Origin of the sequence: Nocardioides sp. GY 10127 (assembly GCF_004919085.1) — a bacterium.
In the GTDB taxonomy this organism is placed as follows: Bacteria; Actinomycetota; Actinomycetes; order Propionibacteriales; family Nocardioidaceae; genus Nocardioides.
Window position 1 is genome coordinate 115,129 of sequence record NZ_STGL01000001.1, and the last position, 115,343, is coordinate 230,471.

The following is a 115,343-nucleotide window of genomic DNA, read 5'->3' on the forward strand; positions in this document are numbered from 1 at the left end:
CTGCTCCTGGCCGAGGCCGGCGGCCTGGTGGGCGACCTGGCGCGCGTCTTCGGGTGGGCGTTCGCGTTCTGGGGCCTGGGGCTGTACTGGTGGGCGGGCGTCCTCTACGCCTGGCAGGTCCGCACCCTGCTCCGCGGCACCGAGCGGCTGCCGCGCGAGGAGCGGCGGGCGGCCTCGACCCGGCAGGGCTCGCGGGCGGAGCGCGCCGGTGGGCGGACGCGGGCGGGCCGGGGTGCCTGACCCGCTGCCCCCGCGGGTCACCACCCCGCTCCTGACGCTCATCACCCAGCAGTCGCTGGACGAGGACTACGCGCACGTCGCGCGGCGGCGGCACACCGACCCTCTCCGCGAGCCGCGGCGGCTCGGTCCTCGCGGCCGGGCGCTGCGGACGGCCGCGGTGGTGGCGGTCTTCGGCGTCCTGGTCACCACGGCGGCCGTGCAGACCGCGGAGCAGTCCGACAGCGACCAGTCGAGCCAGGCCTCCCTCGTCGCCGACGTCCAGCAGCGGCGGGCGACGCTCAACCGGCTCCAGCGCCGCATCGACCGGCTCACCTCGGCCAACGAGGACGCGCAGGACACCCTCGACACCACGCGGGCGGCCGCGGTGGCGGCGGAGGGGCGCCGTCGCACCCTGGCCCTGGCCACCGGCTACCTCGCGGTGACCGGGCCCGGGGTGCGGGTCGTCGTGGACGACGGGGCGGACGAGAAGGTGCTGGACTCCGACCTCCAGCAGCTCGTGAACGGCCTGTGGCAGGCGGGCGCGGAGGCGATCAGCATCAACGGCCAGCGCCTGACGGTGCTGACCTCGATCATGAACTCGGGCACGGTCGTCAACGTCAACCGCATCCCGTTGACGCCGCCCTACACCGTGGAGGCGATCGGGGACAGGCGGACGCTCCAGTCCGACCTGGTCGACTCGCACAGCGGGGAGCGGTTCCTGCTGCTGGTGGAGCAGTACGGCTTCGGGTTCACGATGAGCAACGTCGAGACCCTCGAGCTGCCCGCGGCCCCGACCCGTACCCTGTCCTACGCGTCGGAGACCACCGACGCCGGAGGACCCGAGGACTCGGAGGTGGGACCGTGATCGCAGCCCTGGGGCTGCTGGTCGGCATCGTGCTGGGCCTCGTCCTCCAGCCCGACGTGCCCACGGCGCTGGTGGCCTACCTCCCGATCGCGGTCGTCGCGGCGTTGGACGCCGTCTTCGGTGCCCTGCGCGCCTACCTGGACGGGATCTTCGACGACAAGGTCTTCGTCGTCTCGTTCCTCTCCAACGTCGTGATCGCGAGCGGCATCGTGTGGCTGGGCGACCAGCTGGGCGTCGGTGGCCAGCTCTCGACCGGCGTGATCGTCGTCCTGGGCATCCGGATCTTCTCCAACGTCGCCGCGATCAGGCGGCACCTCTTCCACGCATGAGCCAGGGGGGGCAGCCGATGAGCGCGGGGGAGGAGCAGGCCCCGGACCCGCGCCAGGATTCCAGGCAGGAGCCGGAGACGGGGACGGCGCGGCTGAGACGCGCCTTCTGGCACCCGGGTCGCCGGCAGGTCGTGGTCGGCGTGCTGCTCGCGCTGGTCGCCTTCGGCGCGATCGTGCAAGTGCGGACGTCGGGGCAGTCCGACGAGTACGCCGGCTACCGCGAGGAGGACCTGGTCAACGTCCTCTCGGGCCTGGCCGGCGCCAGCCGACGCGCCCGCAACGAGATCTCCCGCCTGGAGCGGACCAAGTCCCAGCTCGAGTCCGACACCGACGCCGAGCAGGCGGCCCTCGACCAGGCCCAGTCGGAGGCCGACACCCTGGCGATCCTGGCCGGCACGGTCCCGGTGACCGGTCCCGGCATCCGCGTCACCATCACCGAGAAGTCCGGCCAGGTGAGCGCCCAGACCGTGCTCAACATGGTGCAGGCCCTCCGGGTGGCCGGGGCCGAGGCGATGCAGTTCAACGGCACCGTGCGCGTCGTCGCCCAGACCTCCTTCAGCGACACCGCGACCGGGCTGTCCATCGACGGTACGCGGCTCACCTCGCCCTACGTCGTCGACGTCATCGGCGGCCCGAGCGCCCTGTCGGGCGCCATGTCGATCCTCGAGGGTCCGCGGGTCGACCTCGAGGACGACGGCGCGAAGGTCGAGATCTCCGAGCTGTCCTCCCTCGACATCGAGGCGGTCACGGACGCCGCGACACCGGAGTACGCGGATCCGCTCGACGACCAGTAGCGTGGTCGCACCGGCCGAGGAGGTCGGCACCCGGCAACGAGGAGAACACGTGTACCCCGACGACCTTCAGTACACCGTCGAGCACGAGTGGGTCCGGACCCCCGGCGAGCACGAGGGTGCGGTCCGCGTCGGCATCACGCACTACGCGCAGGACGCGCTGGGCGACATCGTCTACGTGTCCCTGCCGGCCGTCGGCGACGTCCTCGAGGCCGGCAGCACCTGCGGCGAGCTGGAGTCGACCAAGTCGGTCAGCGACGTGTACGCGCCCGTCGCCGGCGAGGTCGTGGCGGTCAACGACGCCCTCGACGCCACTCCTCAGCTCGTCAACGACGACCCGTACGGCGGCGGCTGGCTCTTCGAGGTGGTCGTGTCCGGGACGCCCGAGGGCCTGCTGGACTCCGCGGCCTACCAGGAGTCGCTCGAGGGCTGAGTGTCCCGCGACACCCGGCGCCTGCGACCCGGCCACGTTCCCGCCCCTCACCTGGGCGGGGCTGGTAGGTTCGAGGCTCCACCGGCCGCTCCACCTGGGGTGGGCCGGGCAGCCCAGTCCCTTCGCGCTCCAGGAGACCCACGATGCCGTTCTGCACCGCGTGTGGCAGGCAGAACCCGGACGACGCCCGCTTCTGCTCCCAGTGCGGCACGCGCCTGGTGAGCGCCGAGCCCGTCGGCGACTCCACGGCCACGATCACGCTGGGTGGCGACCCCCGGGTCGAGACCTCCGACCGGGCGCTCAACCCGGTGGACGCGAAGGCCGTCGACGGCCTGCCCGTGGGCCACGCGCTCCTGGTGGTGCAGCGGGGCCCCGGCTCCGGCAGCCGGTTCCTCCTGGACGCCGACACGGTGACCGCGGGCCGGCACCCCAGCTCCGAGATCTTCCTGGACGACGTCACCGTCTCGCGCAAGCACGCGGTCTTCGAGCGGACGGGTCCGACGTTCACGGTCAGCGACGTGGGCAGCCTCAACGGCACCTACGTGAACCGCGACCGGATCGACAAGGTGCAGCTCAACGACGGCGACGAGGTCCAGATCGGCAAGTTCCGGCTGATGTTCTTCGCCGGGCACGAAGGCGCCTGAGCGTGCCCGCGGAGGCAGCCGGCGCGCCGGCGGGCTCGACCGCGGCGCTCCTCAGCATCGGGCAGGTCCTCGACGCGCTGCGTGAGGACTTCCCCGGGGTGTCGATCCCCAAGATCCGTTTCCTGGAGGACAAGGGGCTGATCAAGCCCGAGCGGACGCCCGCCGGCTACCGCAAGTTCTCGGACGCCGACGTCGCGCGGCTCCGCTACGTGCTGCGCATGCAGCGCGACCACTACCTGCCGCTCAAGGTGATCGGCGAGCACCTCGAGGCCCTCGACAGCGGCTCCGAGCCGCCGCCGATCGAGCCCGTGGTGCCGACCGTGCCCTCGGTCTCGCTCTCTCCCGAGGGGACGCCGAGCCCGGAGTCGTTCCGCCGCACCGACGGGCTCCGGCTGTCGCGGCAGGAGCTGGCGAAGGTGGCTGAGGTCGACCTCGACCTCGTCGACGAGCTCGAGCGTCTCGGCCTGCTGACCCGCCGCCCCGGCACGCAGCACTTCGACACCGACGCGCTCGTGATCGCGCGGACGGCACGCGAGCTCGGCGCGTTCGGCATCGAGCCGCGCCACCTCCGTGGCTTCCGGGCCGCGGCCGACCGGGAGATCGGTCTGGTGAACCAGGTGACGGAGCCGCTGCGGCGGGCCCGGGACACCGCCGCCAGCGCCCGGGCCGAGGAGACGGCGAGCGAGATCGCCGCCCTCACCGTCCGGCTGCACGCGCTGCTGGTGAAGGCCGGCCTGCCCCGCTGACGTCCCTCCCTCCCGGAGGCGTCGGTCCGTCGAGCCCGCCGCGGCGCTGGTGCGGCGCCGTGCCCGGCGGGTGGCCACCCCCGTCACTGCCCGGGCGTTAGGGTGGTCGTGTGCGTGAGGTCGATGTGATGGGCGTCCGGGTCGAGATGCCGAGCAACCAGCCGATCGTGCTGCTGCGCGAGGTGACCGGTGAGCGGTACCTGCCCATCTGGATCGGGGCGGTGGAGGCGACCGCGATCGCGTTCGCGCAGCAGGGCGTCACGCCGCCGCGTCCGCTCACCCACGACCTGCTCAAGGACGTCCTCGAGGCCACCGACAACGGCCTGGAGGAGGTGAGGATCACCGAGGTCAAGGACGGGATCTTCTTCGCCACCCTGGTGCTCGCCTCGGGCGCCGAGGTCTCGGCGCGGCCGTCGGACTCGATCGCCCTGGCGCTGCGCACCGGATCGCGGATCGTGTGCGCCGAGGAGGTGCTCGACGAGGCCGGCCTCGCGGTGCCCGCCGAGCAGGAGGACGAGGTCGAGCGGTTCCGCGAGTTCCTCGACCACGTGAGCCCCGAGGACTTCGAGTCTCCCTCGGAGTGAGGTCTCCCCTCCGCACGCGCCGGGTTCCCGGCCGAGGGTAAAGACTCACCATCAACCTCAGGTTGAGACTCGACACGCCGGAAGGGTCTTTGACCCGGGTTCCGGCCGAGCCGTACCTTGCTTGCTGTCTTCGTTGTAACTCCATCGCTGTGGCTCGTCCGGGTCACGGCTCCTTCCCCGGGGGTTACGCTCAACGGAGTAGACCCACGGAGGATTCGTGTGAACGAGCACGAGCAGGAGTCGCGCGAGAGCGCTGAGGCCGTCGAGGCCGCCCAGTCGGCGGACGAGCAGGGCCTTCTCTTCACCGACGACGTCTCGCCGGTGCCCAGCGATCTCGGCTACCGCGGCCCGACCGCGTGCAACGCCGCCGGCATCACCTATCGCCAGCTCGACTACTGGGCCCGCACCGGCCTCGTCGAGCCCGGCGTGCGGGGGGCCAAGGGCTCGGGCTCGCAGCGGCTGTACTCCTTCCGCGACATCCTCATCCTCAAGGTCATCAAGCGCCTCCTGGACGCGGGCATCTCGCTCCAGCAGATCCGGACCGCCGTCCAGCACCTGCGCGAGCGCGGCACCGACGACCTGACGCGCGTGACGCTCATGAGTGACGGCGCCTCGGTCTACGAGTGCACCAGCAACGACGAGGTCATCGACCTGCTCCAGGGTGGCCAGGGCGTCTTCGGCATCGCGATCGGCGGCGTGTGGCGCGAGATCGAGGGCACGCTCGCCGAGCTCCCGTCCGAGCGCACCGGGGACGCCGCGGAGGCGAGCCCGGCCGACGAGCTGGCCGCGCGCCGCGCCCGTCGCACCGCCGGCTGAGTCCGCGACACCGCTCACCAGCTCCTCCGACGCGCCCGCGTCGTCCCGCCGAGGCGGGGCGGCGCGGGCGTCGTGCGTGCGGAGGATGACCGGCCCGGCTGGTAGATTCGGCCGCGCTGCTCATCCCGCGCGGGAGAGCTCTCGCCCCGGCACCGTCGGGGGCGGGGCGCCGAAGGGGCAATCCCTCCCCGGAACCTCTCAGGCACCCAGGACCGCGCAGGCCAGGCAACTCTGGAGCGACACCGTCGCCGCGACAGAGGGGGAGGCGCCCGACGACTTCTCGCGTCCCCAGGAGCCTCATGACCGAGCACACCGCGCCGTCCGCCCAGACGTCGACCCAGACGTCCACTGCCGCTTCCGCCCCCGCGGCGTCCTTCGCCGACCGCCACGTCGGCCCGACGTCGGCCGACGTCGCGGCCATGCTGAAGACGGTGGGTGCCGACTCCCTCGAGGCGCTGATGGACGCGGCCGTGCCGGGCGCGATCCGCGCGACCCGGGCGCTGGACCTCCCGGAGCCGCTGGGCGAGCTGGAGACGGCCCGCGCGCTGCGGGAACTGGCGGACGCGAACCGCCCGCTCGAGCCCATGATCGGCCTCGGCTACCACGGCACCGTGACGCCGCCCGTGATCCGGCGCAACGTCCTCGAGGACCCGTCCTGGTACACGGCGTACACGCCGTACCAGCCCGAGATCTCGCAGGGACGCCTCGAGGCGCTCCTCAACTTCCAGACGGTGGTCGGCGACCTCACCGGCCTGCCGACGGCGAACGCCTCCCTGCTCGACGAGGGCACCGCGGCCGCCGAGGCGATGACGCTGGTGCGGCGCGCCGACCGCAAGGCGTCCGGCCCGTTCGTCGTCGACGCGGATGCCCTGCCCCAGACCATCGACGTCGTCCGCACCCGCGCCGAGGCGATGGGCATCGAGGTGCTCGTCGCCGACCTGGCCGACGGGCTCGCCGCCGTGCCCGAGGGGCCGGTCTCCGGCGTCCTGGTGCAGTACCCGGGCGCGTCCGGCGAGGTCCGCGACCCGCGGCCCGTCATCGAGGCCGCGCACGAGCGTGGCGGCCTGGCCGTGGTGGCGGCCGACCTCCTCGCGCTCACGCTCCTGGAGTCGCCCGGCGCCCTCGGCGCGGACGTGGCCATCGGCTCCTCGCAGCGCTTCGGCGTCCCGCTGTTCTACGGCGGGCCGCACGCCGGGTACATGAGCGTGCGCGCCGGCCTCGAGCGGCACCTGCCCGGTCGGCTCGTCGGCGTCTCCGTGGACGCGGAGGGTCGGCCCGCCTACCGGCTGGCGCTCCAGACCCGGGAGCAGCACATCCGGCGGGACAAGGCGACCTCCAACATCTGCACCGCCCAGGTGCTGCTCGCGGTGGTGGCGTCGATGTACGCCGTCCACCACGGCCCCGAGGGCCTGCGGGCGATCGCGGCCCGCACCCACGAGCTCGCCGGCCGGGCCGCGGCCTCGCTGCGGGCGGCGGGGCTCGAGGTGCCCACGACGTCCTTCTTCGACACCCTCACCGTGCGCGTGCCCGGTGGTGCCGCCGAGGTGGTGGCCGCGGCGCGCGCCGAGGGCCTGCACCTGCGGCTCGTGGACGCCGACACGGTGGGGCTGTCGTTCTCCGAGGTCAGCGGTGCGGGGACGCTCCGTGCGCTGCACACGGCCTTCGGCGTGACCCCGCAGGCGGTGGAGCCCGTCCGGGGGCTGCCCGAGACCCTGCACCGGACCACCGCGTACCTCGAGCACGAGGTGTTCCGCAGCCACCGCTCCGAGACCCAGATGCTGCGCTACCTGCGGCGGCTCTCCGCCCGGGACTACGCGCTGGACCGCGGGATGATCCCGCTCGGCTCGTGCACCATGAAGCTCAACGCCACCACCGAGATGGAGCCGGTCTCGCTCCCCGGGTTCGCCGACCTGCACCCCTTCGCGCCGGCGCAGGACGCCGAGGGCTACCGCCGTCTCGTCGACGACCTCGAGGGCTGGCTGGCCGAGGTCACCGGCTACGACCGCGTGTCCGTCCAGCCGAACGCCGGCTCGCAGGGCGAGCTCGCGGGCCTGCTGGCGATCCGCGGCTACCACCGCTCCCGCGGCGACGAGCAGCGCGACGTCTGCCTCATCCCGTCCTCGGCCCACGGCACCAACGCCGCGTCGGCCGTGATGGCCGGGATGCGGGTGGTGGTGGTGAAGGCCGCCGAGGACGGCGCCGTGGACCTCGACGACCTCCGCGCCCAGTGCGAGAAGCACGCCGACACGCTGGCGGCGATCATGGTGACCTACCCCTCGACGCACGGCGCGTACGAGGAGACCATCACCGACCTCTGCGCCACCGTGCACTCCTTCGGCGGCCAGGTCTACGTCGACGGTGCCAACCTCAACGCCCTGCTCGGCTTCGCCAAGCCCGGCGAGTTCGGCGGAGATGTCTCGCACCTGAACCTGCACAAGACCTTCTGCATCCCGCACGGCGGCGGTGGCCCCGGCGTGGGCCCGGTCGCGGTGCGGTCGCACCTGGCGCCGTTCCTGCCCAGCCACGAGGCGCACCCCGAGGAGGCCAAGCGCGCCGGCGTGGGCGCCATCTCGGCGGCGCCGTACGGTTCCGCGGGCATCCTGCCCATCTCCTGGGCCTACGTGCGGATGATGGGCGCCGAGGGCCTCACCCGCGCCACGGCCACCGCGGTGCTCGCGGCCAACTACGTCGCGGCCCGCCTGGAGGAGCACTTCCCGGTGCTCTACCGCGGTGCCGGCGGCTTCGTCGCCCACGAGTGCATCCTCGACGTCCGTCCGCTGACCAAGGCCACCGGCGTCACGGTGGACGACGTCGCGAAGCGTCTCGTCGACTACGGCTTCCACGCCCCGACGATGTCGTTCCCCGTCGCGGGCACGCTCATGGTCGAGCCCACCGAGTCCGAGGACCTCGGCGAGATCGACCGGTTCTGCGACGCCATGATCGCCATCAAGGCCGAGGCCGACCGGGTGGCCGCGGGGGAGTGGGACGTCGAGACCTCCCCGTTGCGCCGCGCCCCGCACACCGCCCGGGCACTGGTCGAGGACTGGGACCGCCCCTACAGCCGCGAGCTCGGCTGCTTCCCCGGCGGGCTCACCGGCCCCAACGGCGTCCAGGACAAGTACTGGCCCGCCGTCGCCCGCATCGACCAGGCGTACGGCGACCGGAACCTCGTCTGCGCCTGCCCGCCGCCCGAGGCCTTCGCCTGACGGTCCGGTGCTGCGGTGGCGGGGCTGGTGTCCGGCTCACGTTTGGTCCCCAACCGTGTCCTCCGGGGCCGAATTCATCGGGTTGGTGACCAAACGTGAGCCGCCGGACGGTCATGGGCCGCCACCCCGGCCGCCGACGTCCCGGTCCGGAACCTCACTGCGCGGGCGTCCTGGTGACGTCGAGGTCGTAGGTGAACGCGGTCGAGCAGTCGAGGGGGTGGCGGCGGTCCCGGAAGCGGAGCACCAGGTCGGCGTCCAGCCGGCGGTGGGTGCCGTCCACGACGATGTCGTAGCCGGCGTCCGCGTACTCCTCGTGGACGTGGACCGGCTTCCCCCGCTCCGGAGCCGTGCCCCGCACCCGCGCCCGGTGGCCGCCCACGAGGACGCCGGTGGCGACGGCCCCGTCGGAGGCGACGAGGTCGTCGTCCGGTGATCGTTGGCCGACCCGCATCCGGTCGACCCCGGTGGTCCTGAGCTGGACGAGCAGCGTGTTGCCGTACTGGTCGTTGTCGTACAGCGTCACGAACGCGGTGCGCTGCGCCCAGGTCGCCACACACTCGACGACGTGGCCGGTCTCGTGGGTGGTCGTCGCCGCGTCGGTCTCCTCGGCCGACGCCGGGCCGGGGACGGCCGAGGCCAGGACGGCGGCCGTCGCCAGGCCGAGGGTGGCGGTGCGGATGGTCTGTCGCATGGTGGTTCCTCCTCGTCGCGCACGCCGTGTGCGTGCGGTCGGGAGGAGTACGCGCCCGCCCCTCGGTCGGTTGCATCGGGGGCGGAGAAACCTCCCGAGCCCTCAGGTTTGGTCACCAACCCGGTGTCGGAGCGCTCCGGAGAGCGGGTTGGGGACCAAACGTGAGCAGGACGGCGGGGAGATCAGGACGCCGCGGTCACCGCGCCTGCGACACGCTGGACATGTTGAAGTCGGGGACGCGGAGGGCCGGGGTGGCGGTGCGGCTGAAGTAGTCGTCACCCCACTCGCGGCTGAAGCTGGGCACCGTCTCGGAGGCGTGCGTGAACCGCCGGAGCAGGTCGACCGGCGACTCGTTGAACCGGAAGTTGTTCACCAGCCCGGTGATCTCCCCGCCCTCGACCAGGTAGACGCCGTCGCGGGTGAGCCCGGTGAGCAGGAGGGCCTGCGGGTCGACCTCGCGGATGTACCACAGGCAGGTGAGGAGCAGCCCGCGCTCGGTGCCGGCGACGAGGTCCTCCACCGTCCCGGTCCCGCCCTCGACCTCGAGGACCAGGTTGTCGATGTCCGGCGTGGTGGGCTGGCCGGTGAGCCCCGCCGAGTAGCGGGTCTGCAGCAGCGAGGTGAGGGTACCGCCGGAGATCCAGTCGGTCCTGCCCAGCGGGAGGCCGTTGTCGAAGACCGAGGCGGTGTCGGACGACGAGGTGGCGACCACGAACGGCGCGCACTCCAGCGCCGGGTACCGGGGGTCGGAGGCCAGCGTCACCCGCGGGTCGACGAGGGCGTCGCCGATCCGCGTGCCGCCGCCGCGCCGGGAGTAGACCGACTGCCCGTCGTGGGCACTGCGGGCGCCGGCCGACCAGTAGGCGTCGATCATCAGGTCCGCGACCGAGCCCGGCGGCAGGATCGTGTCGTACCGCCCCGCCGGCAGGTCCACCCGCCGCTCGCCCCAGCCCAGACGGCGCTCGAGCTCGGCGTCCAGGGCGAGGGCGTCGACCTCGGTGAAGTCCCGGGTGGCACCGCCGACCCACGCGGACTGGGTGAGGGCGGCGTCCTTGCCGGTGCAGCCGTAGTGGCCGGTGGGCTGCACGTGGCGCAGCCGCAGGCCGGTGCTGGAGGCGAGGTACGTCGTGGTCATCTCGTGATTGACGAAGCCGTAGAGCACGCGGTCCGCGGCCCGGGCGCGACCGAACGCCTCCCCGAGCGCCGGGGCGAACACGTCGTAGACGTGGATGTCGGTGGGCACCGGTGCCTCGGCCCAGTCGGCGGACACCGCGTCGCGCACCAGGTCCGCGGCGTCCTCGGCAGGGTCGGCGGCCCGGGCCGCGGCGTCCGCGGCCTCGACGAGGGCGCGGACCTGCTCGACCGACGCGGCCGTCCCGCCCACGGTGCCGACGCCGACGCCGTCGGCGCCCCGCACGAACGAGACGACGGAGACGGTGACGCCGTGCATGACGCCGTTGGTGGTGAGGGTGTTGTTGGCCCAGCGGAGGTTGGCGCTGGTCTTGTCGCTCACCACGACGACGCAGTCGTCGGCGGTGCTGGTGGCCAGGGCGTGCTCGGCCAGGTCCTGGGGCGTCACGGCGCTCACTGGCCGGCCTCCTGCGTGGTGTTGAGGATGCGCACGCCGCGGAACAGCGCGCTGGGGCAGCCGTGGCTGACGGCGGCGACCTGGCCGGGCTGGGCCTTGCCGCAGTTGAAGGCGCCGCCGAGGACGTAGGTCTGCGGCCCTCCGACGGCTTCCATCGAGCCCCAGAAGTCGGTCGTGGTGGCCTGGTAGGCGACGTCGCGCACCATGCCGCCGAGCTCGCCGTCGGTGATCGTGTAGAAGCGCTGCCCCGTGAACTGGAAGTTGAACCTTTGCATGTCGATCGACCAGGAGCGGTCGCCCACGACGTAGAGACCGCGCTCGACGCGCGAGATCAGCTCGTCGGTGCCGGGGCCGTCGGGGGCGGGCTGCAGGGAGACGTTCGCCATCCGCTGGATGGGGATGTGCCCGGGGGAGTCCGCGTACGCGCAGCCGTTGGAGCGGCCGTCCCCGTCGGCGGTGGGGTTGAGCTCGGGCATCATCGCGCCCATGGGCCGGTCGAGCTGGTAGCCGACGAGGGTGCCGTCCCGGACGATGTCCCAGGACTGCGTCTCGACGCCCTCGTCGTCGTAGCCCACGGTGGCGAGGCCGTGCGGCACCGTGCGGTCGCCGGTCACGTTCATCACGCCGCTGCCGTAGCGCAGCGTGCCGAGCAGGTCGGGGGTGGCGAAGGACGTCCCGGCGTAGTTCGCCTCGTAGCCGAGCGCGCGGTCGAGCTCCGTGGCGTGGCCGATCGACTCGTGGATGGTGAGCCACAGGTTGGACGGGTGGATGACCAGGTCGTAGGTGCCCGCCTCGACGCTCGGCGCCTTCAGCTTCTGGGCGAGGAGCTCGGGGACCTCCTCGATCTCGGCGTCCCAGTCCCAGGTCGCCGCCGGGTCGCCGGACGGCGAGCCCGCCACGTACTCCCAGCCGCGCCCGACCGGCGGGGCGATGGAGGCCATGGAGTCGAAGGTGTCGGCGCCCGCGCCGTGGGCCTCGAACTCGGGGTGCAGCCGCACCCGCTGCTGCACGGTGCGCGTGCCGAGGAGGTCGGCGTAGAACTTGTTCTCGCGCACCTGGAGGAGGGAGGCGGACGCGTGGTCGACGGCCGCGCCCTCGCGCAGCCGGTTGGTCCAGCCGACGAGCACGGCGCCCTTCTCGGCGACGCTCACGTCGAACGGGTCGATCTCGTAGGCGGAGACCCAGGTCGCGACGTGCACCGGTTCCGGGGCCAGCCGCACCGGCTCGGTCGTCATGGCCGAGGCGACCTCGGCGACCGCGCAGGCCTCCTCCGCCACCCGGCGGGCCTCGTCCTCGGTGAGGACGACGCCGGAGGCGAACCCCCAGGTCCCGCGGTGGACGACCCGCACGGCGAAGCCGAGGTCCTCGGCGTCGCCGGCCGCCTGGAGGACGCCGTCCCGCGCCCGCAGGTGCTGGTACCGGACCCGCTCGAAGCGGAAGTCGGCATGGGTCGCGCCGAGGGCGTCCGCGCGCTGCAGCGCGGCCTCGGCGAGGCGTTCGTAGGGGAGTGCGGTGAAGCTGGGGTCGACCTGCGGTCCGCTCATGACGGCGAACCTACCCGTCCGCGGGCGGACGCGGGCGGAGCGACGACGCCGGCCGGTGAGCTCAGACGCCCTGCAGCGCCACGGCCGAGCCGGTACGCGTCTTGGTGACGACCAGGCGGGCCGGGATGCGGTCCCGCATCTCCGCGACGTGGCTGACGACCCCGATCACCCGGCCTCCCTCGCGCAGGCCGTCCAGGATGCCGAGGACGTCGTCGAGGGTGTCGGCGTCCAAGGAGCCGAAGCCCTCGTCGACGAACAGCGTGTCCAGCACCGTGCCGCCGGCCTCGGCCGAGATGACGTCGGCCAGGCCCAGGGCGAGGGCCAGGCTGACCACGAAGGTCTCGCCGCCGGACAGGGTGGCGGGGTCGCGGGCTTCGCCCGACCAGTCGTCGCGGACCAGGAGCGACAGCCCTCCGCGCGTCTCGCCCGTGCCGCGCTCCCCGGTGTGCTCCAGGGCGTACCGGCCGTCGCTCATCGAACCGAGCCGCGTGTTCGCGGCGGCGACGACCTGGGAGAGGCGGTAGGCCAGCACGAACGCCGACAGCCGCATGCGCAGGGCGTTGTCCGCGGACTTGCCCTCCGCGAACGCGGAGACCCGCGCGAGCAGCGCGTGCTGGTCCAGGAGCGGCCCCCAGGCTGTGAGCCGTTCCTCGAGGGCCGCCGTGAGCTCCGTGAGGCGCCCGGTGGCCGCGGTGGAACGCAGCGCAGCCGCGCGCGACGTGCTCAGGGCGGTCCTGGCCGCCTCGTGGGCCGCGGCGCAGGCACCGAGGTCGCCGTCGTCGGCGGACGGGAGGGCCTCCTCCCGCCCCACCTCCGCCAGGACGACGGCCACGGCGTCGAGCCGGCGGCGGTGCTCGGCCAGGGCCCGCTCGAGGCGGTCGACCTCCGCCGGGGGGACGGCGGCCTCGGCGGCCTCGTCGACCTCCGCGAAGCCCGCCTCGGTCAGCGCCTCGTTCAGCGCCGTGGCGGCCGCCTCCGCGGACCGTCGGGCCGCGAGCGCCGCCTGGCGGGTCTCGTGGGCGGTGCGCAGGACGCGCTGCCGCTCCGTGAGCTCCGCGGTGAGTCGGCGCAGGCGGGCCGCCTCGTGGGGGCCGTCGCCGGCGTCGGGCTCGTCGAACGGCAGGGCCAGGTCGAGCACGCCGTCCTCCGGCTCGGGGGCGTGCCCGTCGAGGACGCGCTCGGCGGTGGCCAGCCCGACGGCGAGCCGGCCCTCCAGATCCGCGACCTCGCGGACGAGGTCGCGGCGCTCCGTCTCGCAGGAGGCGAGCCTCGCCCGGGCGGCGGCCTGCTCGGACAGGGCCTGCTCGACCCGCCGTCCCAGGTCCTCGCAGCGGCGGGTGGCGGCCGGCACCCGGTCGCCGGCCTGGCGGGCCGTGGCCAGCGCGGCCTCGGCCTCGGTGTGGAGCCGGGCCAGCGTCGCGTGGTCGGCATCGCCCGCACGAGCCTGTGCCAGGTCCCGCTGGGTCGCGAGGTCACGCACGTGCTGACCGAGCACGTTCTCGCTGCTGTTGGCCTCGTCGAGGGCCCGCTGGGCGTCGCGCTCCGCCGCGGCGTCGGCGGCCCCGTGGGCCCGCACCGCGCGGTGCGGGTGGTCGCACGACCCGCACACCGGGCAGGCGCCCCCGACGGCCAGGCCGCCGGCGAGCTCGGCGGCCATCGAGGCGATGCGCTCCTCGCGGACCTCCAGGAGCCGCTCCCTCGCGGCGACGACGGCCTCGCGGGCCGACTGCCACCGGGCGTGGGCGTCGACGTGGCGGGCGGCGAGGGCCTCGACGTCCGCCAGGTGACGGCGTCGCGCGGCGAGCTCCTCGACCGCCTGCTCGGCGGCACGCAGACCGGCTGCGGCCCGCTCCGCCACCGCCAGGTCCTCCCGTGCCGCGTCCCGACGAGCGGGCAGCACCTCGAGCTCGGCGGCCAGGTCCTCCAGGGCGACGGCGAGCTCCCGCCGGGCGCGCCCGGTCTGCGCCAGTCGCGTGGACGCCGTCGCGAGGCGGTCCGCGGACCCGGCCAGCCCCGCCAGGACGGTGAGCGCGTGGGTGACGGAGGCGGAGGCCGCGTCGAGCTCGGCGTCCACGGCGGGGGAGTCGAGCTCGGCAGCGAGGTCGGCGTCGAGGTCGGCGCCGCCCACCTCGTCCTCACAGCCCCTGGCCGTGGCGAGCGCGCGGGCGGCGGCGGCCGCCGTCCTGCGCAGCGACCGCTCGGCGTCCTGCGCCACCCGGGCGACGGGCAGCACGGGCAGGGCGCGTCGGGCGGCGGCCACGACGGCCTCGTCGCGGTGGCGCTCGTCGGCGAGGGAGGCCAGCCGGGCCTCCTCGGCAAGGGCGGCGCTGCGGCGCGCGGCCCGTCCGTCGCGGGCCCGTGCCGCGTCGAGCCGCTCTGCTGCCGCGGCCTCCTGGGAGGCCGCGCGGGCGACGTCCGCGGTGGCCTGCGAGAGCGCCTCCGCGGCGCGCGTCCGCAGCCCGACCGCCCAGGGCAGGAGGTCGGCCGAGACCGGCCCGAGGTCGTGCAGGTCCCACGTCTCGGGGAGGGACTCGTCGGCGGCCTCGCTGACGCGGCTGATCACGTCGGCGACCTCGTCGTGCGCGGCCTCGGCCCTGCGGCGCAGCCCGGTGCGCTCCTCGCGCAGCCAGCGCTCGACCCGCTCGAAGCGGTCCGTCCGGAACAGCTTCTGCAGCAGCTGGTGCCGCTCGTCCGAGGTGGCGCGCAGGAAGGCCTGGAACCGGCCCTGGGGCAGCATCGCGACCTGGGTGAACTGGGTGAGGTTCATCCCCAGCACGCCCGAGACGAGGTGGCCCGTCTCGTCCAGCCGCGTCGAGAGGGTGGTCCAGGTGCCGTCGACGAGCTCGGAGCACACCACGGAGGCCTGCTCGGTCGTCCAGCCCTCCCCGCGACGCTTGGGGCGGTTCCACTGCGGCGAGCGGACCAGGCGCAGCCGCCGCGTGCCGACCGTCAGCTCGAGCGTCACCTCGGGGCGCACGCCCGGGGCGGCCTGGTCGCTGCGGAGGCGGCGCGCCGCGCCGCGGTCACCGGGGACGTTGCCGTAGAGGGCGAAGCACACCGCGTCGAGGACGCTGGTCTTGCCCGCCCCGGTGGGGCCGGTCAGCAGGAAGAGGCCCGCCTCCGAGAGCCGGTCCAGGTCGACCTCGACGGTCCCGGGGAACGGGCCGAACGCGGTCGCCGTCAGGTGGTGCAGCCTCACGGTGCGCCCACCCCCGCGCCGGCGGGAGCCGGGTCGGCGTCCGGGTCCTCGCAGCAGGCGTCGACGGCCTGCGACAGGAGGGCCCGCTCCTCGGCGGTGGGGGCGGAGCCGCGCATGGCCGAGACGAACTCCTCGACCACGTCGAGGTCGCTGCGCCCGGCCGCGGGCCGCGCGGGGAGGCCGCCGACGGCGGGGGCCGTGTGCTCGAAGGAGAGCACCAGGGCGTGCGGGAACCGTCGGCGCAAGCGCTCCATCGCGCCGACCGGGCGGTCGACGTCCGTGAGCACCGCCTGCACCCACGCGTCCTCGGCGTCCGCGTGCCGGGGGTCGGTGAGCAGCTCCTCCAGGCTCCCGCGCAGGCGCGCCAGGCGGCGGGGCACGGGGGAGGCGACGAGCTCGGCCGACAGCGGCGCGCCGCCCTCGCGGGGCGCGCCCAGGTCCACGAGCCAGCTGCCCTTGGTGTGGCCCGCCTCCGAGAAGGAGTACGCCAGCGGCGAGCCCGAGTAGCGCACGCGCTCGTCGAGCACGTGCCGACCGTGGAGGTGCCCGAGGGCCACGTAGTCGAGCCCCGCGAAGTGGGACGTGGGGACGATCGAGACCCCGCCGACGGAGATGTCGCGCTCGGAGTCGCTGGGGCGCACGTCGTCACCGCTGCCGGCGACGAAGGCGTGGGCCAGGACGACGGAGCGCGCACCCGGCCGGGAGGCGAGGTCCGCGCGCACGCGCCGCAGCGCCTCGCCGAGGGCCGCCTCGTGCGAGCGGGTCGCCAGGGACCACTCGACGCGGGTCGCCTCCGGGTCCAGGTACGGCAGGCCGTGCACGGCCACCGTGCCGTGCTCGTCCTCCAGCAGGATCGGCGTGCCGACCTCCGAGGCCCGCGTGCGCAGGTGGACGCCGGCCGCGTCGGCGAGCCGGGAGCCGAACCCGAGCCGCTGGGCGGAGTCGTGGTTGCCGCTGGTGAGCACGACCCGCGCGCGGGAGGCGGCGAGCCGCGCCAGCGTCTCGTCGGCCAGGCGGACCGCGTCGACCTGCGGGAGCGCGCGGTCGTAGACGTCCCCGGAGACCAGGACGACGTCCACCCGCTCGGCCTCGACCACCTCCAGCAGGTGGTCGACCCAGGCGGCCTGGTGCGTGAGCATCCCCTCGCGGTGGAAGGACCGGCCCAGGTGCCAGTCGGAGGTGTGGAGGAGGCGCACGCGTGCACCGTAGGACGCGGCGCCGACAGAGGGGTGGACCCACGCCGCCGACCCCGCTGCGAGGGTGGTCACCGTGACACCTCCGAGCCCCTCGTCCACGTCCCCCAGCACCGCGAGCGAGAGCCGGGTGGAGGGCGGTGGCGCGACCGCCGGTCCGCCCTCGGTGCTCGTGGTCGGAGCCGGGGTGGCGGGCCTCGCCGCCGCCCGGGCCGTGCACCGCCACGGGCTCGACGTGCGGGTCGTCGACCGCGGGCACCGCCCGGGTGGCCGCCTGGCCACGCGGACCTGGGACGGTCGGCCGGTCGACCACGGCGCCTCGTACCTCACGGTGGGCGAGGAGGGTCGACGCGACGGCTTCGCGCAGGTGGTGGCGGGGTGGGAGGTCGCGGGGCTCGCGCGCCGCTGGACCGACACGTTCGGCGTCGCCTCGGCAGACGGCAGGTCCACGACGACCGGCCCGGTGCGCTGGGCGGCGCCCGCGGGCCTGCGCAGCCTCGCCGAGGACCTCGCCCGGGGGCTGGAGGTCGACCTCGCCACCACGGTCGAGCAGGTCACGACGACGCCGGGCGGACGGCCGGCCGTCGACGGCGTCGAGTGGGACGCCGTGGTGCTGGCCATGCCCGACGAGCAGGCCCGGCGCCTGCTCGGTCCGGGGCTCGCGCAGGAGATCAGGGACGAGGTGCTGTCGAGGCTCGACGTCGCCGGCGAGCCGGTGCTGGCCGTCGCCGCCCGGTGGCCCGCGCGGGTGTGGGACGACCTCCCCGACGGCCTCTTCGTCAACGACCACCCCGTCCTCGGCTGGGTCGCCGACGACGGTCGGCGGCGGGGCGACGGCGCCCCGGTCCTCGTCGCCCACACGACGTCCGACTTCGCCATCGCCCACCTGGAGGACCCGACGGCGGCGCTCCCGCGCGTGCTCGAGGAGCTCGGCGCGCTCCTGGGGGTGGAGCCCCCGTCCGACGCGTTCGTCCACCGCTGGGGGCTCGCCCGACCGGTGGGGCACCACGACGAGCCCTTCCTCCTGCGCAGCACCGGTGCCGGGGCGCTCGCGGTGTGCGGGGACGCGTGGTCCGACCGCCCGCGGGTCGAGGCGGCCTGGCTCTCCGGGGAGCGGTGCGGGTCGGCGGTGGTCCAGACCCTGGCCGACCAGCCTGCGGGGCGCAGCGCCTGAGAGCGGGCCGGGCGCACCGCGACCGAGGCCGTCCGTCCCGGTCGGGAAGGACCAAGGTCCCGTCCTGCGTGAAGGCGGGCTGAAAACGGGTGACGGGAGCGTTCCGAGGCCCTTCACTTGTCGCATCGGGTCCACGGCCGAGCAGGTCGTGCTGCCCGATCACTGACGAGGTCGTGTGGCGGGCTGGGGGGTTGCGCCACAGGCCTGGTGGTGGCGAGGGCCGGATCCGCGTGCTGGGGAGCGTCGCGGGCCCGGCCCTCGTCCGTTTCCCCGCCCAGGTGCCCGACTCGGGTTGCCGGCTCAGGTTCCGGCACGGGTTGCCGGCTCAGGCGTAGCGCACGGCGCGACCGGGGCCGGTGAAGCCCCACAGGTCCAGGCCCCGGGCCTCCGCCAGTCGCGCCGAGAGGGACGTGGGCGCACCGACGGCCACCAGCGAGCCCACGCCCGCGGCGACGGCCTTCTGCACCAGCTCGAAGCCGATGCGGCCGCTCACGACGAGGCAGGCCTCGGCGGCGGGCAGCCCCGCGAGCACCCGGGACCCGGTGACCTTGTCCAGCGCGTTGTGCCGGCCGACGTCCTCGCGGACGACGAGGAGCTCGCCGTCCGCGGTGGCGAGCCCGGCCGCGTGCGAGGCGCCGGTCCGCTCGAAGACCCGCTGGCCCGCGCGCAGGCGGTCCGGCAGGGCGCGGACCACGGCGGCGTCCGGCCGGTCGCCCTGCCACGGCGGGCCCGCGACGCCGGAGAGCGCGTCGTCCACCGAGTCCGCGCCGCACACGCCGCAGGCCGACGAGCCCGCCGAGAGCGCCTCGTGCCGGGCGCCGGGGGCGCGGCGCGGGGCACGGGCCAGCCGCAGCGTCACGACGTTGAAGGCCTGCTCGGGGGTGAGGGTGGCGTCCGTGCAGTACGCGACCGCGGCCAGCGCTCCGGCCGCCACGTCCGCGTCGTCGAGGAGCCCCTCGTGCCGCGCCCAGCCGGCGGCGAGCTCGAAGTCGTGCCCGGGGGTGCGCATGGTGACCCAGAGCCGGCGTCCGGGCTCCCCGGGCCAGGTGGCGCGCAGCTCCAGCGGCTCCTCGGTGACCAGCCGGTCCTCGTGCCGGCGGACGCGGTCGGGGGCGCCGTCCTCCTCCGCCGGCCGGTGCTCCGCGACCCGCCGCCGGGTGGTGGGGCCGGGAGGCTTGGGCAGGTGGTCCACGGCCGCCCTCACACGCCTCGGAAGGTGCGGCGCACGCCCAGGCGGTGGACGAGCTCGTCGGTGGCGTCCACCAGGCGACGCCGGACGGAGGCGTCGACGTCCTCACGCGCGGCGAGCGTGGTCATCGTGTCCACGGTGGAGGCCGTGACCGAGGAGCGGGGGAAGAAGGCCTCGACGGCCGACGCCAGGACCCACCCCGCGTGCACCCCGGGGAGGTCGGGCACGACCTCGGCGAAGCGCGCCACGTAGGCGTCGGTGACGGACTCCTGCCCGGCACGCCACATGCCCTCGCCGGCGGCGGTGAGCTCGTAGTTGGGGACCTCGACGGCACCGGTCAGTCGGTCCCACGCGAACACCTTGGCCTCCGGTGTCGGGAGGGAGGCGACGGCGCGCGTGTGCTCGACCCGGGACACGGCCGTCGGCTCCGCCTCGAGCGCGGCGTCGAGGGCGGCGCGGTCCGTGGCACCGAGGGTGGCGAGCCGCACCAGGAGGCGCCATCGCAGCTCGAGGTCGACGTCCACCCCGTCGGGCAGGTCGGTGCCGGCGACCCAGGCGGCCAGGACGTCCGGGTCGCGGGTGGCCCCGACGGCCGCCTGGAAGGCGGCGAGCTGGAGCGGCGAGCCCGGCTCGGCCGCGCGCGTGGCCGTCAGTGCGGCCGCGGCGAGACGGTCCGCGCCGGCGGCCGGGTCGCTGGTGTGCGGCAGGTAGGAGAGCACCCAGGGGAAGGTGTAGACGAGGCCCGCGTCCACGGTCTCGACGGGCAGCCAGGCCTCGGCGAGGTCGACGGCCGCGTCGGGGTCGACCAGGGCGTGGTGGACGCCCGAGCGGACCTGGTTCCAGACCGCGGCGCGCAGCCGGGCGTCGTCGGTGCCCGCCACCAGGGCGGGCAGCAGGGCCACCGACGCGGGGTCGGGCAGCGTGGCGGCCCAGGTCTCCTCGGCGGCGTCCAGCACGACCACCTGCTGCTCCTCGACGGCCGGGAGGGGGACCGCGACCTCGGCCGCGTCGACCGTCACCGTGGTGAGCGTGTGCGGTCCCGACGCGGGCCCGGTGAGCAGGCGCACGGTGTGCGCCCGGTCGGCCGGTCGGCCCACCGGCGGGGTGCGGCGCAGCAGCCCGGCCCCGCGGTCGACCTCCAGCAGGTCGGGCCCGGCGGTGGTGAGCCAGGCGTCCGAGAACGACCCCAGGTCGGCGGCACCCGCGCGCTCCCACGAGCCGAGCAGGTCGTGCATGGTGGCGTTGCCGAAGCGGTGCCGGGTGAAGTGGTCGACCGCGCCGGCCATGAAGACGTCGTCGCCCAGGCGTGCGTTGAGCTGACGCAGGATGGCGGACCCCTTGGCGTAGGAGATCCCGTCGAAGCTCTGGAGGGCCTCGAGCGCGTCGTCGGCGCCGTTGCCCGCCACGGAGTGGGTGGTGGGGCGCTGGTCGGCGAGCAGGCCCCACTGGCGGCGCTGGAACGAGTTCAGCACCCAGGCCTCGTCGAACTGCGTCACCGAGGCCGTGACCCGGTTGCCCATGTACTCGGCGAACGACTCGTTGAGCCACAGGTCGTCCCACCAGCGGGGCGTGACCAGGTTGCCGAACCACTGGTGGGCCATCTCGTGGGCGACGGTGATCGCCCGCTGGGTCCGCATGCCACGGGTGGTCCTGCTGGAGAACACGAGGGTGTCGCGGAACGTCACGCACCCGGGGTTCTCCATCGCCCCGGCGTTGAACTCGGGCACGAACGCCTGGTGGTACTCGCCGAACGGGTAGCGGATGCCGAAGAGCCGGTGCAGCTCGTCGAAGCACTGGGCGGTGGTGGTGAACAGCTCCTCGGCGTCGTCCTCCAGCGCCCGCGCGAGGCTGGCGCGGGCGGAGAGCCCGAGCGGGATGCCGTCGTGGGCGTCGCGGACGACGTGGTACGGCCCGGCCACGAGGGTGACGAAGTACGTGGAGAGCGGCTGCGTGGTCGCCAGCTCCCAGGTGCCGGGCTCGACCTGGGTGGCGGCGCCGTTGCCGATCACGGTCCACTCCCGCGGGGCGCGCACGTGCAGCGTGTAGGGCGCCTTGAGGTCGGGCTGGTCGAAGCAGGCGAAGACGGTGGGCGCGGCGTCCATGAAGGACATGCCGTAGACGTAGGCCCGGCCGTCGGCGGGGTCGATCGCCCGGTGCAGGCCCTCGCCGTCGTGGCGGAACGGCATGACGGCGTCCACCACGACCTCGTGCCGACCCTCGGGCAGCGACAGGGGGAACCGCCCCCGCTCGAGCAGCGCCGTGTCCAGGGGCACGCCGTCGAGGTGCACGGACCGCAGCGCCGTGGGCCGGAGGTCGAGGAAGGTCTCGCCCCCGGTCGAGGCGACCACCAGGCGGGTGAGGGAGTCGAAGGTCTCCTCGGACGTCGTGAGGTCGAGCGTGAGGTCGTAGGACTCGACCTCGAGCAGCGCGGCGCGGTCCACCGCCTCGGCCCGGCGCAGGGAGCGGGGCCGCGCGGGCGCGGGGGACGGGGCGGTGGTCGTGGACGGGGCGGGGGAGGCGTCGGAGGGCACGGGCCGAGACTAGTGGCGCGGGTGGCGCCGGACGGGCGGGGCCGGGCGCGCGTCGTCCCCGTGCCGACCGGGGACTTCCGGCCCGCCCTGGAAGAAAAGCCCTGACAGGGCGTCAGGGAGGCGTTACCGTCCCCGCTCGCGGAACGACCTGAGAAATTCCTGATCCTTCCGTGCAACCTCTCGGGCGCCCGTGGCGTCAGAGCAGTACGGACGTCGCTCGGGCGTCCCTCTCGAAAGGACCGCCGCGATGACGCGTGCTCTTCGTTCCCCCTCCCGTGGCCTGGCCGCGGCCGCCACCGTCGGCGCGCTGCTGCTCACGCCGCTGGCGGTCACCGGGGCCCTCACCCCGGCCGCCGTGGCCGACGCCGCCGCGGACTGCGCCACGCCGGTGGACGTCTCCACCCTCTCCAAGGGAGACACCGTGACCGCGCTGAGCGTGGTCAGCGGGACGACGCCGGAGGAGTTCCCCGGCACCGTGCTCGGCGTCGTGACCGACGGGATCGCCCCCGGGGTGGACCTCGTCATGATCGACTTCGGCGGCACGGGGGCCAACCCGGCGATGGACGACGCCGGCGGCATCTGGCAGGGCATGTCCGGCTCGCCCGTCTACGTGGGCGACCCCGCCGACGGCAACATCGTGGGCGCCATCGCCTACGGCCTCTCCTACGGGCCCAGCCCCATCGCGGGCGTGACGCCCTTCAGCGCGATGGACGGCTACCTGCCCTCGGCCTCCACCCGTTCCGGCAGCGTCGACGTCACCGGCGCGGAGGCTCGCGCCATCTCCCGCGCGGACGCGTCGACGACCACCGCCCAGGCGGCGCAGGGCTTCCGGCGCCTCGGCTCGGGCCTCACCCTGTCCGGCGTGGACGCCACCACCCTGGCGACCGCCCGCAAGGCGGCGGCCAAGAACGGCCTCACGCTCGCGACGCGGAAGTTCGCGGCCGCCTCCGGCACCGCCGGGCGGGCCGCCGACACGACCGTCGACGACGTGGCCGCGGGCGGCAACCTCGCCGCGAGCGTGGCCTACGGCGACATCACCATGGCCGGCGTCGGGACGAGCACGTCGGTCTGCGGCGGCGAGGTCGTCGCCTTCGGGCACCCGCTGATCCAGGCCGGCGAGGTCACCTACGGCCTGCACCCGGCGGACGCGGTGTACATCCAGCCCGACCCGGCCTGGGCGCCGTTCAAGATGGCCAACCTCGGCGACCCGGTCGGCACCATCACGCAGGACCGGCTCACGGGCATCACCGGCGAGCTCGGCGTCCTCCCCGACGTCGCGAGCGTGACGTCCTCCTACACCGCGGGGTCGACGTCGAAGGACCTCTCCACCGACGTGTACACCTCCGACTACCTGCCGGACGTGACGTTCTACTCGGCCTACACCGGCACCGACCTCGTCCTCGACGGGGACGCGATGGGCACCCAGGAGCAGACCTGGACGATCACGGGCAGCCACGACGGCGAGGCGTTCACCCTCACCGGCGAGGACACCTTCGCCTCGTCCAGCTGGTGGGGCGGGTACACCGCCGCCGCCGACACCGCCAACCTCGTCTACTACCTGGGCCGCATCGACGGCGTCGAGGTCGACTCGGTCGACGTGACCGCCACGCAGACCTCCGAGGAGGCGCTGTCCTGGCGGGTCGTGGGCGTCGAGCAGCGCCTCGGCGGCACCTGGAAGCGCGTCACGCGCAAGCACGACCTCGTGCTGCGCGAGGGGACGCTGCACCTGCGGGCGGTGGTGCGCAGCGGTGGCGAGACCGCGCACGTGGCGCTGCCGGTGGACATCGACGACGTCGGCCGCGGGAGCGGCTACGGCTACGTGACCGGCGGCGACAGCCTGTACTCCCGCACCCGTGCGGCCACCTTCGAGGGCTTCGTCGACAAGCTGGACGCGCGCGTGGCCAACGACGAGGTGCGCCTGTACCTGCGCATCCGCGGCGCCGGCACCAGGGAGGTCGTCGGCAGCCTCCCGCGCGACGGCGTGGTCAAGCGCAGCCAGTGGTTCTCGGTCACCGGCGGCGCCAAGGGCTGAGCCCTGCCGGGGCGACGTCGGTCCACGTCGGACCGGCGTCGCCCCGGTACCCACCCAGGACGGCCCGCCCCTTCGATGGGGCGGGCCGTCCGTGCCTCACGGCCGACCGCGCGTCCTGCCCGATATGCCCTCCTGCGAGGGCCCGGCCGATCTACAGTGCGCGCGGACCAGGTGGACGGGCGCGGGCCGGTACGGCCGGGCGCGCTGCGCGCCACCACGACGGACGCCACGGGCGCGTCCGCACCGAAGAAAGGGACCCCCTCCATGACGCTCTCCCGCGCTCGCGGCCGCCGACGGCTGCTGGCCGCCGGCACCGCCGGCAGCCTTCTTCTCGCCGGTCTCGCCGCGACGGCCGTCACCGCCCCCGGTGCCCAGGCGGACGTGGCCGCGGACTGTGCCCAGGCGTTCGACGTCTCCGGGCTGAGCGTGGGCGACACGGTCACGGCGCTGAGCGTCGTGAGCGGCACCGACCCGATCGAGATCACCGGCACGTACCTGGGCGTCTACGAGGGCGGCATCGCCCCCGGCGTCGACATGATCATGATCGACTTCAGTGACGACGCCGCGGTGACGAAGGCCGGCGGCATCTGGGAGGGCATGTCCGGCTCGCCGGTGTACGCCGGGGACCCCGCGGACGGCAACGTGATCGGCGCCGTGGCCTACGGGCTCTCCTACGGCCCCACCCCGATCGCCGGGGTCACGCCGTTCGCCGACATGGACACCTACCTCACCAGCGCATCCCACCACGTCGACGTCCCGACCTCCACGGCCCGGACCGTGGCGCGCCGGAGCGCGGGTGACGTCACGACGGCCCAGGCCTCCCAGGGCTTCAGCCGGCTGCGCACGCCCCTGTCGATCTCCGGCGTCGGGGGTGGCACCCTCACCTCGGCCCGCAAGGACGCCGTGAAGGGCGGGCTCAGCCTGCCGACCCGGACCCTGGCCTCCGACGGGCGGATCGCGGGCCTGGCCTCCGGCACCTCGGTCGACGACGTGGCGGCCGGTGGGACCCTCGGGGTCGCGCTCTCGCTCGGTGACCTCACCGTCGGCGCGATCGGGACCACGACCTCGGTGTGCGGCAGCACCCTCGTCGGCTTCGGGCACCCCTTCGACCACGCCGGGGAGGCCGACTACGCGCTCACGCCCGCGGACACGGTCTACATCCAGCCCGACTCGCTCAACCAGCCGTTCAAGGTCGCCAACTTCGGGGAGCCCGTCGGCACGATCACCCAGGACCGGCTGGCCGGCGTCTCGGGCGTGCTCGGCTCCGTCCCCGACTCGGCCAGCGTCACCACCTCGCTGACCGCCGGTTCCGACAAGACCCTGAGCACGGACGTCTACGAGGCCTCCTACGTCCCCGACATCGCCTACTACTCGGGCTACTACACCCGGTACCTGGCGCTGGACGGCGACGCCATGGGCGTCGTCGACCAGACCTGGAGCATCACCGGCACCGAGGACGGCGACCCGTTCACCCTCACCTCGGGCGACGTCCACTCCGGTGGGTCGTGGATCTCGCGGTACCTCTTCGCCGCCGGGCCGGCCATGGCCGCCTACACGCTCGACGACATGGACGGCGTCACGATCACCAGCGTCGACGTGAGCTCGGAGCAGACCTCGACGACGAACAAGGTCTGGGCGCTGCGTCGCGTGGAGCAGCGGGTGGCCGGCGAGTGGAAGAAGGTCGGCAAGCACGGCGTGGCGCTGACCGGCGGGACGCTGCACGTCCGGGCGGTCCTCCGCTCCCACGGCCGCACGGTCTCCGTTCCCTTCTCCTTCGAGGTGACGGACCCGGGGCGTGGCTATGGGACGCTGCGGGTCCGCGCCGGCCTGAGCAACTACTCCTGGCGCTCCTCGGACGCCGCCAGCGTCGCGGAGCTGCAGCAGGAGCTGGACGCCGCCGTCCGCAACGACCAGGTCAAGGCGGTGCTCGCCGTCCAGGGCGGCACGCGCAGCAAGGTCGTGGCGGACCTGCCGCGCGACGGCGTCGCCTACGGCAGCGCCACCGACGCCGCGACGTTCGTCGGCGTGAAGGCGGGTGCCGTCGGCTGACGCCCGCGTCACCCCCCCCGCACGAGCGAGGCCCCCGCGACCGACCTGGTCGCGGGGGCCTCGTCCCACGTGGGGGGTGTGGACCTCAGCCCTGGAGCCCCAGGGCGAACTCGACGAGGCCCTGGTCGTCGACCGAGGCGTCGAGCACCTTGTCGTCGAGCACCTGGGCGGCGCGGTCGTCGAGGTAGACGGTGGTGCCGCCCTGCGTGACCACCTGGTCGCCGGGCTCGGCGCCGGCGGCCATCGAGGCGGAGAAGCTGGGGTCGGACTCGCTCTCCGCGGTGATGCGGAGCCCCGCGGTGGCGGGCAGCTCCGGTGAGGAGCTGAGCTGGCTGAGGATGGACGTCGCGTTCTCGGTGAGGGTGAGCATGACTCGCCTTCCGGTTGCGTGCACGGACCACACCACCGTCCCCGACGACGTCCGTCCGGACAAGGCCGCAGGCGCGGCCCGGGCGTGTCGCCGTGCCGCGCCTACCTCGTGCCACAGTGGCGCCATGACGGACGGCACCGGACGGACCACGGTCGACAGCGCGACCCCCGACCCCACGCTGCGGACGGTCGACCTCGCCCGGACGCGGGAGATGGCCTACCTGGCCACCAACGTCCGCGGGGGGACGTTGGCGGTGGGGGACGGGTCCAGCGAGGACTTCACGCCCGTCGAGCTGCTCATGGTCGCCCTCGCCGCGTGCGGGGCCATCGACCTCGAGCACGTCACCCGCAAGCGCGCGGACGCCACGGGGCTGACGGCGCGGGTCGAGGGACACAAGATCCGGGACGAGCAGGGCAACCGGCTCACGGGTCTCACCGTCGCGCTCGACGTCGACTTCCCCGACGGGCCCGAGGGCGACGCCGCGCGCGCCGTGGTCCCCAGGACGCTGCGGATGATCGAGGAACGGCTGTGCACGGTGGGGCGCACGGTCACCGTGGGCGACCACGTGCGGTACGTCGAGGGACGCTCCGCCCAGGCCTGACCCGACGACGCCTGACCTGCCCAGGCCTGACCCGCCCAGGCCCGACCCGCCCAGGCGCCGGTGGGTCGATCAGCCGTTGAGACCCCGGGCGGCGACCGGCCAGGCGCGCAGGCCCCCGGGCTCGTCCACCCACAGCACGTCGGCGAGGTTGACGGCCGAGCAGACGTGGTTCGGCACGACGTCCACCTGCGTGCCGATCCGGGGGAGGACCCCCTCGGTCTCCACGACGGCGTGGTGCTCGGAGAGCTGCACCACTCGCGCGTCGGGGCGCTCCGGCAGCCGGCCCCATCCGGTCGACCACGGCGCCCGGTCGGCCCCCAGGACCTTGGAGCCGGCGTCCAGGACCAGCCGTCCGGAGGCGTGGCTGACGACGGTGGCCCGGACGGTGAGGGCGATGTCGTCGGGCTGGCAGGTGCCGAGCTCCCACTGCTGGGCGTCGTTGAAGACGTAGACCCCCGGTCGCAGCTCCCAGGTCACGGTGTCGGCGTGGTCGCGGGGACGGGCGAGTCCGGCCGCCAGGGACGGCGTGGACCCGCCGGAGAGGACCCGGGGCGGCACGCCCGCGGCGTCCATCGCCTCCCGGGCCGCCTCCAGCGCCGCGGTCTCCTGCGCGGCCGCGTCGGCGGAGGCGCCGGGCGTGTAGGAGTGACCCGGGAACGTGAACGCGCCGCGGACCTCGAGGCCGGCCCGCGCCGCGGCCAGGGCCACCTCGCCGGCGTCCCCCGGGGCCACGCCCGTGCGGTGGTGGCCGGAGTCGACCTCCACCATGATCTCGATGCCGCTGCCGCCCAGGCGCCGGCCCGCGTTGGCGGCGCCGGTGACCGAGTCGAGGCCGATCGCCACGCGCGCGTGCTCGGCCAGGTCCCGCAGCCGGGCAGCGCGGTCGTCGTCCACCCACACGGGGTAGGCGAGGAAGACGTCGGTGACCCCCGCGCGCACCATCACCTCGGCCTCCCCGACGGTGGCGAGCGTGAGCCCGGCGGCGGTGCTGGCGAGCTGGAGCCGGGCGACCTCCACGCACTTGTGCGTCTTGGCGTGCGGGCGCAGGGTCACGCCCGCCGTGGCCGCGGCCTCGGCGACGCGCCGCACGTTGCGGCGCAGGCGGACCGGGTCGACGCGCAGGTGCGGGGTGGCGGCAGGCACGCGGCCACCGTAGTGCCCGCGGCGGTGTGGTGCGGGTGCTGGACAGCCCGGCTAGGTTCGCAGCATGCAGCTGGGCATCCACTACGCGATCTTCTCCGGAGCCGACCAGGGCGAGATCGTCGACCGGCTCGTCGGCACCGCCCGCGCCGCCGACGAGGGCGGCGCCTCCTGGTTCACCGTGATGGACCACTGGTTCCAGATGGAGCACCTGGGCGGCCCCGCCGAGCCCATGCTCGAGGGCTACACGACGCTGGGCCACCTCGCGGCGGTCACCGAGAAGGTGCGCCTCGGGCTCCTCGTCACCGGCGTCACCTACCGGCACCCCGGCCTGCTGGCGAAGACCGTCACGACGCTCGACGTGCTGTCCCGCGGGCGCGCCATGCTCGGCATCGGCGCCGCCTGGTACGACCGGGAGCACGCCGGGCTCGGCGTCCCCTACCCCTCCACCAAGGAGCGGTTCGAGCGCCTCGAGGAGGCCCTCCAGGTGGCGAAGGCCATGTGGTCGGACGACGAGTCGCCGTTCGAGGGCACGCACTACCGTCTCGCGGAGCCGGTGAGCCGGCCGGGCAACGTCTCGCGGCCGCACCCGCCGATCCTCATCGGCGGCATGGGGGAGCGGAAGACCCTCCGCCTGGTGGCCCAGTACGGGGACGCCTGCAACCTCTTCGGCACCGACCCCGAGGTCATCGGGCACAAGCTGGGGGTGCTGCGCGAGCACTGCGAGCGGCTCGGGCGCGACCCCGCCGAGATCACCACCTCCGTGACCATCGGGGCCGACCCCGCGAAGAGCCCCGAGGCGGTGCTGGAGGAGCTGGCGCCGGTCGCCGCCCTCGGCATCGACACCGTCTGCGTGATGGCCCCGCCGGAGGACCCCGCCGGCTGGGCGGAGTCGTTCTGCGCGGAGGTCCTGCCCGGCCTCCGGCAGCTCTGAGGTGGGCCCCAGCACGCCGGGCGCCGTCGACCGCGTCGCGGTCCTCTCCGACGTCCACGGCAACCTCACGGCCCTCGAAGCGGTGCTGGCCGACGTGGACGCCCGCGGGATCAGCCGCGTCCTGAACCTGGGCGACGACGTGGGCAAGGGGCCGCGCGGGCGCGAGGTGATCGACCTCGTGCGCGCCCGCTGCGAGGTGAGCGTCCTGGGGAACTGGGACGACTACCTGCCCTCGCCCGACCGTGAGGCCACCCCGGAGCTCGACTTCTGGGCCGACCAGCTGGGGCCCGGCCAGGCGGCGTGGCTCGCGGCGAAGCCGTTCTCGCTAGACCTGCTGCTCTCCGGGCGGCGGCTGCGGATGTTCCACGCCTCGGCCGACTCGGTGCACCACCGGGTGCGGCCGTCCTCCCCTCACGACGAGCAACGTGGCCTCTTCGACCACACGTCGGCCGTGGCCTCGAGCCCGCACACGCTCTTCGGCCCTGACGAGCCGCCGGACGTCGTGGTCTACGGGGACCTCCACGAGCCGTTCGTGCTCGCCGACCAGGGGCGCACGGTCGTCAACACCGGCAGCGTGGGCAACAACGTCGGCGATCCCACGCCCGTCTACCTGGTGCTGGAGGGCCGGCTCGGCTCGGCGCAGGACGCCTCGTTCTCGATGACCCACGTGCGGGTGCCCTACGACGTCGAGGCGGAGCTCGCCCACGCGCGCGCCGTCGCCATGCCCGGCTACGAGGCCTGGGAGCAGGAGCTCACGACCGGCGTGTACCGCCGTGACGATCCGTCCGGCCCCGAGGTCCACCTCGTCGGCCACGCCCGTCGGCCGGCGCGGTCCCTCCAGGCGGAGGTCCGGTGAGCGAGCGGACCTCTGCCTCCGGCGGCGCGATGCAACGGCTCGGACCGGTCCCGCCCGGCACCCCCGGTGAGCCGGGTGAGCCTGGCCACCTCGAGGTGCTCGAGGGGCTGCGGCTCACCGAGCCCGGTCACGAGCGCGGGCTGGCGCCCCACGCGCGGACGGCGGCCTGGGAGCCGGGCACGGTCATCGCCTGGTGGTACGGCCGGGGCTGCGCGCTGCTGCGGGTGGTCTCGGACGACGAGCGTGGGCTCGTGGCCTGGCTGCCGACCGGCAGCGAGGCCCTGGTGAGCACCCCGAGCGACGGCCGGGGGCTGCGCGAGGTCCCGCTGGCGGAGCGGTTCGCCGTGCCCCGCGCACCGGCGCTGCGGGCCTGGCAGGGCCAGGGGGTGCTGCGCGTCCTGCCCAGGGACGCACCCTGGTCGGTGTGGCTCCTCGGCGAGGGCGACGCCTTCGTCGGCCACTACGTGAACCTGGAGCTGCCGCACCGGCGGCCGCTGGACGGCTCGCCCCGCACGCACAGCCGGGACCTCGTCCTGGACCTGTGGCTGGAGGACGGCGAGGTGTGGCTCAAGGACGCCGACGAGCTCGAGGCCACGGTGCCGAGCGGCCACTTCACGGCCGCCGAGGCGGACGCCGTCCGCCGGCTCGGCGAGCGGGCGCACCGCGAGCTGGTCGCCGCGCGGTCGTGGCCGCTGGACGAGGACGCCTGGACGACGTGGAGGCCGGCCCCGGAGTGGGACCGGCCTCTCGCGTTCGAGGACCTCGAGCGGTCGGGGTCCGACGACCCCGTCACGCGGGACGCGGTCGCCCGCGCCCGAGCGTTCAGGCCCGGCGCCGGCCCCGCCTGACCGGGATCACCAGGGCGACCGCGGCGCCCACGAGGGCCACCACCGCGCCCGTGAGGAACGAGGCGTGGAAGGCCTCGGCGGTGGGTGCACCGGTGAGGTCGACGTCGCTGGTGATGATGGTGGCGATGACGGCGGACGCCGACGTCGTGCCGAGCGCGCGCGCCAGCGCGTTGACCCCGACCGCCGAGCCGGCCTCGGCCGGCGGCACGGCGTCCAGCACGAGGGTCGGCATCGCGGCGTAGGCGATGCCGACGCCGGCGGCGATGACGATCGTGGCGATGAGCAGCTCCCACGAGGCGGCCATGAGCAGGCGACCCACCAGGTAGCCGATGCCGATGGTCGCGGAGCCGATGGCCAGGGTCGGCTTCGGGCCGAACCGCGCGATCATGGCTGCCGACAGCGGGGCGCAGAGCATCATCGTGAGGCCGCTGGGAGCCATCCACAGGCCTGCGGCGAGCAGGGTCTGGCCGAGGCCGACGCCCGTGGCGGTGGGCAGCTGCAGCAGCTGGGGGATGGCCACCATCTGGGCCATGAGGCCGAAGCCGACGGCGATCGCGGCCACGTTGGTGAGCAGGACGACCGGGCGGGCCGTCGTCCTGATGTCCACCAGCGGCTGCGCGACCCGCAGCTCCAGGGCCACCCACGCGGCCAGGACGACGACGCCGCCGACGAGGCAGCCCAGGGTGGACGTCGAGGACCAGCCCCAGCTGGAGCCCTTGGAGATGCCCACGAGCAGGAGGACGAGGCCGACGCTCAGGCCCACGGCACCGGGGACGTCGAACCGGGCACCCGCGTGGGGGTCGTGGACGTGGGGGACCGCGACGAGGACGAAGAGGAGGACGGCGAGGCTGAGCGCCGCGGAGACCCAGAAGAGCCAGTGCCACGACCCGACCTGGACGATCCAGGCCGAGAGAGGCAGGGCGATCGCGCCGCCGACCCCGAGGGTCGCGGACATGGTGGCGATCGCGGACCCGGCCATCCGGGGCGGGGTGATCTGGCGCATGAGCGCGATCCCGACGGGGACGAGGCCCATGGCGGCGCCCTGGAGCGCGCGGCCGACCAGCATGGGGGCGAGCGAGGAGGCGAGGGCGGAGACGACGCAGCCCACGAGCAGCATGACGACGCACGCCACGACCACGCGCTGCTTGCCGACGATGTCGGCGACGCGCCCCGCGACCGGCATCGCGACGGCGCCGGCCAGGAGGGTCACCGTGACCACCCAGGCCGTGGCCGAGGCGGTGCTGCCGAGGAGCTCCGGGAGCCGTCCCTGGATCGGCACGACCATCGTCTGGGAGAGCGACACCGCGAGACCGCCCACACAGAGCGCGGCGACGGCGAACGCCGGATGACGGCCCTCGACGTGCGGCTCGGCGGAGCCTGACGCGGCCGGGTCCGACGCGGCGGGAGCGGAGAGCAGGACGGGGGAGAGGGTGCCCGAGGAGGGCGAAGGGGGCGCGGAGGTCATGGACGGCCTTCGTGAGGAGGTCGGGTGATTGCTGGCGGCAACCAAGGGTGCCCGACAGATGTTCCCATCGACGCCCTCCGCCGGCCTCGTGGCGCCGTGGTGGACACCGGATCATCCGCGTCAACGCCGGGAGTCGGGTCCGTTTCCCCAGGTCACGAGGACCTTCGTCCCGCCTGCGCAGCGCGGGTGTGAAGGGGATCGCACTCTTTGCGGAGGTCCCGGTGAGGAAGGTGTGAAGGACCCTTCTGCGCCGGCTCCCGGGGTGGTGGGCTCGTGCTCAGAAGTCGTCTCCCCCCTGCCCGAACCCACCACGAGCACCACTCATCCCCGGAGTCCGACCATGCCCCGCTCCCCGCTGTGCCAGTGCGGTCACACGTCCGCCGTCCACGCCCACTACCGTGCAGGCACCGACTGCTCGCAGTGCGACTGCACCGAGCTGCGTCGCGCCCGCCGCGGCGCCGGCGTCCTGTCCCGCCTCTTCGGTGACGCCTCGTACACCTACCTGGGTGCGGACGCCACGGTGTGGGCCATCATGAACGCCCCCGAGACGGAGGCGCCGGCGGCCGTCACGGTGCCGCGGCTCTCGCGCAAGGACCTGCGCCTCGTGCGTGGGCTCGAGCAGGAGCTGCGGGCGCTGGCCGCCGACCTGGTCGACCCGCTGCCCGGCGAGTGCGAGCGCTGCTACGTGTCGCGGACGGTCGACGAGCTGGGCTGCGACGGCACCCTGCGCTGGACCGGCCGCTACCGCGACCTCCACGCCCCCGGGCACGCCGGTGCTCCGGTGCGCGCCGGCGACGCGGAGGCCTGCGACTGCCGGGTCATCGGCGCCGACCGGCCCGCCGACGAGCTCGGCTGCCGCGGCGTCCACCGTGGCCACCTCAGCGGGAGCTGCTCGCTGTGGGGCACCCACCACCACTGACCCCCTGCACCACCTGCACCACCGTCACGCACGCTCGCGGGGCCACGGGACCTGAGGCCCCGCGAGCGGTGCCGGCACCTCCCGGGGTGCCCCTCAGCACCACACCCACGGCGCCGCGCGGACCTCGAATGGGAGGGCCCGCCGGCGCCGTTCGTGCATCGTGGGAGGCTCACCGCGTGGAGCCCTTCGTCCTCGCCGCCGTCGCCTTCGTCTGCGACGGCGCGCTGCTGACCGTGCGCAAGGCCGGGACCGAGCGGTACCTGCTCCCCGGCGGGAAGCTCGAGCCGGGGGAGAGCCCACTCCAGGCGGCCGTCCGCGAGGTGGCCGAGGAGATCGGCCTGGACGTCGAGGAGCTCACCGAGCTCGGCGTCTACTCGGCTGCCGCGGCCAACGAGCCCGGTCGGTCCCTGGTCTCCACCGTGTACGTGGGTGAGCTGACCGGGGAGCCGCGCGCCTGCGGGGAGATCGCCGAGCTGCGCTGGTCCTCCCTGGTGGCACCGCCGGCCGACCTGGCCCCGCTGCTGGCCGAGCACGTCGTGCCGGCCCTCCTCGCCCGGCGCTGACCGCCCGACGCTGATCACCCGGCGCTGACCGACCGGCGCTGACCGACCGGCCCCGACCCGTCCAGACGTCCGGTCCCGCGGCCGCGGGCTGACGGCTCGCTCTCAGCCCGACGGAACCTGGTCGTAACCGCCCCGCTGGCGCGCCGCGCGTTCGGCACGGCTCTCATGCGGCGCGCTTGTCGGAAGTCCCAACAGGTCCCTCCTTCTTTGGAAACCGACCACTAGGAGCGCCCTGCGCGCAGGTGGTTGATTCCGGCGTCAGGACGGGTGACGTCGACCGGGCGCCCCGCAGACGAAGGGACATCGCATGGGCCAGCTCGCGTCCGTGGCCATCGCGGACTACTGCTTCCGGGTGGTGCCGTGGGAGAACTCCCTGGGCGTCATCAAGGCCCTGGGGTTCGACGACATCAACCTCTGCCTGATGGAGGGTCTCTCCCACATCGACCCCATGGACTTCACCACCGACGAGGCCGTCGACGAGGTCGCGGCGCGGGTGGGCAAGACCGTCGCCGCCCACGAGCTCGGCATCAACAGCATGCACATCACCCCGCGCAGCGTGGACACCGTCGCGGTGAACAGCCGGGACGCCGAGGGCCTGGCGCACGCGCGCAGCCTCTTCGGCCGCGGCCTGCGGATGGCGGAGGCCCTGGGCATCCCGCGCATCACGGTGCTGCCCGGTCTCCGGTTCGAGGACGAGTCCTACGAGACGTCCTTCGAGCGCGCCATCGGCGAGCTGACGGCCTGGGCCGGCCGCGCCCACGACGCGGGCGTGAGCCTGTCGGTGGAGGCGCACGGCGGCTCGCTCATGGAGAACCCGGCCGAGGCCGCGCGCCTCGCCTCCGAGGTGCCGCACCTCGCCCTCACCTGCGACCCGGCCTACTTCATCTCCTCGGGCTCGCCGATGGAGGACCTGGACGTCCTGTACCCCTACGTCGGCTACGTGCACGGCCGGGGCGGTCGTCCCGGTCGCCTCCAGGCGCCGATGCGGGAGAACACGATCGACTGGGAGCGCCTGATCGCGGGCGTCGCCGCGAACGACCTGGCGACCGCGGCCGGCCTGGAGTCGGTGTGCATGGACGTCGAGGGCGAGTCCGCCGAGCACATGCCCGAGGACCACTGCCACCTCAACGAGCTGGACGTGGCCACCGAGTCCGTCCTGCTCAAGGAGCGGTTCGAGGCCGCCATCCGCGGCGAGGCCTGGGAGTACCCGGCCGACCTGCCGAACGCCCGCCGGAAGTAGTCCGCCACGGCGCGCACCGGACGACGTCGTCCGGTGCGCGTCCACGCCTCACCACCGACCACCCGTACTCCTCGAGGAGCCGTGACCGTGACCCGTCGCCACCCCGACCGCCCTGCCGCCGACCAGTACCTGCACCCGCTGTTCGCGGGGCACCTCTCGCGCCGCAGCTTCCTGCTCCGCTCCGCCGGCACCGCCGCGCTCGTCGGCGTGGGCGGCTCCCTGCTCGCGGCCTGCTCCGGCTCCAGCAGCTCCACCTCGACCGCCACCGCCTCCGCCGACGCGTCGTTCCCCGCCGCGGCCCAGACCGCCGTCCCGTCGGTGACCGCGCGCCTGTCCGGCTCCGTCGCCTACGTCGACTACGCCCGCGGCCTCGACAACCCGTCCATCGCCGTGGCGCGCAACTGCCTCGAGGGCCTGCTGATCACCGACGAGAACGGCAAGATCATCCCGGGCGCCGCGAAGAAGTACACGATCGAGGACCCGACCACGTACCGCTTCACCCTCCGCGAGGGCGTGAAGTTCTGGGACGGCACCACGCTGACCCCGGAGGACGTGAAGGCCTCCCTCGAGCGCAACGCGTCCACGACGTCCCTCATCTCCTCGCTCTACGGCCCCATGAAGAGCGTCGAGGTCGACGGCGACGACCAGGTCGTCATCAAGCTCCACTCCGCCAGCGCCGTGTTCATGTCGATCCTCTCGCTGGCGACCGGTCAGATCTTCCCGAAGGCCTTCATCGAGAAGCACGGGGACAAGATCGGGACGCCGGGCGTCGGCGTCATGTCGATCGGCCCCTACGTCCTGCCGACCACGTGGAAGCCCGACGAGTCGATCACCATCACGCGCCACGACGACTACTGGAACACCGACGGCATGGGCACGGTCGAGTCGATCACCTTCGAGGTGCTCTCGGACCAGAACTCCGCCGTGTCGGCCGCACGCTCGGGTGAGTTCCAGGTGGAGATCGGTGCCGACCCGACCACGATCAAGGCCTACGCCTCCGTGGACAACCTCGACACCTACTACCTGCCGAGCCTCCAGTTCGTCACCTACAGCATGCGCACCGACAAGGCGCCGTTCTCGGACCTCAACGTGCGCAAGGCCTTCGCCCACTGCGTGGACCGCGAGGGCATCGCGGCCGGCCTCTACAGCGGCAACGCCGAGGCGGCGACGGCGATCACGCCGCCGACCCAGTGGCCCGGCATCTACTCCGTCGAGGAGGCCCGCAAGAAGGAGGCCGCCCTCCCGCAGTACGAGTTCTCGGTGGACAAGGCGAAGGAGGCCCTGGCGGCCTCGGACTCGCCGGACGGCTTCACCACCGCGATCAACATCCCCTCCGGCAACGCCCTGCTGCGCCAGATCGCGCTCAACACGGCGGAGAACCTCGCCGAGATCGGCATCACGCTCAACGTGAACGTCGTGCCCGAGTCGCAGGTCACCAACGACTACATCGCGCACGAGGCCGACCTCCAGCTGGTGCCGTTCAACGCCGACAACCTCGACCCGGTCGACAACCTGATGTACATCCTGCCGAGCGCCTACGGCGCCGGCGTCGGCTACAACTTCGCCAACTACGCCAACCCCAAGGTCGACAAGATGCTGGACGCCTACAACAGCATCACCGACGCGGCGAAGAAGGGGCAGGCCGCCCTCGACATCCTCGAGATCGTCAACACCGACCTCCCGTACTTCGCGGTGGTCTGGCCGTACGAGAACTTCGTCCTCGACGAGAGCCTCACCATCGAGGGGTTCACGGGCAGCCAGATCGGTGCCTGGGCGAACTGCCTGCGCGCGAAGGCCTGACCCGTGCTCAGTGATCCCCGAGCATTCGCAGGATGGCTGCTGCGGCGCCTCGTCGCAGCAGCCGTCGTGCTGCTCCTCACCTCCGTCGTCGTGTTCCTGCTCCAGGCGCTGGCCCCGGGCGACCCGGTCCAGAACCTGCTGCCGGTCGGGCAGCCGCCCACGAAGGCCACGCTCGCCGCGATCCGCGCCGAGTACGGCCTCGACAAGTCGCTGCCCGCCCAGTACGTCTCCTGGCTGACCGGGGCCCTGCACCTCGACTTCGGCAACTCGATCACCTACGGCACCAACGCCGGCGGGGTGGTCGCGGGTCGAGCGGTCATGACGCTCGAGCTGGCGGCGCTGGCCCTCGTGCTCTCGCTCGGCATCGGCATCCCGCTGGGCGTGTGGATCGCCCGGCGCCACCGCTCCCTGGCGGACCGCCTGTCGCTCGGCGGGGTCCTGCTGGTGACGAGCACGCCGGCGTTCGTCAGTGCTCTGGGGCTCACGTACGTCTTCAGCTACAAGATCCCGATCTTCCCGGCCTCGGGCGTGGGGGAGGGGTTCGGCGACCGGTTGGTGCACCTCGTCCTGCCGGCCGTCGCCCTCGCGGCGCCGACCCTGGGCCTGCTGGTGAAGATCAGCCGCACGTCGGTGGTGGACACCCTGGCGAAGGACTACGTGGCGGCCGCACGGATGCGCGGCGTGCCCGAGCGGCGCACCACCTGGAACTACGCGGTGCGCAACGCGATGATCCCGATCCTCACGTCGGCCGGCATCGTCACGGGCTACGTCATCACCGGCACCGTGCTCGTGGAGACCGTGTTCTCCCTGCCGGGGCTCGGGACGCTCCTGGTCAGCGCTGCGGAGAACCAGGACATCCCGGTCCTGCAGTGCCTCGCCGTGGTCTTCGCCGCGGCCATCCTCCTCGTGAACCTCCTGACCGACGTCCTGTACGCGGTCGTCGACCCCCGGGTGACTCTCCGATGACAACGATCAGCACACCTGCCCCCGGCCGGGCCGCCGGCCGCACCCGCCCGCGGCGCGTGCCGCGGTGGCTGCGCGGTCGGCTCTCCGTCCAGCTCAGCCTCCTGTTCCTGGCCGTCCTCGTGGTCCTCGCCGTGCTGGGCCCCTCGCGGACCCCCGGCGACGCGACCACCCAGAGCCTCGTGGACGTCCTGGTGGGGCCCGGCAACGGGCACCTGCTGGGCACCGACGACCTCGGTCGTGACGTCTTCGCCCGGACCCTGGCCGGCGTGCGCAGCGCCGTGATCGGACCCGCGCTCATCGCGCTGCTGTCCTGGCTGATCGGCAGCGTCCTGGGCCTCTTCGCCGCCTACCGCGGCGGGCGGGTCGACGCCCTGCTGATGCGCTGGGTGGACTTCATGTGGGCCCTGCCCGCCGTCCTCGTCATCATCGTGGTCATCGGTGTCTTCGGCGGCGGCTACACCATCGCGGTCGGGGTGCTCGTCGTCCTGACCTGCCCGTTCGACACGCGGCTGATCCGCGGGGCGGCGCTGACCCAGCGCAACCTGCCGTACGTCGAGGCGGCCCGCGCCATCGGGGTCTCCGACGCGAAGATCATGTTCGGGCACATCTGGCCCAACGTCCTCGGGGTGGGCCTGGCCAACGCCTTCCTCAACTTCGGCTACAGCCTGCTGGCCCTGTCCGGGCTGGCCTACCTCGGCCTCGGCTCCCCGCCGGGAGCCGCCGACTGGGGCGTCATGCTCTCCCAGTCCGGCACCGGTCTCTACCAGAACGTGTGGGTCGCGCTCGCCCCCGCAGCCATGATCGTCCTCGCCTGCCTGAGCGTGAACGTCGTCGGCGACTGGATACAGGAGCGTCACGCGGACGGAGGGACGGAGCGATGACCGCCGTCGAGGAGAGCACCACCCTGCGGGAGCCGATCCTCTCGCTCACCGGCGTCAACATCTACGCCGGTGGCACCAAGCAGCTCGTCGAGGACGTCACCCTCGACCTGGGCCGCGCCGAGGCCCTGACGATCGTGGGGGAGTCCGGCAGCGGCAAGACCGTGCTCGCCCGGGCCGTCGCCGGCATCCTGCCCGACGGCCTGCGGGTGGAGGGCGACGTCTCCCTGCACGAGGTCGACGGGCGGACGCCGCGCGTGGCGATGCTGCTCCAGGACCCCTTCGGCATCCTCAACCCCGTCATCACCGTCGGGGCCCACCTGGAGGAGATGGCGGCGCTCTTCGGCGACGGCGGGCGCAGCGTCGCGGACCGCCTCGCGGAGGTCGGGATCGAGGACGCCTCCCTGGCGGCGCAGTACCCGTTCCAGCTCTCGGGCGGGCTGCGTCAGCGCGTGGCCCTGGCCTGCGCGCTGGCCTGCGACCCCGACGTCCTGATCGCCGACGAGCCCACGACGGCGCTCGACACGATCACGCAGCGTCGCATCCTCGACCTCATCGACGAGGTCCGGCGCCAGCGCCGGATGGCGCTGGTGATGATCACCCACGACCTCGGCGTCGCCGCCGACCGGGCCGATCGCGTGGTCGTCATGTACCGCGGCCGCGTCATGGCAGCGGAGTCGACCGCCGGGCTGCGCCACGGCCGGGTGTCCCACCCGTACACGCTCGGGCTGCTGCTCTCGGAGCCGCGGATCGACCGTCGCGTCGGCACCCTCAGCGTGGTGCCGGGGCACATCCCGACCGGGGACGTCTCCGTGCCCTCCTGCTCCTACGCCCCGCGCTGCCAGTGGGCGACGGACGAGTGCACCGCGGGCGCCCCGCCGCTGCGGTCCGTCGGCGACGCGGTGACCGCGTGCGTGCGCCAGCCCGCGATCGCGGGGGAGATGGCGGCGTTCCACGCCGAGCACGACTCCGCCCCCGCCTCGGTGGCGAGCGCGTCCAGCACGCGTTCCCTCGTGAGCGTCCTCGACATCGCCAAGGAGTTCCGCCGCGGACGCGGCGGGGACGTCGTCCACGCCGTGCGCTCGGCCTCCCTGGAGGTGTTCGAGGGGGAGTGCGTCGGGCTCGTGGGGGCCTCGGGCTCCGGCAAGTCCACGGTGTCCCGGTGCATCGCGGGCCTGGAGATCCCGACGTCCGGCGACATCATCCTGGCCAACCGTCAGCTCACCAGCGGCGTGGGCAAGCGGGACAGGGCCGAGCGGGCGCACATCCGGCACAGCGTCCAGATGGTCTTCCAGGACGCCACGGCGACGCTGAACCCTGCGCACCGGATCGGGCGCATCCTTCAGGAGGCCATCGCGCACCAGGCGCCCGGCCTGCAGGGCGGGATCAAGGACGTCGACGCCCTGCTCGACCTCGTCGGCATGCCGCGCGAGACGGCCGGCCGCCGACCGGTGAGCCTGTCCGGCGGGCAGCGTCAGCGCATCGGCATCGCCCGCGCGCTGGCCCTGCAGCCGAAGCTGCTGGTGGCGGACGAGGCGGTCTCGGCCCTGGACGTGACGGTGCAGGCGCAGATCCTCGACCTGCTGCGTGACCTGCGGGAACGGCTGGGCATCGGCATCCTGTTCATCTCCCACGACCTGGCTGCCGTGCGTCAGGTGGCGGACCGGATCTACGTCATGCACCAGGGGCAGACGGTCGAGCACGGGACGACCGAGCAGATCCTCGACCACCCCGAGCACCCGCACACGCGCGAGCTCATGGTGGCGAGCCCGGGGCGTCGGTCCTAGCGGGAGCCGGCGGCCACGAGCAGCCGGGCGAGGGGAGTGAGGCACTCCTCGAGCCTGGCTCGCTCGCCGGGCGTCAGCGCGCTGTAGGCGGGCACGGCGAGGAGGTTGGTGCGCTTCTCGATCTCGTCACGCAGGGCCCGACCCCGGTAGGTGATCCGCTCGTCGGCGTCCAGGAGACCGCGAGCCTGGAGCGCGGCGACCTCCGGGTCGAGGACGCGGCGGGGGAGATGGTGCACCCGGCCGAACGACCGTGGCGGGTCGCCCTTCCACGCGGCGAGCAGCAGGTGCGACTGGATGCCGCCGATGCGCTGCGAGGCCAGGACGGCGTGGTGGCCCTCGCCCCGGTGCTCGCGCAGGATGGTGGCGGCGTGCCACAGCCGAGCAAGCGGTTCCTGCGCAGGTGGGAACGGGAGCGCCTGGAGCGCCGCGGTGAGCGGGCGCCCGTCGACGGGTGCGTGCCGCGCGGCCTGGGACGCGAGGGCTGCGGCAGTGGACAGCTGAACACCCAGGGGGGTATCGAGGGGGAGTGGCCCCAGGATGCGCGCCAGGGCCGCGACGCTGCCCGACTCGCGCGCGCGGAGGGCGCGTCGCGGGCTGGTGACCTCCCAGACGTGGGGCACGTGCCGGGCGACCTCGCCGGGGGCGAAGTTGTAGAACACCGTGTCGACGACCTCGGGCCCGACGCGGCCCAGCGGGGCGGCGCGTCCTGCGAAGTACCCGTCCCAGTAGCCCCGGAGCCCGAGCATCGTGAGGGCCTGTGTCGGCTCCTCGGCGAAGTAGGTCACGAGGTGGACCGGCTCCAGCAGCGTGTGGAGCCTGGCTGCGGTGGCGGGCACGAGGGGAACGTAGGCGCATCGTGGGTCCCGGCGCCAGGTGGGGGTGTGCGGCCCGGCCCTGGCTGGTGGGCGGTAGGTTCGCCTCTCATGGCTGAGGTGTCGACGGGCGACGGGGTTCACGGCGAGCGCGAGCTGGCGGGCGGAGCGGTGCTGCGGCGCGTCCGGCCGGGTGACGAGGCGGGTGTTCTGGCCTGCATCCAGGCGCTCGCCGACTACGAGAAGGAGCCTGACGCCGTCGAGACGACCGAGGCCGACCTGACCGCGGCCCTGTTCGGGCCCACGCCTCGCGTCTTCGGGCACGTGGTCGAGAAGGACGGACGGATCGTGGCGATCGCCGTCTGGTACCTGACGTTCTCGACGTGGACCGGCGTCCACGGGCTCTACCTGGAGGACCTGTTCGTCGACGAGGCAGAGCGCGGCCACGGCTACGGCAAGGCGCTGCTCGTGGCGCTGGCCGCCGAGTGCGTGGCTCAGGGCTACGCGCGGTTCGAGTGGACCGTCCTCGACTGGAACGCGCCGGCGATCGGGTTCTACCGCTCCGTCGGGGCGGTCGGCATGGAGGAGTGGACGGTGCAGCGGGTGACCGGGACGGCGCTGGAGGTGCTGGCGCGGGGGTGAGCGCCCTCGGCTGGGCTGGACATCGTGCTTGTGGGGTCCTCGAGGGCTGCCCTTGGAGTCACCGCGTGCGCCAGACATCAACGGGCGCGCCTTCTTCTCCGTGATGGGATGGGGTCATGTCGAAGACCAGCGGGCCGACGCTGGAGATGTTGTGGGAGCACCGCGACCCGGTACGCGTCCTTTCTGAGCGGTTCGGCTTCGTCGACGGCGACGAGGCCGCTGTCTGGGTGAGCACCGCGTTGGCAGACCTCTGGGGTGTCGAGGTCGAGGTGTGTCATCGCCTCGTGATGAGCGACCGCAACGCATTGGCCTGGGTGAGCGCGTCGTCCGGACCGTTGCTGGCCAAGTGGTCGGTGTGCGAGGAGCGGTTTCCACGCCTCGCGGCGCTGGCGAGGCTCACGACCTGGCTGGGAGCCCAGGGACTGCCGGTGTCGGCGCCGGTCGCCGCTCTGGACGGTCGGGTTCAGGTCGAGCTCGACCGTGCCTCGTTGTCCGTCCAGCGCGTGGTGCCGGGGGATCTCCTCGACGTCACTGCTCTCGACGACGTCCGCCAGGCGGGAGCCGTGCTCGCACGTCTGCACAGCGCCCTGGCGACCTATCCGTCCGCGGACGCCGTGGCCGCGCTGCTGGCTCCGCCCGTCCCGACGCAGGATCGGATCAGGTCGTGGCTGGAGGAGGCGCCCGATCACGTTCCTGGAGTCGCGGTCGACGCTCTTCGTCGGCTCGTCGCTGACGCACCCGTCAGTCGGTGGCCGGCGCAGCTGGTCCACGGCGACTTTCGCTCGGCGAACGTGCTCTGTGCCCACTCTGCTGTCGCTGCAGTCATCGACTTCGAGGAAGCCCGCCTGGAGGAGCCGCTCTCGGAGCTGGCTCGCGCCGCAGTACTGCTCGGCACCCGGTTCCGTGACTGGGGGCCGGTCGCGGCCGAGGCGCGCCAAGCGTTGCTCGACGGATACAGGTCCGTACGCGACGTCACCGCAGCGGAAGCCAGGTGGTGGGCGGTGCTGGTGCTCTGGAACTCGGTCAGGATGATCCCGTCCGGCGAAGATCCGATGGGTTGGACGTCCGCGGCGCTCGAGGTGCTGCACGGCATCTGATCTGGATGATGCGGTCGCCGATGCCAAGCCAGGGGATTGCGGCAGTTACCTGACCCTGAGGAGGCGCGCAGCCTGCACGGCACGGCAGCGTGGCCTGGCATGAGGCCTCCCGCCCGCGCCACAGCCAGGTACTTCGCCCGAGGAGTCACCGGAAAGCGCCGCACGTTGCCGCCGCAGGGGGCTATGTGGGGCGTCGACCCGCTCGGCAACCAGGTCCTCAGGCGCGGCGGACCGGTGTACCCGAGACAGGGACGGAAGACCCAGCAGGCGTCGGAGGTGCGGCGTGCCCGGGAGGTCGACCTCACCCGGCCCGCGCCGGGCGGGACGGCCCGGACGGTCTGCCTTCTACTCGGCGTCTTCGTTCTCGTCGCCTTGATGCTGCTCGGCCGCTGACAGTGAGTGCGCGACGGCCCCGGGAGGGGCCCAGCGGATTCCGGTGGACAGCCTGCGTATCAAGACCGGTCGTATTGACCTGGTGACAGCCCAGCCTTTGCCGTACGAGGACCGCTCACCGGGACGCATGTCCGGACGGGTCTTGCGGGACCGCCGCGACGACGCCGGGGTCCTGACCTGCGTTCGTTCCGCATGGGGTTCGGCTTGCGGGACGAGTGGCGTCGGTCTCCGCGTCGTACGCGCTCACGCCGATGAGCGGCCTACCCTTACGTGGTGTCTTTGGAGTGCCGGAGAGCCGAGCCGACGGATCTGCCGTCTTGGCAACGGCTGGCCTCGGCGGTCGAGGATCTCTTCGGCTCGATGCCCGACTTCCCGCACTTCGCCAGACGCGGCATCGAGCGTGGGACGGCCTATGTCGTCACTTTGGAGGCGGCCGTCGTCGGCGCGGCCCTCCTCAGTTCACGAGGTCAACACATCAGATGGCTCGCTGTCCGTGAGGATTGCAGACGTTTGGGCGTCGGCGGGCTTCTCATGGCGGAGGCCCTCAAGAGATGGGCTGAGGGTGACATCCAGGTCGTGACCTTTCCAGCGACGGTTCCCGGGGCCCAATCTGCGATCCGCTTCTACGAGTCCTGGGGCTTTGTTCGGACCGGCTCCGCTGACCCTGCGCCTGATGGAAGTGCTCGGGACCTGTACGTCCTCCGTCGGTGATAGGCGCCAGGGAAGTACTGCACGCTCATGCCGCTGAGCGACCAGTTCCGATCAGCGATCGTCACGCGGAGCGTGACGAGCCCCTACGGCTCGCTCCGCGAGCACGCCGCGCCCTGGATCGCAAGCAACCGATCGCACCGCCGCCGGGCGTAACCCGGTGATGTACGTCGACGTCGATGCCTAGGCTCGGTCGGCGTGACACTCACGGGCTGGTCGCAGTGGCATGAGGCCTACCCGCGGCCGGTCCGGGGATTTCTGATCGTTTGGACGCAGTGCGTGCTGCGATCTACCGGCACCTCGATCGGACCGCTCCGGATCCGGTACACGTGGTCTGTATCTGTGCCTGTGCCTGTGCCTGTGCCCGTGCCGGCGACGGTCGCGACCTGCTTGGAGTCCTCGCCGATCGTGGCGACGCCGGGAAGGTGACCGCCCTCTTGAACGAGTACGACGTCAGGTTGGCCGCCCGTGCCCTCGAACTCGCCGAGGCGAGTGGTGCGCGTGTCGAGGTGCCTACGTGGACGCCTCGCCCAGCCGACCTGGTCCTGCTTTGAGGCATCCTCGGCAACATCACCGACGAGGACGTGCGACGCACCGTCGAGGCAGCACCGCAATTGTGTGCACCGGGAGCAGATGTCATCTGGACGCGCCACCGGGCGCACATCCCGAAATGAACCCCCTCCATACGCGTGCGGTTCGCATCGCCTGGCTTCGAGGAGGTGGGGTTCCACGCACCGGAACTCCTCGAGCCTTCCTCGAGTTGGTCGGCCGCCGTCCATCGACTGGCCGCGCCGCGCCCACCCCTGGAACGGGTCAGCACTGGTTCACCTTCGTCCGCTGACCAGCGCGGGCGACCCGTGTGGGACCTCTTGGTGGCTAGGCTACCGTCGTGGCACCACGCGTCGTTGTGCACTTCCATCCGGGTTGGGGGTTCGGTGAGGGCACGGTACGCGACGCCATCGCGGCCGAAGGTGTCTACCGGAGTCAGTGGGAAACCGGGATCTCCAACGGTGGCCTGACTGCCCACCCGGGTGGTGACCGCTGGCGATGGGAGAGTCGGATCTTCGATGGACGCTACGACGAGGCGGACGCCAAGGAGCGGCCCATCTACGGTGCGTGGAACCGTCGCGACGACCTGTATGGCGCGTCGCCGCGCTTCGGCTCTGCGTACCTGCGGTTGAAGCCCGAGACCATTCGGCGTGCGACGTTCTGCTGGCCCGACAGCGTCTACGAACCCGAGGCTGTCGGCGGCCCGGAGCACCTTGAGGAACTGTGCCGACTGGCGGATGCCGGTGCCATCGACCCCAGCCTGCAGCCCGACTCGGCTGCCGGCCTGTCGCTGGACGACCCGCTCAACGACTACGTCGAGGCACACCTGCACGGCGGGCTGGAGATCTCGCGCGACGTGGAGGCGCTCGTAATTGATCCCAGCGATCGCGAAGCGTGTGGCGAGAGCCTGGAGCGGCTCGCGTGCCCGATCGAGGAGCATGCGGGCTATCGAGTGACGGCGGAGGCCATCGACCCCACATACCGTGGCGAGGTTCCGATCACGCTGGCCCGCAAGCTTCGCGGCGAGATCACGCCCGCCAGGCTGGCGGCGGCTTCAAGGTCTGGCGACTACGACCCTCAAGCGGTGAAGTGGCTGTGGCACTGCACGGCTCGATTCGGCCGTCGCGCGTCACCCGGCGAGCAAGGCGCCTGGGCTCACGACACGTCCCGCTGACCCATCCGCTCTCGGGACAGAGGTCTCGCTCAGGCACGGCCACTGAATCAATGATGCATCGGATGAGACGGCTGACGTGTTCATGCAGGTCAGCGACGTGTCGTACGCTCCGTTTGCTGTGCTGATCTGGCCCGCCATAGCTTGTCTACGCTTCTTGTGGCTCGTGGCAACTCGCAGCGTTTCCGCAGGTCAGCAGGTGTTTCGGCAGACCCAACGGAGGGGCGGGGCGGCCACGTCCGAAGTGCTTCATCTGATGCAATACGCAGACTAGAGAATGACATAATGTCACTTATCGGCGAACTGCGGCGGGATGGTCTTGCCTGGCGTTACGACTTCGCGGAATGCGGAACGCTGCGGTGCTGACGCGGGATAATTTTGTCTGGTGCTGCGGCTTCTCGGAATGCTGATCGTCTGGTCCTACGCCGCGGTCGGCGGCATCCTCCTCGTGGTCGGGCCCGAGCTGGGTGTGCGCATGCTCGGCCTGACGTTGGTGACGCTCGGCGTGGTGTGGCTGGTCTTGGACGTCGTCAGACGTTCTCGTGCGGCCTGATCCCCGGATGACGCGCTCCCGCGCCTGCCAGCTCTTCTGGACTGGGCCGTCGGGGTGGACCGTGGTGCACGATTGGTCAGAGACCGGCCTCTGAGGCGGCTCTCATGCAGGGTTGGTGACCAAACCTGAGCTCCCTGGGCGAGCCCGGTGCGGCGGCGACGACGGAGGCGGCAGACGTGAGCGGTCCAGCAGGACGTGGCGTGGCCGGTGGGCCGGTCGACGGCTGGCGCTGGGGCTGGCGCGAGACCTGGGGCGGCGACTGGCGTGCGGCGCTCTCGATCACCCTGGCCTTCACGGCGCTCCTGTGGGTCATCGAGGTCGTCGACCAGGTGACGCCGCTGTACCTCGACGACGACGGCGTCGTGCCGCGTACCGCCAGTGGCCTGGACGGCATCCTCTGGGCGCCCCTCCTGCACGTCGGCTTCGGGCACCTGCTGGGCAACACCGTCCTGCTCGTCCCGCTCCTGCTGCTCACGCTCGTCGGCGGCCTGGCGCGTGGGCTCGCCGCCACCGGCATCATCTGGCTGGTGGCCGGTCTGGGGACGTGGGTGATCGCCTCCCCCGGCACCGTCCACCTCGGCGCGTCGTCGCTGGTGTTCGGGTGGCTGACGTACCTGATCGTCCGAGGCCTCTACGCCCGGAACGTGTCCCAGCTGATGCTTGGCGTGGTGCTGGCGGTGCTCCTGGGCGGGACGCTCCTCGGCGTCCTCCCCGGACAACCCGGCATCTCCTGGCAGGGACACCTCTTCGGCGCGCTGGGCGGCGTCATCGCCGCGGCCGTCCTGCGGCGGCGTCGGGCCGAGGCGCTGCCGGCGCCGACGTGGTAGCCGTGCGCTGATCGTCCGGACGGCCCGCAGCGCTCACGATTGGTCAGAGACCGGCCCCGGTCGGCGCTCTGGTTCATGGTTGGTGACCAAACCTGAGGCTCTGGCCGCGCGGGCCCGCGCCTTGATCGCCTCGATCACGTCCGTCTTGGCATCGGCGTAGGCGTTCATGTCCGGCCAGTCCCGCGACAGCAGGTCCCGCTTGGTCGCCTCGTAGAGCGCTCGGTCCTCGTCGTCGGTGCGCAGACGGTCGCGCAGCAGCAGGTAGTCGTCGACCTCGGTCGCACCGGTGGCGTAGACGTGCACGTGGACGTCGCGCTCCGGCGTCCTGACCAGGCGGTGCCCGGGCTCCCGTACCCGGAGGACGTAGCCGGCGCCGAGCAGCGGGTCGAGGTAGTCCTCCTCAGCGGTGATGTCCGGCACCGTCAGGACGAGGTCGATGATCGGCTTCGCCGCCAGGCCGGGCACCGAGGTCGAGCCGATGTGCTCGACCCCGACGCCCGGACTCCCCCACAGTCCCGACTCCGTGAGCGCCCTGACGATGCGGTCGCGGTGGCCAGCGAACGCCTCTGCCCAGGCCGGGTCGTGCTCCACCAGGTGCAGCCGACGGTGCTCGCGGCCGCCGACCAGCTCGAGCTCCGTGACGTCGGGGCGGCGTGGGCCAGGACCATGGCCAGGACCATGGCCAGGACCAAGACCAGGGCCAGGGCGGTGGGCGGTGCTGGGTGCGGAAGGAAGCGCGTCGGACATCGGGCGGAGCCTACGCGGCGGTTCCTGCCGCGGAGTGGTCAGCCAGAGGTCGACGTTCGGTCAGAGACCGGCGCTCAGAGGGCCCGCAGACACGGGTTGGTGACCAAACCCGACGTCGGCAGCGGACCCCGAGGCGGCCCGAGGACGGCCGGGATCAGGCGGATCAGGCGGATCAGCCGGCGACGCGTCCGGCAGCGACGTCGGCCGAGGGAGCTGCAGAGGCAGCGGACGCCGCAGCGCGGTCGGCCAGCGGGCCGGGCTGCGCCCGGGCGAGCAGGTGCGCGCCGGCCCGGGGAGCACGCCAGGCGTCGGGGATCGGGTGGGCGGCGACGTGCTCGGCGAACAGCTGCGGCCAGTGCTCGGCGTCCTCGGGCGTCTCGGCGACGACGAGGCGGCTGTGCGGGATGAGCTCGTGCAGCCTCTCGGCCGACGACAACGGGTGGGCCGGGTCGCCGGTCCAGGCGAGGATCAGCGTGGGGTGCTGGATGCTCGCGACCTGCTCGGGGGCGGGGAAGTCGGCCTTGGCCGCGCCGCGCAGGAGCGTCGGGAGCAGCTCCAGGGAGACGTCCGGCAGGGTGTCGGGGTGGTTGGCGGCCGCCGGGGGCACCGGCGCGACGCGTCCCGCCTCGACGAGGCCCTCGATCCCCCGCTCCTCCACGATCCGCGCCTGCTTCTCGTACGACTCGGCCTTCGCCCGCCGGGTCTCCCAGGCGGTCGGCGGGACGACCAGGGTGAGGGTGCCGAACCGGTCGGGCAGCCGCGACGCGGCGTGCAGCAGCGTCCCCGTGCCCATCGACGGCCCCACGCCGTGCACCTGCCAGCCCGGGAAGACGTGGTCGAGGAGGTTGAGGAGGTCGTCGGCGAGGCTGGACCAGCGGTACCGCGTCAGGTCGAGCCCGCCGGTCGAGAGGCCGTGGGCGCGGGCGTCGTAGCGCAGGACGCGGGTCGCGGCCCCGTCCGGACGCCGGTCGAGGCCCCGGCTGAGGTTCATCCCGAGGAGGACGTCCCGGGCCCGGCTCGAGGTCAGCCCGTGCAGCTGGACGACGGGGCGGACGTGGTCAGCATCACGTCCAGCATGTGACTCCCCCGGCCCCTCGGCGGCCTCCGCGCGGGCCGCGATCCCCTCGTCCGGCGTGACGACCGACACGTCGTAGTCGATGACGGCGCCTGGAACGGGGAGCGACGACACGGAAAAGGCCTCCTGAACGGGGTTGTTCACATGTGACCCCTACAGTACGGCCATGCGGCTGACCAATGTCGCCCAGATGCTGCTCCCGGACGGGCGACTCAGCAGCTACGGCGTGCACGCGGGCCCCCCGGGCTCCCCCCTCCCGATCTCCTTCGACCAGCGTCGCCACGTGTCCGTCGGCGACCGCGTCGGCTCGTGGATGGGCATCTCCTTCCGGCTCCCGCAGCACGAGTCGCGCGAGGCGCTCGCGCAGGCGTGGCACCACGTCGTCGAGCGACACGGCACCCTGCGCACCGCCTTCTCCCGCGACGAGGACGGCGGCCTCGCGCTGCATCGCGTCGAGGTGCTGCCCGGCGAGTGGACGGAGCACGAGGTCTCCGGCGGGCAGCAGGTCCGCGACGTCCTCCGCCAGGTCCTGGACGCCGGGTGCCGACCCTTCACGCGGCCCTCCTACCGGCTGGCCCTGGTCGAGCCGGACGACGGGAGCATCCCTGTCGTCGTGCTCGCCGCCGACCACTCCCACCTCGACATGTGGTCGCTGCTCGTCCTCGTGCGCGACCTCCTGGCCTGCCTGGACGACGTCCGCGCCGGCGTCGATGCGCCCGGTGCCGGCCTGCCGAAGCCGCAGGACTTCGCCGAGCACACCACCGAGCTGGCCGAGCGCGGCCCCGCGCCCGACGAGGTCCGCGCGCGCTGGCACCGGATCATGGAGGACGGCGGCGGCCGGATGCCGGTCTTCCCGCTGCCCCTGGGTCGGCTCGACCCGGTGCCCTCCGAGCGCGTGGAGGTGATCGACGTCCTGGACGCCGCCCAGCTCGCCCGGCTCACGGCGCGGGCCGCGGACCGGGGCACCCGGATGCTCCCGCTGGTCGTCTCCGAGATGGCGGTCGTGACCCGCGAGCTCGCCGACAAGCCGCTGCGGGCCGTGTTCCCGGTGCACAGCCGCTACGACGACCGCTGGCACGCCAGCTGCGGCTGGTTCATCACCAACGCGGTGCTCGACTGCCAGTCCCCCGACCTCGACACCTGCGCGGCGGCGGTCCGCGAGACGGTGAGCCTCGGCTCGGTCGCGCTGGCCGACGTCCTCTCCCCCTGGGGTGGCATGCCCGACACCTCTGGCATGTTCGCGCTGTCGTGGCTGGACCTGCGCCGCCTGCCCGTGGGCGTGGACCCGGGGCCGGAGGGTCAGTACGTGTCGGCCGCGATCCGCACCGACGGCGTCATGGTGTGGTTCATCGTCGAGGACGGCGGGGTCCACCTGCGCGTCCGCTACCCCGACACCCCCGAGGCCCGCCGCAGCGTGGGCGCGTGGGTGGACGCGGTGGTCCACCGTCTCCAGGTGTACGCCGACACCGAGGCCGCCTGAGCGGTCAGCCGGCCAGCAGGAAGTGTCGGAGGATCGACACGAACGCGTCGGGGGCCTCGGAGTGCACCCAGTGGCCGGCGCCCTTGACGGTGACCGTCGTGGTGCGCGGGAACAGCCGGCGCATCTCCGGGGCGTGCTCGGGCTGGACGTAGGGGGACCGCTCCCCCGCCATCCACAGCACCGGCCCGGTGAAGCCGGGATCGAGGGTCGGGAAGCCGCCGATGACGTCGAGCTGGGCCCGGAGGAGCGCGAGGTTCGCCTGCCAGACGAAGCGGCCGTCGCGCACGCGGAGGTTCTGCAGGAGGAAGCCGCGGACGCGCTCGTCGGCGATCGGGCCGGCGAGCAGCTCGTCGGCCTGGCCACGGCTCTCGAGGGCGTCCAGGTCGAGCCCGGCGAGGCTGTCGAGCAGGTGCTCGAACTCGCCGAGGCCGCCGGACGCCGCGGGCGAGATGTCGACGACGACGAGGCGGTCGACCAGCTCGGGGTGCCGGGTGGCCAGCACCATGGCGACCTTGCCGCCCATCGAGTGGCCGACGAGGTGGGTCCGTTCCACCCCGCGAGCGGCCAGGTCGTCCCTCAGCCAGGCGGCGACGGTGTCGGCGACGAGGACGTAGTCGACGGACGACGTCCAGGCCGATCGTCCGTGGTTGGGCAGGTCGACCAGGGTCGAGCGCAGCTCCGGCTGGAGGGCCTTGGCGACCTGCGTGAAGTTGCGGCCCTGGCCGAAGAGCCCGTGGAGGAGGACGACGTCCCCGGTCCCGGCGGCGGTGGCGTCCTCACCGACGCGCTGGACGTGGAGGACGGGCTGCTCGGGCACGCCGTCAGCCTAGGTGAGAGGACGGTCGTGGCCCGCATACCCGGGGGGACGTCTGTCGTGTGGCGCATGAGGGCGCTGTATGGACCGTTCTTCCAGGAAAGGTGAAGACGGTGAAGAAAACGTTCTCGTCCCTGTGATCCGGGCCTCAGCGGACGATCAGCCACTTAACGTCGAACGAGACCGACGGACCAGGCAACGAAGCCCACAGGCCCGCCGGCGTCGTCCGAGAGGACCATGCCGCAACACCGAGAGGATCACGGCCATGTGGGACACCGTCCAGACCAACGAGCAGCACCTGTCGCACGACCGACCGTGCACGAAGTGCGGGCACGAGATGCACGTCTACCTGCCCTGCGACGACGCCTGCGGCTGCCCCGCCACCGCGCGGGCCACGCGCAGCTACAGCGCCGCCTGACGCGGCTCCACGAGCTGCCCCGGGACCGGTAGGTCCCCTGCCATCGGGCCCGGGGCGTGCCACCTGTGCGTGCGGCGTCCTGCCGCAGCGCACCACGTTTGGTCACCAACCCGTTGCTGGCGGCGCTCCGTCACCGGGTTGGTGACCAACCGTGAGGCGGGCGGCGCAGTCTGTCGACCCCGACCGCCCGCCGACGCCGGCGCGCTGACGCGCCGGTCAGGACGCGGTCCACCCGCCGTCCATCGTGTACGAGGCGCCGGTGACCATGCCGGCCTTGTCCGAGCACAGCCAGGTGACGAGGTCGGCGACCTCGTCCGGCTCGACCAGCCGCTTGATGGCGGACTCGGTGAGCATGATCTTCTCGACCACCTCGGACTCGTCGATCCCGTGCTGCTTCGCCTGGTCCGCGATCTGCTTCTCGGCCAGCGGCGTGCGCACGTAGGACGGGTTGATGCAGTTGCTGGTGACGCCGTGCTCGGCGCCCTCGAGCGCGGTGACCTTGCTGAACCCCTCGAGCCCGTGCTTCGCCGTGACGTAGGCGGACTTGAAGGCGCTGGCGCGCAGGCCGTGGATGCTGGAGACGTTGACGATCCGGCCCCAGCCCTTCTCGTACATGCCCGGCAGCACGGCGCGGGTGAGGAGGAACGGGGCGTTCAGCATCAGGTCGATGATGAAGCGGAACTTCTGGGGGTCGAACTCCGTGATGGGCGCGACGGTCTGGATGCCCGCGTTGTTGACCAGCACGTCGGCCTCCAGGCTGAGCTGGGCGAGGCCGTCCAGGTCGGAGAGGTCCACGACCCAGGCCTTGCCGCCGATCTTCTCGGCGACGGCCTGGGCCCTGTCCCCGTCGAGGTCGGCGCAGACGACGTCCGCCCCCACCCCGGCGAGGCCGACGGCGATGGCCTCCCCGATGCCCGAGGCGGCTCCGGTGACGACGGCGGTGCGGCCGGTCAGGTCAGTGCTCACGATGCTTCTCCTGCTCCCTGTGCTGTGGCGCGTGCCGGCCGGGAGGGTCGGGCGCGTCGACGGATGTGTGGTGCGGTCCCACTCCCCCGTGTTCCCCGGCAGGTGTCGCGTCTCGCCCACCCCTGGGGGTGAACACGCCCGGACGTGCCGCGGGCCCCGACGACCGGTGGTCGTCGGGGCCCGCGGGCGGTCGTGGTGCCGGGCGTCAGGACACGTCGAGCAGGACCTTGATGGCGCGACGCTCGTCCATGGCCGCGTAGGCCTCGGCGACCTGGTCGACGGGGAGGCGGAGGTCGAAGACGGCACCCGGGTCGATCGAGCCCTTGAGGACGAGGTCCAGCAGGTGCGGGAGGTAGTTGCGGACGGGCGCCATGCCGCCGAACAGGCCGACGTTCTTGGTGAACATGGTGCGCATCGGCGGCTCGGCGCCGTGCGGGACGCCGACGAAGCCGACGTGCGAGCCCGGCCGGGCGATCGTGAAGGCCGTCGACATCGACTGGCCCGTGCCGACGCACTCCAGGACGGCGTCCGCGCCGATCCCGTCGGTGAGCTCCATGACCGCGGCCTCGCCCTCGGCGCCGCGCTCGGCGACGATGTGCGTCGCCCCGAACGTGGTGCCGAGCTTCTGCCGGGACTCGTGACGCGACATGAGGATGACCTTCTCCGCGCCCATCTGGCTGGCGGCGATGACGCCGCACAGCCCTACCGCGCCGTCGCCGACGACGACGGCCGTGCCGCCCTCGCGGACGCCCGCGGCCACGGCCGCGTGCCAGCCGGTGGGCATGACGTCGGAGAGGGCCATGAGGCTGGGGACGAGCTCCGGCGCCGGGCCGTTCGGGCCTACGTCCGGCACCTTGACGAGCGAGCCGTCCGCGTAGTTGACGCGGGCGAGCTCGCCCTGGCCGGAGACGGTCATCCCGACGTTCACGCAGCCGGAGTGCATGCCGGCGCGGCAGTGGGCGCAGGTGTTGTCGCAGTGGTCGAACGGGACGATGACGAAGTCGCCCGGCTTGACGTCGCGGACCTCGGAGCCCACGGCCTCGACGAAGCCGATGCACTCGTGGCCGATGGTGTGGGGGTCGGTCGTCGGGTTCTCGCCGCGGTAGGGCCAGAGATCGGACCCGCACACGCACGCCGTGGTGACGCGGACGATGGCGTCGGTCGGCTTGGTGAGGACGGGGTCCGGCACGTCCGACTCGAACCGGATGTCTCGGGGAGCGTGGATCATGGTGGCGCGCATGACGAGAGCATGACATCGACAACCACCCCCCGAACGGGGGGTGCTGGTGGATCGGTCCGGAGGTGCCGGGCGCCACGCCCACCTCCCTGCACCCCCGGACCGCTCCCCCGTACGTCCTCCAGCTCTCCGTCCTGGTCGTCCGCCTCGTCGGCCCTGATGCTGGCCCTGACCTGGCCGATGACGTCGCCCATGACGTTGCCGCGATCGCCGGCCGTCCCACCGGTGCTGCGCCGTCGCTCCACGTTTGGTCACCAACCCCGTCCCGCGGACCCGAAAACCTCACGTTTGGTCCCCAACCCGTGACCGGCAGCGCCGCCACCCCCGACACGCCCCACCCCAAGGCTTCTTGCCTTATCTCACATGTGAGTTACCGTCGTCGCGTCGGAACCCCACTGTCTCGGGGGACCACCACAGAGAGGGGAAGCGATGACCGAGGGCTACAAGGACCGGATCGGCCTGCTGATCCGCGACGCCCGCAAGCACCGCGGCCTGACCCAGCAGCAGCTCGCCGAGCGCCTGGGCACCAGCCAGAGCGCCGTGAACCGCATCGAGCGGGGCCAGCAGAACCTGAGCCTGGAGATGATCGCGCGCATCGGCACCGCGCTGGACTCGGAGATCGTGGCGCTCGGCGCCGGCCCGGTCCACCTGCGCATCACCGGCCCGACGACGCTGTCGGGCGACATCGAGGTCAAGACCTCCAAGAACGCCGGCGTGGCGCTGCTGTGCGCCTCGCTGCTCAACAAGGGCCGCACGGTCCTGCGTCGCGTGGCCCGGATCGAGGAGGTCAACCGCCTCCTCGAGGTCCTGGGCAGCCTCGGCGTCCAGACCCGCTGGCTCAACGACGAGAACGACCTTGAGATCGTGCCGCCGAAGACGCTGCGCCTCGACGCCATCGACGAGGAGGCGGCTCGCCGCACCCGCTCGGTGATCATGTTCCTGGGCCCGCTGCTGCACCGCGCCGAGTCCTTCGACCTGCCCTACGCCGGCGGCTGCAACCTCGGCACGCGCACGGTCGAGCCACACATGGCGGCCCTGCGCCCCTTCGGCCTCGAGGTCAAGGCCAGCGACCGGCAGTACCACGCGTCGGTCAACCGGGCGATCGAGCCGGACCGCCCCATCGTCCTCACCGAGCGCGGCGACACCGTCACCGAGAACGCCCTCATGGCGGCCGCGCTGCACACCGGCACCACCGTCATCCGCAACGCCTCGTCCAACTACATGGTCCAAGACCTCTGCTTCTACCTGCAGAAGCTCGGGGTCCGGGTGGATGGCGTGGGGACGACCACGCTGACCGTCACCGGTGTCGAGGACATCGACGTGGACGTCGACTACGCGCCGTCCGAGGACCCGATCGAGGCGATGAGCCTCCTCGCGGCCGCGATCGTGACCCGCTCCTCCATCACCATCAAACGGGTGCCGATCGAGTTCCTCGAGATCGAGCTCGCGACCCTGGAGCAGATGGGCTTCGTCTACGAGCGCAGCGAGGAGTACACGGCCCGCAACGGCCACACCCGCCTCGTCGACATCACGACGCACCCCAGCGACCTCACGGCCCCGCGGGACAAGATCCACCCGCTGCCGTTCCCCGGCCTCAACATCGACAACCTGCCGTTCTTCGCGGTCATCGGTGCGGTCGCCCAGGGTCAGACGCTGCTGCACGACTGGGTGTACGAGAACCGCGCGATCTACCTCACCGAGCTCGCCAAGCTGGGCGGCAACGTCAAGCTGCTCGACCCGCACCGCGTGATGATCGAGGGCCCGACGCACTTCAGCGCCGCCGAGATCGTCTGCCCGCCGGCCCTGCGCCCGGCGGTCGTCCTGCTCCTCGCGATGCTGGCCTCGAAGGGGACGTCGGTCCTCCGCTCGACCTACGTGATCGCCCGTGGCTACGAGGACCTCGCCGAGCGGCTCAACGAGCTCGGCGCGAACATCGAGTCGTTCCGCGACATCTGAGCCGCACGCGCTCCGGCGACCCCCGTCGTCCTCCCTTCACCGGATGGACGGCGGGGGTCCTCCCGTTCCCGGGCCCGAACCGACATACTGCGCCGGTGAGCACGCCCGTGACCGGCCATCCGTACCTGGACAGGGTGCACGACCGCCCGGGCTCGGTCCTGGCCATGGCCCACCGCGGCGGCGCCCGCCACCCCGAGGTGGAGGGGCTGGAGAACACGCGCACGGCCTTCGCCCACGCCGTCGCGCTGGGGTACGACTACCTGGAGACGGACGTCCACGCGACCCGTGACGGCGTGCTCCTCGCCTTCCACGACGACCGCCTCGACCGCGTCACCGACCGGCGGGGCCGGATCGCCGACCTCACCGCTGCCGAGGCGCGCCGCGCCCGGGTCGGCGGTCGCGAGCCCGTCCCCACCTTCGACGAGCTCCTGGAGGCGTTCCCCCACGCCCGGTTCAACGTCGACCTCAAGTCGGCGGCGGCGGTCCGGCCGCTGGCCGAGACGATCGCCGCGCACGGGGCCTGGGAGCGGGTCCTCGTCGGCTCGTTCGGCCCCGGGCGGCTGGCGGCCTTCCGCCGGGCCACGCACGGTCGGGTCGCGACGTCCGCCTCTCCCCCGGAGGTCGCCGCGTTCGTGGCGCCCCGCACCCCCGGTTCCGTGCTGCGCAGGCTGGCGCGCAGCGTCCGCGCCCTCCAGGTCCCGGTCGCGCAGCGGGTGCCCTCGGATCCCCGGGGGGTGGTGGTGCCCGTGGTGACCCCGCGGCTCGTCGACCGGGCGCACGACGTGGGCGTGCACGTCCACGTGTGGACGGTGGACGACCCGGCCGAGATGCGCCGGCTGCTCGACCTCGGCGTCGACGGCCTCATCACCGACCGCACCGACGTCCTGCGCACCGTGCTGGAGGAGCGCGGCCTGTGGCTGCCCGCCACCGCCGCCGCCCCGCCGACCGGCCGGACGGACCGACCCACCCAGGAGGACCCGAGATGAGCACGATGGTCACCGGGGCGGCCGCGATCCCGCCCGAGGAGCGACGCCGTCAGCAGCACGCCTGGAACTGGTACGACTGGGCGAACTCGGCGTTCTACACGACCGTCCTCACGGTCATGTTCGCGCCGTACATGATCACGGTCGCCGGCCGGGCTGCCGGCTGCACGGACGCGGACGAGACGTGCCGCCGGACGGTGGACGTGCTGGGTCTGCACGTGGCCGCCGGCTCCCTGCCGGCGTACCTGACGAGCTTCGCGACCATCGCCAGCGCCTTCGTCCTGCCTGTGGTCGGCGCGTTCGTCGACCGCTCCCGGCGCAAGAAGCTCCACATGGCCGGGTTCGCGTGGGCGGGGTCGTTCTTCGCCGCGATGCTGTTCTTCCTGCAGGGCGACGCCTGGCAGATCGGCGCCGTGGCCGTGGTCGCCTCCAGCCTCCTCGGCGGCTGCTCCCTGGTCAGCTACTACGCGATCCTCGTGGAGATCTCCACCGAGGACGAGCGCGACCACGTGTCCTCACGCGGCTGGGCCTGGGGCTACCTGGGCGGCGGGCTGCTCCTCCTGGTGAACCTGATCCTGTTCCTGGGCCACGACGCCTTCGGCCTGACCTCCGAGATGGCGGTGCGCGTCTCGCTGCTGTCCGCGGCGGTGTGGTGGGCGGCCTTCACGGTCATCCCGTTCGTCCGCCTGCGCAACTACACGCCGCAGTCGCTGGTGCCCGCGGAGGGCGGTCTCTTCGCGCGCTCCTTCGGACAGCTGTTCACCACCCTCAAGGAGCTGCGCGCGTACCCCATGACGCTCACGTTCCTCGTCGCCTACCTCTTCTACAACGACGGCATCCAGACCGTCATCGTGAGCGCCTCGACCTACGGCGCCGAGCAGCTGGGGATGTCCCAGACGATTCTCATCGCCACGATCCTGCTCCTCCAGTTCGTCGCGTACGGCGGTGCCCTCCTCTTCGGCCGGCTGGCCCGGACCCGGGGTGCCTACCGCTCGCTGCTGTGGGGCACGTTCGGCTGGATGGGGGTCGTGGTCGTGGCCATCCTGCTCCCGCCCGTCAGCGCCGGGGCCGGGCTGGCCATCACCCTGTTCCTGCTGGTCGCGTTCGCCATCGGCATCGTCATGGGCGGCACCCAGGCCCTCTCGCGCTCCTTCTTCAGCCAGCTCATCCCCCGCGGTCGCGAGGGCGAGTACTTCGCGCTCTACAACGCCTGCGAACGGGGGACGTCGTGGTTCGGCACGCTCCTGTTCGGACTGGTCTTCCAGCTCACCGGCTCCTACCGCCCGGCGATCCTGGCCCTGATCGTGTTCTTCGTCCTGGGCGCGTTCTTCCTGTTCCGGCTCGACCCCGAGCGGGGCATCCGGGAGGCCGGGAACACGGTCCCCAGCGTCGTGTGAGGGCGCCCCGACAGGGCCTCCCGAGCACGCGGGATCACCGGACCGGCGGGGTCGGCAGCCACCTGGCTGGGCGTTTGTGGGAACACTCGGGCGGTCTGTACCGTTGACAACCTTGAACGCAGACCCACCGTCTACCCCGGCACCCCCGCCGGCTCCTGTCCGCAGGCGGTGAGCGGCGTCGCGATCCACACGGGAGGCCCAACATGGCAGAGCGCACACTGCGCGGCGCACGACTCGGAGGCCAGAGCTTCGAGGACGAGCGCGGCATCGAGTTCGCGGCCCGGCAGCAGGTCGGTTACCGGTGCCCCCAGAACCACGAGTTCGAGATCACCATGTCCATCGAGGCCGAGGTGCCGGCCGTCTGGGAGTGCCCGCGCTGCGGCACCGAGGCGCTGAGCATCGCGGGCATCAAGCCCGAGGAGAAGGTCGAGAAGCCGGCCCGTACCCACTGGGACATGCTCCTGGAGCGCCGCTCGGAGAAGGAGCTCGAGGACATCCTCAAGGAGCGCCTCGAGCTGCTCCGCGGCGGCGAGATCGGCCCCGCGCACCTGCACCGCGAGAACAAGAAGCGCACCTCCGCCTGAGCAGGCTCAGGCGCGAGGGGGTCCGTCCTCCTCGTCAGGCTCCACCACGTCGCCCCGGACGACGGGCCCCTGGCCCGGTCCGGGGCGTCGTGCGTCCCGGGTCCCCGTCGTCCCGCTGACGTCGGCGGCGAACCCGAGGAAGCCGTCGCCGCCCGCGAGCATCCGGGCGGTGACGACCTGCGCGAGCAGGACCCGGAACAGCGGACGGGTGAACGGCAGGACCATCCCGAGCCCGACCACGTCGGTGACGAAGCCCGGGGTGAGCAGCAGCGTGCCACCGATGAGGACGAGCGCGCCGTCGGCCAGCTCCTTGGCGGGCATCCGACCGCTGGACAGCGCCTCGCGCAGCGACCGCCAGGCGACCGAGAACTCCCGCCGCACCAGGTAGGCGCCCAGGACGCTGTCGGCGACGAGGAGGAAGATCGTCCAGGCCGGGCCGATGACGCCCGACACCTGGAGCACCGTCCAGAGCTCGAGGAGCGGGACGCCGATGAAGGCGATCCCGAGCACCCAGCCCCAGACGCCCCGACGTCGACGGGGTGCGCCGGAGGCGCTCATCGGACGGCCGTCGTCGCGGCGACGCCGGCACGACCGCGCAGACGGTCCCAGCGATCCGCGAGGCCCCAGCCCGTGATCCGGACGAGCGACTCCAGCGCCACGGCGCCGGTCATCTTGGAGTCGCCCCGCACGCGCTCGACGAAGTCGATCGGCACCTCGCGGACGCGCAACCCGGCGCGCAGCGTCCGCACGACGAGGTCGGTCTGGAAGACGTACCCGGTCGACCGGACCTCGTCCAGGCGGATGGCCTCGAGGGCGCTGCGGCGGTACAGCCGGAAGCCCGCGGTGGCGTCGCGCACCGGGATGCCGAGCAGGAGGCGCACGTACAGGTTGCCGCCCCGGGAGAGGGCCTGTCGCTGCCAGGGCCAGTTCTCCACCGAGCCGCCGGGGACCCAGCGGGAGCCGATGACGAGGTCCGCCGGGTCGTCCGGGTCGGACACCGCGGCCAGGAGGCGGCCGAGCTGCTCCGGCTGGTGGGAGCCGTCGGCGTCCATCTCCCCCACGACGTCGTAGCCGGCCTCCAGGGCGTGCGCGAAGCCCGCGAGGTAGGCGGCGCCGAGCCCGCCCTTCCCGGTGCGGTGCAGCACGTGGACCTGCGGGTCGTGGGCGGCCAGGTCGTCGGCGAGGGCCCCGGTGCCGTCGGGCGAGGCGTCGTCGACGACCAGGACGTCGACGTCGGGCTGGGCGGCGCGCACCCGGCCCACGATCCAGGCGAGGTTGTCCGCCTCGTTGTAGGTGGGGACGACCATGACGGTGCGACCGAGGGGCACCTGCGTGCTCATGCGTGTTCTCCAGGGGTGGGACGGGTCGAGCCGACGGGGACGTGGGTGGGGGCCGGGACGGGCGTGTGGTCGTCCGGGGCCGGGGCCTGGCCACCGCGAGCCCGACGCAGGCGCGCGCGGGCCCGGTCGCGCAGCCCGGGGCGGAACCGGAGGACGAGGGCCAGGGCCAGGGCGAGCACGGTGAGGAGCGCGAGGCCGCGCGCCACCCAGGGGCCGATCAGGATGCCGGGCGAGACGTCGTCGACGAGACCGACCTGGGCGTCGATGACGGCCGTGTCGCGCTTGGCCGCCGTCGCCACCACGGAGCCGTCGGGGGCGATGACGCCGGAGATGCCGTTGATCGACGCGACGGCGAGGTAGCGGCCGGCCTCGATGGCGCGCAGGCGGGTCATGGTGAACTGCTGCTCGAGCTGGTCGGTGTCGATGAACATGGCGTTCGAGGTCTGCACCGTGATGAGCTGGGCGCCGTTCGTGACCTGCTGCTGGAGCGTGTCGTCGTACCCGACGTCGAAGCAGATCAGGTCGGCGACCAGGAGACCGTCGGCGTCCAGCGGCTCGGTGCGGCGGCCCGGACGCATGTCCCGGCCGATGAGCTTGAGGTCGCCGAACGTGAAGTCGAAGTACTGGCGCAGCGGGATGTACTCGCCGTACGGGACGGGGTGCCACTTGGTGTAGCGGTCGCCGGCACCGGTCGTCGGGGACCAGACGATCCCCTGGTTCAGGACGTAGTCCTCGCCGTCGTCCACCATCGCTCCCACCAGCACGGGGGCGTTGATCGCGGCGACCGCGGCGAGGATGCCGGCGTGGGTCTGGGTGTCCGCGAACGGGTCCACGGCGGTGGAGTTCTCGGGCCAGACGACGAGGTCGGGCTGCTGCTTCGTGCCGGCCGCGACCTGCTCGGCCAGGTCGACCGTGGCGTCCACGTGGTTCTGCGTGACCTGGCGGTAGTCGTAGAGGACGTCGTTGCCGGGTCCGGGGACGCCGCCCTGGACGACGGCGACCTGAGCGGTGCCCACGACCTCGCCCCTCCACGGCACCAGGACGGCACCGGCGGTGAGGGCGGCCAGCCCGACCAGCCCCAGGCCGGCGGGCACGAGACGCCTCAGCCTGGCCATCAGGGCGCTGGCCCCGGCGCTGGCCCCGGCGTCCTGCCACCGCACGACCGCGGCGGCCAGGAGGGTCGCGGAGAGGGCCAGGACGAAGGAGACGCCCACCATGCCGATCCACGGCAGCAGCTTCTCCAGCGGCGTGTCGATGCTGCTGAAGGCGAGTCGACCCCAGGGCATGCCGGAGAACGGCCAGGTGCTGCGCAGGTCCTCCAGCGCCACCCAGGCGGCGGCGACGGTCACCGGCCACCAGCGGTGGCGGGTGAGGAGGGCCGCGGCGGCGCCGGTGAGGCCGAAGAAGAAGGTCTCGAGGGAGGCGAGGCCGATCCACGCGGCGAACGCGACGGCCGTCATCCAGTAGATGTGGGTGAAGTAGAAGCACCCGCCGAAGACGAGACCGGTGAGGAACCCCCGCCGCAGCCCCACGCCACGCACGGTGAGGACCAGGACCGCGACGCACACCGGTACGAGCAGCGTGAGACCCACGGGGTCGAAGGCGAACGACAGGGCCAGGCCTGCCGCGGCGGCCGCGAGGAGTCGTCGCACCGCGCAACCGTAACCGGCACCCGCACGGATCGTGCAGCGGATGGCCGATCCCGGGCCGGTGGAAGCGCAGATCGGTGGACGCCCGTTGCCGGTGGCGACGGCCCACCCGGGAAGGCCGGGTCGGTCGCTCGCCTGGAGCGCTGGAACAACTCGGGAGGGCCCGGAGACCTTCGGTCCGACCTGGTACCCGATCCGGCTGACGGGGCAGGACGTTGTCTAGGGGGAACCGGTCCCTCCCGAGTCCGCTCTCGAACGCGCGAACCGACCTCCGCGGACCATGTCGGACAGGTGCCTGGCTCTCGACACCCTCCGACGCGACCACTCGGACGTCGGTCCGCCCCCCTCGATCTGTGGTGAGCGGCTCGCTTACCTTGGTGCTCGCGCGCCCTTCTGTCAAGCGGCGGTTGATCTGCGCGTATGACTGTTTGTGCAGGTCAGAGGCCTGGGTCGGTTGTCACGATCACCCTTCCGGATGATGAACTGGTCCGGACCGAAATGCATCCGCCGGACGCACGACCTCCCAGGTCAGTGCCTAGGTCCGTGGCCCCGGGGTGGACGTGGTGGCGCGCCGCGTCCGCTGGGCGACCGTGGTGCGGCCGGCCCGGACGGGCCGTCAGGCGGGGTCGGCCCCCAGCGCTCGGAGCGTCAGGTCGACGTAGGTCGCGGCGAGCTCCTCGACGTCGAGCGGGCCGTCCGGGCGGTACCAGCGGGCCACGCTGCTGCACATCTCGAGGACCGCCCGACGGGCGACGTCGGGCCGCGCCACGGTGAACGCCCCGTCCTCGCACCCGCGACGGATCTCCTCGGCCCAGAGCTGCTCGTAGGTGTCGCGGAGGTCGAGCACCTCGGCCCGGGTCCCCTCCCCCAGCGCCGCCAGCTCGCCGTCCACGACGCGCGTCTCCCGGCGACGCAGCGCGTGCTCGCGCACGTGCACGCGGACGAGCACGGCGACGCGGGTGCGCGGGTCGTCCTGCGGTGCGGCCGCCAGGTCCGCCACGGCGGCGTCCGTGAGCCGGGTCAGCGCCTGGCGCATGAGTCGCGCGAGGAGCTCCTCCTTCGTCCCCATCCAGTGGTAGAGGGACGCCGAGGACAGGCCCGCGGCCTCCGCGAGCTGACGGATGCCCGTGCCGTGGAAGCCGCGCTCGGCGAAGAGGGTCAGCGCGGCGTCCTCCACGCGGGCGCCCGTGGTCCCCGTGGTCCCCGTGGTCCCCGAGGTTCCCGTGGTCCCCGCAGGGGTCCCGGCTGCTGTCGTCACGGGCGCACTGTACCCATCCGATCGATCGATCGATAGGCTCAGGCTCAGCACCGTCGACCCGGACGCGCCCAGCGCTCCGACCTGGGGAGGACCGAAGATGACCGACCAGCCGCTCCCGAGCGGGCAGGACCCCGCCGCCGCTCCCCTGGTGGAGTACGCGCTCGAGGGCGACGTGGCCCGCCTCCACCTCAACCGGCCCCACCGGTTGAACGCCGTGGACGCCCACCTCACCCCCGCCCTGGTGGACGCGCTGCGCCGGGCGGCGGCCGACGAGGCCTCGGCCGTGGTGCTGGCCGGCCGCGGCCGCGCCTTCTGCGCCGGTCACGACCTCAAGGAGGAGCCCCCGCTCGAGCAGCCCTGGCAGACCCGGGCCCGGCTGGAGGAGATCCAGGAGGTGACCCGGCTGGTGCGTCGCTTCCCCGGCCCGGTGATCGCGGCCGTGCACGGCTACGCGCTCGGCGCCGGGTGCGAGTTCGCGCTGGCCTGCGACGTCGTGGTGGCGGACGAGGAGTCCAGGTTCGGCTTCCCCGAGGTGGGCGTCGGGCTCTCGGTGACCGGTGGCATCTCGACCCTCCTGCCCGCGCTCGTCGGCTGGGCCCGGGCCAAGGAGCTGCTGCTGCTCGGCGAGCACGTGACGGGTGCCCAGGCAGCGGCGATGGGCATGGTCGCCCGCGCCGTCCCGTCCGGCACGCACGAGGACGTGGCCCTCGACCTGGCCCGCCGGATGGCTGCCCGCCCGCGGCTGTCCACCTCCCTGGCGAAGCGGGTGCTGGACGCCGGCGTGGACGCCGCGATCGAGCAGTCGATGGCCACGGAGGTCGAGCACGCGATGCTCACCGCGCTCTCGGGCGAGAACGCCGCGCCCCGGCAGGAGTTCACCCGTGCCTGAGCCGAGCCCGACCGACGCGACGCTCGTCGACCACCTGCTCGCGGCGGCAGTGGAACGCCCCGACGACGACGCCTGGGTCTTCGACCTGCCCGAGCACGGGGTCGAGCGCTGGACCTACGCCCGTGTGGCCGAGGTGAGTGCCGGGATCGCCGAGACGCTGCGCCGCCGCGGGGTGGCGGCCGGGCACCGGGTGGGGCTCATGCTCGGCAACTCGCCGTGGATGCCCGCCGCGTGGCTCGCGCTGCAGCGACTGGGGGCCGCCGCCGTCCCGCTCAACGTCCGCTACCGCGCCGCCGACGCCGCCCACGTGCTCGCTGACGCCGAGGCGCGGCTGGTCCTGGCCGGCGCGGAGCACGCCGACCTCCTGCGCGAGGCCGGCGCGGCCGACGTCCTGGACCCTGCGGAGATCCCCGCTGAGGTGCTCGCGGAGGCCGCGCGGGCGTGGGAGCAGCCGGCGACGGACCCGGACGCGGTGGTGAACGTGCAGTACACGTCGGGGACGACGGGTCGGCCCAAGGGGTGCGTGCTGACGCACCGCTACTGGACGACGCTGGGCGCCTCCATGCTCACCGGCTTCCCCCGGCTCACCGCGGACGACGTCCTGCTCACCGCGCAGCCCTTCCACTACGTCGACCCCCAGTGGAACGTCGTGGCGGCGCTCATGGCCCGGGCGCGGCTGGTCGCCCTGGACGGCTTCCACCCCTCGTCCTTCTGGGCGAAGGTGCGCGAGCACGAGGTGACCTACTTCTACTGCCTGGCGTCGATGCCGACGCTGCTGCTGCGGATGCCGGCGGACCCGGCCGACCGCACGCACCGCGTGCGGGCCGTCCAGTGCTCGGCCATCCCGCCGGCGCTGCACGCCGAGCTCGAGGAGCGGTGGGGCGTCGGCTGGTACGAGGCGTTCGGGATGACCGAGACGGGCGCCGACCTCCGGGTGGAGGCCGACGAGCACGACGAGCTGGTCGGGACCGGCTGCCTGGGGCGTCCCGCGGCCCACCGGGAGGCCCGGCTGGACGAGCAGGGTCAGCTGCTGCTGCGCGGGCCGGGGATGATGACCGGGTACCTGGGACTGCCGTCGCCCTTCGACGCGGACGGCTGGTTCCCCACCGGGGACCTCGCGAGGCAGGACGCCGCGGGCCGATTCTACCTCTCCGGGCGGCTCAAGGACATGATCCGGCGCTCGGGCGAGAACGTGGCGGCGGTCGAGGTGGAGGAGACCCTCCTGGCGCATCCCGGCGTGCGGCTCGCCGCTGTCGTGGGCGTGCCCGACGACCTGCGCGGCGAGGAGGTGTGCGCGTTCGTGGTGGCGCCCGGCGTGGCCCCCACCGAGCTGCGGGCGTGGTGCGCGGAGCGGCTCGCGCCGTTCAAGGTGCCGCGCTGGTGGGTCCCGCGCGAGGACCTCCCGCTCACCGCCTCCCAGCGTGTGGAGAAGGGGCTGCTGCGCGCGGGCGACCTCGCCGGCGTCGTCGCGCGCGAGGCCGTGGAGGTGACGGCGTGAGCACGGGCTTCCGGGCGGACCTGCTGATCCGCGGCGCGCGCGTGCGGACGCTCACCGGGCCCGGGCACACCGGGACGGCGTCGTCCGTCGCGCTCTGGCGCGGGCGGGTGCTCGCGGTCGACGAGGACGTCCCCGCCCGGCGCGTCCTGGACCTCGACGGTGCCGTGGTGGTGCCCGGCTTCCACGACGCGCACAACCACATGGCGTGGTACGGGCTGTCGCTGCAGGAGGTCGACCTGCGGGTGCCGACCCTCGACGACCTCTACGCGGCCGTGGCCGAGCGCGCCGCCGGGCTGCCGGCCGACGCCTGGGTGGTGGGCGCGGGGTACGACGAGAACAAGGTCGGCGCCCACCCGGACCGCGACGGGCTCGACCGGGCCGCCGGGGGCCGGCGGGTGTGGCTCAAGCACACCAGCGGCCACATGTGCGTGGTGAGCTCGGCGGTGTTGGGCGACCTGGGTCTGGCGGACGCTCCTCGGGAGGTGGCCGGCGGACTGGTGGTCTGCGACGCGGCCGGGCGACCGACGGGGCTGCTGCAGGAGACCGCGCAGTCGCTGCTCTCGGACCTGGTGCTGCCCTACCCGGTCGATACGTTGGTCGACGCGGTGGAGCGGGCGGGCCGGGCGTACCTCGCCGAGGGGCTGACCTCGGTGGTGGAGGCCGGGGTCGGCGGCGGGTGGATCGGGAAGTCGCCGGTGGAGGTGGCCGCCTACCAGGCCGCGCGGGACGCCGGTCGGCTGCCGGTGCGGGTGGAGCTGATGGTCGCCTCCGACGTCCTGCACGAGGTGCCGGCGCACGCGGACGACGGCTTCGGGCCGGGGCTGGGCCTCGGGCTGGATCTCGGCATCCGCTCCGGCCTGGGCGACGACCGGCTCTCGCTGGGGCCGGTGAAGGTCTTCTCGGACGGCTCGCTCATCGGGCACACCTGCGCGATGACGGAGGACTTCTCCGACACCCCCGGGGTGAAGGGCTACCTCCAGTCGGACCGGGACGCGATCGTCGGCCGCATCGTGGCCGCGCACCGCGCCGGGTGGCGGGTGGCCACGCACGCCATCGGGGACGCGGCCATCGACCTCGTCCTGGACGCGGTGGAGCTCGCGCAGCGGGTCGCGCCGCGCCCGGGAGTGCGGCACCGGATCGAGCACTTCGGCGTGGCGCGCCCGGACCAGGTCGTCCGGGCGGCGGCGCTGGGCGTGGTGCCGGTGCCCCAGGGGCGCTTCGTCGGGGAGATCGGTGACGGCATGCTCCGGGCGCTGGGGCCGGAGCGGGCGGGCTGGGCCTACCGCGGGCGTTCGCTGCTGGACGCCGGGCTCCCGCTGGTCGGCTCGTCCGACCGTCCCGTCGTGGCCGGCGCTCCCCTGCTCGGGATGCACGACATGGTGAACCGGCGGACGGAGTCGGGAGCCGCGATCGGCCCCGAGGAGGCCGTCACCGGGCTGGAGGCGCTCGTGGCCTACACCCACGGATCCGCCTACGCCTCGGGGCAGGAGGACACGCGGGGCCTCGTGGCGCCGGGGTTCGTGGCCGACCTGGCCGTCCTCTCGGACGACCCGGCCACCGTCGACCCGGAGGGCCTCCGGGACGTCCGGGTGCTGGCCACCCTGCTCGGCGGAGAGGTGGTGCACGAGGCATGACGTCTCCCGATGCCGCTGTGCTGCGTGAGGTCTCCTCGCTGTCGGTGGAGCAGGTGGGCGCGGTCCGGGCGATCTACGAGGACGCCTTCCCCGCCGAGCTGCGGGCCGACTTCGACGCGCTGCTCGTGGACCGGCTCCTGGTGCGGGTCTCCCCCGCCGGCGAGCCGGAGGGCCTGGCGCTGGTGCGCGCCCTCGGCGGCACCGGCTGGACCTTCCTCCGCTACTACGCGGTCGGGGCGCGGGGCGGTGGTGTCGGCTCGGCGATGTTCGCGGACCTGCGCCGCGTCCTCGCCGCGGAGGGCGGCTCCCTGCTCGTCTGGGACGTCGAGGACCCCGACGAGCCCGGGCTCCACGCCCACGAGGTGGACGAGCACCGGCGGCGCATCCGGTTCTACGAACGCAACGGCGGCGTCCTGCTCCCCGTCACCGACTACGCCCCGCCGCACGGCGACGACCTCGCCGGCCACGCGCCGCGCCTGCGACTGATGTGCGCTCCCCTGGGCGACTCCGCCCTCCCCCCGACCCGGGACGTGGTGCTCGCCGCGTTCACGCTGCGTTACGACCTGGCTCCTTCGCACCCCGCCGTCCTGGCTGCTCTGGCGTCCATCGGCTGACCGGCGGTGCCGGGGTTCCGGGGTGTCTTGGTCCCAGGTTTGGTCACCAACGGTGACTCCTGGGCCGCTGAGGCACGGGTTGGTGACCAAACGTGGAGTGGTGGCGGCGGGGTAGGACTCGGCGGCCTGCCGGGTGAGGGACGTCGGCAGCGGCCGCCCCGGTACTGCACGTTTGGTCACCAACGGTGACTTCTGGGCCGCTGAAGCACGGGTTGGTGACCAAACGTGAGGAAGACGCCCACCGGCCGACGAGCCGATCAACCCTGCCACTCCACACAGCGATGCGGAAGAATCTCTCGTCAGAGACGTGACAGGCCGAAAGATTTCTGTCACCGTCGCTCCATGAGCATCGAGACCTCCATTGCGAGCCTGGTCGAGCAGGAGACCGGTCAGCCGTACCAGTACCGACGCCCCGAGCTCGTCGAGCCCGACTGGACCCGCTTCCCCGGCTGGCGTGACGTCACCGCCGGCGAGTGGGAGTCGGTGCAGTGGCAGCGCTCGCACTGCGTCAAGAACCTCAAGCAGCTTCGCGAGGTCCTGGGCGACCTGGTGGACGAGCGCTTCTACGCCGACCTCGAGCGCGACCAGAACGAGCGCGCGACGATGTCGATGCTGGTCCCGCCCCAGATGCTCAACACCATGGCGCCGCACGTGACGCCGCGCGGCCCGGGCAGCCTCACCGACGCCTTCTACGTCGACCCGGTGCGGCGCTACATGCTCCCCGTCTTCTCGGACCGGCGCACCGACTGGCCGAGCCACCCCCACGCCACCCGGGACAGCCTCCACGAGCACGAGATGTGGGCGGTCGAGGGGCTCACGCACCGCTACCCGACCAAGGTGCTCGCCGAGCTCCTGCCGACCTGCCCCCAGTACTGCGGGCACTGCACCCGCATGGACCTCGTCGGCAACTCCACCCCGACGGTGGAGAAGCTCAAGCTGGTCGGCAAGCCGAACGACCGGCTCACGGCCATGCTCGACTACCTCCGGGCCACGCCGTCGGTGCGTGACGTCGTGGTCTCCGGCGGGGACGTGGCGAACATGCCGTGGCCGCGGCTGGAGGCCTTCCTGTCCGAGCTCCTCGAGATCGAGAACGTGCGGGACATCCGGCTGGCCACGAAGGCGCTGGTGGGCATGCCGCAGCACTGGCTCCAGCCGGACGTCGTGGACGGAGTCGGTCGGGTCGCCGCCCAGGCGCGGCGCAACGGGGTGTCGCTGGCGATCCACACGCACGCCAACCACGCCCAGTCGGTGACGCCGCTGGTGGCCGACGCCGCGGCCGCCATGCTGGACGCCGGCGTGCGCGACGTCCGCAACCAGGGAGTGCTCCTCAACGGCGTCAACGCCGACCCGCACGCCCTGCTCGACCTCTGCTTCGCCCTGCTCGACGGCGCCCAGGTCATGCCCTACTACTTCTACATGTGCGACATGATCCCGTTCAGCGAGCACTGGCGGGTCTCCGTGGCGGACGCCCAGCGCCTCCAGCACCACATCATGGGCTACCTGCCCGGCTTCGCGACGCCGCGGATCGTCTGCGACGTCCCGTTCGTGGGCAAGCGGTGGGTGCACCAGCTCACCGACTACGACCGCGAGCGCGGCATCTCGTTCTGGACGAAGAACTACCGCACGTCCATCGAGGCGGAGGACGCCGAGGCGCTGCAGCGCACCTACACCTACTACGACCCGATCCACACGCTGCCCGAGGCCGGCCAGCGGTGGTGGGCCGAGAACGGCGGGCTGGACGAGGCGGCGCTCAGCGCAGCGGAGGCGGCCGAGGCCTCGCGTCGGACGGCGGCGCTCCAGGCCTGGTGAGGTCACTGTGAGGGCACGCCCCTCGGGCCCCGGGGGCAGGATGGGGGCGTGCTGAGCCTGAGTCGCTTCCCGGACGCCGACCTCCCGCGCTGGCGGGAGATCGTGACCGAGCGCAGGTTCCGGCTGCGGGAGCTCGCCTTCACCGGCGAGCCGGAGCTCTTCGCACCGGTCGCCGACGCCCGCACCCGCGCCGCGCTGGAGGTGCTGCTACCGGACGGTGGGCCGGGGCCGCAGCAGGCGCTGCACCTGGTCAGCGACGACGGCTTCCCGATCGGCTGGGTCTGGCTCACGCGCCTGTCCCGGGAGCGGCTGGGGCTCGTCGACGCGAGCCTGGTCACCCCGGACCGCACGGCCGACCTGCGCGACCTCGTCGAGAGGACGGCGGCCGCCGACGGCGTGACGGAGATGGAGCTCGTCCTCGTGCCCGGCGACGACACGCACGCGGCCTGGCGTGCCGCCGGGCCGGCGCACCTCGCCTCGCAGCGGCGGGTGCTCCCGCTGCCGGAGCCCAGGGGCGCCAGCGACGCCACGGCCGGCGCGGCCGGCGCGGACGTGAGGCTGCGCGCCATGACCGAGCCCGAGTTCGACTCGTTCTTCGCCCGCTCCAGCCGCGAGTACGTCGAGAGCCGGCGCGCCTCGGACCCCACCCGCGACCCGGGCGAGGTGCAGCAGGAGGCGGAGTCCCAGCTGCGGGCGTTGCTGCCGGGCGGCCGGGCGACGCAGGGCCAGTCCTTCTGGACCGTCCTCGCCGACGACGCGCCGGCCGCGGAGCTGTGGGTCGCGGTCGAGCCGCCGGGCGCCTTCGTCTACGAGATCCGCGTGGACGAGTCCCACCGCGGGCGAGGGGTCGGCCGGGCGGCGATGAGGGCCGCGGCCCAGTGGTGCACGGAGCAGGGTCTCAGCGCCCTGGGACTGAACGTGTTCGGCGACAACGTCGTGGCCCGCGGGCTGTACGAGTCGCTGGGCTACGTCCTGGTGGAGGAGAGCCTCACCGTCACGCTCACGCGCCTGTGACGGGCCGGTTCTCGTAGTAGGTGGTGAGGACGATCGTCGTCCGCGTGGAGACGTCGGCGGCGTGCCGGATACGGGCGAGGAGCTCCTCGAGCGCGGCGGGCGTCGTGGAGCGGACCTTGAGGACGTAGGACTCCTCCCCCGCCACCGACCAGCACGACTCGATCTCGGGGATGTGCGCCAGCCGCTCGGGGCAGTCGTCGGGCGCCGAGGGGTCCATGGGACGGATCGAGATGAGCGCCGTGAGCGGCAGCCCGATCTCGGCGTGGTTGATCGTGGCGCCGTACCCCTGGATCAGTCCGCGCTGCTCGAGCCGCTTGACCCGCTGGTGGACAGCGGACGTCGACAGCCCGGTCGCCTTGCCGAGGTCGGTGTAGGACATCCGGCCGTCGGTGGCGAGCAGCTGGAGGATCTTCCTGTCGGTCGCCTCGACCGCCGTCTGACTCACGACGTAAACGTAAAGGAGGCGCCGATCCTACTGATCGGTTGTCTTGCCGACTGGGACGGCCTGGCGGGGCTTGTGCGTCGCGGATCCGGGCCAGGTTTGGTCACCAACCCTGCGTCTGAGGGCTGCCGGCACCGGGTTGGTGACCAAACGTGAGCCAGTAGGCGACTCGGTCAGGACGTCTGCCGGACGCCGAGCGACGTCGACGGGCGACGGCCCCGAGGCCACGGCCTAGGGTGGCGCCGTGACCCGTGAGCCCCGCCTGATGCTGCTCGACACCGCGTCCCTGTACTTCCGCGCCTTCTTCGGGGTGCCGCCGGTGGAGGGGCCCGACGGCACCCCGGTCAACGCGGTCCGCGGGCTGCTGGACTTCATCAGCCGCCTGGTCGACACCTACTCCCCCACGCACTTGGTGTGCTGCTGGGACGACGACTGGCGCCCGCAGTGGCGGGTGGACCTCGTCCCGACGTACAAGGCCCACCGGGTCGTGGAGGAGGTCGCGGCCGGGGCGGACGTCGAGGAGGTCCCTGACCCGTTGCAGGTCCAGGTCCCGATCATCCGCGACGTCCTGGCGGCCTTCGGGATCGCGGTGATCGGCGCGCCCGAGGCGGAGGCGGACGACGTCATCGGGACGCTCGCCACGGAGGCTGGGATGCCGGTCGACGTGGTGACGGGCGACCGCGACCTCTTCCAGCTCGTCGACGACTCGCTCGGCGTCAGGGTCCTCTACACCGCCCGGGGCGTGGGGAACCACGACCGCGTCGACGAGGAGTGGGTGCGCGCCAAGTACGACGTCACTGCCGCGCAGTACGCCGACTTCGCCACCATGCGCGGCGACACCTCCGACGGCCTGCCCGGCGTCAAGGGGGTCGGCGAGAAGACCGCGGCCAAGCTCCTGGCGGAGCACGGCACGCTGGACGCCGTCCGGGCGGCCGCGGCCGACGACGCCGTGACGATGGCGGCCGGCGTCCGCGCCAAGGTGCTCGCGGCGTCCGACTACCTCGACGTAGCCCCCACCGTGGTGGCCGTGCGCCGTGACCTGGCGCTCGACCGGTCCCTGGGCGCCCTCCCCGGCGCCCCCGCCGACCCGGCCGCGCTCGAGGAGCTGACCGAGAGGTTCGGGCTGTCCTCCCCGGTGGAGCGACTCACCGGCGTGCTGGCCGCCCAGGGGTGACGGACGCCGTGCGGGGTCGCGCGGCCTCACCCCGGAGGGCCAGCCGCACGGCCCGGGCGGTGCGTACGGTCGAGGCATGACCTCCATCGCGATCGTCGGGGGCCACGGCAAGGTGGCCCAGCAGCTCATCCCCCTTCTCGCCGAGCGCGGCGACACGCCCGTCGCCCTCGTGCGCCGCGAGGAGTACCGCTCCGAGCTCGAGGACCTCGGCGCGCAGGTGCGCCTCCTCGACATCGAGAACAGTGACGCCGGCGACTTCGCCGCCGCCTTCGAGGGGTGCTCCGCCGTGGTGTTCGCGGCGGGGGGCGGTCCGGACGGCAGCATCGAGCGGAAGCGCACCGTGGACCTCGAGGGCTCGCTGAAGTCGATCGCGGGTGCTGAGAAGGCCGGGATCGACCGCTTCGTGCAGGTGTCTGCCATCGGCGCCGACAACCCGCTGCCCGAGGACACCAAGCCCGTCTGGCGGGCCTACGTCGAGGCCAAGCGGGACGCCGACGCCGCTCTCCGCGCCTCCGACCTCGCCTGGACGATCCTGCGGCCCGCCACCCTGACGGACGACGCGCCGACCGGCCGGGTGCTGCTCGCCGAGACTGTCGAGCGCGGCTCGATCAGTCGGTCCGACGTCGCTGCGGTGCTGGCTGCGCTCCTCGCCGACCCGTCGACCGCCGGGGTCCAGGTCGAGCTGGTGGATGGCCCGCACACCGTCGCCGAGGCGCTGGCCGGGCTGGCGCGCTGAGCTCTGTGGGGGCGTCCCCCCAGGCGACACCGACGGCTCCCGGCTCCGCGCCGGGGGCCGTTCGTCGTCTCCGGGGCGCCCTGCCCCCTCAGCTCCCCGACGCAGGTTTGGTCACCAACCTGATGTCCGGGGCCGATTTTCACCACGTTGGTGACCAAACCTGATGCCAGGAGCGGGGTTTCACCAGGTTGGTGACCAAACCTGATGCTTCTTCCGGCCTCCCGGCCTCCCGCACCACTTCATCAGCCCAACCTCATCAGTTTGGACTGACGATCTACGGTGGAGGCATGACGTCTCCCGCTGCCCCGGTCTCCGCACAGCCAGTCGACCAGGGAGCAGCCGACCAGGGAGCAGGCCCGACCGACGACGCCGTCGTGGCGGCGCGACTGCTGGTGACCGTGACGGGTCGGCTGCGGCGGCGGCTCCGTTCGCACCAGGAGGCGGGGCTGACCCCGTCCCAGACGTCCGTCCTGAGCCGACTGGACAAGGACGGGCCCGCGTCGGCGGCCGCCCTGGCCGCCGCCGAGCGGGTGCGGCCGCAGTCGATGGCCGCGACCCTGGCCGCGCTGGAGCAGGCAGGCATGATCAGCCGCTCCCCGGACCCGGACGACGGCCGCCGGCAGGTGGTGACGCCCACGGACGAGGCCCGCGCCTGGCTGGAGCGTCGGCGCACCGAGCGCGAGGACTGGTTGGTCAGCACCCTGCGCAGCACCCTGGACGACGAGGAGACAGCCGACCTCGTCCGCGTGCTCGGCCTCCTGGAGAGGGCGGTCCTCGCGTGACGGCCGTCGAGCAGCAGGAGCGGCACCAGCGGGAGCGGCACCAGGAGACCGGACGTCTCGCCGACTCCTTCGACACCAGGCTCCTGGCCCCGATGATGCTCGGGGCGATCCTCAACCCGATCAACTCCTCGATCATCGCCGTCGCCCTGGTCCCCATCGGCGCGGCGCTCGGCGCGTCCACGGCGCAGACGGCCTGGCTCGTCTCCGCGCTCTACCTGGCCACGGCGATCGGGCAGCCCGTGGTGGGCAGGCTCGTGGACGTCGTCGGCCCCCGGCCCCTGTTCCTCACGGGCGGCGTCCTGGTCGGCGTGGGCGGGCTCCTCGGCACGCTCTCCCCCGACCTGGCCGTGCTGGTCGTCGCCCGCGTCCTCATCGGCCTCGGCACCTGCGCCGGCTACCCGTCGGCGATGTACCTCATCCGCAGCGAGGCGCGGCGCACCGGACGCGACTCCCCCGCCACCGTGCTGACCCTGCTCACGCTCTCGAGTCAGACGGTGATCGTCATCGGACCGACGCTCGGCGGTCTCCTCATCGACCTCGGCGGCTGGCGCGCGACGTTCGCCCTCAACGTCCCCCTGGCCCTGCTCGTCCTGGCGCTCGGGTGGTCCCGGGTCCCGGCCGTGCGTCACCCCGACGGCGTGCGTCCGCCGCTCCGCCTGGACCTGCCCGGCGTGGGCCTGTTCGCCTCCCTGCTCGCCGCGCTCCTCGTCGTCCTGATGGTCCCCTCGGCGGCGACGGCGTGGCTCCTCGTCGTGGTCCTGGCGGCGGGAGCCGGCCTCGTGTGGTGGGAGAGCCGGCACGACGACCCGTTCATCGACGTGCGGGTGCTCGCCGGCAACCGCCCGCTGCTGCTCACCTACCTGCGCCAGATGCTCACCGGGCTGACCTCGTACGGCGTCCTCTACGGCCTCACGCAGTGGTTGGAGGACGGACGTGGGCTCTCGGCCAGCGTCACGGGGCTCCTCCTGCTGCCGCTCAGCGGTGCGGCCCTGGTCGTGTCGGCGGTGACCGGTCGGCGGCCCGAGGTGTACCTCAAGCTGGTCGTCGGCGCGGCGTTCCAGCTCGCCGGTGCCGTGGGCATGCTCGTGCTCGGCTCGCAGAGCGCGATCTGGTTCCTCGTCGTCCTGATCGTCGTCTTCGGCGTCCCGCAGGGCCTGCTCAACCTGGGCAACCAGAACGCGCTCTACCACCAGGCCGACCCCGAGCGGATCGCCTCGTCCGCCGGCCTCCTCCGCACCTTCCTGTACCTCGGTGCGATCGGCTCCTCGGCCGCCATCGGCGCCTTCTACGGGCAGAGCGCGGACACGGCGGGCGTGCACGAGCTCGGGTGGTTCCTCGTCGGGGTCTCCGGGCTCAACGTCGTCCTGACGCTGCTCGATCCGTCCCTGCGCCGGGTCGGCCCCCGGTCCCACTAGCGGCTGCGCCAGCGGGGCCGGAAGCGGGGGCCGAGCGCTACTCCGCCACGCCCGACATGGCCACGACACCGCGCTTGAGCCGGTCGGTGACCTGCCGGGCGGTGCGCCGCAGCGGGGTGTCCCCCGCGGCGTCCGCCACCTGCCCGGCGAGGTCGAGGACCTGCTTCATCCAGCGCACGAAGTCGCCCGCGGGCAGGTCCGAGGAGCCGAGGACGTCGTCCAGGTCGTCGCCCTCGCACCAGCGGTAGGCGATCCACGCGAACCCGAGGTCGGGCATCCGGAGGAAGTCGAGCCGGTGCTCCCGCTCCAGCCGTTCGAGCTCCCCCGCGACCGAGACGGTGGCGGCGATGGCCTCGCGGACGTCGCCGCCGGGCAGGCGCGGCGGGCCGGCGTCGTCCGGCTTGCGCTGCTCGTAGACGAGCGTGGAGAGCGCGGCCGCCAGGCCCGACGGCGACAGGCCCGTCCAGACCCCACGGCGCAGGCACTCCGCGGCGACGAGGTCCATCTCGGAGTAGAGCCGCATCAGGTGGGCGCCCTCGTCTGTGACGGCGTCCCCGTCGTCGGTGAGGTAGCCGAGCGAGCCGAGGAGCTCGCAGACCCTGTCGAACGTGCGTGCCACCGTGTTGGTGCGGTTCTCGACGCGTCGCTGGAGGGTGATCGTCTCCTTCTCGAGCTTGAACCAGCGCTCGGCCCAGCGGGCGTGGTCCTCTCGGTCCGGGCACTCGTGGCAGGGGTGGGCCTTGAGCTCGGCGCGCAGGGCGGTGACCTCGCGCTCCCAGGCGCTGGGTCGGCCGTCGGTGCCACCGCCCGCACCGCGTGCCGGACGCCCGGCGACGCCCGGCGGCGGGATGTCGCGGCTGCGGGCCCGGAGGGCCGACGCGAGGTCGCGGCGCATCTGCGGGACGCGGTGGTTGAACGACTTGGGCACGCGCAGCCGTGCCAGTGCGGAGACCGGCTCGGGGAAGTCCATCATCGCCAGCCGGCGGGCCTGGCCGGCCGAGGTGAGGACGAGCGGCCGGGGACCCTCGGGGCTCCACCCGTTGTCGAGCACGACGGCCATCCCGGAGAACTTGCCGTGCGGCACCTCGATGATGTCGCCCGGGCGCAGCAGCTTGAGCGACGCGGCGGCCTCGCCGCGCCGGTCCTCCCGGCGGGCGCGGCTCGCGCCCTTCTCGACGTCACTGATGCGGGTGCGCAGCGCGGCGTACTCCATGAAGTCGCCACGGTCGCAGGTCGCGGCGTCCGCGTAGCCCTGCAACGCCTCGGAGGCCTTGCGGAGCTGGCGGGCGAGCCCGACGACCGCACGGTCGGCCTGGAACTGCGCGAACGACTGCTCGAGCAGCTCGCGGGAGGCCTCACGGCCGAACCGGTTCACCAGGTTGACGGCCATGTTGTAGGACGGGCGGAACGAGCTGCGCAGCGGGTAGGTACGCGTCGAGGCGAGACCGGCGATCTCCCGCGGGTCCATGCCCTGCTGCCACAGGACGACCCCGTGACCCTCGGTGTCGAGCCCGCGGCGCCCGGCGCGTCCGACGAGCTGGGTGTACTCCCCCGGGGAGAGGTCGGCGTGCGTCTCGCCGTTCCACTTGCTCAGCTTCTCGATGACCACGGTGCGCGCCGGCATGTTGATGCCGAGCGCGAGGGTCTCGGTGGCGAAGACGACCTTGCACAGGCCGCGGAGGTAGAGCTCCTCGACGACGGTCTTGAACGCCGGCAGCATGCCGGCGTGGTGGGCCGCGACGCCACGGGAGAGACCGTCGAGGAAGTCGTGGTAGCCGAGGACGTGGAGGTCGTCGGGGTCGAGGTGGCGGCACGCGGAGTCGACGAAGCGGACGATCTCGTCGCGCTCCTCCGGCGTGGTGAGCCGGACGTTCGCGGCCAGGCACTGGTCGACCGCGGCGGCGCAGCCGGCGCGGCTGAAGACGAAGACGATGGCGGGGAGCAGGCCCTCACGGTCGAGGCGGTCGATGACGTCCACGCGGGACGGGATCCAGACCCGGCGCCCGTTGCCGATCTGACGCGCGCCGCCGGCGGTGCGGGGCGTCTTGCCGCGGCCCTTGACGGCGCCCTTGGGCGAGCGACGGTCCTTGAAGCGTCCGGAAGCCCACTCGTCGCGCGCGACCTTGAGGAGCTCTTCGTTGACGGGCGCGCCCTCCTTCACGAACCCCGCCGCAGCGTCCACGTCGGAGGAGGCGAAGAGGTCGAGGAGCCTGCGCCCCACCATCACGTGCTGGAACAGCGGGACGGGCCGGCGCTCCTCGACGATGGTCGTCGTCTCGCCGCGGACCGTGGCCAGCCACTCGCCGAACTCCTCGGCGTTGGAGACGGTGGCCGACAGCGACACCACCGTCACCGACTCGGGGAGGTGGATGATGACCTCCTCCCACACGGCACCGCGGGAGCGGTCGGCGAGGTAGTGGACCTCGTCCATGACCACGAAGCCGAGGCGGTCGAGCGTGCGGGAGTCGGCGTAGAGCATGTTGCGCAGGACCTCGGTGGTCATCACGACCACGTCGGCCTCGCCGTTGACGACGTTGTCGCCGGTGAGCAGCCCGACCTTGTCGGGGCCGTAGCGCTCCACGAGGTCGGCGTACTTCTGGTTCGACAGGGCCTTGATCGGCGTCGTGTAGAACGCCTTGCGCCCCGTGGCGAGAGCCAGGTGGATGGCGAACTCGCCGACGATGGTCTTGCCCGAGCCGGTCGGGGCCGCCACGAGGACGCCGCGCCCCTCCTCGATCTCCTCGCAGGCGCGGACCTGGAAGCCGTCCAGGCCGAACTCGTAGAGCGCCTCGAAGTCGTGGAGGACGGGGTGCTGGCGCGTGCGCCGGTAGGCGGCGTACCGCTCCGACGGGGTCAGCTCGTCGGTGGACATGGGCCCAACCTACGTCGGGGACGTCAACGCAGGACGTGCAGGGCGCCCGGACGCGCCGAGACGGTGAGCGGGAGCGGGCCCAAGCGCTCGCCGTCGGCGTAGGCGACCACGCCGTCCGCGACGACCTCGACCGTGCTCACCCGGTGCCGCTCGAAGCAGGGGTGCGTGACGTGGGTGCCCCGGAAGAGCTTCGGGTAGGTCTTCACCAGCTCGAGCTTCGAGACCGGCTTGATGATGACGACGTCGAGCAGACCGTCGTCCGTCGAGGCGCCCTCGGCGATCCGGAGGCCGCCCCCGAAGGAAGGAAGGTTGCCCACCGAGACCATCATCGCGTCGAGCTCGCGGGTCTCCCCGTCGAGCGTGAGGCGGTAGGAGAGCGGGCGGAACGTCCGGAGCTCGGAGACCGTGGCCAGGTTGTAGCGCATCTGCCCGCGCGGCCAGCGCATCCGGTTGGCGCGCTCGTTGACGACGGCGTCGAAGCCGGCGCACAGGACCGTGACGAAGCTGGTGCCGCCGGCGTCGGCGACGTCCATCGTCGACACCTGCGCCGCCAGCAGGTGCCGGACCGCCGCCTCGGTGTCGTGGGTGGGCAGCCCCAGGTTGCGGGCCACGTCGTTGCCGGTGCCCGCCGGGATCACGCCCAACGGCGTCGTCGTGCCGGCGAGCACCTGGGTGGCCAGGTGCACCAGCCCGTCGCCGCCGGCCACCAGGAGGGCGTCCACTCCCCCGGCGACCGCGTCCGACGCCAGCCGCTGGGCCTCGGCTGCGTCCGCGCCCACCAGGTCCTCGACCTCCACCCCCGCGGACCGCAGGACCTGGAGCGCCGCCGTCCGGGCCCTGGCTCCGCGCCCCTTCCCGGACGTCGGGTTGGTCAGCAGCGCCACCCGGCGGAGTGCTGTCGCAGGTGCGTCGCGGTGGTGGGGGCCCGGGCTGGTCACGGCGGCAATCTAGCCGGTGGGGGTGGTCGGCGTGCTTCACGTTTGGTCACCAACGGTGGCTGCCGGGGGCGACAGGCTCACGTTTGGTCACCAACCGTGGCCAGAGGGGCCGTCAGCCTCACGTTTGGTCACCAACCGTGGCGACCGCGGTCGATGGCTCCACGTTTGGTCACCAACCGTGGCCACCGGGGTCGATGACCTCACGTTTGGTCACCAACCTGGGACAGCCAGGTCAGGCGCCACCGATCCGCAGCAGGGCGGAGTACCGCTCAGGAGACGCCCCGACAGCCTTGGCGAGCCGCGCGAGCGCCTCCAGGACCAGGTCGGCGGTGAACTCCCGACCCGGAACGGCCAGGGTGAGCCGGTCGTCGACGACGAGGACGAGCACCTGACGGTGTCGCCAGGCGCGGTGCGCCCGCGTGCGCACGTCGTCGGTCGCCACCGAGACCGGGTACGCCTCGTCGACGGCGAGCAGGTCGCAGACCTGGGTCAGGTCGCCGGCCGTGAGGCGGCCGGCGACCTGGAACCCGGTCCGGAGCCCGGAGTCGGCCGCCCACACGACGTCCAGCTCGCCGAGCCACTCGGGCAGGTCGAACGGGTCGGCGTCGGCGAAGACGGCCGGCACGTGGGTCACAGGACCGAGGCCTCGTCCACGGAGAGCCCGGCGTTCGGCTTCTTGCGCTCGCGCCGGCGGTCGTTGAACCGGGCGATGACCTCGGCGACGAGGAAGAGCGCCACCATCGGCACGGCCATGAACGACATGGTGAACGGGTCGGAGGAGGGCGTGGCCGCCGCGGCGAAGACGAAGACGCCGACGATGATCCACGACCGGTACTGGCCCAGCTGCTTGCCCTTGACGATCCCGGCCAGGTTCAGCAGGACCACGAACACGGGGATCTCGAAGGCGATCCCGAACACCAGCAGCGTCCTGGTGAAGAACTGCAGGTAGTCGTTGAAGTCGTTGATGTTGACGATGCCCTCGGGGTTGAACCCGATGAGGATCTCCAGACCCTTGGGCAGCGTCACGTAGCCCAGGACGAGACCGACGGCGAACAGCGGCGTCGCGACCGCGGCGAAGACCCGCGTCCACTTGCGCTCGTGGGGGTGCAGGCCTGGGAGGATGAAGGCCCAGACCTGGTAGAGCCACACAGGGCTCGTGACGACGAGTGCCGCGAAGCCGCACAGCTTCAGGTAGAGCATCAGGCCGCCGCCGGCTCCGGTGGTGGTCGCGATGCTGGTCCCCGCGGGCAGGGCCGCCTGGGCCTGCTCGTAGGGGCCGTAGACGAACGCGTAGAGCTGGTCGAAGAAGAACAGCGCCACGACGACGGCGACGATCAGGGTCAGGGTCACCCGGAGCACCCGCGCACGAAGCTCGCGCAGGTGGTCCGAGAGTGCCATCCGGCCGTCGTCACCGACGCCGTGGACCGGCTTGACCGAGAAGAGAGCGATGAGTCCCTTGAGGTACACGGGCGTGGTCGGGGCCCGGCGTCAGTGGGTGTTCTTGTCGGTGTTCTCCTCGCGCACCACCGAGGTCTGCTCGGCCGTGGTCGAGGGCAGCTCGGAGGCGGTGCCGGTGGTCGTCTCGGCGGTCGACTCGTCCTTGCCGTCCTCCTTGAGGGCCTTCGTCTCGGCCTTGAAGATGCGGAGGGCCTGGCCGGTGCTGCGCGCGAGGTCAGGGAGCTTGGCGGCGCCGAAGACCAGGATCACGATCACGAGGATGACGATCCACTCAGAACCCTGAGGCATGGCGAGGAAGGGGGTCATGGTGCTGGTTCTGCCTTCGTGTAGAGGTCATGGGAGCGGCCGCTGGACGCCGTCGCACCCTCTGGAGGTCACAGCATCGCAGCCCAGCCCATGCTACGCCTGTGAGTCGTAGAGCCCGAGGGTGTCCCGTGCCACCGCGAGCAACGTCTCGTTGAACTCCGAGGGTCGCTCCACCACGGCGTGCGGAGCGAGACGCAGCAGCAGGCGCACGAGCCAGGCGTCGTCGGCGACGGCTAGGTCGGCCAGCAGGTCGTCGCCGTCCTCGCGCACGGACGTCACGTCGTAGTACTCCACCACCCACCGCGCCGGCGGGTGCAGCCGCAGGGTGACGGTGGTCGCCTTCTCCGGGGGCAGGACGCCGTGCGACAGGTCGCGCGGCGGAGCCGGCTCCGTCTGGACCGGTGTGTCGAGCACCTCGGCCGACTCGATCCGGTCCAGCCGGAACAGTCGCGGCCCGCCGGCGGTGTGGCACCAGGCGTCCAGGTACTGCCACTGGTCGCTGGTGACCACGCCGCGCGGGTCCACGACCCGGTGCGACATCTCGTCGCGCGAGGGGACGAAGTAGGCGAGTCGGACCTGTCGGCGCTCGGCGACGGCCCGCTCCAGGCGCTCGGCGAGGTCCGAGTGGTCGGCGCGGGCCGGTGCCGTGCCCAGCTCGATCCGCGCAGCTGCCCCGCCCTCGGCGGCGGAGGCCTCGATCTTGGCCAGGGCGCGGTCGACGACGGGCCGGGTCTCCGCGTCGGCGGAGTCCCGCAGGGCGCGGAGCGCGACGAGCACGGCGCTGGCCTCGGTGCTGGACAGACGCAGCGGACGGGCGAGGTAGTCGGCGTTCGAGACGCGGACGACGCCGTCGCCGGCGTCCCCCTCGAGGGCGTCGAGGTCGACGTCGATGAGGTCGTCGGGGAGCCCGCCGGGCAGACCGCACATCAGCAGGACCTTGAGGTCGCCGACGAGCTGGGCGGAGGGCACGCCGAGGTCGCGGGCGGCCTCCTCGAGGCGGACCTCGTCGCGGGAGTGGAGGTACGGGACGAGGGCGAGCAGCCGCGCCACCTGGTCGCGGGCGCCCGCGGGGACGCTCTGCTGGGTCACGGACGGGCTCCTCGGGTCGGGGTGGCGAGGACGGCGGCGAGGCGGCCGCGGACCTGCTCGCGCAGCTCGGTGGGGGCTTCGACGAGGACGTCGGCGCCGTGGGCGAGCACCTCGTCGGCCAGGCCGGGCCCGGTGCGGGTGACGCGCAGGCGTGACCAGCCGGGGGTCCCGTCCGGCCCCTCGACGTCCGCCGCCAGGACCTCCGCGCCGCGGCGCAGCAGGTGGCCGGCGTCCGCCCTGACCAGGAGCTGGGCGTGGACGGTGGTGGGCTCCGGCGCGAGCCGGCGGATCATCGCCCGGACGTCGGTGCCCTCGGGCACGTGGTACGCCCCGGCGCGGCCGAGCTTGCGGGGCTTGCCCTGGACGCGGGAGAGCCGGAAGATCCGCTCCTCGCCGCGGTCGGTGTCGAGACCGACGACGTACCAGCGTCCCGCGTACCTCCCCACGCCCCAGGGCTGGAGGTTGCGGCGGGTGACCTGGGTGCTGCCGGCGCGGCGGTAGTCGAAGCGGACGGCACAGCGCTCCTGGACCGCCTCCCAGAACACCTCGAAGCCGGGCTCGTCGGCGGACAGGCTCGGCTGGACCAGGTCGAGGGCGGAGGTGTCGAGCTCGACGCCCAAGGCAGCCAGCTTGCGCACGGCGGTGGTCGCGACGTCCGCGAGCCTGGCGTTCTGCCACACACGCGTGGCAAGCCCGATGACGGCGGCCTCCTCGGCGGTCAGCTCGACCGGAGGCAGGGCGAGCGCGTCGGCGACGATGCGGTACCCGGGCTCGTCGTCGAAGAGCGGGTCCAGGGTGCCGACCTCGATCGGGACGCCGAGGCTGCGCAGCTCCTCCTTGTCGCGCTCGAAGGTCCGCTCGAACCCCTCGTCCGGGGAGTCCGGGTACAGGAGCTCGCGGATGCGCGACTTCGGGACGTAGCGACGCTGGACGAGCAGCATGATGAGCAGGTTCAGCAGGCGCTCGCTCTTGCGGCCGGTGGACATGGGCTCCCTCCTGGCGGACCGGGTGCGCCGGGAGACGCAGACGGGTCGGGCGCGGACGCGGCAGGAGCCGACGTCCGGGCCCGACCCGGGAAGCCTACGAGAGACTCAGGAGGAGACCGCGAGGATGTCGATCACGAAGTACAGCGTGTCGTCGCCCTCGATGCCGGCGCTGGAGTTGCCGGACTTGCCGTAACCCTTGCCCGGCGGGATCTGGAGCCAGACCCGGCTGCCGACGGTGACGCCCTCGAGGCCCTCGACCCAGCCGTCGATGAGGGAGCCCTCGGCGATCTGGAACGCGGCCGGGGTGCCGTCGAAGCTGGAGTCGAACGCGTCGTCCGCGCCGTAGACCTGGCCGAGGTAGTTGGCCATCACGGTGTCGCCCTTCTTGATGGCCTCACCGTCGCCCTCGATGATCGTGTCGACCTCGAGCTTGCCGGTCGGCTCCGGGACGTCGGTGAAGTCCATGGCGGTGGGGACGCCGTCGTCGTCGAGGGTCAGGCCGGGGAGCCAGCCGGACGCCTCGGTGTCGAACGCCTGGTCGCTCATGTCGGCCTGCGGGCCGATGACGTCGAAGATCAGGACCAGCGGGTCCTTGTTCTTCATGTTCAGGCTCGTGCTGCTGGCGGAGCCGAAGATGTCCTTGACGGTGTCGGTGACGACCACGCGCGAGCCGACGTGCTGGCCCGTGAGCGGCTCGCTCAGGGCGGCCGGGATGCCGTCGGTGGAGATGTCCAGGACCTCGGGGCTGTCCTGGTCGTAGGTGCTGTAGACCGTCTTGCCGTTGTTGCCGTTGACGATGACGTACTGGATGAACGCCGAGCTCAGGTCGTCGCTGGTGATCTGCAGGCCGTCACCCTCGACGGTGGTCTCGTAGGCGAGGCCGTCGGCGGCGAAGTCGTCGCTGATGTCCACCTTCGGGGCGGAGCCGACGTCGCCGGTGACGGTGAGGCCGGTGAGGTCGCCGGTGTCGGCGGGGACGGAGATCGAGTCGGACGCGCTGTCGCTCGCGTCGTCGGAGTCCGACCCGCACGCGGCGAAGGCACCCATGGCGAGCACGGGCACGAGCATCATGCGGAGCGGACGGTTGGGTCGGGACACGCGGGTTCCTCCATGTGGCCGCCCCGAGGCGGCTAGGTCTGGCTAGACGGACCCGCCGACCCTACAGACCTCTCCTGTGCGACTCACATGCCGTCTATGAGGCGCTGCACACGCTCGTCATAGGCGCGGAAGGGGTCCTTGCACAGGACGGTGCGCTGCGCCTGGTCGTTCAGCTTGAGGTGGACCCAGTCCACCGTGAAGTCACGGCGCTTCTCCTGCGCCTTGCGGATGAACTCGCCGCGCAGGCGTGCGCGGGTGTTCTGCGGCGGGACCGACTTGGCCTCGAAGATGGCCAGGTCGTCGGTGACCCGCTCGACCTTGCCCCGCTTCTCGAGCAGGTAGTAGAGCCCGCGCCCGCGGTGGATGTCGTGGTAGGCGAGGTCGAGCTGGGCGACCCGGGCGTGGCCCAGTGGCAGCCCGTGCTTGGCCCGGTAGGCCTCGATGAGCTTCCACTTGATGACCCAGTCGATCTCGCGGTCGACGAGGCCCAGGTCGTCGCTGTCGACCGCCTTGAGCGTCCGCTCCCACAGGTCGAGGGCCCGCTCGATGACCGGGGTGGAGATCTGCCGGCGGTCGACGAAGTCGCGGGCCTTGCTCAGGTACTCCCCCTGGATCTCCAGGGCGCTGGCCTCGCGACCGTTGGCGAGGCGGACCTTGCGTCGGCCGGTGACGTCGTGGCTGATCTCGCGGATGGCCCGGATCGGGTTCTCGAGGGTGAGGTCGCGCATCACGACGTCCTCCTCGATCATCCGGAGGACGAGGTCACAGCTGGCCACCTTGAGCATCGTGGTGGTCTCGCTCATGTTGGAGTCGCCGACGATGACGTGGAGGCGGCGGTACTTCTCGGCGTCCGCGTGCGGCTCGTCGCGGGTGTTGATGATCGGGCGGCTGCGCGTGGTCGCGCTGCTCACGCCCTCCCAGATGTGCTCGGCCCGCTGGCTCACGCTGAAGCCGGCACCCCGCGGCGTCTGCGTCACCTTGCCCGCGCCGACGATGATTTGGCGGGTGACCAGGAACGGGATGAGGACGTCGGCCAGCTTGCTGAACTCCCCGCTGCGACTGACCAGGTAGTTCTCGTGGCAGCCGTAGGAGTTGCCCGCCGAGTCGGTGTTGTTCTTGAAGAGGTAGATCTCCCCGGCGATGCCCTCGTCGTGCAGCCGCTGCTCGGCGTCCGCGAGCAGGCCCTCCAGCACCCGCTCCCCCGCCTTGTCGTGCGTGACGAGCTCGGTGATGTCGTCGCACTCCGGCGTCGCGTACTCCGGGTGGCTCCCGACGTCGAGGTACAGGCGTGCGCCGTTGCGGAGGAAGACGTTGCTGCTCCGCCCCCAGCTGACGACCTTGCGGAAGAGGTAGCGCGCCACCTCGTCCGGGCTCAACCGGCGCTGCCCCTTGAACGTGCAGGTGACGCCGTACTCGTTCTCGATGCCGAAGATGCGCCGGTCCATGACCGCACACTACGCCGGTCTTCTGCGGGTGCGGGGAGGTTCGGGGTGGGGGTCATTGATCGGGTTTGGTCACCAACCCGCGCTTGGCGACGGATGTGGACCTGGTTCCTGACCAATCGTCGAACCCACCGAGCCGGCGCCAGCGCTGGATGACACGGCCGTAGCCCGCTCCGTACATGGAGTTGTCCACCAGTCTTCGCCAGGCCGCCTCCCGCGCCGGGTCCGGCTTCCGCTGCAACGCCCGGTCGATGTCGTCGAGCACGGCGTGCGGCCGGTTGAGGAGGTCGTCGAGGACGTAGCCGCGTCGGTCGACCTTCCTCTGGAGGAGACGCTCCCGACGGAGGTCGCGGCGGTGCTGGGCCTCGCCACGATGGCCTCCGCCGTCGTACTCGTGAGCGCTGGGCGCACCGTCGAGGAGCAGGTCGACGCGTCCGAGGAAACGCCCCTCGTCGTAGAGCTCCACCTGCGGGGTCACCGAGGCGCCGGCGACGTGGTGGAGCAGTCGCAGCAGCGTCTCCCCGGGAGACTCGGCGCGGGGGTCGGACAGCTCCCAGGCGCGCTTGAGCTGACGGACGCCCGGTCGCCCGCTCTCCAGGACCGGGCGGATCGACTCCTCGGTCACGTGCCCCAGCCGCCGAGCGCTGTCGGCCAGGATGACCAGGTCGATCGTCCCGAGGTCCCGGGCTGCGCGCAGGAGGATCTCCGCCGGGTGGTCGACTGGAACCGGCGCACCCCGGACCGACGCCGGCAGGACCTCCTCGTGCAGGTGCGAGCGGCGTAGCCGGGAACAGATGAGCCCGGGCCGACGCGGCCGAGGGTCGCGGTCGCCCACCGAGGCGAACACCGGCGGCACGTCCGGCAGCTTCGGCAGGCTCCAGCCCAGGACTGCCGCAGCGGTCACGTGAGTGAAGGTCGCGCCCGGAGGCAGGACCAGGAGGAGCGCCCGGAGGTCGTCGATCAGTCTGCAACGGGGGTCGTCACGGACGCCGGGCGCAGGTCGTTCGACGTAGACGCCGTGCGCGACGCGGCGGTGGGTGCTGAGCGGCCGTTGGCCGCGGACGACCCCGGGTCGCGAGGAGGACTGGTGCTTGGACACGGACCCACAGTGCGGCCGCTGAGGGTGGCCGGAGGATCAGCTCTATTGAGGGCTGGAGAACCGCTCGCGCGCACCGCCCTGTGAGGGATTGGTGGCGCACGGTGTCGGCGCACGGCACCGGGTTTGGTCACCAACCATGGCCGGAGCGGCCTCTCGAGCATGGTTGGTGACCAAACCTGTGGGACTCAGGCCGGCGGCGCCACCGGCGGCTCGTCGGAGTCCGGAGCAGCGGGGGCAGCCAGCAGGGTCTCGAGCCGGGCTGGGCTGAGGCGGATGAACTTCCGCGGCTGGACCCGCGTCCGGTCCAGGACAGCCACCTCGAGCGCAGAGCCCGCGATGGTCCGGTCCTCGGACTCCGAGTGCCCCAGCGCGCTGACGGCCAGCCGGAGAGCCGCCTCCAGCGTCATGCCGCTCGTGAAGCGCTCCTGGAGGTACCCGCCCACGACGTCCGACGCCCCGCCCATCACGGCGTAGCCGTGCTCGTCGGCGACCTGACCGTCGTACGTCAGTCGGTAGATCTGGTCCTCGTCGCTGCTCTCACCGATCTCGGCGACGAAGATCTCGACCTCGTACGGCTTCTCGCCGCCGCTGGAGAAGATGGTCCCCAGCGTCTGGGCGTAGGCGTTCGCGAGCCCGCGGCCGGTGACGTCGCGCCGGTCGTAGGCGTAGCCCCGCATGTCAGCGAGCCGGACACCCGCGATACGGAGGTTCTCGAACTCGTTGTAGCGGCCGACCGCGGCGAACGCGATCCGGTCGTAGATCTCCGAGACCTTGTGCAGCGCCTGCGAGGGGTTCTCGGTGGCGAACAGGACGCCGTCGGCGTACTGCACGGCCACGACGGAGCGTCCACGCGCGATGCCCTTCCGGGCGAAGTCCGCCCGGTCCTTCATCAGCTGCTCGGGCGAGACGTAGAACGGTGTGCTCATGCGAGGCCTCCCTCGGACGCGCCGGGCAGGTCAAGGGGAGCCACCGGACCGTCGGGGCGCCCCATCCGGCCGGCGATCACCCGGTCGGCCGTCGCGGCCACCACCTCGGCGTCCACCCGATGTCCACCCTCGGCCGTGACGACGTGCACGATCGGGAAGATCCGGCGACCGACGTCGGGTCCACCGGTGGCCGAGTCGTCGTCGGCGGCGTCGTACAGCGCCTGGACGGCCACGGTGACGGCGTCGTCCACGCCGAGGTCGGGGCGGTAGAGCTTCTTCAGCGACCCGCGGGCGAACAGCGAGCCGGAACCGACGGCGTGGAAGCCGGTCTCCTCGTAGCGTCCACCCGTGACGTCGAACGAGAAGATCCGCCCGCGGGCCGCGCGCAGGTCGTAGCCGACGAACAGGGGGACGACGGCCAGGCCCTGCATGGCCATGCCCAGGTTGGCCCGGATGATGCCGGCCAGGCGGTTGGCCTTGCCGTCGAAGGAGAGGGTGGTGCCCTCGATCTTCTCGTAGTGCTCGAGCTCGGTCTGGAAGAGACGGATCATCTCCACGGCCAGGCCGGCCGTGCCGGCGATGCCCGCCGCCGAGTACTCGTCGGTCGGGAAGACCTTCTCGATGTCCCGTGACGCGATCAGGTTGCCCATGGTGGCGCGGCGGTCACCGGCGAGCAGGACGCCCCCCGGGAACGTCATGGCCACGATGGTCGTGCCGTGGGGCGCCAGGTCGCCGGCGTTGCCCCTCGGCAGGGTGCGGCGGCCCGGTAGCAGGTCGGGCGCCTGGGCGGCGATGAAGTCGGCGAAGGAAGCCGTGCCGGGCTGCAGGAACGCAGCAGGCAGGCGCGGGTCGTCCGGGATCACTGGCCGCCCTTCTGGATGAAGGACTTCACGAACTCCTCGGCGTTCGACTCCAGGACGTCGTCGATCTCGTCCAGCAGGTCGTCCACCTCGTTGTCGAGGGCGTCCTTCCGCTCCGCGGCGTCCGTCTCTGCCGTGGCCTCCGTGGTCTCCTCGACCTCCGAGCCCTTGCGCGGCTGCTTGTGCTCCTGTGCCATGAACCGACCCTATCCCTCTGGCTGAGGAATCAGGAGGACAAGTGGACGGGATCTGGGCCGGTTCGTCGTGGGCGAACAGCGTTTGGTCACCAACGTCGTCCCTGCGGCGTCTCGGCTCGACGTTTGGTCACCAACCCTGCGCTTCGGGCCGGCCGTGGCGACGTTTGGTCACCAACCTGCGCAGACGACGGCCAGCCCGCCGCCCGCCGACCCGTCAGTGCGTGAGCTCCGCGAACAGCTCCTCGGCGGTCCGGCACCGGTCGAGCAGCGCGCCAACGTGCCGCTGGGTGCCCCGTAGGGGGTCGAGGGTGGGGATGCGCTGGAGCGACTCGCGGCCGGCGAGGTCGAGGATGACGGAGTCCCACGACGCGGCGGCCACGGACGAGGGGTACCGCTCAAGGCACTGCCCGCGGAAGTAGGCGCGCGTGTCGGTCGGCGGCTCGTGCATGGCGCGCTCGACGCTGGCGTCGTCGAGCAGCCGCTCGATACGTCCTGCCTTCACGAGCTTGTGGTAGAGCCCCTTCTCGGGCCGGATGTCCGAGTACTGGTAGTCGATGAGCTGCAGCTTCGCGTCCTCCCAGCCCAGCCCGTCCCGCTGTCGGTACTGCTCCAGCAGGCGCCACTTGGCGACCCAGTCCAGCTCGCCGGACAGGGACATCGGGTCGCGCTCGAGACGGTCCAGCACCGACTCCCACCGGGCCAGCACGTCCACCGTCTGAGGGTCGGCGTCCGCACCCATCCGGTCCTCGACGTACTTCTTCGCCAGGTCCAGGTACTCCAGCTGGAGCTGGACGGCGGTGAGCCGACGTCCGTCCCGAAGCGTCACCTCGTGCTTGAGGGTCGGGTCGTGCGACACCGCGCGCAGCGCCTGCACGGAGCCCTCGACGGTCAGGTCGCGGGTGAGGAACCGGTCCTCGATCATCGCGAGCACCAGCGAGGTCGTGCCGACCTTGAGGTAGGTCGAGATCTCAGCCATGTTGGCGTCGCCGATGATGACGTGGAGCCGTCGGTAGACGTCGGGATCGGCGTGCGGCTCGTCGCGCGTGTTGATGATGGGACGCTTGAGGGTGGTCTCGAGCCCCACCTCGACCTCGAAGAAGTCCGAGCGCTGGCTGATCTGGAAGCCGGCCTCCCGGCCGTCCTGACCGATGCCGACGCGCCCCGCTCCGCAGACCACCTGGCGGCTCACGAAGAACGGGATCAGGTGCTTGACGATGTCCGCGAACGGCGTCTTGCGCCGCATGAGGTAGTTCTCGTGGGCCCCGTACGAGGAGCCCTTCCCGTCGGTGTTGTTCTTGTAGAGGACGATCGGGGCGCCGCCCGGCAGCAGTGCCGCCCGGCGCTGGGCGTCGAGCATGACCTGCTCGCCCGCCTTGTCCCAGCGCACGATGTCGAGAGGCGTCGTGACCTCGGGCGTGGAGTACTCGGGGTGGGCATGGTCGACGTAGAGGCGCGCGCCGTTGGTGAGGATGACGTTGGCCAGGCCCAGGTCCTCGTCGGTGAGCTGGGAGGGGTCGGCCGTGGCGCGTGACATGTCGAACCCGCGGGCGTCGCGCAGGGGCGACTCCTCCTCGAAGTCCCACCGGGCGCGCCTCGCCTTGAGCGTCGCCGAGGCGTAGGCGTTCACGACCTGGGAGGAGGCGACCATCGGGTTGGCCTTGGGGTTGCCGGTGACCGAGATGCCGTACTCGACCTCGGTGCCCATCACACGCCGCACGCTCATGGCCCGAGCCTACGCACGTTGCGGTGGCCGTGGCGGTCACCTTCGCGTGCGGCCTTCGCCGCGGGGACCTGCGGCGCCGCGTCGGCCCGGCCGGGGAACACAGCACGCCGACCTGCTGCTGGACCTCTCGTGACTGGTGACATCCCCGCCGACGCCGCCGCGGCCGCGCCTGACGGCCTTCCGGTACCTGAGCCCACCGCTCCCCCGGCGCAGGACGGCGCCGAGCGGGTGCTGGCGGCCGCGTCCGAGCTGGGTCTGGACGTCGTCGTGACCCGTCATGGGCGCGTCTCGTCCTTGGCGGAGGCAGCGGCCGCTCGAGGCGTGACCCCCGATCGCCTGGTCAAGACCATGGTCGTGCGGCTCGGGGGCGATACCCACTGGCTGGTCCTCGTCCCCGGTGACAGGGTGATCGCCTGGCCGGCGCTGCGTCGCGAGCTCGGCGTGTCGCGTGCCGCGATGCCGCCGGCGGACGAGGCGCTCGCGGTGACCGGGTTCGAGCGCGGCACCATCACTCCGCTCGGGACGTCGACCAGGCTGCCCGTCCTGGCCGACACCCGGGTCAGCGGCGTCGTGTCGATCGGTGGTGGCGCGCACGGTGTCGGCATCACCGTGGACGCGGAGGCGCTGCTCACGGCGGTCGATGCCGTGGTCGCGGACGTGACGCGGGGGGCCTGAGGTGTTCCGCAGCGAACGGTTTGGTCACCAACGATGGCCACAGGCGGCTCTGGCATCGGGTTGGTGACCAAACGTGAGCCTCGCGCCTGCATCAGGACGCCGAGACGCAGAGCGGCGGCCGGGCGAGTGCCCGACCGCCGTCCTGATGGAGACGGCCTCTGGGTCAGAGGTACTGACCGGTGTTCGACACCGACTCGATCGACCGACCGGGCTCCGTGCCCTGCTTGCCGGTGATGAGCGTGCGGATGAAGACGATCCGCTCGCCCTTCTTGCCGGAGATCCGCGCCCAGTCGTCGGGGTTGGTCGTGTTCGGCAGGTCCTCGTTCTCCTTGAACTCGTCCACGCACGCCTGGAGCAGGTGCTGGACGCGCAGACCCTTCTGGGCCTCGTCGAGGCCGGAGTCGAGGAAGGACTTGATCGCCATCTTCTTCGCCCGGTCCACGATGTTCTGGAGCATGGCGCCCGAGTTGAAGTCCTTGAAGTACAGGACCTCCTTGTCGCCGTTGGCGTAGGTGACCTCGAGGAACCGGTTCTCGTCCGTCTCCGTGTACATCCGCTCGACGGTGGCGCGGATCATCCCGTCGACCGTCGCCTGTCGGTCACCGCCGAACTCCGCCAGGTCCTCCGGGTGGAGGGGCAGGCCGGTGGTCAGGTACTTGGAGAAGATGTCCCGCGCGGCCTCGGCGTCCGGACGCTCGATCTTGATCTTCACGTCGAGCCGCCCGGGCCGCAGGATCGCCGGGTCGATCATGTCCTCACGGTTCGAGGCGCCGATGACCAGGACGTTCTCGAGGAGCTCGACGCCGTCGATCTCGCTCAGCAGCTGCGGCACGATGGTGTTCTCGACGTCGGAGGACACACCGGTGCCGCGCGTGCGGAACAGGGAGTCCATCTCGTCGAAGAACACGATGACCGGTGTGCCGGCCGAGGCCTTCTCCCGAGCCCGCTGGAAGACCAGACGGATGTGGCGCTCGGTCTCACCCACGTACTTGTTGAGCAGCTCGGGGCCCTTGATGTTGAGGAAGTAGGACTTCCCCGAGGCACCGGTCTTGGCCGCGACCTTCTTCGCCAGCGAGTTGGCGACAGCCTTCGCGATGAGCGTCTTGCCGCAGCCGGGAGGGCCGTAGAGCAGGATGCCCTTCGGGGGCTTGAGCTGGTGCTCCTTGAACAGGTCGGGGTGCAGGTACGGCAGCTCCACGGCGTCCTGGATCTGCTCGATCTGGTTCCCGAGGCCACCGATGGACTCGTAGGCGATGTCCGGGACCTCCTCGAGGACGAGCTCCTCGACCTCGGACTTCGGGACCTTCTCGTAGGCCCAGCCGGAACGGGTGTCCACCAGGAGCGAGTCGCCGGCACGGATGGTGTCCTGCAGCAGCGGCTCGGCGAGCTTCACGACCCGCTCGTCGTCGGCGTTCGCGATGACCAGGGCGCGCTTGCCGTCGGCGAGCAGCTCCTTGACCATGACGACCTCGCCGAGGTCCTCGAACTCCAGCGCCGCCACAACGTTCATGGCCTCGTTGAGGAGCACCTCCTGGCCGCGGACCAGCTCGTCGAGCGACACGGACGGGCTCACGTTCACCCGCAGCTTGCGGCCTCCGGTGAACACGTCGACGGAGTCGTCGTCGTTGCGGGACAGGAAGATGCCGAAGCCGGCCGGCGGTTGCGCCAGGCGGTCGACCTCCTCCTTGAGCTTGGTGATCTGGTCGCGCGCGTCACGCAGGGTCTGCGCGAGGCGTTCGTTCTGGCCCGTGAGGCTCGAGAGCTGACGCTGGGCGTCGGCCAGTCGGGCCTCGGTGCCGCGGTCGGAGACCGGACTCTCCGCGAGCCGGCGCCGGAGCTCACCGACCTCGGACTCCAAGAAACGCACCTGCGTGGCCAGCTGCTCCGCACTTCCGGGGCCGCGCTCGGCCGGGGAGTCGGGGCGGTTCTGCTCGTTGGGCTCGGATGTCGTCATCAGCGCACCTCCTGTGCGTTCGACCCTACCCCCGTCGCGAGGCCGCGAGGCTACGTCTGTGGCAGCCGCTGGTCACGATTTTGCCGCCGGGCGGTCGCCGGCCCCTCAGGTTTGGTCACCAACCCTGAGATTTCAGCGCCCGAGCACCGGGTTGGTGACCAAACGTGTGGTGGTCAGCGCGGGAGTGCCCCAGCCGCCACCAGCCGCCGTCAGCCCTCGTGCTCGGCGACGACATCCTCCCGGGAGGGGACGTCGGCGGGGCGCGGGCCGAGGTAGTCGATGCCGTACGCGCCCGGGGCAGGACGACGGGTGCGGCGCGGCGGCTTCTGGCCCGGCGCCATGCGACGCGCCGTCACCAGGAACGCGGTGTGCCCGACCATCTTGTGGCCCGGGCGCACCGCGAGGCCCTCGACGTGCCAGTCGCGCACCAGCGACTCCCAGGCCTGGGGCTCGGTGAAGCCGCCGTGGGCACGGACGGTCTCGACGAACCGCGAGAGCTGAGTGGTCGTGGCGACGTAGGCGCAGACGATGCCGCCCGGGACGAGCGCGTCGCCGACGGCGTCCACGCACTCCCAGGGGGCGAGCATGTCCAGGATGACGCGGTCGGCCGGCTCGCCGTCCGCCGGGAGCCGCTCGGCGAGGTCGCCCAGGCGCAGCCGCCACGACGGGTGCTCCGAGCCCTCGGGCACGGAGAAGAACTGGTGGACGTTGCGGCGCGCGACGTCCGCGAACTCCTCGCGCCGCTCGTAGGAGGTGACGGTGCCGTAGGGGCCGACCGCCCGCAGCAGGGAGCAGGTGAGCGCCCCGGAGCCGACACCGGCCTCCACCACGCGCGCGCCGGGGTAGATGTCGGCCTGCGCCACGATCTGCGCGGCGTCCTTGGGGTACACGACCGCGGCGCCGCGGGGCATGGACACCACGAACTCGCTCAGCAGCGGACGGAAGACCAGGTACTCACCACCGGCGGACGAGACGAGGGTGAACCCCTCCTCGCGGCCGATGAGGTCGTCGTGCTCGAGGTGGCCCTTGTTGGAGAAGAAGCGCTTGCCCGCCACGAGCGCGAAGTTGTGCTTGCGGCCCTTGTTGTCGACCAGGCGCACCCACTCGCCCTCGCGCAGCGGCCCGCGGTGCACGCCGGACATCGCCTCCGCGGGCACGTCCACGTCGCCGGACGTCTCCACGGCAGCGGGCTGGTCGCCGGCGGCGGGCACGTCGGGAGCGTCGGTCTCGGCGAGGGGCGGGAGTTCCGTCGCGTCCTCGACGGTCGGGAAGGCGTCCTGGGGGCTCTGCGGGTCCTCGTGCACGGGCGAACCCTACGGCGCGCTCGCTCAGCCGAGCGACTCGCGGAACGCGGCGTCGAGGTCCGCGGTCACGAGGACGCCGAGCACGGCACCGTTCTGCTCCACGAGCAGGTACTCGCCGTCACCGCCGCGGCCGACGGCCTCGACGAGGTCCTCGCCCTCGAGGTCGGCGGCGAGGACCCGGTGCCGGTCGAGGGTGCGGGCGACCGTGCTGGTGGCGACCCAGGGCCACCGGTCCTCGGGCGTGGCGAGCAGCGCGGGCTCGTGGACCACGCCGGTCGGCTCCCCCGCGGTGGTCGTCGTGATGATGGCGCCGGCCTGCGCCTCACGGGTCCGCCGGACCGCCTCGGCCAGGGGGAGGTCCCCGGGGACGGCGAGTGCTCGGCGCGCCAGCGTCCGCGCGCGCAGGGCCGGCAGCCGGCGCCTGAGCCTGCCGGTGGCGATGGCCTGGCTGCCTCCCTGCCAGAGGAAGACGGCGATCAGGAGGAACAGCACCAGGTCCACGGCGTCTGGGCGGGCGCCGGTCCGGATGGTGCCCCACCACGGGTAGACGACCGCAGCCACCGCCGCGACGCGTCCGCCCCATCCCGCGGCGATGGAGCCGCGGTGACGGTCCCCCGTGACGGCCCACACGACGGCGCGCAGCACCCGTCCGCCGTCCAGGGGGAAGGCGGGCACGAGGTTGAGGACGCCGACCACCAGGTTCGATCCGGCGAGACCGCGCACCGCGAGCTGCGGGAGCCCGTCCGGGGTGATCGGGATCAGCGCGAGCGCGACCCCCGCCACCGCCAGCGACGTGATCGGCCCGACGACCGCGACGAGGAGCTCCTCGCGGGGCCGCCGCGACTCCTCCTCGATGTGGGTCATCCCGCCCAGGAAGTGCAGCGTGATGTCACCGACGGGGAGGCCGAAGCGGCGCGCGACGAGCGCGTGGGAGATCTCGTGCAGGAGCACGGAGCCGTAGAGCAGGACGGCGAAGGCGAACCCCGCGACGTAGCGCAGGGAGCCGAGGCCCGGCCGGACGGCGTCGACGAGCGGTGCCATGAGGACGGCGATGAGCCCGGCCACCAGGAACCAGCTGCCGGAGACGAGGACGTCGCTGCCCGCGACGGTCCCGATGCGGATCGTGCCCGGCGGGCGGGTCCGTGGCTGGCTCACGTCGTCGACGCTACCGGGCGGGTCCGACGGGGCTCCGAACCGGGGCGGCGTCCCCGGCTGCGGCGCGTGCTCACGGTGACCGTCGGTGGCCTCGCCTAGCGTTCCTCCCATGAGCTCCACCACCTCCACCCTCCCGGCCGACGGCTCGACCCAGGCAGGCCCGACGCGGCCCCTGGGCGTCGCCGCGGTCTCCCCGGCCGAGGCGATGTCGACAGCGGTGGACGGCGTGGAGGTGCTCGGCTCGCTCTCCCCGAGCCGCGCGTCCGACTTCCTCACCTGTCCGCTGCTCTACCGCTTCCGGACCGTCGACCGGCTGCCCGAGCCCAGCTCGCCGGCCCAGGTGCGGGGCACGGTGGTGCACAAGGTGCTGGAGTCGCTGTTCGACCTGCCGGCCCTCGAGCGGACGCCGGCGCGCGCCGAGGCCCTCCTGGAGCCCTCGTGGGAGCAGCTGTGCGCCGGTGACCCGGCCCTGCCCGACGTCCTGGAGGCGGACGGCGGGCGCGACGCCGTGACCTGGCTGGCGTCGTGCCGTCAGTACCTGCACCGGTGGTTCGACCTGGAGGACCCGACGCGGCTGGAGCCCGCCGAGCGGGAGTCCTACGTGGAGGCCGTCCTGGACTCCCGGCTGCTGCTGCGTGGCTTCGTCGATCGGCTCGACGTGGCCCCTGACGGTCGCATCCGCGTGGTCGACTACAAGACGGGACGCGCGCCGGGGCCGGGTTTCGAGGCCAAGGCCCTGTTCCAGATGAAGTTCTACGCGCTCGTGATCTGGCGGGCCCGGGGCGTGATCCCGGCCCTCCTCCAGCTCGTCTACCTCGGCAACGGCGAGATCGTCCGGTACGAGCCGGACGAGCGGGACCTGCTCGCCACCGAGCGCAAGGTCGAGGCGATCTGGCGGGCCATCGAGCAGGCCGCGGCCTCCGGGGACTGGCAGGCCCGTCCCAGCCGGCTGTGCGGCTGGTGCTCGCACCAGTCGCTCTGCCCCGAGTTCGGCGGGACTCCCCCGCCGTTGCCCGTTCCCGTGGTGCCGCCCGCCTCAGGCGCTGCGTCGGACCAGGACGACGCGGCGCTGGAGTAGCGCACCGGCGCTCCTGTCGCACGTTTGGTCACCAACGTGGTTCTACGGCGGCCCCTGGGCAGGGTTGGTGACCAAACGTGAAGCGACCTCAGCCGCCGAGGAACGCGCCCAGGTCCTGAGCGCGGAGCCCCTCGAGGGTCGGGAGGAGCACGCGCCGCTCCCCCGGCTCGACCGGGACGTGGTTCTCCACCACCAGGACGGTGCAGCCGGCTGCCACGGCGGACCGGGTGCCGGTCCCGGAGTCCTCGACCGCCAGGCACTGCTGGGGATCGACACCCAGGCGCGCCGCGGCGGTGAGGTACGGCTCGGGGTGCGGCTTGCCGTGGGTGACCTGGTCCCCGGTGACGACCGCGCTGAACGTCCCCGCCGCGAGGTGGGTGAGGATCGGGTCGACGAAGCGCTGGTAGGACATGGTGACGAGGGCGCAGGGGACGCCGGCGGCGACGAGGTCCTCCAGCAGCTCACGGGCCCCGGGACGCCACGGCACCTCCTCGAGGACGCGGGCCACGACGCCGTCCAGCAGCTCCTCGACGACCTCCGCGGGCGACAGCTCCAGGCCCATCTGCTCCTTGATGCGGGCGCCGGAGACGAGCAGGTCGTTGCCGACGAGGTCCAGGGCCTGCTCGTGGCTCCAGGTCGAGCCGTACTTCTCGGCCAGGGCGAACTCCGTGGCGATCCAGTAGGGCTCGGTGTCCACGAGCGTCCCGTCCATGTCCCACAGGACGGCTGCGGGCAGGTCCGGGCCCGTGCCGGAGGAGGCCGGGTCGACCGGCGTCGTGTCGGCGAGGGTCTTGTCGGGGGGAAGAACCGTCGTCACTGCCCCAGTGTCACCCATGTCCCGTCGCTGCACCGCGTCCGCGGGCGTGGGAACGGTCACCCGGCCCACGTCGGGCAGCGAGGGCCTCACGTTTGGTCACCAACCCTGTCCGAGCGGGCCTCAGACCCCGGGTTGGGGACCAAACGTGAGGAATGGGAGGCCGGATCACGCCGCCCCCCCGGGACCCGATCAGTCCTCCGGGTCGTACCCCAAGTTCGGGGACAGCCACTTCTCGGCGGTCGCCACGGACCAGCCCTTCCGAGCCGCGTAGTCGGCGATCTGGTCGCGGCCGAGTCGGCCGACGACGAAGTACTGGCTCTCGGGGTGGCTGTAGTAGACGCCGGAGACGGACGCTCCGGGCCACATGGCCATCGACTCGGTCAGCGTGATGCCGGTGGACGCCTCGACGTCCAGGAGCTCCCAGATCGTCTGCTTCTCGGTGTGGTCCGGGCAGGCCGGGTAGCCGGGGGCGGGCCGGATGCCGTGGTACTTCTCGGCGATGAGCGCCTCGTTGTCGAGGTCCTCGTCCGCGTCGTGGCCCCAGAACTCGGTCCGGACCCGCTGGTGGAGCCGTTCGGCGAACGCCTCGGCCAGCCGGTCGGCCAGGGCCTCGAGCAGGATCGCGTTGTAGTCGTCCAGGTCGTCCTTGAACGCCTGGACGCGCTCGGGCAGGCCGATGCCCGCGGTCACGGCGAACGCCCCGACGTGGTCGGCCAGCCCGGTCGAGGTCGGCGCGACGTAGTCGGCGAGGCTGCGGTGCGGGATGCCGGCACGGTGCTCGCCCTGCTGACGCAGCTGGTGCAGGACGGCCCGGCGCGTGGCGCGGGACTCGTCCTCCCAGACGAGCACGTCGTCGCCGTCCGCGTTCGCCGGGAAGAGCCCGTAGACGCCGTGGGCGGTGAGCCACTGCTCCTCGCTGATCCGGTCCAGCATCACCTGGGCGTCCTCGTAGAGCTTGCGCGCCGCGTCACCGTGGCTCGGGCTGTTGAGGATGTCGGGGAACTTCCCCTTCATCTCCCACGCGTTGAAGAACGGCTGCCAGTCGATGTACTCGCGCAGCTCCGCGATCGGGTAGTCGCGCAGCACGTGGACGCCGGGCGTGCGCGGCAGCGGCGGGACGTAGCCGTCCCAGTCGATGGCGGTGGCCTGTGCCCGGGCGTCCTCGATGCCGATGAGCTTGCGCTCGGACTTGCCGGCGTGCCGCTCGCGCAGCCCGTCGTAGTCGGCCTGGACGTCGGCGAGCAGCTTGGCCTTGCGCTCGGGGTTGAGCAGCGCGGACACGACGGGCACCGAGCGCGAGGCGTCCTTCACCCACACCACGGCGCCGTCGTAGCGCGGGTCGACCTTGACGGCCGTGTGGGCGCGGGACGTGGTGGCGCCGCCGATGAGGAGCGGCGTGTCGAGGCCGAGGCGCTGCATCTCGGTGGCGAAGCCGACCATCTCGTCCAGGGACGGCGTGATCAGCCCCGAGAGCCCGATGACGTCCGCGTCGTGCTCCTTCGCGGCGTCCAGGATCTTCTGCGCCGGCACCATCACACCGAGGTCGATGACCTCGAAGTTGTTGCAGGCCAGGACGACGCCGACGATGTTCTTGCCGATGTCGTGCACGTCGCCCTTGACGGTGGCCATGATGACGGTGCCGTTGGAGCCCTTGGAGGAGGCCAGCGCGGGGTTGTTGCGCTTCTCCTCCTCGATGAACGGGATCAGGTAGGCGACGGCCTTCTTCATCACCCGCGCGGACTTCACGACCTGGGGCAGGAACATCTTCCCGGAGCCGAACAGGTCGCCCACGACGTCCATGCCGTCCATCAGCGGACCCTCGATGACCTCGATCGGGCGACCACCGCGGGCCTCGATCTCGGCGCGCAGCACCTCCGTGTCGGCCTCGACGAAGGCGTCGATGCCCTTGACCAGCGCGTGCGTGATCCGCTCGGCGGGCGGGAGGGCGCGCCACTCCTCGGTCTTGGCCTCGGTCTCGGCGCCGGTGCCGCGGAAGCGCTCGGCCAGTTCCAGCAGCCGCTCGGTGGCGTCGGTGCCGTCCGGGGTGGGGCGGTTGAGGACGACGTCCTCGATGGCGTCGCGGAGCTCCGGGTCGACCTGGTCGTAGACGACGAGCGCGCCGGCGTTGACGATGCCCATGGTGAGCCCCGCGCGGATGGCGTGGAAGAGGAACACCGCGTGGATGGCCTCGCGGACCGCGTTGTTGCCGCGGAACGAGAAGGACACGTTCGAGATGCCGCCGGAGACCTTCGCGCCGGGCAGGTTCTCGGTGATCCAGCGGGTGGCCTCGATGAAGTCCGTGCCGTAGGCGGCGTGCTCCTCGATGCCCGTGGCGACGGCGAAGACGTTGGGGTCGAAGATGATGTCCTCGGCCGGGAAGCCCTCCTCCTCGACGAGGATGCGGTAGGCCCGGGCGCAGATCTCCTGGCGTCGCTGGAGGTTGTCCGCCTGGCCGTCCTCGTCGAACGCCATGACGACGGCCGCGGCACCGTAGGCCTTGCACAGCCGGGCGTGGGCGCGGAACGGCTCCTCGCCCTCCTTCATGGAGATCGAGTTGACGATGGCCTTGCCCTGGACGCACTTCAGGCCGGCCTCGATGACCTCGAACTTGGAGGAGTCGACCATGACCGGGACCCGCGAGATGTCGGGCTCGGCGGCGACGAGCTTGAGGAAGCGGTCCATCGCCGCGACGCCGTCGATCATCCCCTCGTCCATGTTGACGTCGATGACCTGCGCGCCGTTCTCGACCTGCTGGGCCGCCACCGAGAGCGCGGTGTCGTAGTCGCCGTCCTTGATCAGGTTGCGGAAGCGGGCCGAGCCGGTGATGTTCGTCCGCTCCCCCACGTTCACGAACAGCGAGTCCGCGGTGATCGTGAAGGGCTCCAGGCCGGACAGGCGCAGCGCGGGGGCGATGGTGGGCACGGCACGCGGCGGGACGCCGACCACCCGCTGCGCCACGGCCGCGACGTGCTGCGGGGTGGTGCCGCAGCAGCCACCGACGATGTTGACGAGCCCGGCGTCGGCGAACTCCCCGACGACGGCCGCGGTCTGCTCGGCGACCTCGTCGTACTCGCCGAAGGCGTTGGGCAGGCCGGCGTTCGGGTAGCAGGAGACGAAGGTGTCCGCGACCCGGCTCAGCTCGGCGATGTAGGGGCGCATCTCCGCGGCGCCCAGGGCGCAGTTGAGCCCGATGGCGAGCGGCTTGGCGTGCCGGACCGAGTTCCAGAAGGCCTCGGTGGTCTGCCCGGACAGCGTCCGGCCGCTGGCGTCGGTGATGGTGCCCGAGATGATCACCGGCCACCGACGTCCGGACTCCACGAAGAGCTGCTCGACGGCGAAGATCGCGGCCTTGGCGTTGAGGGTGTCGAAGATCGTCTCGATGATGAGGAGGTCCGCGCCGCCGTCGACGAGACCGCGGGCGGCCTCGAGGTAGGCGGGGACGAGGTCGTCCCACACGACGTTGCGGGCACCGGGGTCGTTGACGTCGGGAGAGATGGACGCCGTGCGCGTGGTCGGGCCGAGGGCACCGGCGACGTAGCGGGGCCGGTCAGGGGTCGCGACCGCGTCGGCGGCGCGGCGGGCGAGCCGCGCGGACTCCAGGTTCAGCTCGTACGCGAGCGCCTGCAGGCCGTAGTCGGCCAGCGAGACGGAGTTCGCGTTGAACGTGTTCGTCTCGATCACGTCGGCCCCGGCCTCGAGGTACTCGCGGTGGATGCCCTCGATGATGTGCGGCTGGGTGATCGTGAGGAGGTCGTTGTTGCCGACGAGGTCGCCGCCCGCGTAGTCGGCGAACCGCTCGCCGCGGTAGCCGGCCTCGTCGGGACGGTCCCGCTGGATCGCGGTGCCCATCGCGCCGTCCAGGACGAGGATGCGCTGGGCCATCACCTCGGACAGGGTGGCGGTGACGTCCGGCCGCCAGTCGTCGGCGGTGACCCGGGCCATCGCCATGACGCCGTCCACCGGGGGCTGCGGCTGCTGCTCGGCGGGCTTGGTGGCGCTCATGGCGGCTCCTCTCGCAGGCCACCGCGGGGACAGGACGTCGAGCGCGGGCCGGGCACGGATGTGCTCCGAGGCGTGCGGGAGGTGTCCACGCGGCGGGGACGGTGAGCCCCAAGCCTGACACCGAGCCCGGTGAGCAGGGAAATCGTGGCCCGACGGCTCTAGGGTGGGTGGGTGATCGAGTTCGACGACGCTCCCGACCTGGTGGACCCCATCGTCATCGCTGCCTTCGAGGGCTGGAACGACGCGGCCGACGCCTCGTCGTACGTGCTGGACCACCTCATGGACGTGTGGGACGCCCGCACGGTCGGCATGGTCGACCCCGAGGACTTCTACGACTTCCAGGTCAACCGGCCCGTCGTCGGCACCGACGAGAAGGGGATGCGGCGCCTGACCTGGCCGACCACGTCCATCGCGGTCTGCTCGCCCCCCGGGCTCAACCGGGACGTCATCCTCGTGCGCGGCATCGAGCCCAACATGCGCTGGAAGCAGTTCTGCGTGGAGATCCTCGCTGCCATCGACGAGCTCGGCGGCGGCCTGGTGGTCACCCTGGCCGCCCTGCTGGCCGACACCCCGCACACCCGGCCCATCCCGGTGACCGGCACCGCCACCGAGCCCGAGCTCGTGGACCGGCTGAAGCTGGAGCAGTCGACCTACGAGGGCCCGACCGGCATCGTCGGCGTCTTCCAGGACGCCTGCGTGCGCATCGACATGCCGGCCGTGTCCTACTGGGCCGCGGTGCCGCACTACGTCGCCCAGCCGCCGTGCCCCAAGGCCTCGCTCGCGCTCATCGGCCAGCTCGAGGACCTGTTGGAGATCTCGATCCCCCTCGGCGACCTGGCGGAGGACGCCCGGGCCTGGGAGCGCGGCGTCGACGAGCTCGCCGCCGAGGACGAGGACATCGCCGACTACGTCCGCTCGCTCGAGGAGACCCGGGACACCGCCGAGCTGCCCGAGGCGTCCGGCGAGGCCATCGCCCGGGAGTTCGAGCGGTACCTCAAGCGGCGTCAGGACGGCGACTGAGCCGTGCGGTCAGGCCGCTGACCTGCGTCGGAGCAGGTTGGTGACCAAACGTGGGGCAGCTGCGGCCGCCGGTGTCAGCGGCCCGCGGCGCGGAGGCGCCTAGCCGCCGACGACCTCACGTTTGGTCACCAACCCTGTGCTGCGGGGCCGAGAACCCCACGTTGGTGACCAAACGTGTGGGAGGAACGGCTCCTCAGAGCGCCAGCCCGAGCGCGCTGTCGAGCACGCGGTGGATGGTGACGGCTGCGTCGGGATCAGAGGTGTCCGCGATGGCGGGGCCGCCGACGGTCGCGTGCGCCCACTGGTCGACCAGGGCGAGGGCACGGGGGGCGTCGAGGTCGGCGGCGAGGGCAGCGAGGACGCCGTCGACCACCGGGGCGGCGGGGGCACCGGCACCCAGGGCCAGCGCGCGGCGCCACAGGGCGATGCGGTCGACGTTGGCGAAGAGGTCGGCGTCGGTCCACTCCCAGTCGCTGCGGTAGTGGTGGGAGAGCAGCGTCGCGCGGATCGCCATGGGGTCGACCTCGGAGGCACGGAGCGCGGAGACGAAGACGAGGTTGCCCTTCGACTTCGACATCTTCTCGCCGTCGTAGGCCACCATCCCGGCGTGCGCGTAGGCGCGGGCGAAGGGTGCGCCCTCCGCGACCTGCACGTGGCCGGCACACATCTCGTGGTGGGGGAAGACCAGGTCGGAGCCGCCGCCCTGGACGTCGAACGTGGTGCCGAGGTGCTCCAGCGCGATGGCGGCGCACTCGACGTGCCAGCCGGGGCGGCCGGGGCCGAAGGGCGAGTCCCAGGAGGGCTCGCCGGGGCGCTCGGCGCGCCAGAGCAGGGCGTCCAGCGGGTCCTTCTTGCCAGGACGCTCGGGGTCGCCGCCCCGCTCCGGGAAGATCTCCAGCATGAGCTCGCGGGAGTAGCCGGACTCCGAGCCGAAGTCGGCGTCGGCGGCCACCGAGAAGTACAGGTCGTCGTCCACGCGGTAGACGGCGCCCGCCTCCTGGAGCCGCTCGATCAGGGCGATCACCAGCGGGATCGACTCCACGGCGCCGACGTAGGCGTCGGGCGGCAGGACGCGGAGCGCCTCCATGTCGGTGCGGAACAGCTCGGTCTCGCGCTCGGCCAGCGCCACCCAGTCGATCCCGACCTTGGTGGCCCGCTCGAGCAGCGGGTCGTCGACGTCCGTGACGTTCTGGACGAACCGCACGGCGTGGCCGGCGCTGCGCCATGCCCGGTTGAGGAGGTCGAACGCCACGTACGTCGCCGCGTGGCCCATGTGGGTCGCGTCGTAGGGCGTGATCCCGCAGACGTAGAGGCGGGCCGCGTCGGCCTGGGGCACCAGCTCGACGGGCCCGCCGGTGGCGGTGTCGTGCAGGCGCACCGGCGGAGCGGTGACGAGGGGCGTGGGGACGTCCGGGGCGGTCCAGGCGCGCATGGGCCCGAGACTAGACCCCGCCCCTCAGAAGGGCGGCCAGGGGATGGCGGGTCCGCCCCCGGGAGGGGCGGGCATCACTCCGGCGGCGAGCAGCCGGTCGCACCGGCGCGCCACGCAGTCGATCTCCAGCGGGTCCAGCAGCGTGGCCAGCGTGGAGCCGAGCCCGCCTGCCAGGCCCACCCGCACCCGGGTCACGGCCTCGGCGTCGTCGGCGTCGAGGGGGTCGCCGGTCCAGCCCCACAGCACCGTCCGCAGCTTGGGCTCGGCGTGGAACGCGATCCCGTGGTCGATGCCGTAGCGGTGCCCGTCGGGCATCTCCAGCACGTGGCCGCCCTTGCGGTCCGCGTTGTTGAGGACGACGTCGAGCACGGCGAGCCGGCGCAGGGCCGCCGTGTCCTCGTGGACCAGCGAGACCTCCCGGTCGCGGTCGTCGTACCCGTCGAAGACGTGCAGGTAGCCCTCCGGCACGTGGCGCGAGTCGACGACGGTGACGGCGGCCTGCTCGTCGTCCGGCTCCTGCCACTCCTGGACCATCCCCTCGCCGTGCGGGCCGTCGCACAGCCAGGTGCGCGGCACCGGCACGGGGAAGGACTCCCCCGCGAACTCCTTGGCCACCTCGTAGGCGGCGACCTCGCGACGGGCGAGCACGGCGCCGGGGAAGTCCCACAGGGGCTTCTCCCCCGCCACCGGCTTGTAGACGACGCGGACGCCCGCGACCTCGCCGACGAAGGTGGCGTTGGACGCCGAGAGGACGCGACCGTCCAGGACCAGGTCGTCCTCCCGCAGAGCGGCGGGCACGGGGGCGTCGGTCACGGGCGGCTCAGACCGGGTCGCGGCGACGGAAGCCGTTGGCGCGGACGCAGAGGTGGCCCTCGGGGTCGATCGGCAGGCCGCAGAACGGGCACGCGGGGCGTCCCGCCTCGACCAGGCGCTCGGAACGCTGGACGAACGCACGGGCCGCGCCGGGGGTGAGCCGGACGAGCAGCAGCTCCTCGGGCTCCGGCTCGGTGAGCTCCTCGTCCACCTGGTCGGGGCTCACGACGGCGGCCTCGGTGAAGGGGAAGACCTCGATGACGACGCGGTGGTCGTCCGGGTCCCACGACAGCGTCATCGTCCCGGCGCGGAACTCCTCCTCGATGGGCTGCTCGAGCGGCGCGTTGTCCGCGGAGTCCAGCGGCGCGATGGCCGGGACCTGCGAGGCGGTGCCGTCCGCGGCCAGGACCTCGTCGAGCAGCTCCTCTACGCGCTCCGCGAGCGCGGCCACCTGCTGCTTCTCCAGCGCCACGCTGATGAGGCGGGTGCCGGTGCGGGCCTGGAGGAAGAACGTCCGCTGTCCGGGCTGACCGACAGTCCCGGCGACGAAGCGCTCGGGCGGGTCGAAGGAGTGCACCACTGGCATGTCGGTCACCCTAGGCAGTCGTCGGGGCGGTGGAGGTGTGGGGTCCGGCACCGCCGCCCACGGCGGCGTCGTCGGAGGCGCCCGCCGCGGCGGCGTCGTCGGCGGGGCCGGGGGGCGGCGGCTTGAGCCAGGAGAGGTCGCCGGCGTGGGTGTTGGAGGCCAGGACGGCGGGCCGCGACTCCCCGTAGCGGACGATCGAGATGGACGCCGGGTCGACGTGCAGCCGCTGGAACAGGTCCAGGTGCATGCCGAGCGCGTCCGCGAGCAGCGCCTTGATCAGGTCGCCGTGGCTCACGGCGAGCCACACCGCGTGCGGGCCGTGCTCGGCGGTCACCGCGGCATCGTGCCTGCGGACGGCCTCGACGGCGCGGGCCTGCATCGTGGCCAGCGACTCACCGCCGGGGAAGTGCGCGGCCGACGGCTGTGTCTGCACGACCCGCCAGAGCGGTTCCTTGGACAGGTCGGCCAGCTTCCTGCCCTGCCACTCGCCGTAGTCGCACTCGGCGAGGCCCTTGTCGATGCTGGTGGTGGGCGCGGGGCCGGCCTGGGCGTCGAGGACGAGCCGGGCGGTCTGCCGGCAGCGCTCCAGCGGGCTGACGACGGCCGCCGCCAGCGGGACCTCGGCCAGCCGCTCGCCGGCTCGTCGGGCCTGGTCGCGGCCGGTGGGATCGAGTCGGACGCCCGCCGTCCTGCCTGCCAGGACCCCCGACGCGTTCGCCGTGGTGCGCCCGTGCCGCAGGAGGATGACCGTCGCCATGCCCCGACCCTACGGCGTGGGCCCAGGCAACCGCGGGGTGGCGCGCGAGCGACCGGCGACCGGGCGGGCGGTCCGGGCGGACCCGGCGAGGACTAGCGTGCGCAGCGTGATCGTCGACTCCGCTGCCTACCGCCACGGCGAGCGCGTCCCCGTGGACTGCGCCGCGCACGACTTCGCCGCGCTGCGCGCCTCGGTGGCCGACACCGAGAACGGCCAGGGCTTCGTGTGGGTGGGCCTGTACAAGCCGAGCCAGCGCGAGCTCGCGGAGGTGGCCGAGGCGTTCGGCCTCCACCCGCTGGCCGTCGAGGACGCGCTCAGCGCCCACCAGCGCCCCAAGCTCGAGCGCTACGACGACAGCCTGTTCCTCGTCCTGAAGACCCTCTGGTACGTGGACGCCGAGGACGCCGTCGAGACCGGCGAGGTCAATGTGTTCGTCGGCGACGACTTCGTGGTGACCGTCCGGCACGGCCGGGGCTCGGAGCTCGCGACGGCCCGGCAGACCCTGGAGGCGCACCAGCAGGTGCTCAACCACGGCCCCTCCAGCGTGGTCTACGCCGTGGCCGACCGGGTGGTCGACGGCTACCTGCGCGTGGTCGGGGACCTCCAGGTGGATGTCGACGAGGTCGAGACGTCCGTGTTCAGCCCGCGGCGCACCGACGACTCCATGCGCATCTACACGCTCAAGCGCGAGATCGCGGAGACCCGCCGGGCGGTCATGCCGCTGCGGGAGCCGATGCGACGCTTCTCGACCGGTGCCGTCACCGGGATCTCCGAGGAGGCCGGGCCGTTCTTCCGCGACGTCCTGGACCACCTCAACCAGGCCGCGGAGGCCGTGGACAACCTGGACGCGCTGCTGTCCACCGCCTTCGACGCCTCCGTCGCCCGCATCCAGGTCCAGCAGAACGACGACATGCGCAAGATCTCGGCGGGCGCCGCCCTGGTCGTCGTCCCGACCCTGATCGCCGGCGTGTACGGCATGAACTTCACCCACATGCCGGAGCTGTCCTGGACCTACGGCTACCCGTTCGCCCTGCTGCTGATGCTGGGCACGTCATTCGGTCTCTGGGTGTTCTTCAAGCGGTCCGGCTGGCTGTAGGCCGGCGCCCCGTGGGGCTCACGTTTGGTCACCAACCCGGTCTCCGGGGGCCGTTCGTTCACGGTTGGGGACCAAACCTGAGCCCGACGGCCTGGGAAGCCGCCCGGGCCGCCCAGTGGACGCAGGTGCGCTCAGGCAGCCAGGACGCCGGTGCTGACGAGGACGAGCACGACGGCACCGAGGATCACCCGGTAGACCACGAACGGCGTGTAGGTGCGCGTGGTGACCCAGCGCAGCAGCCAGGCGATGACGGCGTAGCCGACGACGAACGACACGACGGTCGCGACGAAGGTGTCGAGGCCGGAGTAGGAGTTGGCGCAGGCGACGTCGGTGGAGCCGGGCGTGCAGGCGACGACGTCCTTGAGCTCGAACAGGCCGGCGCCGATGACGGCGGGGATGGCGAGCAGGAACGCGAACCGGGTGGCGGCCTCGCGCTCGTAGCCGAGGAAGCGGCCCATCGAGAGCGTGGCGCCCGAGCGGGAGACGCCCGGGATCAGGGCGCACGCCTGGGCGACGCCCATGAGGACGGCGTCGCGCAGGGACAGCTCGCCGATGGTGCGCCGGGTGGAGCCGATGCGGTCGGCCAGGCCGAGGATGAGACCGAGCACGATGAGCGTGGTGCCGACGATCCACAGCGAGCGGAGCTGGTTCTCGATGACGTCCTTGAACAGGACGCCGAGGATCACGATGGGCAGCGACCCGACGATGATGTACCAGCCGAGGCGGGCGTCCACGTGCCCACGCCACTCGGGCTTGAACAGCGAGAGCACCCACGCCTTCACGATCCGCGCGATGTCGTTGCGGAAGAAGACGAGGACGGCGAGCTCGGTGCCGATCTGGATCACGGCGGTGAAGGCCGCGCCCGGGTCCCCCCACCCGAACAGCTCGGGATAGATGCGCAGGTGCGCGCTGGAGGAGATCGGCAGGAACTCCGTGAGTCCCTGGATGATGCCGAGCACGACTGCCTGGAGGAGGTCGACCACGGCGGCACTCTAGGGGCACTCCCCTGCACGGAACCTGACCGGGACCCCGCCCGGCACGAGGAGTCGCTCACGTTGGGTACGCCGGGGCAGGCGGGTCGGCACCGTCCGGCGCAGGCGCGCCGCTAGGTTGGCCGTCATGCAGCAGCGCAGCGTGGGCAGCTCCGGCCTCCGTGTCTCCCGTCTCGGCCTCGGCACGATGACCTGGGGCCGCGAGACCGACGAGCACGAGGCCCGCGACGGGCTCGTGGCCTTCGTGGACGCCGGGGGCACCCTCGTCGACACGGCCGGCGTGTACACCGACGGCCGGGCGGAGACCATGCTCGGCGCGCTCATCGGCGACGTCGTGCCCCGCGACGACCTGGTCCTCGCGACCAAGTCCGGCTTGGGGTCGCGGGCGGGACGCCGGCACGTCGACGCCTCCCGCGGCCGGCTCCTTTCCGGCCTGGACGCCTCGCTGCGCCGTCTCGGCACCGACCACGTCGACCTGTGGCTGGTCCACGCCCCCGACCCGCTCACGCCCTTCGAGGAGACCCTGAGCGCGCTCGACCACGCGGTGGCCACGGGGCGGACCCGCTACGTCGGGCTGTCCAACCACGGCGCCTGGCAGACGGCCCGCGCCGCGACCTGGCAGCAGGCCGTCCCGGGGCGGGCGCCCCTCGTGGCCTCCCAGGTGGAGTACTCGCTGCTCAACCGGTCCGTCGAGCTGGACGGCGTCCCCGCCGCCGAGGCGACGGGGCTCGGCCTCCTCCCCTGGTCGCCGCTGGGCCGAGGCGTCCTCACCGGCAAGTACCGCCACGGGCTGCCCGCCGACTCCCGCGCCGCCTCCGACCACTGGCGGCGCTTCGTGGAGGCCTACCTCGACGACCGGGCCGGCGCCGTCGTCGGGGCCGTCGTCCGGGCGGCCGAGGGCCTGGACCTCTCCCCTGTTCAGGTGGCCCTGGCCTGGATCCGGGACCGACCCTTGGTGAGCGCCCCTATCGTGGGTGCCCGCACCGCCGCACAGCTGCGGGAGGCCCTCAGAGCAGAGGACGTCGTCCTGCCCACCGAGATCGTCGCGGCGCTCGACGACGTCAGCGCCGACTAGGCCCGACCACCGGGCAGCACCCCATCCGAGGAGGCCCCATGACGCTCGCCGACCGCCGCGCACCCCGCCCCGGCGTGGAGTGGGAGTTCGACCAGGTGCGGTTCGACCGCGACCTGAGTCGCAACGTCGTCCGCAAGCTCCTCGTCGAGCGGGCCGAGCACGGTGGCTGGGAGCTGCACCGCCTCCGCATCACCGCCGACGGCGTCCGCCGCGTCACCCTGCGTCGCAAGATCATCCGCGCGGTGCGGACGGCCTGAGCGCTGCCCCCGGCGGGCCGCCTCAGACGTCCCCGAGGAACCTGTCCAGCACGCGCGCGCCGAACTGGAGCGCGTCCACCGGCACCCGCTCGTCCACGCCGTGGAAGAGTGCGGTGAAGTCGAGGTCCGCGGGGAGCCGCAGGGGCGCGAAGCCGTAGGACTGCACCCCGAGCTGCCGGAAGTGCTTGGCGTCGGTGCCGGCGCTCATCAGGTAGGGGGCGACGAGGGCGTCGGGGTCCTCGGCCAGGAGCGAGCGGTGCATCGCGCGGACGGTGTCGCCCTCGTACGGGCTCTCCCACGGCTGCTGGTGGGAGACGAAGTCGAGCTCGACGCCCTCCCCCAGCAGCTCGGCCAGCGTGGCGAAGAACTCGTCCTCGTACCCGGGCAGGAAGCGGCCGTCCATGTGGGCCGTGGCCTCGGTGGGGATGACGTTGACCTTGTAGCCGGCGTCCAGCTGCGTGGGGTTGGCGACGTTGCGGATCACGGCGCCGAGCATCCGCGCGGCCGAGCCGAACTCCTCGATGAGCGCCGGCGCGTTCTCGGGCGTCGCCTGGACGCCGGCTAGCTCGCCCACCGCGGCGAGGCAGACCTCCATCGTGGGGGTCAGCCGGACGGGCCACTCGTACGCGCCCACCCGCGCGACCGCGGCGGCCAGCCGGGTGACGGCGTTCTCGTCGTTGATCATCGATCCGTGGCCCGCGCGACCGCGCGCCGTGAGCCGCATCCAGGCCATGCCCTTCTCCGCGGCCTCGATGAGGTAGACCCGACGCCCCCGCACGGTGGTGGAGAAGCCACCGACCTCGCCGACCGCCTCGGTGCAGCCCTCGAAGAGGTCACGGTGCTGCTCGACGAGCACCTGCGCGCCCTTGTGGCCGCCCGCCTCCTCGTCGGCGGTGAAGCACAGCACCATCGGGCGGGACGGCACGGCGCCGGCGCGCGCCCTCGCACGCACCGACGAGAGCAGCATCGCGTCGAAGTCCTTCATGTCCACGGCGCCGCGCCCCCACACGTAGCCGTCCTGGACCTCGCCCGAGAACGGGTGGACCTGCCAGTCCTCGGCTGCCGCGGGCACCACGTCGAGGTGACCGTGCACGAGCAGGGCGTCGTCGCGGGTCCCGTCGCCGCCCCAGCGCGCCACGAGGTTGGTGCGGCCGTCGTAGCCCTCGACGACCTCGGTGCTGATGCCGACCTCGTCCAGGAGCGTCGCGACGTGCTCGGCGGCCTTGCGCTCGCCCGGGCCGTCGGCGTCGCCGTAGTTGGACGTGTCGAAGCGGATGAGGTCCCGGCAGAGGTCCACCACCTCGGCCGCCGGGTCGTAGGCGGGCGCGGTCGCGTCGAGGTCGCTGCGGGGAGCCATGGCCCTCAGCATGCCACCGGGCACTCACCCCCGACGGCGCGCCCCGGCCCTGCCGGATCAGGTGCGACGACCGGGGGGACTCGTGGCGACGTCCGGCCAAATAGCCTTTGACCTGCGGCGATGAGACCAGGTGCGGCCCCGATTGGAGAGTCACACCGATGTCTTGCTACGGTTCCACCACCTCGTCCGGGTGGCGGAATAGGCAGACGCGCTAGCTTGAGGTGCTAGTCCCCGTATAGGGGGTGGGGGTTCAAGTCCCCCCTCGGACACAGCAGGAACCACAGGGCGGCCCGCGGGCCGCCCTGTGGTGCTTTTCCGCACCGCTCGCCCCGTTCCCGCCGTGCTCGACGGGTCCTGCGGTGAAGAACGGCCCTGGCTTCACAGGTTCCTCACGCCGGTGCCGATCGTCCTGGTGTACACCCGGATCGGTCGTCGAGCCCTTTGCCGACGGCCTCGGGCCCACGCAGCCCGCCAGCACTCACCTCGCTGACGTCGTGCGCACGCCGGCGACCGGGTGGTGCACGTCTCGCGCGCAGAGATCTCAGGTCACGGCCGTTCACGCCGATGACCCCTGGGTACCCCGCCGACGGCAAGGATGCCCGAGGGGTCGGGACTCATGGATGGGAACACCGATGGATGCACTCGACGGACTCTGGGCCGCCGCTTGTCGCACGAGCCGGCGGCGTGGCGCCGTGGCCGCGATCGCGCCGCTGCCGCGCCTGGACGAGGAGCTCTTCGCGACCCTCGACCTCGTGATGGGCAGCCACGAGGTCGGCTGGCACGACGTCGAGGACACCCTGGCCACCTACCTGTGGCTGCTGACCTCCGCGGAGACCGGTGAGCCCGGCCTGCACGTCTACCCGTCCCTCTCGCAGACAGCCGCCTTCGTCCACTCCCACCGCGCCCGCCGCGACCGCGACCAGGCCTGCAGCCTCTGCCCGGCCGGCCTGCGCGGCCACCGTGCCGTCGACGTCACGCCCGACGCCGAGGCGGTGGCCGTCGTCCGGCTCGTGCACGCCGCCCACCCGCCCATCGCCGGCACCCGCGAGATGGTGCTGGTCTACGAGTGGGTCATGGCCACGTCCCGGCTCCACTGGTACGGCGACGACCGCGTCTACGACGACGGCACCGGCGCCGGCCGCTTCCTGCACCAGTGGCGGGCCGACCTGGGCCTGGAGGACACCGACGCCGTCGAGGACTGCGTGCTCTGCGCGCACGACCACGAGCTGCTCGAGACCGCCTGAGCCGGGCGGGGCCGCCTGCCGAGTGCCTCACGTTTGGTCACCAACCCTGTCTGGAAGGGCTCCGATCGCAGGGTTGGTGACCAAACGTGAGGCCCGGGGAGCGCTCCCCTAGGCTCGGACCATGGACCGGCACCTGGAGGACTGGCCGCTGCGCGTCGGCTTCGTGACCGGCGCGACGCCGGACAAGTGGGCGCGGGTCTACCGCGGCCGGATGCCGTCCGGGATGGAGCTGGCCCCGGTGACGGAGGCGGAGCAGACGGACGGCCTGGTCGACCGCACGCTCGACATGGCGCTGGTGCGCCTCCCCGTCGACCGCGAGGCCCTGGGCCTGCACTGCATCCCGCTCTACGAGGAGCTGCCGGTGGCGGTGATGGGTCACGAGCACCTCCTCAGCCTCGCCGAGGAGGTCACCACGGAGGACCTCGCCGACGAGCAGCTGGTGCTGCCCGAGCGCAGCGGCTGGACGCCCCGCGCCGAGCAGCTCCCATGGCCCCCGATGTCGGAGAAGGACGCCGTCGAGACCGTCGCTGCCGGCACCGGCGTGGCCATCGTCCCGATGTCGGTGGCGCGGCTCTACCACCGCCGCGACGCCACCTACCGGGTCGTCACCGACCTTCCCGGGACAAGGGTCGGCCTGGCCTGGCTGGTCGAGCGCGACGACGACCCTCGGATCCAGGCGTTCATCGGCGTGGTCCGCGGGCGGACGTCCCGCTCCTCACGGTAGGCCCGCCGCCTCGGCTCACGGGCCTTACCAGCTGGTCGCGAGCGGACGCCCCTCGGAGTACCCCGCGGCCGACTGCACGCCCACCACGGCTCGGGCGTGCAGCTGCCCGAGGGTCTCGGCCCCCGCGTAGGTGCAGGCGGACCGCACCCCCGAGCAGATCTGGTCGAGCAGGTCCTCGACGCCCGGCCGGGCCGGGTCCAGGTACATCCGCGAGGACGAGATGCCCTCCTCGTAGAGGCCCTTGCGAGCACGGTCGTAGGCGGACTCCCCCGACGTCCGGTTCGCCACGGCCCGCGCCGAGGCCATCCCGAAGGAGACCTTGTACTGGCGGTCGCCGTCGTCGACGAGGTCGCCCGGCGACTCGTGCGTCCCCGCGAACCAGGAGCCCACCATGACGCTGCTGGCACCGGCCGCGAGGGCCAGCGCCACGTCACGGGGGTGGCGCACCCCGCCGTCCGCCCAGACGTGCGCGCCCATGTCGCGCGCCGTCTCCGCGCACTCCAGGACCGCCGAGAACTGGGGCCGCCCCATGCCGGTCATCATCCGCGTCGTGCACATGGCGCCCGGGCCGACGCCCACCTTCACGATGTCGGCGCCCGCCTCCACCAGTGCGCGCGTCCCGTCGGCGGAGACCACGTTGCCGGCCACGAGGGGGACGCCGGGAGCCACGCCCCGCACGGCCTTGACGGCATCGGCCATCCGCTGCTGGTGGCCGTGGGCGGTGTCGACCACGAGGCAGTCGACCCCGGCCGCCAGCAGCGCCTCGGCCTTGCCGGCGGCGTCGCCGTTGACGCCCACGGCCGCCGCGAGGCGCAGGCCGCCCCGCTCGTCGGTCGCGGGCGTGTAGAGGGTGGCGCGGAGGGCGCCGGCCCGGGTGAGGACGCCGACCAGCGCGCCGTCCCGGTCGACGGCCACGGCCAGGGGCGCCCGTGCGGCGTCCACCCGGTCGAAGGCCGTCCGGGCGTCGGTGTCGGCGTCCACCAGCACCTCGATGGGCCGCATGACCTCGTGGACCTGGGCGAACCGGTCCACCTCGCGGCACTCGACGAGCGTGACGAGGCCGACCGGTCGCTGCTCGTCGTCCACCACGACCGCGGCCCGGTGGGCGCGCTTGGGGATGAGCGAGAGCGCCTCGGCCACCGTCTGACCGGGCCGCAGGACGATGGGGGTGTCGTAGACCAGGTGGCGCGACTTCACGAACCGGACGACGTCGGCGACCACCGGGACCGGGATGTCCTGCGGGATCACCACCAGGCCGCCCCGGCGGGCCACCGTCTCGGCCATCCGCTTGCCGGCGATCGCCGTCATGTTCGCGACGACGATCGGGATCGTGGCCCCGGTGCCGTCGGCGGTGGAGAGGTCGACGTCGTAGCGGCTGGCGACCGCAGAAGGCCCCGGCACCATGAAGACGTCGTCGTAGGTGAGGTCGTGGTCGGGGGTCCGGTCGTGGAGGAAGCGCACGTCTCTCGACCCTACGCGGCCGTCGATGGGCGCGGCGGGGTCCTCGGTCCCGGTTTCGGCTTCACGTTTGGTCACCAACCCTGTGCTGCGGGGGGCCGGATGCAGGGTTGGTGACCAAACCTGGGGGGTCCGCCGCGTGTTCTGTGCCTGAGCAGCAGGGATTCGACGCAGAGCTCAGACCGCGAGCGACCGCCCGAACATCGCCGCGGTGGCGCGGGCGGAGGGGGTGCCGGCGTCGGGGTCGGCGCCGAGCCGGAGCAGGGCGGCGACGACGTCGTCCTCGGCCTTGAAGACGGCCCCGGCGAGGGGGGTCTGGCCCCGGTCGTTCACCCGGTCCGGGTCGGCCCCTCGCTCGGCCAGGCCGACGACGAGGTCCGCGTGACCGTGGTAGGCGGCGAGCATGAGCAGGGTGTTGCCGTCGGCGCCGGTCAGGTCGGCGGGCACCCCGGCGTCCACGTAGGCCAGGACGCGGGAGGTCTCGCCCGCTCGCGCCCAGTCCAGGAGGTCCTGGGCGAGGGCGACCAGCGCGGGGTCGACCCCGGGGTCGACCCCGGGGTCGGCGGCGGGGTCGGCGGGCGAGGCGGCGGGCGAGGCTGCGGGCGAGGCTGCGGCGGCGGGGTCGGGCACTCCTCGAGCATGCCCAGCCCCCGGCACGCGCCGTTCACCCATCCGGGCCGAGCACCCGTCGCGCGAGGTGAGGGGGTGTGCGGCCCACCCTTCCGGGACACCTAGGGTGACGGCCATGACGTTCTGGGACGCCGGTGACAGCCACGACCTCGCCGACGGGCTGCGCTCGTCCTTCGCCGAGACGTTCGGCCGTGACGCCGAGGTGGTCGGGCGCGCGCCCGGCCGCGTCAACCTCATCGGCGAGCACACGGACTACAACGCCGGCCTCGTGCTGCCGCTCGCGCTCCCCCACGCCACCTACGCCGCGGCGGCCCGCCGACAGGACGGCCGGCTGCGCCTCCGCAGCCGCCAGGCCGAGGAGGGCTGGGAGGGCACACTGGACGAGGCGGCCTCCGCCCCCGGCTGGGCCGGTTACGCCGCGGGCGTGCTGTGGGCACTGGCCCGCGACACCGGCTCGGGCACGGGGCTCGAGGTGCCCGGCATGGACGTCCTCGTCGACTCGACCGTCCCGATCGGGGCCGGGCTCTCCAGCTCGGCGGCCATCGAGTGCGCGGTCGGGGTCGCCGCGTGCGCGCTGCTCGGCCTGGACCTCGACGACCCGCTGCGCGAGCGACTCGTCGCGGCCGCCATGGCGGCCGAGGGCGAGGTCGTGGGCGCACCGACGGGCGGCATGGACCAGACGATCGCCATGCACGGCCTAGCGGGCGCCGCCGTCCTCATCGACTTCGACGCCCACACCCACGAGCCCGTCGACCTGGACCTGGACGCCCTCGGCCTCACCGTTCTCGTCACCGACACCCAGGTGTCCCACGCCCTCAACGACGGCGGGTACGCCTCGCGGCGCGCCGACTGCGAGGAGGCGGCGAGCCTGCTCGGACTCGCCAGCCTGCGGGAGGCCACGCAGGCCCAGGCGGAGTCGCTGGAGGACGAGCGGCTGCGCCGCCGCGCCCGGCACGTCGTCACCGAGATCGCCCGGGTCACGGAGACCGTGGCGGCGCTCCGGGACTCGGACCGTCCCGCGCTGGGGCGTCTGCTCCTCGCCTCGCACGTCTCCATGCGGGACGACTTCG

The 115,343-nt window shown here is 72.8% G+C and carries 102 protein-coding genes, 1 tRNA gene and 1 riboswitch (2 of these 104 only partly in view); of the genes, 55 read left to right on the forward strand and 48 right to left on the reverse strand.

The features are described 5' to 3' along the window. From E8D37_RS00495 to gcvP, 10 genes are all read left to right on the forward strand, one after another. Window positions 1–240 carry the final stretch of a CDP-alcohol phosphatidyltransferase family protein gene (locus E8D37_RS00495; RefSeq protein WP_136567802.1) on the forward strand. Its footprint begins 447 nt before the window's first position, so 240 of the gene's 687 nt are visible here — the last part of the coding sequence; its start codon lies off the left edge, out of view; it ends in the stop codon at window positions 238–240. Then, window positions 233–1,084: a DUF881 domain-containing protein gene (locus E8D37_RS00500; protein WP_168929556.1), complete on the forward strand. Its 852-nt coding sequence runs from the start codon at window positions 233–235 to the stop codon at window positions 1,082–1,084. Before E8D37_RS00495 ends, E8D37_RS00500 begins: the two co-directional genes overlap by 8 nt. Further along, on the forward strand, window positions 1,081–1,413 hold the full coding sequence (locus E8D37_RS00505; RefSeq protein ID WP_136567804.1) for a small basic family protein: 333 nt from the start codon (window positions 1,081–1,083) through the stop codon (window positions 1,411–1,413). The genes E8D37_RS00500 and E8D37_RS00505 overlap by 4 nt, the downstream gene beginning before the upstream one ends. Continuing rightward, window positions 1,410–2,207, forward strand: a complete 798-nt coding sequence (locus E8D37_RS00510) for a DUF881 domain-containing protein (protein WP_240770098.1) — start codon at window positions 1,410–1,412, stop codon at window positions 2,205–2,207. Before E8D37_RS00505 ends, E8D37_RS00510 begins: the two co-directional genes overlap by 4 nt. A gap of 49 nt (window positions 2,208–2,256) precedes the next feature. Then, on the forward strand, window positions 2,257–2,637 hold the full coding sequence (gene gcvH / locus E8D37_RS00515; RefSeq protein ID WP_136567805.1) for a glycine cleavage system protein GcvH: 381 nt from the start codon (window positions 2,257–2,259) through the stop codon (window positions 2,635–2,637). Window positions 2,638–2,780: 143 nt separating this feature from the next. Next, on the forward strand, window positions 2,781–3,281 hold the full coding sequence (locus E8D37_RS00520; protein ID WP_136567806.1) for an FHA domain-containing protein: 501 nt from the start codon (window positions 2,781–2,783) through the stop codon (window positions 3,279–3,281). A 2-nt stretch (window positions 3,282–3,283) separates the two neighbouring features. After that, complete coding sequence (locus E8D37_RS00525) at window positions 3,284–4,027, forward strand: MerR family transcriptional regulator (protein ID WP_136567807.1); 744 nt, start codon at window positions 3,284–3,286, stop codon at window positions 4,025–4,027. Window positions 4,028–4,137: 110 nt separating this feature from the next. Continuing rightward, complete coding sequence (locus tag E8D37_RS00530) at window positions 4,138–4,611, forward strand: bifunctional nuclease family protein (protein WP_136567808.1); 474 nt, start codon at window positions 4,138–4,140, stop codon at window positions 4,609–4,611. A 219-nt stretch (window positions 4,612–4,830) separates the two neighbouring features. Continuing rightward, entirely contained in the window at window positions 4,831–5,427 is a 597-nt protein-coding gene (locus E8D37_RS00535; RefSeq protein WP_136567809.1) for a MerR family transcriptional regulator, read from the forward strand. Window positions 5,428–5,547: 120 nt separating this feature from the next. Next, window positions 5,548–5,652, forward strand: a riboswitch (glycine riboswitch). Between the two features lie 74 nt (window positions 5,653–5,726). Beyond that, on the forward strand, window positions 5,727–8,633 hold the full coding sequence (gene gcvP / locus E8D37_RS00540) for an aminomethyl-transferring glycine dehydrogenase (protein WP_136567810.1): 2,907 nt from the start codon (window positions 5,727–5,729) through the stop codon (window positions 8,631–8,633). Between the two features lie 154 nt (window positions 8,634–8,787). On the opposite strand, the gene E8D37_RS00545 is transcribed toward gcvP, so the two are convergent. The 5 genes from E8D37_RS00545 to E8D37_RS00565 all read right to left on the reverse strand — a co-directional run bounded on the left by E8D37_RS00545 (window position 8,788) and on the right by E8D37_RS00565 (window position 16,851). Further along, complete coding sequence (locus E8D37_RS00545) at window positions 8,788–9,324, reverse strand: hypothetical protein (protein ID WP_136567811.1); 537 nt, start codon at window positions 9,322–9,324, stop codon at window positions 8,788–8,790. A gap of 196 nt (window positions 9,325–9,520) precedes the next feature. After that, a complete protein-coding gene (locus E8D37_RS00550) occupies window positions 9,521–10,912 on the reverse strand; it encodes a metallopeptidase TldD-related protein (RefSeq protein WP_136567812.1) in 1,392 nt (463 codons plus the stop codon). Then, complete coding sequence (locus tag E8D37_RS00555; protein WP_136567813.1) at window positions 10,909–12,456, reverse strand: TldD/PmbA family protein; 1,548 nt, start codon at window positions 12,454–12,456, stop codon at window positions 10,909–10,911. Before E8D37_RS00555 ends, E8D37_RS00550 begins: the two co-directional genes overlap by 4 nt. Window positions 12,457–12,517: 61 nt before the next feature. Continuing rightward, window positions 12,518–15,655, reverse strand: coding sequence for an AAA family ATPase (locus E8D37_RS00560; protein WP_136567814.1), 3,138 nt, complete (start codon window positions 15,653–15,655; stop codon window positions 12,518–12,520). Beyond that, the gene (locus E8D37_RS00565) at window positions 15,652–16,851 is read right to left on the reverse strand and encodes an exonuclease SbcCD subunit D (protein ID WP_136567815.1); all 1,200 of its coding nucleotides are present in this window, start codon (window positions 16,849–16,851) and stop codon (window positions 15,652–15,654) included. Before E8D37_RS00565 ends, E8D37_RS00560 begins: the two co-directional genes overlap by 4 nt. 73 nt (window positions 16,852–16,924) lie before the next feature. Here E8D37_RS00565 and E8D37_RS00570 point away from each other — a divergent pair, with 73 nt between their 5' ends. Beyond that, a complete protein-coding gene (locus tag E8D37_RS00570; protein ID WP_240770099.1) occupies window positions 16,925–18,022 on the forward strand; it encodes an FAD-dependent oxidoreductase in 1,098 nt (365 codons plus the stop codon). Window positions 18,023–18,347: 325 nt separating this feature from the next. On the opposite strand, the gene E8D37_RS00575 is transcribed toward E8D37_RS00570, so the two are convergent. Both E8D37_RS00575 and pepN read right to left on the reverse strand, forming a co-directional pair. Continuing rightward, window positions 18,348–19,214 carry a formate dehydrogenase accessory sulfurtransferase FdhD gene (locus E8D37_RS00575; protein ID WP_136567816.1) on the reverse strand — a complete coding sequence of 289 codons (867 nt, stop codon included), beginning with the start codon at window positions 19,212–19,214 and terminating at the stop codon, window positions 18,348–18,350. A gap of 8 nt (window positions 19,215–19,222) precedes the next feature. After that, window positions 19,223–21,742 (reverse strand): aminopeptidase N, encoded by a 2,520-nt coding sequence (pepN, locus tag E8D37_RS00580; RefSeq protein ID WP_136567817.1) that lies wholly within the window; start codon window positions 21,740–21,742, stop codon window positions 19,223–19,225. 247 nt (window positions 21,743–21,989) lie between these two features. Here pepN and E8D37_RS00585 point away from each other — a divergent pair, with 247 nt between their 5' ends. Together E8D37_RS00585 and E8D37_RS00590 are read left to right on the forward strand one after the other, a co-directional pair. Next, on the forward strand, window positions 21,990–23,774 hold the full coding sequence (locus E8D37_RS00585; protein ID WP_136567818.1) for a hypothetical protein: 1,785 nt from the start codon (window positions 21,990–21,992) through the stop codon (window positions 23,772–23,774). 264 nt (window positions 23,775–24,038) lie between these two features. Further along, window positions 24,039–25,823, forward strand: a complete 1,785-nt coding sequence (locus E8D37_RS00590) for a hypothetical protein (protein WP_136567819.1) — start codon at window positions 24,039–24,041, stop codon at window positions 25,821–25,823. A gap of 85 nt (window positions 25,824–25,908) precedes the next feature. On the opposite strand, the gene E8D37_RS00595 is transcribed toward E8D37_RS00590, so the two are convergent. Further along, the gene (locus tag E8D37_RS00595) at window positions 25,909–26,193 is read right to left on the reverse strand and encodes a Fe-S cluster assembly protein HesB (RefSeq protein WP_136567820.1); all 285 of its coding nucleotides are present in this window, start codon (window positions 26,191–26,193) and stop codon (window positions 25,909–25,911) included. A gap of 124 nt (window positions 26,194–26,317) precedes the next feature. Between E8D37_RS00595 and E8D37_RS00600 the strand changes: the two genes are divergently transcribed. After that, entirely contained in the window at window positions 26,318–26,794 is a 477-nt protein-coding gene (locus E8D37_RS00600) for an OsmC family protein (protein ID WP_136567821.1), read from the forward strand. A gap of 69 nt (window positions 26,795–26,863) precedes the next feature. On the opposite strand, the gene E8D37_RS00605 is transcribed toward E8D37_RS00600, so the two are convergent. Continuing rightward, a complete protein-coding gene (locus tag E8D37_RS00605; RefSeq protein WP_136567822.1) occupies window positions 26,864–27,937 on the reverse strand; it encodes an alanine racemase in 1,074 nt (357 codons plus the stop codon). Between the two features lie 64 nt (window positions 27,938–28,001). On the opposite strand from E8D37_RS00605, the gene E8D37_RS00610 reads away from it, so the two are divergent. The 3 genes from E8D37_RS00610 to E8D37_RS00620 are packed head-to-tail and all read left to right on the forward strand — an operon-like array spanning window position 28,002 to window position 30,572. Further along, window positions 28,002–28,868, forward strand: a complete 867-nt coding sequence (locus E8D37_RS00610) for an LLM class F420-dependent oxidoreductase (RefSeq protein ID WP_136567823.1) — start codon at window positions 28,002–28,004, stop codon at window positions 28,866–28,868. 1 nt (window position 28,869) lies between these two features. Further along, window positions 28,870–29,724: a metallophosphoesterase family protein gene (locus E8D37_RS00615; RefSeq protein WP_136567824.1), complete on the forward strand. Its 855-nt coding sequence runs from the start codon at window positions 28,870–28,872 to the stop codon at window positions 29,722–29,724. Then, complete coding sequence (locus E8D37_RS00620) at window positions 29,721–30,572, forward strand: DUF402 domain-containing protein (protein ID WP_136567825.1); 852 nt, start codon at window positions 29,721–29,723, stop codon at window positions 30,570–30,572. The genes E8D37_RS00615 and E8D37_RS00620 overlap by 4 nt, the downstream gene beginning before the upstream one ends. Here the strand turns inward: E8D37_RS00620 and E8D37_RS00625 are convergent. Beyond that, window positions 30,547–32,037, reverse strand: a complete 1,491-nt coding sequence (locus E8D37_RS00625) for an MFS transporter (RefSeq protein WP_136567826.1) — start codon at window positions 32,035–32,037, stop codon at window positions 30,547–30,549. The genes E8D37_RS00620 and E8D37_RS00625 overlap by 26 nt on opposite strands. Before the next feature lie 340 nt (window positions 32,038–32,377). On the opposite strand from E8D37_RS00625, the gene E8D37_RS00630 reads away from it, so the two are divergent. The 7 genes from E8D37_RS00630 to E8D37_RS00660 all read left to right on the forward strand — a co-directional run bounded on the left by E8D37_RS00630 (window position 32,378) and on the right by E8D37_RS00660 (window position 40,190). Next, window positions 32,378–32,956, forward strand: coding sequence for a hypothetical protein (locus E8D37_RS00630; protein ID WP_136567827.1), 579 nt, complete (start codon window positions 32,378–32,380; stop codon window positions 32,954–32,956). 176 nt (window positions 32,957–33,132) lie between these two features. Beyond that, window positions 33,133–33,519: an NUDIX domain-containing protein gene (locus E8D37_RS00635; RefSeq protein ID WP_276606443.1), complete on the forward strand. Its 387-nt coding sequence runs from the start codon at window positions 33,133–33,135 to the stop codon at window positions 33,517–33,519. Between the two features lie 307 nt (window positions 33,520–33,826). After that, on the forward strand, window positions 33,827–34,759 hold the full coding sequence (locus E8D37_RS00640; RefSeq protein ID WP_136567829.1) for a TIM barrel protein: 933 nt from the start codon (window positions 33,827–33,829) through the stop codon (window positions 34,757–34,759). A gap of 87 nt (window positions 34,760–34,846) precedes the next feature. Further along, window positions 34,847–36,559, forward strand: a complete 1,713-nt coding sequence (locus E8D37_RS00645; RefSeq protein WP_136567830.1) for an ABC transporter substrate-binding protein — start codon at window positions 34,847–34,849, stop codon at window positions 36,557–36,559. Between the two features lie 3 nt (window positions 36,560–36,562). Further along, window positions 36,563–37,525 (forward strand): ABC transporter permease, encoded by a 963-nt coding sequence (locus E8D37_RS00650; RefSeq protein ID WP_276606444.1) that lies wholly within the window; start codon window positions 36,563–36,565, stop codon window positions 37,523–37,525. After that, a complete protein-coding gene (locus E8D37_RS00655) occupies window positions 37,522–38,406 on the forward strand; it encodes an ABC transporter permease (RefSeq protein ID WP_136567832.1) in 885 nt (294 codons plus the stop codon). Before E8D37_RS00650 ends, E8D37_RS00655 begins: the two co-directional genes overlap by 4 nt. Next, window positions 38,403–40,190: an ABC transporter ATP-binding protein gene (locus E8D37_RS00660; RefSeq protein WP_136567833.1), complete on the forward strand. Its 1,788-nt coding sequence runs from the start codon at window positions 38,403–38,405 to the stop codon at window positions 40,188–40,190. Before E8D37_RS00655 ends, E8D37_RS00660 begins: the two co-directional genes overlap by 4 nt. On the opposite strand, the gene E8D37_RS00665 is transcribed toward E8D37_RS00660, so the two are convergent. Further along, the gene (locus tag E8D37_RS00665; RefSeq protein WP_136567834.1) at window positions 40,187–41,026 is read right to left on the reverse strand and encodes a MarR family transcriptional regulator; all 840 of its coding nucleotides are present in this window, start codon (window positions 41,024–41,026) and stop codon (window positions 40,187–40,189) included. The two genes, E8D37_RS00660 and E8D37_RS00665, sit on opposite strands and share 4 nt — an antisense overlap. A gap of 87 nt (window positions 41,027–41,113) precedes the next feature. Here E8D37_RS00665 and E8D37_RS00670 point away from each other — a divergent pair, with 87 nt between their 5' ends. The 5 genes from E8D37_RS00670 to E8D37_RS00690 all read left to right on the forward strand — a co-directional run bounded on the left by E8D37_RS00670 (window position 41,114) and on the right by E8D37_RS00690 (window position 46,942). Beyond that, window positions 41,114–41,644, forward strand: coding sequence for a GNAT family N-acetyltransferase (locus E8D37_RS00670; protein ID WP_206055497.1), 531 nt, complete (start codon window positions 41,114–41,116; stop codon window positions 41,642–41,644). 116 nt (window positions 41,645–41,760) lie between these two features. Next, window positions 41,761–42,741, forward strand: a complete 981-nt coding sequence (locus tag E8D37_RS00675) for a phosphotransferase (RefSeq protein ID WP_136567835.1) — start codon at window positions 41,761–41,763, stop codon at window positions 42,739–42,741. A 1,990-nt stretch (window positions 42,742–44,731) separates the two neighbouring features. After that, the gene (locus E8D37_RS00685; protein WP_206055498.1) at window positions 44,732–45,565 is read left to right on the forward strand and encodes a DUF3626 domain-containing protein; all 834 of its coding nucleotides are present in this window, start codon (window positions 44,732–44,734) and stop codon (window positions 45,563–45,565) included. Window positions 45,566–45,947: 382 nt separating this feature from the next. Further along, window positions 45,948–46,115 (forward strand): hypothetical protein, encoded by a 168-nt coding sequence (locus E8D37_RS19660; RefSeq protein ID WP_168929557.1) that lies wholly within the window; start codon window positions 45,948–45,950, stop codon window positions 46,113–46,115. A 176-nt stretch (window positions 46,116–46,291) separates the two neighbouring features. Continuing rightward, window positions 46,292–46,942, forward strand: a complete 651-nt coding sequence (locus E8D37_RS00690; protein ID WP_240770100.1) for a rhomboid family intramembrane serine protease — start codon at window positions 46,292–46,294, stop codon at window positions 46,940–46,942. Window positions 46,943–46,975: 33 nt separating this feature from the next. On the opposite strand, the gene E8D37_RS00695 is transcribed toward E8D37_RS00690, so the two are convergent. Next, the gene (locus E8D37_RS00695; protein WP_240770101.1) at window positions 46,976–47,533 is read right to left on the reverse strand and encodes a GrpB family protein; all 558 of its coding nucleotides are present in this window, start codon (window positions 47,531–47,533) and stop codon (window positions 46,976–46,978) included. A 328-nt stretch (window positions 47,534–47,861) separates the two neighbouring features. Next, window positions 47,862–48,878, reverse strand: coding sequence for an alpha/beta fold hydrolase (locus E8D37_RS00700; RefSeq protein WP_206055499.1), 1,017 nt, complete (start codon window positions 48,876–48,878; stop codon window positions 47,862–47,864). Window positions 48,879–48,930: 52 nt separating this feature from the next. Between E8D37_RS00700 and E8D37_RS00705 the strand changes: the two genes are divergently transcribed. Continuing rightward, on the forward strand, window positions 48,931–50,244 hold the full coding sequence (locus E8D37_RS00705) for a condensation domain-containing protein (RefSeq protein ID WP_136567838.1): 1,314 nt from the start codon (window positions 48,931–48,933) through the stop codon (window positions 50,242–50,244). Window positions 50,245–50,248: 4 nt separating this feature from the next. Here E8D37_RS00705 and E8D37_RS00710 read toward each other — a convergent pair whose 3' ends face one another. Then, window positions 50,249–51,061 carry an alpha/beta fold hydrolase gene (locus E8D37_RS00710; RefSeq protein ID WP_136567839.1) on the reverse strand — a complete coding sequence of 271 codons (813 nt, stop codon included), beginning with the start codon at window positions 51,059–51,061 and terminating at the stop codon, window positions 50,249–50,251. A 262-nt stretch (window positions 51,062–51,323) separates the two neighbouring features. On the opposite strand from E8D37_RS00710, the gene E8D37_RS19665 reads away from it, so the two are divergent. Next, a complete protein-coding gene (locus E8D37_RS19665) occupies window positions 51,324–51,476 on the forward strand; it encodes a hypothetical protein (RefSeq protein WP_168929558.1) in 153 nt (50 codons plus the stop codon). Between the two features lie 216 nt (window positions 51,477–51,692). Here E8D37_RS19665 and E8D37_RS00715 read toward each other — a convergent pair whose 3' ends face one another. After that, on the reverse strand, window positions 51,693–52,442 hold the full coding sequence (locus E8D37_RS00715) for a 3-hydroxybutyrate dehydrogenase (RefSeq protein ID WP_240770102.1): 750 nt from the start codon (window positions 52,440–52,442) through the stop codon (window positions 51,693–51,695). Window positions 52,443–52,647: 205 nt separating this feature from the next. Then, entirely contained in the window at window positions 52,648–53,682 is a 1,035-nt protein-coding gene (locus E8D37_RS00720; protein ID WP_136567840.1) for a zinc-dependent alcohol dehydrogenase family protein, read from the reverse strand. Between the two features lie 426 nt (window positions 53,683–54,108). On the opposite strand from E8D37_RS00720, the gene E8D37_RS00725 reads away from it, so the two are divergent. The 4 genes from E8D37_RS00725 (at window position 54,109) to E8D37_RS00740 (ending at window position 58,599) form a co-directional block, all read left to right on the forward strand. Then, window positions 54,109–55,635, forward strand: coding sequence for a UDP-N-acetylglucosamine 1-carboxyvinyltransferase (locus E8D37_RS00725; protein WP_136567841.1), 1,527 nt, complete (start codon window positions 54,109–54,111; stop codon window positions 55,633–55,635). Between the two features lie 95 nt (window positions 55,636–55,730). After that, window positions 55,731–56,621 (forward strand): glycerophosphodiester phosphodiesterase, encoded by an 891-nt coding sequence (locus E8D37_RS00730; protein ID WP_240770103.1) that lies wholly within the window; start codon window positions 55,731–55,733, stop codon window positions 56,619–56,621. Next, window positions 56,618–58,015: an MFS transporter gene (locus E8D37_RS00735; RefSeq protein WP_136567842.1), complete on the forward strand. Its 1,398-nt coding sequence runs from the start codon at window positions 56,618–56,620 to the stop codon at window positions 58,013–58,015. The genes E8D37_RS00730 and E8D37_RS00735 overlap by 4 nt, the downstream gene beginning before the upstream one ends. A gap of 203 nt (window positions 58,016–58,218) precedes the next feature. Beyond that, on the forward strand, window positions 58,219–58,599 hold the full coding sequence (locus E8D37_RS00740; RefSeq protein WP_136567843.1) for an RNA polymerase-binding protein RbpA: 381 nt from the start codon (window positions 58,219–58,221) through the stop codon (window positions 58,597–58,599). A 6-nt stretch (window positions 58,600–58,605) separates the two neighbouring features. Here the strand turns inward: E8D37_RS00740 and E8D37_RS00745 are convergent, their stop codons facing one another. The 4 genes from E8D37_RS00745 to E8D37_RS00760 form a co-directional block, all read right to left on the reverse strand. Beyond that, entirely contained in the window at window positions 58,606–59,157 is a 552-nt protein-coding gene (locus E8D37_RS00745) for an FxsA family protein (RefSeq protein WP_136567844.1), read from the reverse strand. Continuing rightward, the gene (locus E8D37_RS00750) at window positions 59,154–59,939 is read right to left on the reverse strand and encodes a polyprenol monophosphomannose synthase (RefSeq protein WP_136567845.1); all 786 of its coding nucleotides are present in this window, start codon (window positions 59,937–59,939) and stop codon (window positions 59,154–59,156) included. The genes E8D37_RS00745 and E8D37_RS00750 overlap by 4 nt, the downstream gene beginning before the upstream one ends. Continuing rightward, window positions 59,936–61,591 carry an apolipoprotein N-acyltransferase gene (gene lnt, locus E8D37_RS00755; RefSeq protein ID WP_276606445.1) on the reverse strand — a complete coding sequence of 552 codons (1,656 nt, stop codon included), beginning with the start codon at window positions 61,589–61,591 and terminating at the stop codon, window positions 59,936–59,938. The genes E8D37_RS00750 and lnt overlap by 4 nt, the downstream gene beginning before the upstream one ends. Before the next feature lie 613 nt (window positions 61,592–62,204). After that, on the reverse strand, window positions 62,205–62,846 hold the full coding sequence (locus E8D37_RS00760) for a TetR/AcrR family transcriptional regulator (protein WP_136567847.1): 642 nt from the start codon (window positions 62,844–62,846) through the stop codon (window positions 62,205–62,207). Window positions 62,847–62,943: 97 nt separating this feature from the next. Here E8D37_RS00760 and E8D37_RS00765 point away from each other — a divergent pair, with 97 nt between their 5' ends. The 6 genes from E8D37_RS00765 to E8D37_RS00790 all read left to right on the forward strand — a co-directional run bounded on the left by E8D37_RS00765 (window position 62,944) and on the right by E8D37_RS00790 (window position 70,304). Beyond that, window positions 62,944–63,735, forward strand: a complete 792-nt coding sequence (locus E8D37_RS00765; protein ID WP_136567848.1) for an enoyl-CoA hydratase/isomerase family protein — start codon at window positions 62,944–62,946, stop codon at window positions 63,733–63,735. Continuing rightward, on the forward strand, window positions 63,728–65,233 hold the full coding sequence (locus tag E8D37_RS00770) for an AMP-binding protein (RefSeq protein ID WP_206055500.1): 1,506 nt from the start codon (window positions 63,728–63,730) through the stop codon (window positions 65,231–65,233). Before E8D37_RS00765 ends, E8D37_RS00770 begins: the two co-directional genes overlap by 8 nt. Then, window positions 65,230–66,867, forward strand: coding sequence for an amidohydrolase (locus tag E8D37_RS00775; RefSeq protein ID WP_240770104.1), 1,638 nt, complete (start codon window positions 65,230–65,232; stop codon window positions 66,865–66,867). Before E8D37_RS00770 ends, E8D37_RS00775 begins: the two co-directional genes overlap by 4 nt. Continuing rightward, window positions 66,864–67,481 carry a hypothetical protein gene (locus E8D37_RS00780; protein WP_136567849.1) on the forward strand — a complete coding sequence of 206 codons (618 nt, stop codon included), beginning with the start codon at window positions 66,864–66,866 and terminating at the stop codon, window positions 67,479–67,481. Before E8D37_RS00775 ends, E8D37_RS00780 begins: the two co-directional genes overlap by 4 nt. A 342-nt stretch (window positions 67,482–67,823) precedes the next feature. Next, the gene (locus E8D37_RS00785; RefSeq protein ID WP_136567850.1) at window positions 67,824–69,290 is read left to right on the forward strand and encodes a lysine 2,3-aminomutase; all 1,467 of its coding nucleotides are present in this window, start codon (window positions 67,824–67,826) and stop codon (window positions 69,288–69,290) included. A 48-nt stretch (window positions 69,291–69,338) separates the two neighbouring features. Beyond that, window positions 69,339–70,304 (forward strand): GNAT family N-acetyltransferase, encoded by a 966-nt coding sequence (locus tag E8D37_RS00790; RefSeq protein ID WP_136567851.1) that lies wholly within the window; start codon window positions 69,339–69,341, stop codon window positions 70,302–70,304. Here the strand turns inward: E8D37_RS00790 and E8D37_RS00795 are convergent. Further along, a complete protein-coding gene (locus tag E8D37_RS00795; RefSeq protein WP_136567852.1) occupies window positions 70,291–70,749 on the reverse strand; it encodes an Lrp/AsnC family transcriptional regulator in 459 nt (152 codons plus the stop codon). The two genes, E8D37_RS00790 and E8D37_RS00795, sit on opposite strands and share 14 nt — an antisense overlap. A 241-nt stretch (window positions 70,750–70,990) precedes the next feature. Here E8D37_RS00795 and E8D37_RS00800 point away from each other — a divergent pair, with 241 nt between their 5' ends. The 4 genes from E8D37_RS00800 (at window position 70,991) to E8D37_RS00815 (ending at window position 74,853) form a co-directional block, all read left to right on the forward strand. Then, a complete protein-coding gene (locus E8D37_RS00800) occupies window positions 70,991–71,920 on the forward strand; it encodes a 5'-3' exonuclease H3TH domain-containing protein (protein WP_346763573.1) in 930 nt (309 codons plus the stop codon). A 76-nt stretch (window positions 71,921–71,996) separates the two neighbouring features. Then, window positions 71,997–72,656 (forward strand): SDR family oxidoreductase, encoded by a 660-nt coding sequence (locus E8D37_RS00805; RefSeq protein ID WP_136567853.1) that lies wholly within the window; start codon window positions 71,997–71,999, stop codon window positions 72,654–72,656. Between the two features lie 287 nt (window positions 72,657–72,943). Next, window positions 72,944–73,438 (forward strand): MarR family transcriptional regulator, encoded by a 495-nt coding sequence (locus E8D37_RS00810; RefSeq protein ID WP_136567854.1) that lies wholly within the window; start codon window positions 72,944–72,946, stop codon window positions 73,436–73,438. Next, complete coding sequence (locus E8D37_RS00815; protein WP_206055501.1) at window positions 73,435–74,853, forward strand: MFS transporter; 1,419 nt, start codon at window positions 73,435–73,437, stop codon at window positions 74,851–74,853. The genes E8D37_RS00810 and E8D37_RS00815 overlap by 4 nt, the downstream gene beginning before the upstream one ends. A 37-nt stretch (window positions 74,854–74,890) precedes the next feature. Here the strand turns inward: E8D37_RS00815 and E8D37_RS00820 are convergent, their stop codons facing one another. The 14 genes from E8D37_RS00820 to dop form a co-directional block, all read right to left on the reverse strand. After that, window positions 74,891–77,725 carry a DEAD/DEAH box helicase gene (locus tag E8D37_RS00820; RefSeq protein ID WP_136567855.1) on the reverse strand — a complete coding sequence of 945 codons (2,835 nt, stop codon included), beginning with the start codon at window positions 77,723–77,725 and terminating at the stop codon, window positions 74,891–74,893. Window positions 77,726–77,748: 23 nt separating this feature from the next. Further along, on the reverse strand, window positions 77,749–78,663 hold the full coding sequence (locus tag E8D37_RS00825) for a diacylglycerol kinase (protein ID WP_136567856.1): 915 nt from the start codon (window positions 78,661–78,663) through the stop codon (window positions 77,749–77,751). A 232-nt stretch (window positions 78,664–78,895) separates the two neighbouring features. Continuing rightward, window positions 78,896–79,297: a hypothetical protein gene (locus tag E8D37_RS00830; protein ID WP_136567857.1), complete on the reverse strand. Its 402-nt coding sequence runs from the start codon at window positions 79,295–79,297 to the stop codon at window positions 78,896–78,898. Next, window positions 79,294–80,061: a twin-arginine translocase subunit TatC gene (gene tatC, locus E8D37_RS00835; protein ID WP_136567858.1), complete on the reverse strand. Its 768-nt coding sequence runs from the start codon at window positions 80,059–80,061 to the stop codon at window positions 79,294–79,296. Before tatC ends, E8D37_RS00830 begins: the two co-directional genes overlap by 4 nt. 90 nt (window positions 80,062–80,151) lie before the next feature. After that, window positions 80,152–80,427, reverse strand: coding sequence for a Sec-independent protein translocase subunit TatA (gene tatA, locus E8D37_RS00840; protein ID WP_136567859.1), 276 nt, complete (start codon window positions 80,425–80,427; stop codon window positions 80,152–80,154). 93 nt (window positions 80,428–80,520) lie between these two features. After that, window positions 80,521–81,516 carry a WYL domain-containing protein gene (locus E8D37_RS00845; protein ID WP_136567860.1) on the reverse strand — a complete coding sequence of 332 codons (996 nt, stop codon included), beginning with the start codon at window positions 81,514–81,516 and terminating at the stop codon, window positions 80,521–80,523. Further along, entirely contained in the window at window positions 81,513–82,502 is a 990-nt protein-coding gene (locus E8D37_RS00850; protein WP_136567861.1) for a WYL domain-containing protein, read from the reverse strand. Before E8D37_RS00850 ends, E8D37_RS00845 begins: the two co-directional genes overlap by 4 nt. 105 nt (window positions 82,503–82,607) lie before the next feature. Next, the gene (locus E8D37_RS00855) at window positions 82,608–83,600 is read right to left on the reverse strand and encodes an FKBP-type peptidyl-prolyl cis-trans isomerase (protein WP_136567862.1); all 993 of its coding nucleotides are present in this window, start codon (window positions 83,598–83,600) and stop codon (window positions 82,608–82,610) included. A gap of 83 nt (window positions 83,601–83,683) precedes the next feature. Continuing rightward, window positions 83,684–85,045, reverse strand: a complete 1,362-nt coding sequence (gene pafA, locus E8D37_RS00860) for a Pup--protein ligase (protein ID WP_136567863.1) — start codon at window positions 85,043–85,045, stop codon at window positions 83,684–83,686. Between the two features lie 52 nt (window positions 85,046–85,097). After that, window positions 85,098–86,141 carry a hypothetical protein gene (locus tag E8D37_RS00865; protein ID WP_136567864.1) on the reverse strand — a complete coding sequence of 348 codons (1,044 nt, stop codon included), beginning with the start codon at window positions 86,139–86,141 and terminating at the stop codon, window positions 85,098–85,100. 185 nt (window positions 86,142–86,326) lie between these two features. Continuing rightward, on the reverse strand, window positions 86,327–87,067 hold the full coding sequence (prcA, locus tag E8D37_RS00870; protein WP_136567865.1) for a proteasome subunit alpha: 741 nt from the start codon (window positions 87,065–87,067) through the stop codon (window positions 86,327–86,329). Continuing rightward, entirely contained in the window at window positions 87,064–87,930 is an 867-nt protein-coding gene (prcB, locus tag E8D37_RS00875) for a proteasome subunit beta (protein ID WP_136567866.1), read from the reverse strand. Before prcB ends, prcA begins: the two co-directional genes overlap by 4 nt. Next, window positions 87,927–88,124, reverse strand: a complete 198-nt coding sequence (locus E8D37_RS00880; RefSeq protein ID WP_136567867.1) for a ubiquitin-like protein Pup — start codon at window positions 88,122–88,124, stop codon at window positions 87,927–87,929. Before E8D37_RS00880 ends, prcB begins: the two co-directional genes overlap by 4 nt. Window positions 88,125–88,338: 214 nt before the next feature. Further along, window positions 88,339–89,847, reverse strand: a complete 1,509-nt coding sequence (gene dop / locus E8D37_RS00885; RefSeq protein WP_136567868.1) for a depupylase/deamidase Dop — start codon at window positions 89,845–89,847, stop codon at window positions 88,339–88,341. Window positions 89,848–89,976: 129 nt separating this feature from the next. Here dop and E8D37_RS00890 point away from each other — a divergent pair, with 129 nt between their 5' ends. Next, window positions 89,977–90,522 (forward strand): YbaK/EbsC family protein, encoded by a 546-nt coding sequence (locus E8D37_RS00890; protein ID WP_240770105.1) that lies wholly within the window; start codon window positions 89,977–89,979, stop codon window positions 90,520–90,522. Window positions 90,523–90,685: 163 nt separating this feature from the next. On the opposite strand, the gene arc is transcribed toward E8D37_RS00890, so the two are convergent. The 3 genes from arc to E8D37_RS00905 all read right to left on the reverse strand — a co-directional run bounded on the left by arc (window position 90,686) and on the right by E8D37_RS00905 (window position 94,935). Beyond that, window positions 90,686–92,476, reverse strand: a complete 1,791-nt coding sequence (gene arc, locus E8D37_RS00895) for a proteasome ATPase (protein ID WP_136567869.1) — start codon at window positions 92,474–92,476, stop codon at window positions 90,686–90,688. 209 nt (window positions 92,477–92,685) lie between these two features. Further along, complete coding sequence (locus E8D37_RS00900; protein WP_136568048.1) at window positions 92,686–93,618, reverse strand: tRNA (adenine-N1)-methyltransferase; 933 nt, start codon at window positions 93,616–93,618, stop codon at window positions 92,686–92,688. A 186-nt stretch (window positions 93,619–93,804) separates the two neighbouring features. Next, window positions 93,805–94,935: a site-2 protease family protein gene (locus tag E8D37_RS00905; RefSeq protein WP_136567870.1), complete on the reverse strand. Its 1,131-nt coding sequence runs from the start codon at window positions 94,933–94,935 to the stop codon at window positions 93,805–93,807. Between the two features lie 109 nt (window positions 94,936–95,044). Between E8D37_RS00905 and E8D37_RS00910 the strand changes: the two genes are divergently transcribed. Further along, on the forward strand, window positions 95,045–96,013 hold the full coding sequence (locus E8D37_RS00910; protein WP_346763574.1) for a PD-(D/E)XK nuclease family protein: 969 nt from the start codon (window positions 95,045–95,047) through the stop codon (window positions 96,011–96,013). Between the two features lie 88 nt (window positions 96,014–96,101). On the opposite strand, the gene E8D37_RS00915 is transcribed toward E8D37_RS00910, so the two are convergent. Then, window positions 96,102–96,830 carry an HAD family phosphatase gene (locus tag E8D37_RS00915; protein ID WP_240770106.1) on the reverse strand — a complete coding sequence of 243 codons (729 nt, stop codon included), beginning with the start codon at window positions 96,828–96,830 and terminating at the stop codon, window positions 96,102–96,104. Between the two features lie 189 nt (window positions 96,831–97,019). Further along, complete coding sequence (gene metH / locus E8D37_RS00920) at window positions 97,020–100,772, reverse strand: methionine synthase (RefSeq protein WP_206055518.1); 3,753 nt, start codon at window positions 100,770–100,772, stop codon at window positions 97,020–97,022. A 231-nt stretch (window positions 100,773–101,003) separates the two neighbouring features. Between metH and E8D37_RS00925 the strand changes: the two genes are divergently transcribed. Beyond that, the gene (locus E8D37_RS00925) at window positions 101,004–101,852 is read left to right on the forward strand and encodes a PAC2 family protein (protein WP_136567871.1); all 849 of its coding nucleotides are present in this window, start codon (window positions 101,004–101,006) and stop codon (window positions 101,850–101,852) included. Window positions 101,853–102,045: 193 nt separating this feature from the next. Here the strand turns inward: E8D37_RS00925 and mshC are convergent, their stop codons facing one another. Genes mshC through E8D37_RS00945 form a run of 4 tightly spaced genes read right to left on the reverse strand, consistent with a single transcriptional unit; the run spans window position 102,046 to window position 105,440 of the window. Beyond that, window positions 102,046–103,284 (reverse strand): cysteine--1-D-myo-inosityl 2-amino-2-deoxy-alpha-D-glucopyranoside ligase, encoded by a 1,239-nt coding sequence (mshC, locus tag E8D37_RS00930; protein WP_136567872.1) that lies wholly within the window; start codon window positions 103,282–103,284, stop codon window positions 102,046–102,048. 24 nt (window positions 103,285–103,308) lie between these two features. Next, on the reverse strand, window positions 103,309–104,097 hold the full coding sequence (locus E8D37_RS00935) for an SCO1664 family protein (protein ID WP_240770107.1): 789 nt from the start codon (window positions 104,095–104,097) through the stop codon (window positions 103,309–103,311). 7 nt (window positions 104,098–104,104) lie between these two features. After that, window positions 104,105–104,683, reverse strand: coding sequence for a DUF3090 domain-containing protein (locus tag E8D37_RS00940; RefSeq protein ID WP_136567873.1), 579 nt, complete (start codon window positions 104,681–104,683; stop codon window positions 104,105–104,107). Between the two features lie 10 nt (window positions 104,684–104,693). Beyond that, window positions 104,694–105,440 carry a histidine phosphatase family protein gene (locus E8D37_RS00945; RefSeq protein ID WP_136567874.1) on the reverse strand — a complete coding sequence of 249 codons (747 nt, stop codon included), beginning with the start codon at window positions 105,438–105,440 and terminating at the stop codon, window positions 104,694–104,696. Between the two features lie 106 nt (window positions 105,441–105,546). Between E8D37_RS00945 and corA the strand changes: the two genes are divergently transcribed. Beyond that, window positions 105,547–106,536 (forward strand): magnesium/cobalt transporter CorA, encoded by a 990-nt coding sequence (corA, locus tag E8D37_RS00950; protein WP_206055502.1) that lies wholly within the window; start codon window positions 105,547–105,549, stop codon window positions 106,534–106,536. Between the two features lie 131 nt (window positions 106,537–106,667). Here the strand turns inward: corA and E8D37_RS00955 are convergent, their stop codons facing one another. Continuing rightward, window positions 106,668–107,519 (reverse strand): undecaprenyl-diphosphate phosphatase, encoded by an 852-nt coding sequence (locus tag E8D37_RS00955; protein WP_136567876.1) that lies wholly within the window; start codon window positions 107,517–107,519, stop codon window positions 106,668–106,670. Window positions 107,520–107,655: 136 nt separating this feature from the next. On the opposite strand from E8D37_RS00955, the gene E8D37_RS00960 reads away from it, so the two are divergent. Beyond that, on the forward strand, window positions 107,656–108,603 hold the full coding sequence (locus E8D37_RS00960; RefSeq protein WP_136567877.1) for an aldo/keto reductase: 948 nt from the start codon (window positions 107,656–107,658) through the stop codon (window positions 108,601–108,603). Window positions 108,604–108,641: 38 nt separating this feature from the next. Continuing rightward, the gene (locus E8D37_RS00965; RefSeq protein WP_136567878.1) at window positions 108,642–108,860 is read left to right on the forward strand and encodes a DUF5703 family protein; all 219 of its coding nucleotides are present in this window, start codon (window positions 108,642–108,644) and stop codon (window positions 108,858–108,860) included. Between the two features lie 22 nt (window positions 108,861–108,882). Here E8D37_RS00965 and E8D37_RS00970 read toward each other — a convergent pair whose 3' ends face one another. Then, window positions 108,883–110,217 carry a M20/M25/M40 family metallo-hydrolase gene (locus tag E8D37_RS00970; protein ID WP_136567879.1) on the reverse strand — a complete coding sequence of 445 codons (1,335 nt, stop codon included), beginning with the start codon at window positions 110,215–110,217 and terminating at the stop codon, window positions 108,883–108,885. A gap of 184 nt (window positions 110,218–110,401) precedes the next feature. Between E8D37_RS00970 and E8D37_RS00975 the strand changes: the two genes are divergently transcribed. The 3 genes from E8D37_RS00975 to E8D37_RS00985 all read left to right on the forward strand — a co-directional run bounded on the left by E8D37_RS00975 (window position 110,402) and on the right by E8D37_RS00985 (window position 112,185). Further along, window positions 110,402–110,486: transfer RNA gene (locus E8D37_RS00975), tRNA-Leu, on the forward strand. A 363-nt stretch (window positions 110,487–110,849) separates the two neighbouring features. Further along, the gene (locus E8D37_RS00980) at window positions 110,850–111,461 is read left to right on the forward strand and encodes a hypothetical protein (RefSeq protein ID WP_136567880.1); all 612 of its coding nucleotides are present in this window, start codon (window positions 110,850–110,852) and stop codon (window positions 111,459–111,461) included. 121 nt (window positions 111,462–111,582) lie between these two features. Further along, window positions 111,583–112,185, forward strand: coding sequence for a LysR family substrate-binding domain-containing protein (locus E8D37_RS00985; protein ID WP_136567881.1), 603 nt, complete (start codon window positions 111,583–111,585; stop codon window positions 112,183–112,185). A 24-nt stretch (window positions 112,186–112,209) separates the two neighbouring features. On the opposite strand, the gene E8D37_RS00990 is transcribed toward E8D37_RS00985, so the two are convergent. Further along, window positions 112,210–113,646 (reverse strand): GuaB1 family IMP dehydrogenase-related protein, encoded by a 1,437-nt coding sequence (locus tag E8D37_RS00990; protein WP_136567882.1) that lies wholly within the window; start codon window positions 113,644–113,646, stop codon window positions 112,210–112,212. 174 nt (window positions 113,647–113,820) lie between these two features. Further along, window positions 113,821–114,273 carry an ankyrin repeat domain-containing protein gene (locus tag E8D37_RS20495; RefSeq protein ID WP_276606446.1) on the reverse strand — a complete coding sequence of 151 codons (453 nt, stop codon included), beginning with the start codon at window positions 114,271–114,273 and terminating at the stop codon, window positions 113,821–113,823. Window positions 114,274–114,388: 115 nt separating this feature from the next. Here E8D37_RS20495 and galK point away from each other — a divergent pair, with 115 nt between their 5' ends. Continuing rightward, window positions 114,389–115,343, forward strand: the 5' portion of a protein-coding gene (gene galK, locus E8D37_RS01000; RefSeq protein ID WP_136567884.1) for a galactokinase. Its footprint extends 227 nt past the window's final position; the window shows 955 of its 1,182 coding nt (coding positions 1–955); its start codon is at window positions 114,389–114,391; the stop codon falls past the right edge of the window.

Coding starts and splice junctions, on each gene's coding strand:
- E8D37_RS00720 (WP_136567840.1), bottom strand. CDS start 53,682: ATGCGCGCCACCATGATCCACGCTCCCCGAGACATCCGGTTCGAGTCG.
- E8D37_RS00670 (WP_206055497.1), top strand. CDS start 41,114: ATGGCTGAGGTGTCGACGGGCGACGGGGTTCACGGCGAGCGCGAGCTG.
- E8D37_RS00555 (WP_136567813.1), bottom strand. CDS start 12,456: ATGAGCGGACCGCAGGTCGACCCCAGCTTCACCGCACTCCCCTACGAA.
- E8D37_RS00705 (WP_136567838.1), top strand. CDS start 48,931: ATGCGGCTGACCAATGTCGCCCAGATGCTGCTCCCGGACGGGCGACTC.
- E8D37_RS00675 (WP_136567835.1), top strand. CDS start 41,761: ATGTCGAAGACCAGCGGGCCGACGCTGGAGATGTTGTGGGAGCACCGC.
- E8D37_RS00585 (WP_136567818.1), top strand. CDS start 21,990: ATGACGCGTGCTCTTCGTTCCCCCTCCCGTGGCCTGGCCGCGGCCGCC.
- metH (WP_206055518.1), bottom strand. CDS start 100,772: ATGGCCCGGGTCACCGCCGACGACTGGCGGCCGGACGTCACCGCCACC.
- E8D37_RS00820 (WP_136567855.1), bottom strand. CDS start 77,725: ATGTCCACCGACGAGCTGACCCCGTCGGAGCGGTACGCCGCCTACCGG.
- E8D37_RS00900 (WP_136568048.1), bottom strand. CDS start 93,618: ATGTCCGGCGTGCACCGCGGGCCGCTGCGCGAGGGCGAGTGGGTGCGC.
- E8D37_RS00745 (WP_136567844.1), bottom strand. CDS start 59,157: ATGAGCGCCTCCGGCGCACCCCGTCGACGTCGGGGCGTCTGGGGCTGG.
- E8D37_RS00655 (WP_136567832.1), top strand. CDS start 37,522: ATGACAACGATCAGCACACCTGCCCCCGGCCGGGCCGCCGGCCGCACC.
- dop (WP_136567868.1), bottom strand. CDS start 89,847: ATGAGCGTGCGGCGTGTGATGGGCACCGAGGTCGAGTACGGCATCTCG.
- pafA (WP_136567863.1), bottom strand. CDS start 85,045: ATGGACCGGCGCATCTTCGGCATCGAGAACGAGTACGGCGTCACCTGC.
- E8D37_RS00980 (WP_136567880.1), top strand. CDS start 110,850: ATGGATGCACTCGACGGACTCTGGGCCGCCGCTTGTCGCACGAGCCGG.
- gcvP (WP_136567810.1), top strand. CDS start 5,727: ATGACCGAGCACACCGCGCCGTCCGCCCAGACGTCGACCCAGACGTCC.
- E8D37_RS00765 (WP_136567848.1), top strand. CDS start 62,944: ATGACCGACCAGCCGCTCCCGAGCGGGCAGGACCCCGCCGCCGCTCCC.
- arc (WP_136567869.1), bottom strand. CDS start 92,476: ATGACGACATCCGAGCCCAACGAGCAGAACCGCCCCGACTCCCCGGCC.
- E8D37_RS00740 (WP_136567843.1), top strand. CDS start 58,219: ATGGCAGAGCGCACACTGCGCGGCGCACGACTCGGAGGCCAGAGCTTC.
- E8D37_RS00640 (WP_136567829.1), top strand. CDS start 33,827: ATGGGCCAGCTCGCGTCCGTGGCCATCGCGGACTACTGCTTCCGGGTG.
- E8D37_RS00910 (WP_346763574.1), top strand. CDS start 95,045: ATGAGCTCCACCACCTCCACCCTCCCGGCCGACGGCTCGACCCAGGCA.
- E8D37_RS00600 (WP_136567821.1), top strand. CDS start 26,318: ATGACGGACGGCACCGGACGGACCACGGTCGACAGCGCGACCCCCGAC.
- E8D37_RS00785 (WP_136567850.1), top strand. CDS start 67,824: ATGAGCATCGAGACCTCCATTGCGAGCCTGGTCGAGCAGGAGACCGGT.
- E8D37_RS00630 (WP_136567827.1), top strand. CDS start 32,378: ATGCCCCGCTCCCCGCTGTGCCAGTGCGGTCACACGTCCGCCGTCCAC.
- E8D37_RS00880 (WP_136567867.1), bottom strand. CDS start 88,124: ATGGCACAGGAGCACAAGCAGCCGCGCAAGGGCTCGGAGGTCGAGGAG.
- E8D37_RS19665 (WP_168929558.1), top strand. CDS start 51,324: ATGTGGGACACCGTCCAGACCAACGAGCAGCACCTGTCGCACGACCGA.
- tatA (WP_136567859.1), bottom strand. CDS start 80,427: ATGACCCCCTTCCTCGCCATGCCTCAGGGTTCTGAGTGGATCGTCATC.
- tatC (WP_136567858.1), bottom strand. CDS start 80,061: ATGGCACTCTCGGACCACCTGCGCGAGCTTCGTGCGCGGGTGCTCCGG.
- E8D37_RS00970 (WP_136567879.1), bottom strand. CDS start 110,217: ATGGCTCCCCGCAGCGACCTCGACGCGACCGCGCCCGCCTACGACCCG.
- E8D37_RS00780 (WP_136567849.1), top strand. CDS start 66,864: ATGACGTCTCCCGATGCCGCTGTGCTGCGTGAGGTCTCCTCGCTGTCG.
- E8D37_RS00625 (WP_136567826.1), bottom strand. CDS start 32,037: ATGACCTCCGCGCCCCCTTCGCCCTCCTCGGGCACCCTCTCCCCCGTC.
- E8D37_RS00750 (WP_136567845.1), bottom strand. CDS start 59,939: ATGAGCACGCAGGTGCCCCTCGGTCGCACCGTCATGGTCGTCCCCACC.
- E8D37_RS00945 (WP_136567874.1), bottom strand. CDS start 105,440: ATGGCGACGGTCATCCTCCTGCGGCACGGGCGCACCACGGCGAACGCG.
- E8D37_RS00965 (WP_136567878.1), top strand. CDS start 108,642: ATGACGCTCGCCGACCGCCGCGCACCCCGCCCCGGCGTGGAGTGGGAG.
- E8D37_RS00805 (WP_136567853.1), top strand. CDS start 71,997: ATGACCTCCATCGCGATCGTCGGGGGCCACGGCAAGGTGGCCCAGCAG.
- E8D37_RS00985 (WP_136567881.1), top strand. CDS start 111,583: ATGGACCGGCACCTGGAGGACTGGCCGCTGCGCGTCGGCTTCGTGACC.
- E8D37_RS00590 (WP_136567819.1), top strand. CDS start 24,039: ATGACGCTCTCCCGCGCTCGCGGCCGCCGACGGCTGCTGGCCGCCGGC.
- prcA (WP_136567865.1), bottom strand. CDS start 87,067: ATGAGCACACCGTTCTACGTCTCGCCCGAGCAGCTGATGAAGGACCGG.
- E8D37_RS00660 (WP_136567833.1), top strand. CDS start 38,403: ATGACCGCCGTCGAGGAGAGCACCACCCTGCGGGAGCCGATCCTCTCG.
- E8D37_RS00510 (WP_240770098.1), top strand. CDS start 1,410: ATGAGCCAGGGGGGGCAGCCGATGAGCGCGGGGGAGGAGCAGGCCCCG.
- mshC (WP_136567872.1), bottom strand. CDS start 103,284: ATGCGCGCCTGGACCGCCCCGGACGTCCCCACGCCCCTCGTCACCGCT.
- E8D37_RS00850 (WP_136567861.1), bottom strand. CDS start 82,502: ATGTCCACCGGCCGCAAGAGCGAGCGCCTGCTGAACCTGCTCATCATG.
- E8D37_RS00725 (WP_136567841.1), top strand. CDS start 54,109: ATGACCGAGGGCTACAAGGACCGGATCGGCCTGCTGATCCGCGACGCC.
- E8D37_RS00610 (WP_136567823.1), top strand. CDS start 28,002: ATGCAGCTGGGCATCCACTACGCGATCTTCTCCGGAGCCGACCAGGGC.
- E8D37_RS00735 (WP_136567842.1), top strand. CDS start 56,618: ATGAGCACGATGGTCACCGGGGCGGCCGCGATCCCGCCCGAGGAGCGA.
- E8D37_RS00810 (WP_136567854.1), top strand. CDS start 72,944: ATGACGTCTCCCGCTGCCCCGGTCTCCGCACAGCCAGTCGACCAGGGA.
- E8D37_RS00940 (WP_136567873.1), bottom strand. CDS start 104,683: ATGCCAGTGGTGCACTCCTTCGACCCGCCCGAGCGCTTCGTCGCCGGG.
- E8D37_RS00520 (WP_136567806.1), top strand. CDS start 2,781: ATGCCGTTCTGCACCGCGTGTGGCAGGCAGAACCCGGACGACGCCCGC.
- E8D37_RS00545 (WP_136567811.1), bottom strand. CDS start 9,324: ATGCGACAGACCATCCGCACCGCCACCCTCGGCCTGGCGACGGCCGCC.
- E8D37_RS00960 (WP_136567877.1), top strand. CDS start 107,656: ATGCAGCAGCGCAGCGTGGGCAGCTCCGGCCTCCGTGTCTCCCGTCTC.
- E8D37_RS00595 (WP_136567820.1), bottom strand. CDS start 26,193: ATGCTCACCCTCACCGAGAACGCGACGTCCATCCTCAGCCAGCTCAGC.